Origin of the sequence: Streptomyces lucensis JCM 4490 (assembly GCF_014650035.1) — a bacterium.
Classification (GTDB): domain Bacteria; phylum Actinomycetota; class Actinomycetes; order Streptomycetales; family Streptomycetaceae; genus Streptomyces; species Streptomyces lucensis.
Genome location: NZ_BMUE01000004.1, coordinates 1 through 115,343 on the forward strand (window position 1 = coordinate 1; position 115,343 = coordinate 115,343).

The following is a 115,343-nucleotide window of genomic DNA, read 5'->3' on the forward strand; positions in this document are numbered from 1 at the left end:
ACGCGACCAACGGCGGCGCACTGCTGTGGCAACACCTCTTCTGGTTCTTCGGCCATCCGGAGGTGTACATCATCGCCCTGCCGTTCTTCGGCATCATCAGCGAAGTGATCCCGGTGTTCTCCCGAAAGCCGATGTTCGGCTACATGGGCCTGATCGCCGCGACCATCGCCATCGCCGGCCTGTCCGTGACCGTGTGGGCCCACCACATGTACGTCACCGGCGGCGTGCTGCTGCCGTTCTTCTCCTTCATGACCTTCCTGATCGCGGTCCCGACCGGTGTGAAGTTCTTCAACTGGATCGGCACCATGTGGAAGGGCTCGCTGTCCTTCGAGACCCCGATGCTCTGGGTGATGGGGTTCCTCGTCACGTTCGTCTTCGGAGGGCTGACCGGCGTCATGCTCGCCTCGCCGCCGCTGGACTTCCACATTTCCGACTCGTACTTCGTGGTGGCGCACTTCCACTACGTCGTCTTCGGCACGGTCGTCTTCGCGATGTTCTCCGGCTTCCACTTCTGGTGGCCGAAGATGACGGGCAAGATGCTCGACGAGCGCCTGGGCAAGATCACCTTCTGGACGCTGTTCACCGGCTTCCACGGCACCTTCCTCGTCCAGCACTGGCTGGGCGCCGAGGGCATGCAGCGCAGGATCCCCGACTACCTGGCGGCCGAGGGGTTCACGACGCTCAACACCGTCTCCTCCGTCTTCTCCTTCCTGCTCGGTTCGTCGCTGCTCCCCTTCTTCTACAACGTCTGGAAGACGGCCAAGTACGGCGAGTCGGTCGGCGTGGACGACCCGTGGGGCTACGGCCGCTCGCTGGAGTGGGCCACCTCCTGCCCGCCGCCCAGGCACAACTTCGCCGCCCTGCCGCCGATCCGCAGCGAGTCCCCCGCGTTCGACCTGCACCACCCGCCGGCACCGCTGCGCGAAGGGGAGTTGACCGCACGATGAGCGCCGACGAGACCCGGACGCTGGTCCAGGAGATCGAGGGTCACCTGCTGCTCGCCGCCGCACGCGAGGAGGGCCGTGCGGCGGCCGCCCGGCTGACCGCACGTCTGGGCTGGCTCACCGACACCCAACGCCACGAACTGGAGGGGCGGTTCGAGGAGGAGTACCTGGCACTGGCCCGCGCCTCGTGGCGGCGCACCGCCGAGCGCGCCGAGGAGCTGCGGCAGGACTACGCAGGGCGGTACCGGGCGCTGCGCCACCGGCTGGTGGCCTGCTGCGTGCTGGGCTGCGCCCTGCTGGCGGCGACGGGCCTGCTGGCCCTGGCCGCCGTCTGAACGCGTCTTCGGAGTGTGCGGCCCGGCCGTGTCAGCCGGTGGTCAGCACCATCCGGAAGCGGGCCCGGCCCGAGAGCATCCTCTGGTAGGCCTCGGCGGCTTCGCCGAGCGGGACGGTCTCGGTCATCGGGCGGATGCCGTGCAGGGCGCTGAACGCCATGGTGTCCTCCACGTCCTGCGCGGTGCCGGACGGGTGGCCGCGGACGATACGGCCGCTCATGAGCAGCTGGACCGGGCTGACGGCCATCGGCTCGGGGGCGGCGCCGATGACCACCAGTTCGCCGCGGGGCGCGAGACCTTCGACGGTGGCCGTGATGGCCTCGGAGTTGCCGGCGGTGGCCAGCACGACCTGGACACCGCCGAGTGACCGCAGGGCCTCGGCGACCGGGGTGCCGGACGTGCTGTCGACGTAGTGGTGGGCGCCGAGTTGCCTGGCGAAGTCGGCCTTCTCGGCGCCCCGGGCGATCGCCACGGTCTCGAAGCCCATGGCGGCCGCGTACCGCACCCCGAGGTGGCCGAGGCCGCCGATGCCCAGCACCGCGACCCGGTCGCCCGGCTCGGCGCGGCTTCGTCGCAGCCCGTTGAACGTGGTCACGCCCGCGCAGGCCAGCGGTCCCGCGTCGGTCGCCGCGAGCGCGTCGGGGATGCGGGCCAGGGCGTCGACGGGAGCGATCACCTTGTCGGCGAAGCCTCCGTCGTAGGTCCATCCGGGGACCTTGAGGTCGGCGCAGACGATGAAGTCGCCCTGGCGGCAGGGCGTGCAGTGGCCGCAGCTGCCGCCGAACCAGCCGACCGCCACCCGGTCGCCCGTCCGGTACCCCCAGTCCTCCGTGCCCTCGCCCAGTTCCTCCACGCGCCCGGCGATCTCGTGCCCGGGGACCACCGGAAAGGTGACGCCCGGCAGCGCGCCGTCCACGAAGAGGGCGTCGCTGTGGCAGATCCCGCACGCCTCCACGGCGATCCTGACGTGGCGGGGCCCGGGCCGCGGCACCTCCCGCTCGGTCAGCTCGAAGGCGCCTCGGGCGGCCGTCACCTGCGCGACTCGGTAGGCAGTCATCTGTCTCTCCGCGGAACGAGTACGACGGTCCCCCGCACCAGCAGACCAGCTCCCCGCCGATCCCGCGCGGCGAGAACGGCCTCCAGTCTTGTCGTGCACACATCTTGTCGGGCGGTCGGCCCTTTCCTTACTTTTCAGTAAGTTCACTGTGAGCGCGCACGTGTCCACATCCCCCACGAGGAAAGAGAGCAGTCATGCCTGCCCCCAGAACCAGGCACCTTTGCTCCATGGCCGCCGCCCTCGTCCTGGCCGTCGCCGGCCCGGCCACCGCGGCCTCCACCGCCTCCGCCGCGCCGGCCGCCTCCGGCGGACTGCGCGAGGTGCTGTTCGTCGGCAACAACTGGGACGGCACCGCCGACGTCATCGAGTCATCCGGCGACTTCGCCAAGGTGGGCCGGATCGACGTCGTACCCGACAGGGCCCAGCGGATGGCGGAGATCAACGCCGACCCCGTCAGGTGGATCTACTTCCAGGCCATCCGCAACGGCGTCGGTGAGGGACACGACCAGTTCGCCGACGACATGTACTCCACCCCGGACGGCCGGTCGGTCGTGGTGTCCAGGCCGAGCTTCGCGGACGTCGTCTCGCTCGACCTGGCCACCGGCAGGGTCAACTGGCGTTTCGCCGTGTCCGGTTACCGCGCCGACCACATGGCGGTCTCCCCGGACGGCACCCGGGTGGCGGTGTCCGCCTCCACAGCGAACACCGTGCACGTGCTCGACATCGCCACCGGAAGACAGCTGGGCTCGTTCGCGACCGGCGACAAGCCGCACGAGAACATCTTCACCAGGGACGGCAAGTACATCTGGAACATGTCCATCGGGGACGTCAACACCGCGCTGGACGGTCCGGGCTGGGACTGGACCAAGGGCGACCGGCACATCACGGTCGTGGACGCGACGACGTACAAGCAGGTCAAGGTCATCGACATGCGCCGGCGGCTGGACGCGTTCGGGCTCGGGGACTTCTCCGACGCGGTGCGTCCGGCGGTCTTCACCCCCGACGAGTCCAAGCTCTACTTCCAGGTGTCGTTCTTCAACGGCTTCCTGGAGTACGACGTCGCCGGCGACCGGATCACCCGGCTGAAGACCCTGCCGAAGAACCCGGCGACCAGCGAGGACCGCACCACCTGGGTCAACGACTCGCGCCACCACGGTCTGTCCATGAACCCGCAGGGCACGAAGCTGTGCGTCGCGGGCACCATGGACGACTACGCCACCGTCGTCGACCGCGCCACGCTCCAGGAGGGCCCGGCGGTCCCGGCCTCCAAGCCGTACTGGGCGACGGTCAGCGGCGACGGCAAGGACTGCGTCGTCTCCGAGAGCGGCGCCGACCAGGTGACGGCGATCGACTTCGCCACGGGCCGGAAGGTGACGTCCGTCCCGGTCGGCGACCATCCGCAGCGCGTCCGGCTGGGGCACGTGCAGGCCGGCTGGCCGGGCCCGAACGGGGGTTAGGCGACCTGCGGTCTCCGGGGCGCCCCCGTGCCCGGAGACCGTACGGGCAGCCGCGGTCAGCCGGCCGTGCGGTCCCCCGCCCGGCGCGTCAGCCCCAGCAGGTACTCCTTCCGGTTCAGCGGGTTGAGGTCGGTGCGCGGCCGCTCGGGGACCGGCCCGCGGGTGACCGGCGCGTAGTGGTCGAAGGCCGACTCCAGCTCGCCCTCGCCCCGGGTCAGACCCGGCAGCCGCTGCCCCAGCTCGTGGACCCGGGCGGCCGGCACCGTGCCCTGGAGCACACAGTGCGTGCCCTGGACGGCGGTGGACTCCGGTACGGCGCCCAGCCGGGCGAGCACCGGCAGCAGCGCGCCGAGCGTGTCCGCGGGCGCGTCCAGGCGGAAGCCGTGCACCGGTTCGTGCACCAGGCTGCCGGCCCGGCGCAGCGCCTGGGCCAGCACCAGCGGGGTCAGGCCGCGGAAGTCGTGGCCGGTGCTCGACATGCTCTTGTCGAAGCCCTGGTGGGCGTGGCTCTGCCGGGGCGAGTAGCCGGCATGGGTCATGGTGACCGTGCAGTCGGTGACCCGCCAGCCGTGCAGTCCCTGGCCCAGGGTCTCGCGGACGGTGTCCTCGACGGCCTGGAAGAAGGCGTAGGGCATCGAGCCCAGCTCCACCTCCAGCCGGAACCCCACGCCCGAGCCGGGCGGTGCCGGGTCGACGCGCAGGCCCACCGTGGCCAGGAACGGATTGGCGTCCTTCTTGTTGAACTCCACGGCGCATCCGGTGCCGGCCGGCCGTTCGACGCACAGGGTGGTCGTCTCGCGGAAGGTGACGTCCAGGCCGTACTCGTCGGCGAGGGTCGCCTGGACGACCTCCTTCTGCACCTCGCCGTAGAGGGAGACCGACGTCTCCTCGCGCACCGCGTCGTGGCGCACGCCGATGAGCGGGTCCTGTTCGGCGAGCTGGGTGAGCGCGAGGTGCAGCGCTCGCCGGTCCGCTCCGGGGCCGGGGACGACGACGGTCTCCAGGGTGGGCGGCGCGAAGTGGTGCTCGTACGCCGTCCCCGGCGTGCCGAGCGCGTCGCCGACCCGGATGCCGCCCAGGCCCCACACCTTCACGATCCGGCCCGCGCCGGCGCTGTCCCGCCGGTCGTCGGCGCCGCCGTCGAAGACGCCGAGGGCCGTGACCCGGCCCTCCTCGCGGCCGTCGGCGGCCCGGCTCCGCTCCGGCCGGCCGCCGGCCGGGTCCCCGGCCCGGCCGGGCCCGAACGGGACGCGGTCCCGGACGCGCAGGGTGCCGGACCGGATCCGGGCGTAGGCCACCTTCTCCCCCGCCGGGCCGCGCTCCACCTTGAAGACCGTGGCCGCGAGCGGGCCGTCCGGGTCGCCGTCGGCGACGGGCAGCAGGCGCTCGATGCCGGCGGTCAGCTCGGGCACCCCGGCGCCCGTGACGGCGGAGCCGAAGTACACCGGATGGACGGCCGCCCGCCGGGTCTGGGACGCGAGCGCGGTGCACAGGCGGCCGTCGGGCACACCGCCGTCCAGGAAGGCGGCGAGCAGGTCGTCGTCGTGGCCGGCGAGGGTGTCCAGCGCGGCCGGACCGAGCGCGGGGACGAAGCGGGCGTCCCGGGTGCCGAGGGCGGCGGTGCGTCCCATGGGGACGAGCGGCACGGCCAGCCTGCGCGCCATCTCGCGGAGCACGGCGTCGTCCCGGGCGCCGCGCCGGTCGATCTTGTTGACGAAGACCAGCGTGGGGATGCGCAGCCGCCGCAGGGTCCGCATCAGCACCCGGGTCTGCGCCTGGACGCCTTCCACGGCCGAGACGACGAGGACGGCGCCGTCGAGGACCCCGAGCACCCGCTCGACCTCGGCGATGAAGTCCGGGTGGCCGGGGGTGTCGATGAGGTTGACGGTGACGCCGCCGAGCGGGAAGGAGACGACGGCGGACTTGATGGTGATGCCGCGCCGCCGCTCCAGCGCGAGGGTGTCGGTGGTGGTGCTGCCGGCGTCGACGCTGCCGATCTCGTCGATCACTCCGGCCGTGTGCAGCAGCCGTTCGGTCAGGCTCGTCTTACCCGCGTCGACGTGCGCGAGGATTCCCAGGTTGAGCAAGTGCACTGAGTGTCATGTCCTTGTGAGAGCGGGTCATGGATACCGGGACGGACATGGACGGTGCGCGCATGATCGCTCCTGGCTCTCTCGGGAACTCGACGGGAGCAGTGCAGCAGAACGGCGGTCTCCGGACCAACGGATTAATCTTCAACTACGTGGGGCCCGGGAACGCGCGACAGGTGAACCGAGGAGCGGACCATGCGTGAGATGTGCGCCGAGCTGGAGCGCTGGTACGCCGCCCGGATCCCGTTCGGGCTGGCCACGGTCGTCGCCGTCAGCCGCAGCGCGCCGCGCGGGCCCGGCGCCGCGATGGCGGTCGGCCCGGACGGCGAGGTCGTCGGCAGCGTGTCCGGGGGCTGTGTGGAGAGCGCGGTGTTCGAGCTCGCCCGGGAGGCCGTCACGAGCGGCGAGGCCCGGCTGGAGACGTACGGCTGCAACGACGAGGACCCGTTCGCGGCCGGGCTCACCTGCGGCGGCGAGATCACCGTCCTGGTACGGCCCGTCACCGCTGCCCGGGACCCATTGTTCGGCGCGGTCGCCGCGTCGGTCATGGGCGGCGAGCCGGTCACCGTGGCGACGGTGACCGACGGACCCGCGCCACGCGGCTCCACCCTCGCGGTGTGGTCCGCGACGGTGGCCGGCGGGCTCGGGTCACGCGGTCTCGACGCGGCGGTGGCCGCCGACGCGCGCGGAGGACTCGCCCCCGGCGCCACCGAGCTGAGGCAATACGGGCCCGGCGGTGAGCGGCGCGAGGACGCCGTCTCGGTGTTCCTGCAGTCTTTCGCGCCACCACCGCGCATGCTGGTGTTCGGCGCCGTCGACCACGCGGCGGCCGTGGCCCGGATCGGTGACTTCCTCGGCTACCGGGTCACCGTGTGCGACGCCCGCCCGGTGTTCGCCGCGCCCCACCGGTTCCCGGACGGCGCCGAGGTCGTCGCGGACTGGCCGCACCGGTACCTGCGCGGCACCCGCACCGACGAGCGCACGGTGATCTGCGTCCTGACCCACGACCCCAGGTTCGACGTCCCGCTGCTGTGCGAGGCGCTGCGCCGGCCGGCGGCCTACATCGGGGCGATGGGCAGCCGGCGCACCCACGAGGACCGGCTGCGCCGGCTGGTCGACGCGGGCCTCGTGGGCCCGGAGCTGGCGCGGCTGCGCTCCCCGATCGGCCTTGATCTCGGGGCCCGTACACCGCAGGAGGTGGCGGTGTCGGTGGCGGCGGAGATCGTCGCGCTGCGGTGGGGCGGCAGCGGGGCGCCGCTGAGCGCGACGAGTGGGGCGGTCCATCCGCGGCCGGTGCCCTGAGGACCGCGACGGGTCCGTCCGCTACTCGGGGTCGCCGGCCACGCGCGCGTGCAGGTGCTGGTCGTGCCAGCCGTCGGCGTGCAGCAGGGCGCCGCGCTGGGTGCCCTCGAACGTGAATCCGGCCTTCTCGGCCACCCGGCAGGACGCCAGGTTGCCCGTCGAGTGGCACAGCCGCAGCCGGTGCAGGCCCAGGTCGTCCAGGGCCCACCGGGCGAGCCGCCGCGTGGCCGCGACGGCCGTGCCGCCGCCACGCGCCCCGGGCAGCAGCCAGTAGACGAGTTCGGCGGCGCCGCCCGCCAGGTCGACGTCGTTCAGTCCGATGAGCCCGGTGGCCGGGCCGTCCGGCCGCGCGACGGCCCACACGGCGCCGGTCTCGGCCCGCCACCGCTCGTGCATGCGGGCGATCCGGGTGCGGGCCTCGGCGTGGTCGGCGACGGCGAACAGGTTCCATCGCCGGATCGCGGGGTCCTGCCCGGCGGCGAGCAGCGCGCCGGCGTCGTCCGCCCGCCAGGGCCGCAGCAGCAGCTCTCCCGGCAGTTCGAGGACGGGCTGGTCACTGCCGGCCATGCGGCCCGCGGGTACGGCGTCGGGTATGCCGGGGCTGGAGATCATCCCGGCATCCTCGCACGGCCCGCGGCTACCGTGGCGGCAGCCGGTGCAGGGTCACGTCGGTGAGCGCCGCGTCGGCGACCGTCGCGGTGAGGTAGGTGCAGTGGGGCTGGCGCCGCCGGTCGGTCGGTGAGCCGGGGTTGAGCAGGCGCAGGCCGCCCGGGGCGGTGGTGTCCCAAGGGATGTGGCTGTGCCCGAAGACGAGGACGTCGAGTTCGGGGAAGCGGGCGGCGCAGCGGGCCTCGCGGCCCTGGGCGGGGCCCGTCTCGTGGACGACGCCGAAGCGCAGGCCGCCCAGCTCGGCGTGGGCCACCTCGGGGAGCCGGGCGCGCAACTCGGGCCCGTCGTTGTTGCCGTACACGGCGACCAGCCGCCGGCTGCGGCTCTCCAGCAGGTCCAGGGTCGCGGTGTCCACCCAGTCCCCCGCGTGGAACACGACGTCCGCGCGGGGGAGTTCGGCGAGCAGCTGCTCCGGGAGCCGCTTGGCGCGCTTCGGCAGGTGCGTGTCGGACATCAGCAGGAGGCGCACGCCGTCACCCTACGCGGCCCGCGAGGTCAGCCGGCGGATGCCGCTCACGGCGCCCAGCACGGCGGCGCCCGCGCCGAGGGCGGTGGCGGCGGGGTGCCGGACCAGGGTCTCCTGCCAGGAGCGGGCGTGGGCGCTGTCGTCGAAGGCGCCGTGGGCGCCCTGGTCGTCGGCGGGTCGCCGGTCGACCGGCTCGAAGAGGTTGTCCAGGCCGGTCGGCGGGCGGCCGTCGTCCTGCTGGGAGCCGAAGCCGGTGCGGGCCAGGTAGCGGTCGAGCAGGGCGGGGGCGAAGCGGTTCGCCCACAGGGTGGCCACGGTGGTGCCGCCGACGTAGTACTGCTTGCGGCGGGGATGGTCGGCCGCGTACAGCACGCCGCGCGCGGCCACCTCGGGCTGGTAGACGGGCGGCACCGGCATCGGGTGCCGGGACAGCCGGGAGCGCACCCAGGTGAACTGCGGGGTGTTGACGCCCGGCATCTGGGCGACGGTGACGTGGACGTTGCTGCCGCGGTGCAGCAGCTCCGTGCGCAGGGAGGAGGTGAAGCCGTTGATGGCGTGCTTGGCGCCGCAGTAGGCCGACTGCAGCGGGATGGACCGTTCGCCGAGTGCCGAGCCGACCTGCACGATCGTGCCGCGGTCGCGGGGCAGCATGCGTGTGAGTGCGGAGCGGGTGCCGTTGACGAAACCGAGGTAGGTCACCTGGGTGGTCCGCTCGAACTCCTCGGGGGTGATCTCGTCGAACGGCGCGAACACGCTGGAGAAGGCGCAGTTGATCCATACGTCGATGGGCCCCAGCTCCTTCTCGGCCGCCTCGGCGACGGCTTCGACCTGGGCCGGGTCGGCCACGTCGGCGGGGCGGACCAGGGGGCGCCCGCCGAGTGCGGCCACCTCGTCGGCCGCCGCCTCCAGGCCGCCCTCGCCGCGCGCGACCAGCACGACGTCCGCGCCGCGCCGGGCGTACAGGCGGGCGGTGGCGCGGCCGATTCCGGCGCTGGCGCCGGTGATGACGACGGTGAGGGGCATGTTCCTCTCCTTCTTCGGGATCCAGGGCGGTGACTCGGCATCGGGCGCGGCGGGACCCGGCACGTGACGGCTCATCCGACCCGGTAGGGCTCGGCCCGCTCGGCGGCGAGGCTGAGGCCCAGTCCGGGTGCCCCGTCGGCGCCCGGGGTGACGCTGCCGCCGCCGGGGTCGAGGACCCCGTCGAACAGCAGCCGTTCGATGCGGACGTGGTCGTGGAACCACTCGAGGTGGCGCAGGTTGGGCACGGCGGCGGCCACGTGGGCGTGCGCGTGGGGCGCGCAGTGCCCGGAGACGTCCGTCCCGCGCGCGTGGGCGAGCGCGGCGGCGCGCAGCCAGACGGTGATGCCGCCGCACCGGGTGACGTCGGCCTGGAGGCAGTCGACGGCCCCGGCGGCCAGCATGTGCTCGAAGTAGGGCAGCGTGTAGCCGTACTCTCCGGCGGTGACGTCCATCGGGACCCGGTCGCGGACGCCGGCGAGGGCGGCGAGGTGGTCGGAGGACACGGGTTCCTCGAACCAGGTCACCCCGTGGCCGGCGAGCGGGCCGGCGAGGCGTACGGCCTGCCCCGCGGTGTAGGCGCCGTTGGCGTCCACGTACAGCTCGGCGGTGTCGCCGACGCTCGCCCGCGCGCGGGCGACCCGTTCCAGGTCGCGGGTCTGGCGGGTGCCCCGGGACTCCCCGATCTTGATCTTGACGCGGGGGATGCCCTGTTCCTCGGCCCAGCCGCGCAGTTGCCGGTCCTGGCGCTCGGCGTCGTAGGTGGTGAATCCGCCGCTGCCGTAGACGGGCACGTCGTCGCGGGCGTTGCCCAGCAGCCGGACGAGGGGCAGGCCGAGCAGGCGGGCCTTGAGGTCCCACAGGGCGATGTCGACAGCGGCGATCGCCTGGGCGCAGACGCCGGGCAGTCCGGCGTTGCGCACGGCCCGGCACATGCGCTCGTTGGCGCGCGGCACGTCGCACGCCGGCAGGCCGGTGACGGTGCTGGCGAGCAGTTCGCGGACGATGTGGGCGGTGGCGGCGGGCGCGTAGGTGTAGCCGAGGCCGGTGGTGCCCGCGCCGCGGACGGTGACCAGGACGAGGGTGGTCGCGTCCCAGGCGAGGGTGCCGTCGGCCTCGGGGCTGTCGGTGGGCACGGTGTAGACGGCGGTGTCCACGGCCTCCACGGCCGGCAGATCGGTCATGGCGCCGCCTCCTCAGGTCCGTCGCCGCAGGGCGCGGACCGCGCCGGCGCCGGCGGCCGCGACGAGGGCGGCGGCGGAGGCGGTCGTCGCCCAGCGGGCGGTGCGGGAGGGCTCGGGCGGCCGGTCGGCCAGGCGTTCGGGGTGGTCGGAGGGCAGGTTGCCGTCGAGGGCGAGGGCCAGGACCTCGGCGAGGTGCAGGGCGCGGCGGCCGGTGCCGCCCTCCTCGATCTGGGTGCGGCAGCTGAAGCCGTCGGCGAGGACGAGGCTGTCCGGGGCGGCTCCCCGGACGGCGGGCAGGACGCCCTGTTCGCCGACGGCCATGGAGACCTCGTGGTGGCCGCGTTCGAAGCCGAAGTTGCCGGCCAGACCGCAGCAGCCCTCGTCGAGGACCTCGGCGTCGAGGTGGGCGCGGCGCATCAGTTCCCGGTCGGCGTCGAACTTCATGACGGCGTGCTGGTGGCAGTGGGTCTGCACGACGGCCCCGCGGGCGAGTTGCGGGGGCCGCCAGCCGTCGGGCGCGTGGTGCACGAGCTGTTCGGCGAAGGTGCGGACCTGCCCGGCCAGTCGCCGCACGTCCTGGTCGCCGGGCAGGAGTTCGGGGGCGTCGGCGCGGAAGACGGCGGTGCAGGACGGTTCGAGGCCGATGACCGGGGTGCCGGCCTCCAGGTAGGGCCGCAGCACGTCGAGGGTGCGGCGCAGCACCTTCTTGGCGGCGGGGAGTTGCCCGGTGGAGATCCAGGTCAGGCCGCAGCACACCGGCTCGGTGGGGACGGCGACCCGGAAGCCGGCGTCCTCCAGGACCCGTACGGCCGACTTCGCGATCGAGGGGTGGAAGGAGCCGGTGAAGGTGTCGGGCCACAGCAGGACGGTGCGCGGGTCGGCCGGTTCGGGTTCCCCGGACTCCCGCCGCCGCCACCACTGCTGGAAGGACTGCCCGGCGAACACGGGTGCCTGCCGGGCTCCGTCGACGCCGGCCAGCCGCTTGCCCAGGCGGCCCAGACCGGGCGCGCGGAGCGCCGCGTTGACCGGGGCGGGGGCGAGGCGGGACAGCCGGGCCCACACCGGCAGCCAGCCCATGGAGTAGTGGGCGGCGGGACGCAGGCGGCCCTCGAAGTGGTGGGAGAGGAACTCCGCCTTGAGCGTGGCCATGTCGACGCCGGTCGGGCAGTCCGACTTGCAGCCCTTGCATGCCAGGCAAAGGTCGAGCGCGTCGTGGACGGCGGTGGAGTGCCAGCCGTCCTCGACGGCGGAGTCCGCGTGGCCGTCGAGCATCTCGAACAGCAGCCGGGCCCGGCCCCGGGTGGAGTGCTCCTCCTCCATGGTGGCCCGGTACGAGGGGCACATCACGCCGCCGGAGTGGCTGCGGCAGTTTCCGATGCCCACGCAGCGCATCACGGCGCGGTTGAAGGAGTGCTCGTCCTCGGGGAAGCCGAAGTGGGTCGCGGGGGTGGCGGGCCGCCAGGAGGGGCCGAGCCGCAGCTGTCCGTCGACCGGGTTGGGGTGGACGACCTTGCCGGGGTTCATCCGGTCCCCGGGGTCGAAGAGGGCCTTCAGCTCGCCGAAGGCGGCGACGAGCCGCGCGTCGAACATCCGGGTGAGCAGCTCGCCCCGGGACTGGCCGTCGCCGTGCTCACCGGACAGGGAGCCGCCGTAGGAGGCGACGAGGTCGGCGGCGCGCTCGACGAACCGGCGGAAGGCGGCGACTCCCTCGGCGGTCCTGAGCCCGAAGGGGATGCGGGTGTGGACGCAGCCCTGCCCGAAGTGCCCGTACAGGGACGGGTGGTCGTAGCCGAACTCCTCGAAGAGCCGCTTCAGGTCCCGCAGGTAGTCGCCGAGCCGCTCGGGCGGTACGGCGGAGTCCTCCCAGCCCTCCCAGGTCTCCCGGTCGTCCGGCGGGCGCGCGGTCACGCCGAGGCCCGCCTCGCGGGCCTTGAGCATCTTCTGCTCGCGTTCGGGGTCGTCGGAGAAGGCGACGTTCGGGTCCTTCTCGTCACGGCCGATGGCGCGCAGCAGCGCGTGCGCCTGCCCGTCGACGTCCTCCTGGCTGTCGCCGCTGTACTGCACCATGAGCCAGCTGTCGCCCTCGGGCAGGACGTCGAGGGAGTCGAGGTAGGCGCCCTCCTCGCGCATCAGCTGGGCCATGCGCCCGTCCAGGGCCTCCAGCTGGCTGGGCGAGCAGTGCTCCAGCAGCCGGGACACGTCGTCGGCGGCGGCGCAGATGTCCTCGTAGCCGAGGACCAGCAGCGACTGGTATGCCGGGACGGGCACGAGGTCGAGTTCGGCGCGCAGGACGGTGACCAGGGTGCCCTCGCTGCCGACGAGCGCCCTCGCGACGTCGAAGCCGTTCTCGGGCAGCAGGGAGTCGAGGTTGTAGCCGGAGACCCGCCGCGGGATCTTCGGGTAGCCGCGGCGGATGTCGGCCAGGTACTCGGTGGCAATGCGGTCGAGGCCGGCGTAGATCTCGGCGAGCCGTCCGCCGCCGGCGACGATGCGGGCGCGCTCGTCGGGCGGGGTGGGGCCGACCCAGGCCCGCTGCCCGTCGTAGGTGAGGATCTCCAGCCGCCGGACGTTGTCCACGGTCTTGCCGTAGGCCTGGGCGGACGCGCCGCAGGAGTTGTTGCCGATCATGCCGCCGAGGGCGCAGTGGCTGTGCGTGGACGGCTTGGGCCCGAACTGGAGCCGGTGCGGGGCGAGTCGCCGGTTGAGTTCGTCGAGGACGATGCCGGGCTCGACCACGCAGGTGCGTCGTTCGGGGTCGACGGAGAGCACGTCGGTGCAGTACTTGGTCCAGTCGATCACCACGGCGGTGTTGGTCGACTGCCCGGCCAGGCTGGTGCCGCCGCCGCGGGACAGCACCGGGGCGTCGAAGCGCGCGCACACCGCCACGGCGCGGGCGCCGGCCTCCACGGTGCGGGGGACGACGACGCCCAGCGGGAGCTGCCGGTAGTTCGATCCGTCCGTCGCGTAGGCGCCTCGGCTGCCCGCGTCGAAGCGGACTTCGCCGTCCACCTCGGCGCGGAGAGCAGCCTCCAGGCCGGACATGTCCGGAGGGGTCATCTGCGCTCCTTGGCTTCCCCGGCGGGCGCTTCCCCGGCGTGCGGAGTTCACCGGCCGGTCGTGTGGTCCGGAAACGGCGAGTACCCGGGAATCCGTCAGGTAAGACTGAACAGTTTTACCTGGACAGTTCGGGCTGACGGTTCTAGAGTGACGGCATGGACCACGTCTCCGAATCGGCCGTGCGCGCCGCCCGCGACCTGCGTGTGGTGTTCAGCCGGCTGCGGCGCCGCATCCGCGAGATCACCCAGGACGCCGGCCTGACCCCGTCCCAGGAGTCGGCGCTCACCCTGGTCGGCAAGCACGGCGCGGCCACCGCCAGCGCCCTCGCCGGCGCCGAGGGGGTGCGGCCGCAGTCCATGGCCACCACGCTGGCCGCCCTGGAGCAGCACGGGCTGATCCGCCGGGCCCCCGACCCGGACGACGGCCGTCGCCAGCTGGTCACCCTGACCGACGCCGGCCGGGCCCGCGTCGAGGGCAACAGGCAGATGTACGACGAGTGGCTGGCACGCGCCTTCCAGGAGCGTTTCACGGACGAGGAACGGCGGACGGTCCTGACGGCGCTGGAGCTGATGGACCGGCTGTCGCGGCCGTGACACCCGGGGCGGATTCCCGCGCCGCCCGGCCCAGCGCTCGCCTCTCCAACCCGCGAACTCCCAGGACGATCCGAAAGGCCCGACCCACCTCATGGCACTCACCACCCTCGATCCCCGTACCGCCCTCGTCGCGATCGACCTGCAGAACGGCATCGTGGGCATGCCCACCCAGCCGCACGCCGCGTCGGACGTGGTGGCGCGCACGGCCCGGCTCGCCGACGCCTTCCGCTCCCGCGGCCTGCCCGTGGTCCTGGTCCGGGTCTCGTTCGCGCCCGACTGGGCGGACGCCGTCCCCGGCCGCACCGAGCGCCAGGCACGCGGGCTCGCCTTCCCCGAGGGGTGGGACGTCCTTGTCGACGAGCTGTCCGGGCACGGCGGCGACATCCGTGTCACCAAGCACAACTGGAGCGCCTTCCACGGCACCGACCTGGACGTCCAGCTGCGCCGTCGCGGAGTCACCCAGATCGTGCTGACCGGCATCGCCACCAGCATCGGCGTGGAGTCCACCGCCCGCGACGCCTACGCCCACGGCTACCACGTCACCCTCGCCACGGACGCGATGGCCGACAGCGACCCGGCGGCGCACACGGGCAGCGTGGCGCGCATCTTTCCGCGGCTCGGCGAGTCCGGCACGACCGAGGAGGTCCTGGAGCTGCTGGCCAGGACCCGCCCCTGACGGACGGGCCGCGCGCGGCCCGTCCCGGACGCCGCCGGCCGGTCAGTCCTCGCCGCGCACTATGTTGTCCTCGCCCCCGGGGCCCTGCCCCTGGGCGGCGGACGTGCGGTCCAGGACGGCGGGGAGGCAGGTGCGCAGTCCCCGGCCCCGCCGCCGGCGGGCCTTCGACCAGCCGGTCTCGGCGTAGGGGAGGGGGGTCTTCTCGCTGGCTTGGGCGGTCACGTCGCTCATCTTCCTTCTGCGCGATTCTCTTCGCGTTCCGTGCCCGGCCGGGTCCCCATGCCGCGGCACCCGCAAACGCGGACGCCCGGGCGGAGGTTCAGGTCCGGCCGCCGCCACCGCCGCCGAAGGACCCGCTGGAACCCGGCGACCAGCGCGGACGGCTCTGGTCGTCGGCCCGCTTGGTCCCGACGTTGCCGAGCTGATGGGGAGTGAGCCGCTCGCCGTCGGCGGCCCGGGGCACCTCGTCGGGCTCACGCACCTCGCGGACCTCGCGCACGGGCCCGGACGGCGGCACCCTGGGCTGCTCTTCGGGCCGGGGCGGCGGCGACTCGCGCCGGCGCACCTTGCTTCCCAGCCGGAAGGCCCAGATCAGCCCGGCGACGCAGGCCACGCCCGCGACCAGGATGACGACGTACCCGAAGGTCTGTACACCCGAAGCTGCTTCGTACCTGGCAGTGTCCATGAACGGCGTGTACCCGGCGTCCGGGCGGGGATGCCCTGGCCGGCGGCCGTCAGCCGATCGGCGCAGCGGACCCCGGGTCCGGCAGCGGACGCGCAGGGCGTGGCGCGGACGGCGCCACGCCCGCTCGGAGTAGCGTCACCGGCGATGACCGAATCGCCGCAATTGTCAGAGATCACGGAGATCACCTCCCGGTACACGGCGCCCGCCCCACGGCCCGGCCGGGCCGTGCTGCGCTGGGCCTCCACGACCGACCACAAGGTGATCGGCCGGCTCTACATGGTCACGTCCTTCTGCTTCTTCCTCCTCGCCGGGCTGCTGGCCCTCGGCATGCGCGCCGAACTCGCCCGGCCGGGACTCCAGGTGCTGAACAGGCAGGGCTACGACCAGTTCGTCACGATCCACGGCACGATCATGATGCTGCTGTTCGCGACGCCGATGTTCGCCGGGTTCGCCAACGCCGTGATGCCGCTGCAGATCGGCGCGCCCGACCTGGCCTTCCCCCGGCTCAACGCCCTGTCGTACTGGATGTACCTCTTCGGCGGCCTGATCGTGGTGTCCGGCTTCCTGGTGCCCGGCGGGCCGGCCGCGTTCGGCTGGTTCGCCTACGCGCCGCTGAACAGCGCCTACTTCTCCCCCGGCGCGGGCGGTGACCTGTGGGCGATGGGGCTGGTGGTGTCGGGTGTGTCGACGACGCTGACCGCGGTGAACTTCATCGCCACGATCGTCACCCTGCGCGCGCCGGGCATGACCATGTTCCGGATGCCCATGTTCACCTGGAACGTGCTGTTCACCTCGATCCTGGTGCTGCCCGCGTTCCCCGTGCTCACCGCGGCCCTGCTGGCGCTGGAGGCGGACCGGAAGTTCGGGGCGCACGTCTTCGACGCGGCCGACGGGGGCGCGCTGCTGTGGCAGCACCTGTTCTGGTTCTTCGGGCACCCCGAGGTGTACATCGTGGCGCTGCCGTTCTTCGGGATCATCTCGGAGATCATCCCGGTCTTCTCCCGCAAACCCCTCTTCGGCTACCTGCCGATGATCGGGGCGACGATCTCGATCACCATGCTGTCGGCGGTGGTGTGGGCGCACCACATGTTCGCCACCGGTGCGGTGCTGCTGCCGTTCTTCTCCGTCATGTCCTTCCTGATCGCGGTGCCCACGGGCATCAAGTTCTTCGCCTGGACCGGGACGATGATCCGCGGGTCGCTCTCGTTCGAGACGCCCATGCTGTGGTCGATCGGGTTCATGGTGTCGTTCCTGCTGGGCGGCCTGAGCGGGGTGCTGATCGCCTCGCCCCCGCTCGACTTCCACCTGACGGACTCGTACTTCATCGTGGCGCACCTGCACTACGTGCTGTTCGGCACGGTGGTGTTCGCGATGTTCGCCGGCTTCTACTTCTGGTGGCCGAAGTTCACCGGGAAGATGCTGGACGAACGGCTCGGCAAGCTGCACTTCTGGCTGCTGTTCCCGTCGTTCCAGCTGACCTTCCTGGTACAGCACTGGCTCGGTGAGCAGGGCATGCCCCGCCGGTACGCGGACTATCTGCCCTCGGACGGCTTCACGCTGCTCAACACCGTGTCGTCGGTGGGCGCGTTCCTGCTGGGCCTGTCCACGCTGCCGTTCCTGTACAACGTCTGGCGCACCGCGGCCAAGGGGGAGAAGGTCGGCCTGGACGACCCCTGGGGGTGGGGACGCGGCCTGGAGTGGGCGACGTCCTGTCCCCCGCCGCGGCACAACTTCGTCGCGCTGCCCCGGATTCGCTCGGAGTCGCCGGCCTTCGACCTGCACCATCCGGAGGTCGAGAGCCCGGCCGGGGAGGAGCTGGCGCGATGAAGGCGGAGGCGTTGCTGTTCGGCGGGGTGGCGCTGTTCTTCGCCGGGTCCGCGGCACTGTACGGGGTGTGGTCGAAGGACGAGACGGGCACCACCGCGCTGGTCGTGGCGTGCGCGATGGCCGCGCTGATCGCGTTCTTCTGCCTGGTCCAGTACCGGCGCCGGGGCAGCCGCGCGCAGGACCGCACGGACGCGGACGTGGCGGACGGGGCCGGGCCGGTGGCGTTCTTCCCGGACGGCAGCGTGTGGCCGGTCGTCACCGCCCTCGGCTTCGCGGTGACGGCCACGGGCGTCGTCTACGGGCTGTGGCTGTTCCTCATCGGTCTGGGCGTTCTGGCGCGCGGCGTGTTCGGGCTGGTGTTCCAGTACGCGCACCGGTGAGCGGCCTGCGCGGGGCGCCGGGCCGGAAGGTCTCGACGGGTTCGTGGCCGCCCTCGTAGCCGCCGGTGACGTTCTGGGAGATCTCGCCGGTGGGCACGCCCTCGGCGAGGCGCTCGGCCTCGGCCGCCGTCAGGGCCCGGCACAGCCAGCGGGTGATCAGGAACGCGAGGACCGGCGCCACCACCAGCGCGATGCGGAACACCCAGGTCAGCACGTTGACGGAGACGCGGAAGGTCTGGCCGAGGATGTCGTTCGCGCCGGCCAGCAGCAGCACGCCGTACCAGACGGTGCCCGCGACTCCCAGACCGGTGCGCACGGGGCGCTCGCGCGGGCGGTCGCACAGGTGCCGCTCACGGCGCCACTCCCCCGTCAGCCGCTGCTCGGCGAACGGGTAGGCGTACAGCACGGCGAACAGCAGGCCGGGCAGGACGACGGCCGGGAGCAGCACGTTCCACATGAACGTGTGCCCGGCGACGGTCGTCTCCCACGGCGGTGCGAGCCGCAGCGCCCCCTCCAGGAAGCCGACGTACCAGTCGGGCTGGGAGCCGGTGGAGACCTGGTCGGGGCGGTAGGGGCCGTAGGTCCAGACGGGGTTGATCTGGGCGATGCCGGCGAGCAGCACCAGTACGCCGAAGACGGTCAGGGACAGGCCGGCCGAGGTCGTGGTGAAGTGCGGGAAGAGGGGCTTGCCGCGGACGTTGCGGTTGGTGCGGCCGGGGCCGCGCCACTGGGTGTGCTTGAGGTGGAACACCAGGATCAGGTGCACCGTCACCAAGGCGATGATGGCGCCGGGGAGCAGCAGGACGTGCGCGGGGTAGAGACGGGTGATGATCTCGTGTCCCGGAGCCTCGCCGCCGAAGACGAAGAAGGCCGCGTAGGTGCCGGCCACGGGGATCGACGTCATGATGCCCTGGGCGATGCGCAGCCCGGTGCCGGAGAGCAGGTCGTCGGGGAGCGAGTAACCGGCGAACCCCTCGGCGAGCGAGAGCATGAACAGGGTCACGCCGATGGCCCAGTTCAGTTCGCGGGGCCGGCGGAAGGCGCCGGTGAAGAAGATCCGCAGCATGTGCAGGCCGATGGCGGCGATGAAGACGAGCGCGGCCCAGTGGTGGGTCTGCCGCATGAGCAGGCCGCCGCGCACGTCGAAGCTGATGCGCAGGGTGGAGTCGAACGCCGCCGACATCCGCACCCCGTCCAGCGGCACGTAGCTGCCGGCGTAGACGACCTCGCGCATCTCCGGCTGGAAGAAGAACGTCAGCCACACACCGGTCAGGACCAGCACGATCAGGCTGTAGAGGGCGATCTCGCCGAGGAAGAAGGACCAGTGCTCGGGGAAGGCCTTGCGCAGCAGCGAGCCGCCCTCCACGACGGGCAGCCGGGCGTCGGCCGCGTCGGTGAGCCGCTCGGCGGCGCGACCGGCCCGGCTCACGCGTCCTCCGCCGCGGCCCGCTCCACCTCGGCCTCCACCTCGGCCCGCGAGCGCCCCGTCTCCCTGGCGTACTCGCTCACCGCGGTCTGCACGTCCCGGGCCAGGTCGCGCCAGGCGCGCAGGGCGGTCTCGTAGGTGCCCGACTGGGCGCCCGTCATGCGCCGCTCGGCCGGCGGGCCGTAGGTGGTGCGCAGGTCCTCGACCATGGTGTGGGCCGCCTGTGCCGCACGCTGTTTCTGCACCAGTTCTTCGAAGGTGTGTGCCACATCAACCGACCCTAGGCACGAGTGCCGCGGCGCGCCTCCCCAGCCTGCCCGAACGGCTCCCGCCCGCACCCGTGTGGGGGTCAGCCGGTGGGCACGAGGTCCGCCCAGACCTGCTTGCCGCCGCTGACCGGGATGGTGCCCCAGGCGTCGGACACGGCCTCCACCAGGAGGATGCCCCGGCCGCCGGTGGCCTCCCAGCCGATGCTGGCGGGTTTCACGGGGCTGCGCGGCGAGGCGTCGGCGACGGCGAGCCGCAGCCGGTGGTTGACCAGGCTCATGTCCAGCCGGACCGGGCCGCCCGTGTGGACCAGGGCGTTGGTGACGAGTTCGGAGACGACCAGCAGGGCCGCGTCGAGGGTGTCCCGGTGCACGCCCCAGCCGCGCAGGGTCCGCCGGGTGAAGCGGCGGGCGTGCCGGACGGCCTCCGGCACCCGCCACACGGTCCAGCTCTCGCGCAACGGCCGTACGGCCATGCCGTCGTAGCGCATCAGCAGCAGGGCCACGTCGTCGCCGCGGTGGGCGCCGGTGAGCAGGGCGTCGGCGACCAGGCCGAGGTGGGCGGGGTCGGCGGCGGCCAGTGCCCGGGCGAGCCGGTCCATGCCGGCGTCGATGTCGGAGTCCGCGGACTCCACCAGGCCGTCGGTGGTCAGCGCGAGCACCGTGCCCGGCTGGAGCCGGAGCGGGGTCATCGGGAACTCGGCCTGGGCGAGCACGCCGAGCGGCGGGCCGCCCTCGGCCTGCACGATCTCGGCCGAGCCGTCGGGGTGGCGCAGCACGGGCTGCAGGTGGCCGGCGCGCACGCACCAGGCCGTGCCCTGCTCCATGTCGACCTCGACGTAGCCGCACGTCGCGAAGAGGTCGGTCTCCATGTCCAGCAGCAGCCGGTTGGCGTGCGCGACGACGACGTCCGGGGAGTGGCCCTCCGCGGCGTAGGCGCGCAGGGCGGTGCGCATCTGGCCCATCAGGGTGGCGGCGCCCGCGTTGTGCCCCTGCACGTCGCCGATGACGAAGGCGACGTGGTTGTCGGCGAGGGGGATCACGTCGTACCAGTCGCCGCCGACCTCCAGGCCCTGGGTGGTGGGCAGGTAGCGGGCGACGGCCACCGCGCCGGGCAGCCGGGGCAGGCGGCGGGGCAGCAGGGTGCGCTGGAGCATGCCGACGAGCTCGTGCTCGGCGTCGAAGGCGTGGGCGCGCAGCAGTGCCTGGCCGGTCAGGGCGGCACAGGCGGTGAGCAGGGCGCGTTCGTCGGGGGCGAAGTCGTGCGGGCGGTCCCAGCCGATCAGGCAGGCGCCGGCCATGCGGCCGCCGGCGGGCAGCGGCAGCACGGCGAGGCCGCCGGGGCCGACCTCGGCGAGGGCGGGCTCCAGCGGGCTGCCGGCGGGCCAGATGCGGGCCCGGCCCTCGCGCAGTGCGGCGGCCAGGGTGGGCATGGCGCGCACCGGCGCGTCGGGCCACTCGGAGCGCCACTCGCTGCGCCACACCTCCGGCCAGGACTCGGGTTCGGGCGGGTCGAGGACGGTGACCACGAGCCGGTCGTTCTCCAGTTCGGCCAGGGCGATCCGGTCGGCCTTCAGCGGCTTGCGCAGGGCGGCGACGACGGCCTGGCCCACGTCCTTGACGGTGCCGGCGGTCGCCAGTGAGGCGGCCAGGCGCTGCACGCGGGCCACGTCGGTGACGTCGGAGCGCAGGGTGGAGGCGTCGGCGACGGTGCCGACGAGCCGGGCCGGGCGGCCGTCCCCGGCGGGCAGCAGCCGGCCGCGCAGCCTCAGCCACTTGGGCGGGCCGGAGGGCTGCAGGATGCGGAACTCCAGTTCCCGGTCACCGATGGACATGTGGTCGGCCTCGACGACGGACATCAGCGCGGGCAGGTCCTCGGGCACGGTCTGTCCGAGCAGGGTCTCCACGCGGCCGTCGAAGCCGTCCCGGCCGATCGCGAACAGCCGCAGGATGTCGTCACCGACCTCGACCCGGCCGCTGTCCATGGCCAGGCTGAACGTGTCGGGGGGCAGCTCGCCGGTGTCCTCGGCGACGGCCTGCGGCGGGGCGGGTACGGCGATCGCGCGGGTGATCAGCTCCAGGCAGGCCCGGTCGTCGCCGTCGAAGCCGCCGGGGTGCTCGCTGATCGCCAGCAGACAGCCCGCGCCCGCCGGGCCGAGCGGCAGGACGGCCAGGGAGAAGTCGCCGGACGGGGTGCGCCGCGCCTCGGGGCAGGCGGCCAGTTCCTCGGGGCCGAGCCACACCGGCCGGCCGCGGCGGTGGGCCTCGGCGACCGGGGAGACGCCCGTGGCCGGATAGCCGTCCCGCAGCCCGTAAAGGGTGCGCGGCAGGCCGGCCGACTCGGCGAGGTTCAGGTGGGAGGGGTCGTCGCCCGGCGTGTAGACCCCGGTGAAGGCGGCCCTCGCGAACACGAGGGCCTGTTCGAGGACGCGACGCAGCCGGTCGGCGGTGGCGGGTGACGCCATGAGGGACGCGAGGGCGGCTCCAGCACGTTCCGCCCTCGTGCTGCTCACCGCGACGCCCTCACTGACCACGTCGCCATTACAGCGCGGATGAGCCGCCTGCGCAGCCCCTGCGACCGTACGCGGGCACCGGCCGGGGGCCGCGGGCCGCGACGGGCGGCCGGGGGCGTGGGGGCCCGGGGTGGGCCGGCAGTGGTGGGTCCGCCCCGGGCGCGGCTCACACCGGATCCGCGGCGCGCACGGCGCCGGCCGGCGGCCCGTCCGCGCCCGGTTCGCCGGCGCCGGTGGAGATGACCAGCATCCTCGTCACCGAGCCGTCGTCCCCGACGACGTCCTTGACGTGCCGGAAGCCCAGGCGGCGGGAGAGGGCGAGGCTGGCGGTGTTCTCCGCGCCCACCATGCCGTACGCCTCCGTGAGCCCGAGGTCGTCGGCGGCGTGCCGGAGCAGGCCGCGCACGGCCTCGCCGCCCAGTCCGCGCCCCCAGTGGGCGGGCAGGAGCGCCGCGACCAGCTCGTGGCCGTCGACGTTGCCGGTCGGCTTGATCTCGGCGTGGCCGACGTAGGTGCCGTCCAGCCACAGCCCCCACACGTCGAACCGGCGCTGCGGGTACACGTCGGTGAGGATGGCGCGGAACAGCTCGCGGACCTGGGGTTCGGGCACGAGGTCCTGCCCCATCCAGCGGCACACCTCCGCGTCGCGCAGCAGGCCGACGAAGACGTCCTCGTGCTCGGGCCGGTAGGGGAGGAAGTGCAGGCGTTCGGTTCGCAGTTCAGGGGTCGTGGCGTTCATGGCGGGCTCCTCGGATGTGGTGCGGTGTGGCGGGGGCCGAGGGCGGTGGGGCGCCAAGGGCGGTGGGGGTGACGGGCCGGCGGAGGCCGTGGGACGGCCTCCGCCGGGCGTGCCGGTGGTGCCGGCCGGTCAGGCGCCGGCGTTCTCCATGCGCTCGCGCAGGCTCTTCGGGCGCATGTCGGTCCAGACCTCGTCGACGTAGGCGGAGCACTCGGCCTCGGTGCCCTCCTTGCCGACGGGCTGCCAGCCGGCGGGGACCTCGACGTCGGCGGGCCAGAGGGAGTACTGCTCCTCGTCGTTGCGCAGCACCTGGTAGCGGGTGTTCTCGTTCATGTCTCGTTCCTTGTCGCTCGGCCGATGGTTCCGGGTGGTCGCGGTCTCGTCTGGTGCGGTCGTCTGGTCGAGTGCCGCCGCCGCCGGGTGCGGCGGCGGTCGGGGGCGCGGCGGGGAGCGGGGCCCGGGCCGGGGGGCCGGCCCGGGCGGTGCCGCCCGGGGGACGGGGTGTGTCACCGGCCTCCCCGGGCGTGGCGCGCGAGGTGGCGCAGGGCTTCGGCGAACTCCTCGGCGACACGGCGCACGGTCGCCGTGCCGTGGACCGCGGGCCGGTGGTGCCAGGTGAAGGCGAGCCGGCCGTGCTGGACGGCGCCCACCACCTCCAGCGGGTGCGACCCGGGGTCGCGGGGGTCGTGGTCCTGCCCGAAGGAGCCGTGTTCGGCGCGGACCAGGCCGCCGCCCTCCCCGGTCCCGGACCGGGCGTCCCACTGGCCGAGGTAGTTGAACACCACCTGGCTGTGCGCGTGGGCGCCGAGGCGTTCCCGCACCTCGGGCGGGCCGAAGGTGCGCAGCGCGCCGAAGCCGATCCCGTTGCCGGGCACGGCGCGCAGCTGGCGGCGCACCGACTTCACCAGGGACCGCCAGTCCCGGTCCGGGCCGAGGTCGTGGCGGTCGGCCACCTGGAGGGCGACCGGGTGGACGGTGGTGAACCAGCCGACGGTGCGGGAGAGGTCGACGCCGTCGAGCAGGTCCTCGCGGCCGTGGCCCTCCAGGTCCAGGCGGATCCGGTCCCGGCCGGTCCAGCGGGCTAGTGCCAGCGCGAGGGCGGCGAGCAGCACGTCGTTGACGCGCGTGCGGTAGGCGGTGGGCGCGGAGCGCAGCAGCGCGGCGGTGTCCTCCTCGTCGAGTTCCACGCTCACCGTGGCGGCCGGGCCCGCGCCGGACGGCGCGGCCGGGCCCGCCGGTTCGGGTGCGGCGCGCACCGCCTCCTCCCAGTGGGGCAGTTCGTGGTCGAGACCGCCGTCGGCGACGTGCGCGGCCAGGCGCGTGGCCCACTCGCGGAAGCTGGTGCCGCGCTCCCCCGGGGTGACCGGGTCGCCCGCGACGGCCTGCCGGTAGGCGCTCTCCAGGTCGTCGCGCAGGATGCGCCAGGAGACGGCGTCCACCACCAGGTGGTGGGCGACGAGCAGGAGGTACGCCGGCCGGTCCGGTTCGCCGGTGAACAGGGCCGCGCGCAGCTGCGGGCCCCGGGCCAGGTCGAAGCCCGCGTGCAGTTCGTCCGCGGCCTTGGCCATGGCCGCGTCGGCGTCCTCGGCGGACAGGCCCGTCAGGTCGTGGTGCGCGAGGACGTCGCGGCCGCCGCCGGGCGGCGGGTTGAACTGCCGCCAGCCGGAGCCGTCGCCGGACCGGGTGAAGGTCATGCGCAGGGCGTCGTGGTGGTCCAGCAGCGCGTCGAGCGCGGCGCGCAGCGCGTCCGGGTCGGGCGTGCCGTCGAGTTCGAGCAGCGCCGACTGGTTGAAGTGGTGGTGGGCCGCGCGGGGGGTGGTCAGGAACCACTCCTGGATCGGCGTCAGCGGTACCTCGCCGGTCTCCGGGCCCCGCTCGGTGCGCTGGGGCGCGGCCCGTACGACGCCGGCGAGTTCGGCGACGGTCTGGTGCGTGAACAGGTCGCGGGTGGCGACGTGCAGGCCGTCGCGGCGCAGCCGGGAGACGACCTGCATGCTCAGGATGGAGTCTCCGCCGAGTGCGAAGAAGTTGTCGTCGGCGCCGACCTCGTCGACGCCCAGCACGTCGGCCCAGATCCGGGCCACGCGGCGTTCGGTCTCGGTGCGCGGCGCGGTGCGCGGTCCGTCGGCGGCCTGGGCGGGTCCGGGTGCGGGCAGGGCCCGCCGGTCGGTCTTGCCGTTCGGGGTGAGCGGCAGCCGGTCGAGCGTGACGAACACGGACGGCACCATGTGCGGGGGCAGCTGTCCGGCCAGGTGCAGCCGCAGTTCGCCGGTGGGCGGCCCGGCGGACGGCTCCGCGGGGACGACGTAGGCGACGAGCCGGGCGGGCGCGCCGGGTGTGTCTCCGCTGCGGACGACCACGGCCGCGTCCCGCACCAGGGGGCTGCGGCGCAGCGCGCTCTCGATCTCCCCGGGCTCGATGCGGTAGCCGCGCAGTTTGACCTGTTCGTCGGCGCGTCCGGCGAAGAGGAGCCGGCCGTCCGCGGTCCAGCGGACCAGGTCCCCGGTGCGGTACATCCGCTCCCCCGGCGCGCCGAACGGGTCGGCGGTGAAGCGCCGGGCGGTCAGCCCGGGCCGGCCGAGGTAGCCGCGGGCGAGGCCGGGGCCGGCTATGTACAGCTCGCCGGTGACGCCGGCCGGTACGGGCCGCAGGGCGGCGTCCAGGACGTACACGCGGGTGTGGCCGGAGGGGCCGCCGATGGGCGGGGCGCCGGTACCGGGGGTCAGCGGGCCGGTCCAGGTGGCGACGACGGTGGCCTCGGTCGGGCCGTAGGAGTTGACCATGCGGCGACCGGGGGCCCAGGTGTCCACCAGGTCGGCCGGGCAGGCCTCGGCGCCCACGATCAGGGTGCGCAGTGCGGGCAGGGCGGCGGCCGTCTCCGGCGGGACGGTGGCCAGCGCGGCCGGCGGGATCAGGGCGTGGCTGATCCGCCGCTCGGTGAGCACCTCCGCCAGCCGTTCCCCGACCAGCGGCCCCTCCTCGCCGGTGACCAGCGCGGCCCCGCTGAGCAGGGAGACGCACAGCTCCAGCACGGAGGCGTCGAAGCTGGGCGAGGCGAACTGCAGCACCCGGTCGCCGGGGCCCGCCGCGTACTGTTCGGCGGCGGCCGCCGCGAAGGAGGCGAGGCCCTGATGGGTGACGACCACGGCCTTGGGGGTGCCGGTGGAGCCGGAGGTGTAGATGACGTAGGAGGGGTGGGCGGGGGTGAGGGGGCCGGTGCGGTCGGCGTCGGCCGGTGCCGTCCCGGGGCCGTCTGCGGCCCAGACCTCGGCCGGGTCGTCGAGGACCAGGTGGGCGCCCGCGTCCCGGATCATGAACTCCCGGCGCTGGGGCGGGTAGCCGGGGTCGACGGGCAGGAACGCGCCGCCGGCCTTGGCGACGGCGAGCTGGGCCACCACGGTCGCCGCCGAGCGGGGCAGGGCCAGGGCGACCACGCGCTCCGGTCCGACGCCGTCCCGGACGAGCCGGTGGGCCAGCCGGTTGGCCGCCCGGTCCACGTCGGCGTAGGTCAGCTCCCGGTCGCCGTCCACGAGGGCCACCGCGTCCGGGGTCCTGGCCGCCTGCCGCTCGAACAGGGCGGGCAGGGTGGACTCGGGCACCGGGCGGAAGGCGCCGCGGCCCTGGTCCAGGAGGGTCCTCAGCTCGTCGCCGGTGGTGAGCGGCAGGGCGCCGAGCGGGCGGTCGGGGTCCTCGGCGACGGCGTCCAGCAGGGTGGTGAGCTGGCGGGCCATCCGGGCGGCGGTGGCCGGGTCGAACAGGCCGGTGTTGTAGGTGAGCAGGCCGTGCAGCGCGCCGGAGCCGGTCTCGGCGAACTCCAGGGTGAGGTCGAAGGGCGCCTGCTCCGACTCGGGTTCGACGTCGGTGACGTCCAGCCCGGGCAGGTCGAGCCCGTCGCGCGGGGTGTTCTGCAGGACGACCATCACCTGGAAGAGCGGTGTGCGGCTGGTGTCGCGGACCGGCTGCACCTCGTCCACGACCCGTTCGAACGGCACGTCCTGGTGGGCGAAGGCGTCCAGGACCGTCTGCCGTACGGCGGTCAGGAAGCCGGTGAAGGGCAGGCCGGCCTCGGCCCGGGAGCGCAGCACCAGGGTGTTGACGAAGAAGCCGACGAGGGCCTGGGTCTCCGGCCGGTCCCGGCCGGAGGCGACGGTGCCGACCGCGACGTCCTCGGCGCCGCAGATCCGGGCGAGGTAGGCCTGGGCGGCGGCGACGAGCGTGGTGAACAGGGTGGTTCCCTGTTCGCGGGCGAGCCGGGAGAGCCGCCGGGCGGTGTCGGCGGGGACGGTCAGCCGGGTGCTCGCGCCGGCGCTGGTGCGCACCGGCGGCCGGGGCCGGTCGGTGGGCAGCTCCAGCGGGGCGGTGCCGGTCAGCTGCCGCTTCCAGTAGGCGAGGTGTTCGTCCGCGCCCGTGTCCCCGGCGGTGCGCTGCCAGTGCGCGTAGTCGGCGTACTGCACCGGCAGCGGCGGCAGCTCCTCCTGCACGGCGCCCAGTTCGGCGCGGTAGTGGTGGGCGAGATCACCGAGCAGGACCGCGGTGGACCAGCCGTCGGTGACGATGTGGTGCAGGGTGAGGGTGAGCACGTGGTCGTGCTCGGCGAGGCGGACCAGGCCGGCCCGCAGCAGGGGCCCTCGCCGCAGGTCGAAGGGGCGGGCGCGCTCCTCGGCGAGCAGCCGGCGCAGCGCCGGCTCCTGCTGCTCGGCACCGGTCCGGGACAGGTCGTGCAGGGGCAGCGGCACGTCCTGCGGCGGGTGGACGATCTGCACGCCGTGCCCGTCGACGCTGTCGAAGGTGGTGCGCAGCGACTCGTGCCGGGCCACGACGGCGCCGAGGGCCGCGCGCAGCGCGCCGGTGTCCAGGGTGCCCCGCAGCCGCAGGGCGAGAGCGGTGACGTACTCGGCGCCGCCGGGCTCGAACTCGTCGAGGAACCAGAGGCGTTGCTGGGCGTGGGACAGGGGTGCGACCGCGTCCCGGGCGACCGGGGCGATCTCCGGGCGGCCCGAGCCCTGCCGCTGCCCGAGCAGCCGGGCCAGCGCGGCCGGCGTGGGGTGTGTGAACACCGTGCGCGGGGTGACGTCGGTGTCGAAGGTCTCGGCGAGGCGGGAGGCGAGGCGGATGCTGAGGATGGAGTCGCCGCCGAGCTGGAAGAAGTCGTCCTCCACGCCCGGCGGTTCGCTGCCCAGCACCTCCGCGAAGACGCCGACCGTGCGGTGCTCGGCCTCGGTGCGGGGCGCGACCCGCGCGGGCCGGTGCGTGGTCCCGGGTGCGGGCAGGGCGGCGCGGTCGACCTTGCCGTTGCGGCTGAGCGGGAGGGTGTCGAGCGGTACGAACGCGCTGGGGACGAGGTAGTCGGGCAGGATGCGGGCGGCGAACGCCGACAGCTCCGCCACGTCCCGCCCGCCCGGTCCGACGACGTAGGCCACGAGCCGTCTGGCGCCCGGCCGGTCCTCGCGGGCCAGGACGGCCACGTCCGTGAGCGCGGGGTGGGCGGCGAGCGCGGCCTCCACCTCGCCGGGCTCCACCCGGAAGCCGCGGATCTTCACCTGGTCGTCGGCGCGGCCCAGGAACTCGACGGTGCCGTCCGGGCGCCGCCGGGCCAGGTCGCCCGTGCGGTACATGCGGGCGCCGGGCGGGCCGGACGGGTCGGCCAGGAAGCGGGCCGCGGTGTCGCCGGGACGGCCCAGGTAGCCGCGGGCGACGCCTTCTCCGGCGAGGTACAGCTCACCGGGGCAGCCGGGCGGCACGGGGCGCAGCCGGGCGTCCAGGACGTGGACCCGCATGTCGTCCAGCGGCCGGCCGATGGGCACGGTGCCGGGCACGGCGGCCGGGTCGGTGAGGGCGAAGGAGGTCGCGAAGGTGGTGGTCTCGGTGGGCCCGTAGCCGTCCACCACGGTGAGGCCGGGGCAGGCGGCCAGCACCCGCCGCACGGCCTGCGCGGGGACGACGTCGCCGCCGGTCCACACCTGCCTGAGGCCCCGGAAGCAGTCGGGCGCGTCCTGGGCGAGCAGCCGGAACAGGCCGGCGGTGAGCCACAGCGCGGTGAGTCCGCCGCCGCCGGCGAGCCGGCGCAGCAGGGGCGCGTCCACGCTCTCGCCGGGTGCCACCAGCACGCGGCCGCCGTTGAGGAGCGGCGCCCACACCTCGAAGGTGGCGGCGTCGAAGGCGACCGGCGAGTGCAGCAGCACGCGGTCGCACACGCCGTCGGCGAACCGGCTGTCGGTGGCCAGCGCCGCCACGTCCCGGTGCCGCACGGCGACCGGCTTGGGCATGCCGGTCGAGCCGGAGGTGAACATCACGTACGCCAGCCGGTCGGGGTCGGCGGACGGGATGCGCGCCGGCCGGTCGCCGGTGCGGGCGGCGGCCACGTCGGCGGCGGTGATCCGGACGGAGGCGCCCGCCCGCCCGAGCAGCATGCGGCGGCGCTCCTCGGGAGCGCGGGCGTCGACGGGGACGTAGGCGCCGCCGGCCATGAGCACCGCGAGCTGGGCGACGACGAGTTCGGCCGAGCGGTCCATCAGCAGGGCCACCCGGTCCTCCGCGGCCAGCCCGCCGGCCAGCAGACCGGCGGCCAGCGACGCCGCCCACTCGTGCAGTTGGCGGTAGGTCAGCTCCCGGTCGCCGTCGGTCACGGCGACCGCGCCGGGAGTGCGGCGGGCCTGCTCGGCGAACAGGTCCACGGGGCTGTGCGGGACCGTCCGGCGGGCGGGGGCGTGCCAGGCGGCCAGCAGGGCGCGGTCGGCCGGGGTCAGCAGGTCCAGGCCGGCCAGGTCGGTGTCGAGGCCGTCGGCGAGCGTGGTGAGCAGGGCCGCCAGCCGGTCCGCGGCGCGTTCGGCGGTGCCGGGGTCGAACAGGGCGGGGTCGTAGGCCAGGTCGAAGCCGAGGCGTCCGGCGAGGTGGGCGCGCAGGCACCACGGGAAGGTGGTGGCGTCGTCGGCGCGGACCTCCTCGACCCGGACGCCGGTGCGCGCGGTGGCCGCCTCGTCCACCGGGTAGTTCTCGAACACCACCATGCTGTCGAAGAGCGGCTCGCCGGACGGGATGTCGCTGACGGCCTGGATCCGGGGCAGGGCGAGGAAGTCGAAGCGGCGGGCGTCGCTCTGCCGCTCCTGCAGTTCTAGCAGCCACTCCAGCACCGGTCCGGCGGGGACGCGGACGCGGGTCGGCACGGTGTTGATGAACATGCCGATCATGCCCTCCACGCCGGGCAGTTCGGCCGGGCGGCCGGAGACGGTGGTGCCGAACACCACGTCGTCCCGGCCGCTGGAGCGGGCCAGCAGCAGCGCCCAGGCGCCCTCCACGACGGTGTTGACGGTGAGCCCGGCCCGGGCGGCGCACCGCGCCAGCCGCCGCGAGACCGCCTCGTCCAGCTCGTGGTGGACGGCCGCCGCGGACCGGGCGCGGTGGGCCTGGGCGGGCGAGCGGTCGTACGGCAGCGGGGTGCGGGCGGTGAACCCGGCCAGGGCCTCGGCCCAGTGCCGCTCGGCCGCCGTCTCGTCCTGTGCGCCCAGCCAGCCGAGGAAGTCCGCGAACGGCCGCCGCACCGGGGGCGCCGGGTCGGGGCCGCCGGTGAGCGCGGCGTAGCGTTCGCAGACCTCGGTGAGCAGCTGCCCGGTGCTCCAGCCGTCGAGGACGATGTGGTGGGTCGACCACAGCAGCAGCACCTCGTCGCCGGGCAGGGCGGCCAGGGTGAGGCGGGTCAGCGGCGCGGTGGTGAGGTCCATGCCCGCCGCCCGGTCCTCGGCGAGCAGCCGTTCGACGGCCTCCGCCCGCAGCCCGGGCGTCAGGGTCCGCCAGTCGAGGTGGGTGACGGGCAGCCCGGCGTGGCGGTGGACCACCTGGACCGGGTGGGGCAGGCCCCGCCAGTGCACGCTGGTGCGCAGCGCCGGGGTGCGGTCGGCGACCTGCTGCCAGGCCGCGGCGAAGGCGCGCGGGTCGGCCACGCCGGACAGTCGCACGGCCGTCCGGTCGAAGTAGGCGTGCTCGGTGTCCACCAGGCCGTGGAAGAGCATGCCGGCCTGGAGCGGGGTGAGCGGCAGGACGTCCTCGACGTGCCGTCCGCTGCCGACGAGCCGGTCCAGCTGCTCCTGGGCGAGGCCGGCCAGCGGGAAGTCGGAGGGGGTGCGGCCCCCCGCCGCGGGATCGGCGCAGTGGGCCACGACGTCCCGCAGGGCCTCGGCCGTCTCCTCGGCGAGGCGGCGGACGGTGTCCTCGTCGTAGACGGCGGGCGGGTAGGTCCAGCCGAGTTCCAGCCGGCCCTGCTGGACCGCCCCGGTGATGTCCAGGAGGTAGGGGCGGGGCTCGTCCGGGTCGGTGTCCCGGCCGGCCGGGGGCAGCGCGCCGCGGACGAGGCCGTCGGCGCCGGTGCCGGCGTCCCACTGCCCGTGGTAGTTGAAGCCGACCTGCGGGGCCGGGCCGCCGCCGAGGGGGCTGCCGGGACGCAGGTGGCGCAGGGCTCCGTGGCTGAGGCCGTGCAGCGGCACGGCGCGCAGCTGTTCCTTGACCGAGCGGAGGGTGTCGTGCCAGGCGGCGTCCGGGTCGACGCGCAGGGCGAGGGGGAACTCGGCGGTGAACCAGCCGACGGTCCGGGACAGGTCCACGTCCTCGAACAGGTCCTCGCGGCCGTGGCCCTCGACGCCGAGCAGCACGGTGTCGCGTGCGCACCAGCGGGCCAGGGTGCGGCCCAGCGCGCTGAGCAGGACGTCGTTGACCTGGGTGCGGTACACCTCGGGGACCCTGCGCAGCAGGGCCTCGGTCGTGCCGGCGTCCAGGGTGACGGTGAGCGTGGCGGCGGTGCCGTGGGTGTTGCGGCCGGGCCGGCCGGCGGGCAGAGCGGCCGGGGCCTCGGCGGTGCGCGTCCAGTACGGCAGGTCCGCGTCGAGGGCGCCGGAGCGGGTGTGCCGGTCGAGGCGGGCGGCCCAGTGGCCGTAGGAGGTGCCCGGGGCGGGCAGCTCGACGGGCCGGCCGGCCGCGGCGGCCCGGTGTGCGGTCTCCAGGTCCGCCAGCAGGATGCGCCACGACACCCCGTCGATCACCAGATGGTGGGCGGTGATGACGAGTTGGCCCGCGCGATCGGGTCCGCGGTCGAAGTGCAGGACGCGTACCACCCGGCCCTCGGCCGGGTCGAGGGCGGCCTGGGCCGCGTCGGTGAGCCGCTGGACCTCCGTCTCCACTGCCGTGTCGTCCAGGGCGGCCACGTCGTGGCGGGTGACGGCGCCGGCCGGCGCCTCGGGCAGGACTTCCTGGCGCCAGCCGTCGCCGGTGCGGTGGAAGCGGGTGCGCAGGGCCGGGTGGTGGCGCAGGAGGGCGTCGGCGGCCGTCCGCAGTGCCGGGGCGTCGGTGTCCGGGGCGAGTCGGAGGCGCTGGGTCATGGTGAAGCGCAGCCTGTCCCCGGGTTCGCGGCCGTCCAGGTACCAGTGCTGGATCGGGGTGAGCGGGGCCTCGCCCGTCTGCTCGGCGGTGTCCTGCCGCGGTGCCGACTCGCGGACGACGAGGGCGAGTTCGGCGACGGTCTGGTGGCGGAAGACGTCCTTGGTGGTGAGTGCGAGTCCGGCCTGCCGGGCGCGGGAGACGATCTGGATGCTGAGGATGGAGTCGCCGCCGAGCGCGAAGAAGTTGTCGCGCGCGCCGACCCGTTCGACGCCGAGCACCTGCGCCCAGATCGCGGCCAGGCGTTCCTCCGTGCCGGGCCGGGGGGCGACGTACGGGGTGCCGCTGTCGGGCTGTGCGGGCGGGGCGGGCAGGGCGCGGCGGTCGGTCTTGCCTCCGGCGGTGCGCGGGATGCGGTCCAGCGTGACGAACGCGGCGGGGACCATGTGGTCGGGCAGGGTGCGGCGCAGCGCCACGCGCAGGGCGTCGGCGGCCGGGACGCGCCCGGCGGCGGGCATCACGTAGGCGACCAGCATGAGCCGGCCGGCGTGCTCCCGCGCGGCCACCGCGGCGTCGGCGACGTCCGGGTGGTCACGGAGGGCGGCCTCGATCTCGCCGGGCTCGATGCGGAACCCGCGGATCTTGACCTGTTCGTCCACGCGGCCGAGGAACTCCAGCAGCCCGTCCCGGTCGAAGCGGGCCCGGTCCCCGGTGCGGTACATCCGCTCCCCCGGCGCGCCGAACGGGTCGGCGAGGAAGCGGGCGGCGGTGAGGCCGGGCCGGCCCAGGTAACCGCGGGCCACCTGGGCGCCGGCCAGGTAGAGCTCCCCGGGCATCCCGGGCGGCACCGGGCGCAGTGCGCCGTCGAGGACGTAGGCGCGCAGGTTGCCGCCGGGGCGGCCGATGGCCGGGCGGCCGGGCCGGTCGGCGCAGCGGCCGTAGACGGCGTCGACGGTGCACTCGGTCGGCCCGTACATGTTGTAGACGGCGATGCCCAGTTCGCTCTCCGCGGCGACGAGTTCGCGCCAGGCGGCCGCGGTGAGGGCCTCTCCGCCGACGAGCAGCAGGCGCGGGTGGTGCCGTCCGGGGGCGAGCAGTCCGGCGGAGGTCAGTTCGCGCAGGAAGGACGGGGTGACGTTGACCAGGTCGAGGCGGTGCTCGGCGACCTGGGCGCAGAACGCCTGGGGGTCCAGGCGTACGTCCTCGTCGAGGAGGTGGACCTCGTGGCCGAGGGCGAGCAGCAGCGGCCCCTCCCAGGAGGTGTCGAAGGAGAAGGAGGCGCTGAGCGCGGCCCGCAGCCGCCGCCCGCCGCCGGTGTGCGGGGCGAGCAGGCGCGCGCGGTGGTCGTGGCAGAGGTTGGCCAGGTTCCGGTGCTCGACGGCCACGCCCTTGGGGCGGCCGGTGGAGCCGGAGGTGTGGATGAGGTAGGCGGTGTGCTGCGGCAGCAGCGGCCGCACCCGGTCCGCGTCGGTCGGGTCGTGGTCCGGCAGCTGGTCCCATGGAACGTCGCCGAGGCCGGTGAGCACCGTGTGCGGACGGGTGTCGGCGAGCAGGAAGTCGACCCGTTCCTCGGGCAGTTGCGGATCGAGGCAGAGCAGGGTGGCGCCTGCCTTGAGGACGGCGAGCACCGCCACCACCAGGCCGGAGGTGCGCGGGAGCCGTACGGCGACCACGTCCTCGGGGCCGGCGCCGCGGGCGATGAGGTGGTGGGCGAGCCGGTTGGCGCGGGCGTTGAGGGTGCCGAGGTCGAGGGTTGCGTCGCGGGCCACCAGGGCGGTTTCGTCGGGCGTGCGGGCGGCCTGCGCCTCGAACAGGGCGGGGTAGGTGGTGGCCGGCCCGGGCAGCACGGCGCCCTGTCCGTGGGCGAGCACCTGGCGCCGCTCGGCACCGGTCATCAGCGGCAGGGCGCCCACGGCCCGCTCCGGGGCCTCGGCGACGGCCTCCAGCAGGATCCGCAGCCGGGCGGCGAGCCACTCGGCGGTGCCGGCGTCGAAGAGGCCGGTGCTGTACTCGAGGTGACCGGTCAGGCCGCCGTCGGTCTCGACGAAGTCGAAGGCGAGGTCGAAGGTGGCCGTGCGGACCGGCGGGGTCACCGGCTCGACGGCCAGTCCGGGCATCCGGGGCGCCTCGTTGCCGAGGTTGTGCAGGGCGACCATGACCTGGAACAGCGGGGTGCGGCTGGTGTCCCGCTCGGGCTGGACGGCGTCCACCACCCGCTCGAACGGCACCTCCTGGTGGGCGAACGCGTCCAGCACGGTGGTCCGCACCTCGGTGAGCAAGTCCCGGAAGGGCAGTTCGGGGCGTATCCGGGCGCGCAGCACCAGCGTGGTGACGAACATGCCGACCACGTCGTGGAGTTCGGGCCGGTCGCGGCCCGCGGTGACGGTGCCGACGGTCAGGTCCTCCTGGCCCGCCCAGCGGGCGAGCAGGACCTGGCAGGCGGTCACCAGGGTCATGTAGAGGGTCGCGTCGGCCTCCCTGCCCCGCTCGCGCAGCCGCTCGGTCAGTGCGGCGGGCAGGGTGAAGGTGACCAGGGCGCCGTCACGGGTGCGGACGGCCGGGCGGGGCCGGTCGGTGGGCAGCTCCAGCGGTGTGACGCCGTCGAGGGCCCGCCGCCAGTGGGCCAGTTCGGTCTCGGCCCGCTCGGCGCGGGCGCGCTGCCAGGTGGCGTGGTCGGCGTAGCGGACGGGCAGGGCGGGCAGTTCGGGGCGGCGCCGTTCGCGGGCCGCCGCGTACAGCTCGCCCAGGTCGCGGGCGAGCACGCCGACGGACCAGCCGTCGGTGACGATGTGGTGCACGGTCAGGACGAGGACGTGCTCGTCGTCGGCGAACCGGGCCAGGCGGGCGCGCAGCAGGGGGCCGGCGGCCAGGTCGAACGGGGTGGACGCTTCGCGGTCCAGGAGGGCGTCCAGGGCGGCGGTGTCCGCGAGGTCCTCGACCGGGAGGTCCACCGGGCACGGCGGGTGCACGATCTGCCGGGCCTGTCCGTCGTGTTCGGCGAAGGTGGTGCGCAGTGCCTCGTGCCGGGCGGTCAGGCCGTCCAGGGCCGTGCGCAGGGCGGCGGTGTCGAGCGGGCCGCGCAGCCGCAGCACGGACAGCGTCGTGTACTCGGTGCTGCCGGGCTCGAACCGGTCGAGGAACCACAGGCGTTGCTGGGCGTACGACAGCGGCGCCGGGATCCGCGGATCGGTGGCCGGGATGACGTCGGCGGCGGCCCCCGGCCGGGGTTCGCCGAGGGCGGCGGCGAGGCCGGACAGCGTGGAGTGGGTGAACAGCAGCCGGGGTGAGACGTCCGTGCCGAAGGCGGCGCGCAGGCGGGAGGTGACGCGGACGGCGAGGATGGAGTCGCCGCCGAGGGCGAAGAAGTCGTCGTCGGCGCCGACCTCGTCCGTGTCGAGGACGTCCGTCCACGCGGCGGCGACCAGTCGTTGCGCGGGGGTGCTCAGCGGGGTGCGGGTGCCGTCGGCGGCGAAGCCGTCCGGTCCGGGCGCGGGCAGGGCGCGCCGGTCGAGTTTGCCGTTGACGGTGAGCGGCAGCCCGGCCATCGGCACGTAGGCGGCCGGGACCATGTGCGCGGGCAGCAGCCGTCCCAGGTGTGCGCGGAGTTCGGCGGCGGGCGGGGGCGGCGCGGCACGGTCGCCGCTGCCGGTGCCGACGACGTGGGCGACCAGCCGGCGCGTTCCGGCGCTGTCCTCGTAGACGCCGACGGTGGCGGCGCCGACGCCCGGGTGGCCGTGCAGGGCGGCCTCGATCTCGCCGGGTTCGATGCGGTAGCCGCGGATCTTCACCTGCTGGTCGGAGCGGCCCAGGTACTCCAGGGTGCCGTCGGCCCGCAGGCGGGCCCGGTCCCCGGTGCGGTACATCCGGGTGCCCGGCCGGCCGAACGGGTCGGCGGGGAACCGGGCCGCGGTGAGGCCGGGCCGGCCGAGATAGCCGCGCGCCAGGCCCTCGCCGGCGACGAACAGCTCGCCGACGGCGCCGGGCGGAACCGGCCGCAGGCCGGCGTCGAGGACGTACGTCCGCAGGTCGGGGATGCCGGCGCCGATCGGGCTCGCGGTGCCCGCGCGGACCGCCGGTGCGTCGAGGGGGGCGTAGGTGACGTGCACGGTGGTCTCGGTGATGCCGTACATGTTGACCAGCCGCGGCGCGGTGTCCGGGTGGCGGTCGTACCAGTCGGCGAGCCGGGCCACGTCCAGCGCCTCGCCGCCGAAGACGACGGTGCGCAGCGCCAGCCGGGAGCTCACGTCCGGCAGTTCGGCGTCCGCGCGCATCAACGGGTAGAACGCGGACGGGGTCTGGTTGAGCACGGTGACCTGTTCGTCGGCGAGCAGGCGCAGGAAGTCCTCCGGGGAGCGGGCGGTGTCCTCGGGGACGATCACCAGCCGTCCGCCGTGCAGCAGCGGCCCCCACAGCTCCCACACGGAGAAGTCGAAGGCGTAGGAGTGGAACAGGGTCCACACGTCGTCGGGCCCGAAGCCGAACCAGTGCCGGGTGCGGGTGAAGAGGCGCACCACGTTGGCGTGCGGGACGACGACGCCCTTGGGCCGGCCGGTGGAGCCGGAGGTGTAGATGGCGTAGGCCGGGCTCTCGGGCAGCGGCCGGCGGGCGGGGTCGTCCGGTCCGGCGACCGGGCGCCGCTCCAGGTCGGCCCGCACTCCGGGGTCGTCCAGCGGCAGGACGGGGACGGCCGGGTCCGTCCCCGTCCCGTTGCGCGTGGTGGTGACGAGGGCCACCGGGCGGGCGTCGGCGAGCAGGTGCCGCACGCGTTCGGCTGGCAGTGCGGGGTCGATGGGCAGGTAGGCGGCGCCGGTCTTGAGGACGGCGAGGACGGCCACCACCAGATCGGTGGAGCGGGGCAGGGCGAGGGCCACGAACCGTTCCGGCCCGGCGCCGAGTTCGGCGAGCCGGTGGGCGAGCCGGCCGGACCGCGCGTCCAGGGTGGCGTAGTCGAGGCGGTCGTCCCCGCAGGTGACGGCCTCGGCGCCGGGGGTGCGGGCGGCCTGGGCGGCGAAGAGGTCCACGAGGGTGGCGGTGGGCCGGCCCTCCTCGGTGCCGTTCCGGTCGGTGAGCATCCGCCGTTCCGCGGCCGTCGTCCAGGCGAGGGCGTCCAGCGGCCGGTCCGGGTCGTCGGCCAGTTCGGTGAGGAGCAGGCACAGCCGGCCGGCGAGGGACCGCACGGTCGTGGCGTCGAACAGTGCCGGGTCGTAGGCGAGGTCGAAACCGAACCGCTCGCCCTGGTAGGCGCGCAGGACGAGCGCGTAGTTGGTGGCGTCGCGGGAGGCGACGTCGGCGAGGCGGATACCGGAGCCGGCCGCACGCGCCTGGTCGAAGGGGTAGTTCTCGAAGGCCACCATGCTGTCGAACAGAGGGCTGCCGGACGGCACGTCGCTGAGCGCGGTCAGCTCGGCCAGGGACACCGCGGCGAACCGCCGTGCCTCCGCCTGCGCCGCCTGCAGCTCCGCGAGCCACTCGGCGGCGCGGCGGCGGCCGTCCACCCGTACCCGGGTGGGCAGGGTGTTGATGAACATGCCCACCATGGACTCGGCGCCGGGCAGGTCGTCGGGGCGGCCGGAGACGGTGGTGCCGAACAGCACGTCCGGTTCGGCGCCGTACCGGGACAGCAGCAGCGCCCAGGCGCCCTGCACCACGGTGCCCAGGGTCAGTCCGGCCGCCCGGGCGGTACGGGCCAGCCGTGCGGAGACCTCCTCGGACAGTCCGGCCGTGTGCACGCCCGCGGAGCGGGTCTCGTGTCCCGGGCGCCGGACGCGGTCGGCGGGCAGCGGGGTGGGCGTGGCGAACCCGGCGAGGACGTCCCGCCAGTGGGCGCGCGCGGCCCCGGTGTCCCGGCCGGCCAGCCAGCGCACGTAGTCGCCGAAGGGCCGGCGGGCCGGGGGCCGCGGCTCGGCGCCCGTGGTGAGCGCCGCGTACTCCTCGAACACCTCGGTGAGCACCTGGGCCAGGCTCCAGCCGTCCAGGATCAGATGATGCGAGGTCCACAGCAGGTGCAGCCGGGCGTCGGGCAACCGGACGAGGGTGAGCCGCATCAGGGGCGCGGTGCCGAGGCCGATGCCGCGCGCCAGGTCGTCGGCGCGCAGCCGCTCCAGCCGGACGGCCCGCTCCTCCGGATCCGTCTCCCGCCAGTCCAGCTGCTCGACGGGAACGGTGACACGGCGGTGCACGACCTGGAGCGGCACCGGCACGTCCTCCCACACCACCGAGGTGCGCAGGGCCGGGGTGCGGTCGGTGACACGCTGCCAGGCCAGGGCGAGGGCGCCGGGGTCGGTCACGCCCTCCAGCAGCAGCGCGGCCTGGTCGACGTAGACGTCGTCCGGTCCGCCGACCAGCCGGTGGAAGAGCATGCCCTCCTGGAGGGGGGTGAGCGGCAGCAGGTCCTCCACGTCCCGGCCGTCACCGGCGAGCCGGTCCACCCCGGCCTGGTCGAGGCGGGCGAGCGGGAAGTCGGAGGGGGTGCGGCCGCCCGCGCCGGGACGGGCGCAGTGCTCGGTGACGGCGGTGAGCGCCCGCACCATCGCGTCGGCGAGACCCCGGATCGTGCCGGCCCGGTGGACCTGGTCGCTGTAGTGCCAGGTGATCTCCAGCTCGCCGTCGGCGACCAGGGCGGAGACGTCGAGGAGGTGGTCCAGGGGCGCGTCCGGGTCCATGTCCCGGCCGGGCACCTCGGCGACGGGCGCGAAGTCCCGCCCCTCGGACGCCTCCCACTGGCCGTGGTAGGTGAAGCAGACCTGGGGCAGCCGGAGTTCGGCGAGCCGCCGCGCGGCGGGCTGCGGCGAGCCGAGGTGGGCCAGCGCCTGGTAGCCGAGGCCGCGGCGGGGCACGGCCCGCAGCCGTTCCTTCACGGACTTCAGCGTCGCCCCCCAGTCGTCCGGTCCGGCCGGGGTCAGGGTGACCGGGTACTGGGTGGTGAACCAGCCGACGGTGCGGGACAGGTCGGCGCCCTCGGCCAGGTCCTCCTCGCGGCCGTGGCCCTCCAGGGCGACGGTCACCCGGTCGCTGCCGGTCCAGTCGGCGAGGACCCGGCCCAGCGCGCTCAGCAGCACGTCGTTGACCTGGGTGCGGTACACGCCCGGGACGCGGCGCAGCAGCGCCTCGGTGGTGGCGCGGTCCACGCGGGTGCGGACGGTGCGCACGGAACCGGCGAGCGGGGTGCCGGGGAGGTCGACGGGCAGCGGGGTGACCGGCTGCCCGGCCTCGGCCGTCCAGTACGGCAGGTCGTCGTCCAGGTCGCCGGCCCGCACCAGTTCGGCGAGCCGGTGCGCCCAGTCGGCGAACCCGGTGTGCTCGGGCTCCGGCCGGGGTTCCTCACCCGCCGCCGCCTGCCGGTAGGCCTGGGCGAGGTCGGCGAGCAGCACCCGCCAGGAGACGCTGTCGACCGCCAGGTGGTGGGCGGTGAGGAAGAGCCGCGGGCGGTCGCCGCCGTCGAGCAGGGCCGCGCGCAGCAGTGTTCCGGTGGCCGGGTCGAGGGCCGCGCGGGCGGTGCCGGCGGCCTCGGCGGGCGTGGTCCCGGGGCCGTACCGGGTGAGCAGGCCGGTGGCGGGACCGGTGGCCGGGTACTGCCGCCAGACGCCGTCGGCGCGGGTGAAGCGGGTGCGCAGCGCGGGGTGCCGGGCGACCACGGCGTCCAGCGCCCGCTCGAGGGCGGCCTCGTCGAGGTCGTGGGGCAGGTCGAGCAGCATCGACATGGTGAAGTGACGCAGCGGGCCGTGCGTGGCGAAGAACCACTCCTGGACCGGGGTCAGCGGGGCGGGCCCGTCCTGGGGCGGACGCCGCGGGGCGGGGACGGCGGCGGTGCGCCGGGACGCGGCGGCGGCCAGGTCGAGGACCGTCTGGTGGCGGAACACGTCCTGGGAGCCGATCGTCAGGCCCGCGGCGCGGGCCAGGGAGACGGCCTGGATGCTCAGGATCGAGTCGCCGCCCAGCTCGAAGAAGTTGTCCGTGACGCCCACCCGGCGCACGCCGAGCACCTCGGCCCAGACGCGGGCCAGGGTCTCCTCCTCGGGGGTGCGCGGGGCGACGTACTCCCGCTCCGGGTCGGCGCCGTCGAGGTCGGGGGCGGGCAGGGCGCGGCGGTCCAGCTTGCCGCTGGTGGTGAGGGGCAGCGCGTCGAGCGGGGTGAAGGAGGAGGGCACCCAGGCCTCCGGCAGGACCTGCCGCAGGGCCGCGCGCAGGTCGGCGGAGCCGGGCAGGGGCGCGCCGGGGGCGGGGACGACGTAGGCGGCGAGGCGGGTGTTGCCGTGCGCGTCGGGCACGGCGGCGACCGCGGCCGCGGCGACGCCGGGCAGCGCCAGCAGGGCGGCCTCGACCTCGCCGGGCTCGATGCGGTGGCCGCGCACCTTCACCTGGTCGTCGGCGCGCCCCAGGTAGTCGAGGCGGCCGTCGGCGGTCCAGCGGGCCAGGTCGCCGGTGCGGTACATGCGGGTGCCGGGCGGCCCGTACGGGTCGGCGGTGAACCGGGCCGCGGTGAGGCCGGGCCGGCCGAGGTAGCCCCGGGCCAGCTGGGCGCCCGCCAGGTACAGCTCGCCGCCGACGCCGGGCGGCACCGGGCGCAGCCGGTCGTCCAGCACATAGGCCCGTACGCCGGGCAGGGGGCGGCCGACCAGCGGGCGGTCCGTGCCGTCGATCCGGCAGGACAGCGCGTCGACCGTGCACTCGGTGGGGCCGTAGAAGTTGTGGGCGGCCAGGTCCGGGTGTGCGGCCAGCTCGTGCCACAGGGCGGGCCCGACGGCCTCGCCGCCGAGCATGAGGACCCGGGGGTGGTGCCGGGGGTCGGTGAGCAGTCCGGCGGGCAGCAGCTGGCGCAGGTAGGAGGGGGTGACGTCGAGGAAGTCGACGCGGTGTTCGACCACGTACGCGACGAGGGCGGCCGGGTCCATCCGGGTCACCTCGTCCACCAGGTGCAGCGGGTGGCCGTCGGCCATCAGCAGCACGCCTTCGAGGGAGGTGTCGAAGGAGAACGACGCGGTGAGGGCCACCCGCAGCGGGCCTCCCCCGGCCTCGGCGACGAAGCCCTCGCGGTGCGCGGCCAGCAGGAGCGCCGCCGACCGGTGGGCGACGGCGACGCCCTTGGGGCGGCCGGTGGAGCCTGAGGTGTGGATGACGTAGGCGGTGTTCGCGGGGTGCAGGGGGGCGCGCCGGTCGGCGTCGGTGGGGTCGGTGTCCGGGGCGGTGGCGGGTACGGCGCGCAGGGCGGCCTCGTCCAGGACGAGGGCGGGGCGGGCGTCGTCCAGCAGGAAGCGGACCCGTTCCCCGGGCAGCGCCGGGTCCAGCGGCACGTAGCCGGCGCCGGACTTCCAGACGGCGAGGATCGCCACGATCATGTCGGCGGTGCGCGGCAGCCGCAGCGCGACGAGCTGTTCCGGGCCGGCGCCGAGGGAGATGAGGTGGTGGGCGAGCCGGTTGGCGCGGGCGTTGAGCGTGGCGTAGTCCAGCCGTTCGCCGCCCGCGACGAGGGCGAGGGCGTCCGGGGTGCGGGCCGCGCGGCGCTCGAAGATCTCGGGGCAGGTGGTGTCGGCCGCCGGGAGCGGGGCGGGGTTCCAGTCGTGGACGACCTGTCGCGTCTCCTCGGGCGACAGCAGGGGCAGGCTGCCGAGCGGGCTGTCCGGGGCGTCGGCCGCGCCCTGGAGCAGGCGCAGCAGCTGTCCGGCCATCCGCTGTGCCGTGGCCGCCTCGAACAGGTCGGTGCGGTACTCCAGCAGACCGGTCAGGCCGTCCCCGTCCGGGACGAACTCGATGCTCAGGTCGAAGGTGGCGGCCTGCCGGGGCACGGTGACCGGGGCGGCGGCGAGTCCGTGCGGGGCGGTCGCGGCGGGCGGGTCGGGGTGCAGCAGCACCATCACGTCGAACAGCGGGTTGCGGCCGGCCTCGCGGGGTGCGCCGACCGCCTCCACGATCCGCTCGAACGGCGCGTCGCCGTGGGCGAAGGCGTCGTTGACGGTCTCGGCCGCGCGCGCCAGCAGGTCGCGGTAGGACCGGGACGCCTCGACGGTGGTGCGCAGCACGACGGTGTTCACGAAGAACCCGACGGCCCGTTCCAGGTCGGTGCGGGAGCGGCCGGGCGTGAGGGAGCCGATCGTGATGTCGTCCTGGCCGGACCAGCGGGCCAGCAGGGCCTGGACGGCGGCGACCAGCGCGGTGTGCAGGGTGCCGTGCTGTTCTCTCGCGAGGTCGCGCAGCCGCGCGGTGAGGGCGGGGGGCACGGTGAAGGTGTGGACGGCGCCCGCGCCGGCCTCCTCGCCGCGTCGCGGCCCGTCCAGCGGCAGCTCGGGTGCGGCCGCACCGGCCAGCTTCCCCTTCCAGTGGCCGAGCAGGCCCTCCAGGCGCTGCCCGGACAGCTGCTCGCGCTGCCACACCGCGAAGTCCGGGTACTGGGTGGCCACTCGGGGCAGCTCGGGGCGGGCGCCGCGGGCGAGGGCGTCGTAGGCGGTGCACAGCTCGTCCAGGACGACGCCCATCGACCAGCCGTCCGTCACGATGTGATGGGCCGTCAGCACGAGGACGTGCGAGGTGCCGGACTCGCGCAGCAGCAGGGCGCGCAGCAGGGGCCCGGCGGTCAGGTCGAAGGGGCGCGCGTACTCCGCCGCCAGGTCCGCGTCCAGGTCGCCGGCGTCCCGGACGGGCAGCGGCACCGGGCCCGCCGGGCGCACCGTCTGCGCCGGCCGGCCGCCGCTCTCCTCGAACGTGGTGCGCAGGGCCTCGTGACGGGCCACGACGGCCGCCAGTGCCTCCCGCAGCGCCCCGGTGTCGAGGGCGCCGGTGAAGCGGACGGCCACCGCGCTGTTGTAGCGGGGGTCGCCGGGCCGCAGCCGGTCCAGGAACCACAGGCGCTGCTGGGCGAAGGACAGCGGCAGCGGGCGGTCCCGGTCGGCGCGCGGGATGCCCTGCCGGGCGGCCGGGGCGCCGCCGGGCCGGCCCGCCAGCCGCCGCCGCAGCTTCTCGCGCAGTTCCTCGGGCAGGGCCTGGGCGCGGTCGCTGCGGGAGGGTCGCGCCGCGCCGGAGGAGGACGCGGAGCCTGAGGAAGAAGGGGTCGAAGACGTCATGGTCGTCGGGTCCTCACCGTTCGTGGTCGTGGCCGCCGTACGCGGCGTCTTCGGGCTCGTGGGCGGCGTGGGCGCCGTCGTCGTGCTCGGGGGTGTCGTGCTCGGGGCCGTCGTCGTACGCGGCCTCCTCCAGCTCGCTCAGCACCTGTTCCTCCACCAGCTCCGCCAGTGCGGCGACGGTGCCGGTCACCAGGACGTCGCGGGGGGTGAGCGTGACGCCGAACGCGTCGTTGGCGCGGGAGGCGATGAGCAGGGCGCGCATGGAGTCGCCGCCGAGCAGGAAGTAGTCGTCCTCGGCGCCGACGGCCGTGTGGAGGGTCTCCTCCCAGATGGCGGCCAGTGCCTCCTCGGTGGGCGTGCGCGGGGCCACGTGGCCGGGCCGCTCCCGCTCCTCGGCGGGCGGCGGGGCGGGCAGGGCGGCCCGGTCGGTCTTGCCGTTCTCGGTGAGCGGGAAGCGGTCGAGCGGCACGAACGCCGACGGGACCATGTGGGCCGGCAGGCGGCGGGCGGCCAGCTCCCGCAGCTCGGCCGCGGCCGGCGGTTCGGCGCCGGGCGCCGTGAGCAGGTGCGCGACCAGGCGGGGCAGGCCCGGTTCGTCCTCGCGTACGGTCACCACGGCGTCCAGCACGTGCGGATGCCGGACCAGGGCCGCCTCGACCTCGCCCGCCTCGATGCGGTGACCGCGCAGCTTCAGCTGGTGGTCGGTGCGGCCCAGGTAGTGCAGTTCGCCCGCGCCGTCGCGGCGCACCAGGTCGCCGGTGCGGTACATCCGGGTGCCGGGCGGCCCGTACGGGTCGGCGGTGAACCGGGCCGCGGTGAGGCCGGGCCGGCCGTGGTAGCCGCGCGCCAGCGCCGGTCCGGTGAGCCACAGTTCACCGGGGACGCCGGCGGGCACGGGGCGCAGCCGGGCGTCGAGGACGTAGGCGCCGGTGGCGGGCAGCGGGCGGCCGATGGGCGGCGCGGCGCCGTCCGCCTCCAGGGGTGCGGACCAGGTGGCGACGACGGTGGCCTCGGTGGGGCCGTAGGAGTTGACCATGCGGTGGTGCGGGGCCCAGCGGGCGACGAGTTCGGGGCCGCACGCGTCGGCGCCGACGATCAGCGTCTTCAGGTCGGGCAGCGTGCCGGGGGTCTGCGCGGGCACCGTGGCGAGCGCGGCCGGCGGCAGCAGGGTGTGCGTGATGCGCGCCGAGCGCAGGACGCCGGCGAGTTCGGCGCCGAGCAGCGGGCCGGGACGGGGTACGACGAGCCGGGCGCCGTGCGGCAGGGACATGCACAGTTCGAGCACGGAGGCGTCGAAGCTGGGCGTGGCGAAGGACAGCACCCGGTCGCCGGGGGCGACCCGGTAGTGGGCGGCCTCGGCCGCGGAGAACGCGGCGAGCCCGCGGTGGGTGACGACGACGCCCTTGGGGGTGCCGGTGGAGCCGGAGGTGTAGATGACGTAGGCCGGGTCGTCCAGGTCGAGCGGGCGGGTCCGGTCGGCGTCGGTGGGCCGGTGGCCGGGGGCCTCGTCCGGCGGGGCGGCGAGCAGGCCGGCGATCTCCTTGGCGTCCAGGGTGAGGGCGGGCGCGGCGTCGCGCAGCATCAGCGCGATCCGCTCCTCGGGGTAGGCGGGGTCCACCGGCAGGAACGCGGCGCCCGCCTTGGCCACCGCCAGCTGCGCCCGGACCATGTCCGCCGAGCGGGGCAGCAGCAGGGCGACGAGGTCGCCGGGGCCCGCGCCCCGGTCGATGAGCCGGTGCGCGAGGCGGTTGGCCTGGTCCTCCAGCTCGGCGAAGCTCAGCAGGGTGCCGGGTGCCTCGAGCGCGGGGGCGGCCGGCCACCGGTCGACGGCGGCCTCGACCAGGGCGGGCAGGGCCGCCTCGGGCACCGGGCCGGACGCCGGCCGGGAGGGGCCGTGCAGCAGCCGGGCCCGGTGTTCCGGCGACAGGACGTCGATGGCGTCCAGCGGCGTGGTGCCGTCCGAGGCGGCGAGGGCGTGCAGGGTGTGCAGCAGCTGCCCGGCCAGGGACTCGGCGGCGGCCGCGTCGAAGTACCGCGGGTCGTAGCCGAGTTCGACGGCGAGCCGGTCGCCGGGCGAGACGACCACGGCGAGCGGGTAGTTGGTGGCCTCCCGGGCGTCCAGGTCGCGCAGGGCGAGTCCGTGGGTGCCCGCTGTCGCGTCGCCGACCGGGTAGTTCTCGAAGACCACGAGGCTGTCGAACAGCGCGGTCCCGGACGGCAGCCGGGTGAGCCGGTGCAGGTCGCCCAGGGGCAGGTGGTCGTGGCGGCGGTCCTCGGCCCGGTCCTCCTGGACCGTGCGCAGCCAGTCGGCGCAGGGGGCGGAGCCGTCGACGCCGATCCGTGCGGGCAGTGTGGTGATGAAGAGCCCGGTGATCGTGTCGGCGCCGGGCAGATCGGCGGGCCGTCCGGAGACGGTGGTGCCGAAGCACACGTCACGCTCCCCGCTCCACCGCGCCAGCAGCAGCGCCCAGGCGCCCTGCACCAGGGTGTTGAGGGTGAGCCGGTGCCGGCGGGCGAACTCCTGGAGCCGGTGCGTCTCCTCGGCGCCCAGCCGCTGCGACAGCCAGGTGCCGGAGCGGGCGGTGGTGCCCGGGGCGGGCCTGCGGTCGTACGGCAGCGGGGTGGGCCCGCTCAGGCCGTTCAGGACGGCACGCCAGTGCTCCTCGGCGGAGCCGGTCTCGCGGGCGGCCAGCCAGGCGGCGTAGTCCGCGAAGGGCCGGCGCTCGGGCAGCCGGGGCCGCTCGCCGCGGGAGAGCGCGGCGTGCGCGGCCATGACGTCGGACAGGACGTGGAAGACGCTCCAGCCGTCGAGCAGGACGTGGTGGAAGGTCCACACCACCCGCACCGCGTCCGGGCCGAGCCGGACCAGGGCGAGCCGCAGCAGCGGGGCGCGGTCCAGGGCGAGGCCCCGGGCCCGTTCGTCGGCGAGCAGCCGCTCCAGCTCCGCGTCCCGCCGCTCGGGCGGCAGCCCGCTCCAGTCGTGTTCGGTGACCGGCAGGGCGGCGGTCCGGTGGACGATCTGGAGCGGCACGGGTACGCCGTGCAGGGCGACGGAGGTGCGCAGCACGGGCGTGTGGTCGACGACGTGCTGCCAGGCGGCGGCGAGCGTCCGCGGGTCGCGGGCGCCGTCGGCGACGAAGGTGATCTGCTCGACGTAGAGGCCGTGTCCGGCCTCGTCCAGGCCGTGCATCACCATGCCGGTCTGGGTGGGGGTGAGCGGGTACACGTCCCTGACGTCCGCGCCGGTGCCGACGAGGCGGTCCACGGCCGCCTGGTCCAGCGGTGCGAGCGGGAAGTCGGAGGGGGTGCGGCCGCCCGCGCCGGGTTCGGCGCAGTGCCGGACGATCGCGCGCAGTTCGTCGGTGAGTTCGGCGGCCAGCCGGGCGACCGTGTCCCGCCGGTGCACCCGGCGCGAGTAGGACCAGGTGAACTCCAGCCGGTCGCCGGTGACCTGTCCGAGGACGTCGAGGAGGTGCGGCCGTTCGGCCGTGCGGTCCATGCCGCCGGTGAGGCCGCCGTGGGGCGTGTGCAGCAGTCCGCCGGGGGCGGAGGTCCCGTCCTGCCGGCCCAGGTAGTTGAAGCACACCTGCGGCAGGGCGGGCAGCCCGGGTCCGGCGGTGGGGTGCAGGAAGCGCAGCGCGCCGTAGCCGAGTCCGCCGTGCGGCACGGCCCGCAGGTTCTCCTTGACGGCCTTGAGCACGGCGGCCGTGCCGGCGTCCCGGGGCACGTCCAGGGCCACCGGGTACACGGCGGTGAACCAGCCGGCGGTCCGGGCGAGGTCGACGTCCGCGAACAGCTCCTCGCGGCCGTGTCCCTCCAGGGTGACCGCGACCCGGTCCCGGCCGGTCCAGCGGGCCAGGACCCGGCCCAGCGCGCACAGCAGCACGTCGTTGACGCGGGTGCGGTACGCCTCGGGGACGTCCTGGAGCAGCCGGCGGGTCTCCTCGGCGTCGAGTCCGGCGCTCACGCTGTCCTCGTCGGCGACGGTGTTGGAGCCGCCGGGACCGTCGGCGGGCAGGTCGGCGCCGGCGTCGAGGCCGGACCAGTGGGCGAGTTCGGCGTCGAAGCCGCCCGCCCCGGTGTGCTCGGCGAGCCGCCGGGCCCAGGTGTGGAAGGAGGTGGACTTGGGGCCGAGGCAGGGTCGTTCGCCGGCCCGCAGGGCGCGGTGGGCGGTGTCCAGGTCGGCGAGCAGCACCTGCCAGGACACGGCGTCGACGACCAGGTGGTGGGCGGCCAGCAGCAGCACCGGCCGGCCGCCGTTGCCGGGCCGGCACAGGGCGGCCCGCAGCAGCGGTCCGCGGGCCAGGTCGAAGCCGGCGCCGAGGGCGTCGGCCACCTCCTGCGGCTCCGCGCGGTCGTGGACCTCCAGGTGCCAGGCGTCGTCGCCGGGCGGGGTGCCGTACTGGCGCCACCGCCCGTCGGCGGACCGTTCGAAGCGCATGCGGAGGGCGTCGTGGTGCTCCGTCACGGCGGTCAGGGCGGCGCGCAGCAGGTCCTCGCCGGGATCCGTGGCCAGCTCGAAGGCGACCGTCTGGCTGAAGTGGGCGGGGTCGCCGGTGAGGGTGTCCAGCAGCCAGTGCTGGACGGGGGTGAGCGGGGCGTCGCCGGTCACCGGGCCCTGCTCGGCGGTGACCGTGGCCGCCGCGGGCTCCTCGGCCGCCGCCGCGAGTTCGGCGAGGGTCTGGTGGGTGAACAGGTGCCGGGGGGTCAGGGTGAGTCCGGCCCGGCGGGCGGCCGAGACGATCCGGATGCCGAGGATGGAGTCGCCGCCGAGCATGAAGTAGTTGTCGTCGGCGCCGACTTCGGGCACGTCCAGAACCTCGCACCAGATGGCCGCGAGGGTCCGTTCCGCCTCGGTGCGCGGTGGCCGTCCGGTCTCGCCCCCGGCCGGGGCGGCCCACTCGGGCTCCGGCAGCGCCCGCCGGTCGAGTTTGCCGGTGGCGCCGAGCGGCAGCCGCTCGAGCGGCACGATCAGGGCGGGTACCAGGTGGTCGGGCAGGCCCCGGGCGAGGAAGGCGCGCAGTTCCGCGAGGTCGGGCAGGCCGGCCGGGCGGGGCACGGCGTAGCCGACGAGGCGGCGGTGGCCGCCGTGCTCGACCACCCGGGCGGCGGCGGCCGCCACGGCGGGGTGGCGGGCGAGTGCGGCCTCCACCTCGCCGAGTTCGATCCGGAAGCCGCGCACCTTCACCTGGTCGTCGCCGCGGCCGAGGTAGACGAGGTCGCCGTCGGCCGTCCAGCGGACCAGGTCGCCGGTGCGGTACATACGGCTGCCGGGCGGGCCGAACGGGTCGGGCAGGAAGCGGGCCGCGCTCAGCCCGGGCCGGCGCAGATAGCCGCGGGCGACGCCGGTCCCGGCGAGGAACAGCTCCCCGGGGGCGCCGACGGGCACCGGGCGCATCCGCTCGTCCAGGACGTAGGCGCGGGCGCCGCCGAGCGGCCGGCCGATCGGCGGGTCGCGGTCGGGGTCGGCCGGGTCGCAGGTGAAGGCGGTGGCGTAGACGGTGGCCTCGGTGGGGCCGTAGATGTTGCGGACCTGGCAGCCGGGGACGGCCGCGCGTACCTGGCGCACGGTCCGGGCGGGCAGCCCCTCGCCGGCGAGGACGACGGTGTCGGCGGTGACGCGTACGGCGTCCTCGGCGAGGAGCCGGTCGAGGGCGGAGGGCACGGCGCTGAGCAGCCCGGCCCGCCAGGGCCCGGGGCGCTCGGCGAGGGCGAGCAGGTCGCGGACGATCTCGACGCAGCCGCCGGACAGCAGCGGCGAGAAGATCTCGAACACGGACACGTCGAAGTTGAGCGAGGTGGACGCCACCACGTGCTCCAGCCCCCGGCCGGTGAACTCGGCCGCCGCCCAGTCGGTCAGGGCCAGCACGGACGCGTGGGCGACGACGACGCCCTTGGGGCGGCCGGTGGAGCCGGAGGTGTGGATGACGTAGGCGGGGTGGCCGGGCAGCAGCGCGGTGGGCCGCTCGGCGTCGCCGACGGCGGTGTCCGGGAGGGCGGCGGCCGGGTCCTCGTCGAGCAGGATCCTGGTGAACGGGCCCTCGGGCAGCCGGCCGGCGGTCTCCGCGGACGTGATCACGGCGTCGGGCCGCACGTCCTCGAAGAGGAACGCCACGCGCTCGGCCGGGTACTGGGGATCGACGGGGAGGTAGCCGGCACCGCTCTTGAGCACCGCGAGGAGCGCCACGACCAGGTCGGCGGTGCGGGGCAGGCAGAGCGCGACGAACCGCTCGGGTCCGGCGCCCGCGGCCAGCAGCAGCCGCGCCAGGCGGTTGGAGCGGGCGTCGAGTTCACGGTAGGTGAGGACGGTGCCGGCGTGCCGGACGGCCGGGGCGTCCGGGGTGCGCCCCGCCTGCCGGTGGAACGCCTCGGGCAGCGTGCCGTACGGCGCCTCGGCCGGCCGGCCGCCGAACCGTTCGACCAGCGCGCGCTGCTCGGCCGGGGCCGTCAGCGGCAGGTCGGCGAGGCGGCTGTCGAAGCCGGCGGCCATGCCGGTCAGCAGGGTGCGCAGGCTCTCGCCGAGCGCCTGAACCGTCGTGGCGTCGAAGGCGGCCGGGTCGTAGTCCAGGTTCACGGTCAGGGTGTCGCCGGGTGCCACGACCACGCTGAGCGGGTAGTTGGTCGGCTCCAGGTCCCGCTCCTGCTCCAGGGCCAGACCGTGCCGGGACAGCGCGCCGGCGTCGAACGGGTAGTTCTCGAAGACCACGATCGAGTCGAACAGGCCGGTGCCGCCGGGGACCTCGCTCCACGACTGCACCTGGGCGAGGGAGACGAAGTCGTGGCGCCGGGCCTCCGACTGGCCGGCCTGCAGCTCGCCCAGCCAGGCCGGCAGCGGGCGTCCCCCGTCGACGCGGACGCGGGTGGGCAGGGTGTTGATGAACAGGCCGACCATCGAGGTCACGCCCGGCAGGTCGGCGGGCCGCCCGGAGACGGTCGTGCCGAACACCACGTCGTCCCCGCCGCCGTAGCGGGACAGCAGCAGCGCCCAGGCGCCCTGGAGGACGGTGTTGAGGGTCAGTCCGGCCCGCTGCGCGTTCTCCCGCAGGCGCGCCGACACGTCGGGGCCGAGGGTGATGCGCACCGACCCGGACGAGGAGGCGCGGTGGGCCCCGGTGGCGCGCCGGTCGCGGGGCAGCCGCGTCGGCGCCTGGAAACCGGCGAGGGTCTCCCGCCAGTACCGCTCCGCCCGGCCGGTGTCCTGTCCCGCCAGCCAGCGCAGGTAGTCGGCGAAGGGCCGGCGTTCGGGCACCTCGGGGCGGCGGCCGCGGGTCAGGGCGGCGTACCGCTCGCAGACCTCGTCGAAGACCTGGGCGGCGCTCCAGCCGTCCAGCAGCACGTGGTGGAACGTCCACACCAGGCGTACCGCGTCCGGGCCGAGCCGGATCAGCGTCAGCCGCATCAGGGGCGCGGCGCCGAGGTCGATGCCCGCCTCGCGGTCCTCGGCCAGCAGCCGGTCCAGTTCGCGCCCGCCGTGGCCGGCGGGCCGGCCGGACCAGTCGTGGTGGGTCACGGGGACCACGGCCCGGTGGCGGACGACCTGGAGCGGTTCGGGGGTCTCCTGCCACACGAGCGCGGTGCGCAGCACCGGGTTGGCGTCCGCGGTGTGCTGCCACGCCTCGGCGAGGGCGTGCGGGTCGGTGACGCCGGACAGGGTCAGCTGCACCTGGTTGACGTAGGTGCGGCTGTCGGCGTCCAGCAGGCTGTGGAAGAGCATGCCCGCCTGCATCGGTGTCAGCGGGTGGACGTCGGCGACCTCACGGCCGTCCCCGGCGATCCGGTCCACGGCGGCCTGGTCCAGGCGGGCCAGCGGGAAGTCCGACGGGGTGCGGCCGCCCGCGTCGGGCCGGGAGCAGTGCGCGACGATGTCCTGGAGCGCGTGCAGCATGCCCTCGGCGAGCGCGGTCACCGTCTCCGCGCGGTGCCGGCCCCTGCCGTAGTACCAGGTGATCTCCAGCCGGTCGTCCTCGACGCGGGCCACGACGTCCAGCAGGTGCGGGCGTTCGGCACCGGGCGCCTCCGCGCCGTCCAGGCCGCCGGGCACCGCCCCGATCAGGGCGCCGCCGCCGGCGGTCCAGTCGAAGCGGCCCAGGTAGTTGAAGGTGATGCCGGGTGCGGGCGTGCCCGTGAGGCGGGGGTCGCGGGCCAGGTGACGCAGGACGCCGTAGCCGATTCCCCGGTCGGGTACGGCCCGCAGCTGCTCCTTCACCGACTTCAGGGCGGTGCCCCAGTCGCCGGCCGGGATCGTGAGGGCGACCGGGAAGAGGGAGGTGAACCAGCCGACCGTGCGGGACAGGTCCACGTCCTCGAACAGCCGGTCCTCGCGGCCGTGTCCTTCCAGGCCGACGGCGACGGTGGCGCGTCCGGTCCAGTCGGCGAGGACCCGGCCCAGCGCGGTGAGCAGGACGTCGTCGACCCGGGTGCGGTAGGCGCCGGGGACACGGCGCAGCAGGTCGTCGGTGCGTTCGCGGTCCAGGGAGACGGTCACCTCGCGGACGTCGGCCACGGTGGTGCCGCCGGGGCCGTCCACGGGCAGCGGGTCGGCGCAGTGCCGGGCGGCCCGCTCCCAGTGGTCCAGCTGTGCGGCGAAGTCGCCGGCGCGGTCGCGCAGCCGGCGGGCCCACTCCTGTACGGAGGTGGTGCGGGCGGGCAGCCGTACGGGCTCTCCGGCGGCGGCCTGCCGGTAGGCGGTCTCCAGGTCCTCCAGCAGGATGCGCCAGGAGACGCCGTCGACCACCAGGTGGTGGGCGACCAGCAGCAGCCGGGCGGGACGGGGCTCGTCGCCGGTGAACAGCCGGGCGGTGAACAGGGGCCCGGTCTCCAGGCGGAGGCCGGCGTGGGCCGCGGCGGTGACGCGTTCCTCGGCGTCGTGCGGGTGGACCGACAGCAGCCCGGGGGCCGGTTCGCCGGCAGCGACGTCCTGGTGCCAGGTCAGGTCGCCGTCGGGGGCGAACCGGGCGCGCAGGGCGTCGTGGTGCGTCCACAGGGCGGTGAGGGCGCGGCGCAGGGCCTCCTCGTCGACGGCGCCGGCGGTCTCGACGACGACGCACTGGTCGAAGAAGTCCGGGTGTGCGGGCCGCGGGTCGAGGAACCAGTGCTGGATCGGCGTGAGGTCCACCGCCCCGCTGACGGGTCCGGTGCCGGCCACGGCGGGTGCGGACCCGCCGGTGGCGGCGGCCAGTTCGGCCACCGTGGGGTGCCGGAACAGGTCGCGGGGGGTGAGGGCGAGGCCCGCGGCGCGGGCGCGGGAGACCACCTGGATGCTGAGGATGGAGTCGCCGCCCAGCATGAAGAAGTTCTCGTCCACGCCGACCCGTTCGACGCCGAGCAGCTCGGCCCAGATCCCGGCGAGGAGCCGTTCGGCGTCGGTGCGCGGGGCCCGGTGGGGGCGCTCGGCGCCCGCCTGCCAGTCGGGGGCGGGCAGCCGCCGCCGGTCGACCTTGCCGTTGGCCGTCAGCGGCAGTTCCGGCACGGTGACGAAGGCGGCGGGCAGCATGTAGTCGGGCAGTCCGGCCGCCAGGTGGGCGCGCAGCTCCTCGGCGGACGGCACGGGTGCGTCCTGGGCCGCCACCAGGTGGGCGGCCAGCCGCTTGCGGCCGGCGTCCTCGTAGAGGGAGACGACGGCCTCGGCGACGGCGGGGTGGGCGGTCAGCCGGGCCTCGATCTCGGCGGGTTCGACGCGGAAGCCGCGGATCTTGATCTGGTCGTCGGCGCGGCCGACGAAGTGCAGTTCGCCGTCGGGGCTCCAGCGCACGATGTCGCCGGTGCGGTACATCCGCGCGCCGGGCGGCCCGAAGGGGTCGGCGACGTAGCGGGCGGCGGTCGCCCCGGGCCGGCGCACGTAGCCGCGGGCCAGACCCGCGCCGGCGATGTACAGCTCCCCCGGTATGCCCGGGGGCTGGGGCCGCAGCGCGGTGTCGAGGACGTAAGCGCGGGTGTTGTCCAGCGGGCGGCCGATGGGCAGGACGGCGGGCAGCGGGTCGCCGGAGCGGAAGACCCGGCGGGTGGCGAAGGTGGTGGTCTCGGTGGGGCCGTAGCCGTCCACGACGGTCAGCCCGGGGCAGGCGTCCAGGACCCGGCGCACGACGGCGCCCGGCACGGCCTCGCCGCCCGTCCACACCTCGCGGGCGCCGCGCAGGCAGCCGGGGTCCTCCTGGGCGAGCAGCCGGAACAGCCCCGCGGTCAGCCACAGGCAGCTCACCCGCCGCTCCGTGACGGCCCGCCGGACCTCGGCGGTGTCCAGGTCGGCCGGCGGGGCGAGCACGGCCGTGCCGCCGCGCAGCAGCGGCACCCACACCTCGTAGGTGGCGGCGTCGAAGGCGTGCGGCGAGTGCACGAGGACCCGGTCGTGCCCGGCGAAGGCCCGGTCCAGGGCGAGCGCGGCGACGTCCCGCTGGCGCACCGCGACCCCCTTGGGGGTGCCGGTGGAGCCCGAAGTGAACATGACGTACTGGACGTGGTCGGGATGGAGGTCGGCGCGGGGCGGAAGGCCGCCGGGGCCCGGGGCGCCGTCGGCGCGCAGGACGCCGTCGCCGGGCAGTACGTCGCGGGCCGTCTCCTCCCACGCCGCGTCGGTGAGCAGCAGGTCCGCGCCGGCCTCTGTCATCATGCGGCGCAGCCGCCCGGCCGGCGCCCGGCCGTCCAGCGGCACGTACACCCCGCCCGTGCGCACGAGCGCGAGCTGGGCGACGACCAGTTCCACGGAGCGGTCCATCAGCACGCCGACGGCGCGTTCCGGCCGCACGCCGAGCGCTGCCAGCCGGGCCGCCAGCCCGGCCGCGCGGTCGTCGAGTTCGCGGTACGTGAGGCAGGCGCCGTCCGCCTCCAGGGCCACGGCGCCGGGGGTGCGGCGCACCTGCGCGGCGAAGAGACCGGCGACGGTGTCGCCGGGCAGCTCGGTGGCGGTGTCGTTCCAGGTGCGCAGGACCTGCTCGCGGCGGTCGGGGGTGAGCAGCGGCAGCCGGGCGGGCGGCCGCCGGGCCCCGGTGACCATGCCGGTGAGCAGGACGGTGAGGTACTCGGCCAGCCGCTCGACGGTGCCCGCGTCGAACAGCTCCGGGTCGTAGCCGAGGCGCAGGGCCAGTTCCGGGCCGGGATAGGCGGTCAGGCTCAGCGGGTAGTTGGTGGTCTCGACGCCCTCCAGGCCGGTCAGGCGCAGTCCGTGGCCGGCGGCGAGGTCGTCGTCCACCGGGTAGTTCTCGAAGACGACGATGCTGTCGAACAGACCGGTGCGCTCGGGGAGGCCGGTGAAGGACCGCATCCGGGTGAGCGGCAGCTGGTCGAAGCGCCGGTCCTCGCTCTGCTCGTCCTGCAGCGCGCGCAGCCAGTCGACCAGGGTGCCGTCGTCCGGGACGGTCACGCGGGTGGGCAGGGTGGTGATGAACAGGCCGGTCATGGCGTCGGCGCCGGGCAGCTCGGGCGGCCGTCCGGACACGGTCGTGCCGAACACCACTTCGTCCGTGCCCGCCTGCCGGGCCAGCAGCAGCGCCCAGGCGCCCTGGACGAGGGTGTTCACGGTCAGGCCGGACGTGCGCGCCAGCTCCTCCAGCGCCCGGGTGGCGGCCGCGGGGAGCGTGGCCCGCACCGCGTGCGTGGACTCGGCGCGGTGACTCTCGCGCGGCTCGCTGTCGTACGGCAGCGGTGTGGCCTCGGTCAGGCCGGACAGGCGGTGCCGCCAGTGCCGTTCGGCCGGTGCCGTGTCGCGGCGGCCGAGCCAGGCGACGTGGTCGCGGAAGGGCGGGCGGTGCGGGAGGGCGTCCGGGCCGGCGCCGGCGTGCTGGGCGAAGACGTCCGAGAGCACCTGGAACAGGCTCCAGCCGTCCAGCAGCAGGTGGTGGAAGGACCACACCACGCGCACCGCGGTGTCCGAGACGCGGGCGAGGAGCAGCCGCTGCAGCGGGGCCCGCGTGAGGTCGATGCCGTCCGCGCGGTCGCGGGCCAGGACGTCGTCGAGCCGGGCGCGGCGCTCGTCGTCGGTGAGGTCGCGCCAGTCCAGGTGGGCGACCGGCACGGCCGCGTGCCGCTGCACGACCAGCAGCGGCTCGGGCACGTCCTGCCAGACGACCCGGCCGCGCAGCACCTCGGTGCGGTCGGTGACCCGCTGCCACGCGGCCGCCAGGGCGGCCGGGTCGGGCACGCCGTCCAGGACGAACGTCAGCTGCTGGAAGTAGACCCCGCGGTCGTCCTGGGACAGGCCGTGGAAGAGCATGCCCGCCTGGGTGGGCGTGAGCGGGTACGCGTCCGCGACCGCCGCCGGGTCCGGGCCGGTGATCCGGTCCACGGCGGCCTGGTCGAGCCGGGCCAGCGGGAAGTCGGACGGGGTGCGCCCGGCGGCGCCCGGCCGGCCTGCGTACCGGGCGAGGTCCGCGAGCGCGTCGGCGTACCGCCGGGCCAGGTCCTCGACCGTGTCCTCGCGGTACAGCCGGTCCGCGTAGAACCAGGTGAACTCCAGTCGGTCGTCGGCGAGGTGGCCGACGACCTCCAGGGCGTGCGGGCGCTCGGCCGCCGGGTCGGCGTCCAGCTCCAGCGGCCGCACGACGCCCCGGTAGAGCCCCTCGGGATCCTCCGGCAGCCCCATCCGGCCCAGGTAGTTGAAGCTGACCTGGGCGTCGCCGGTCAGCGGTGCCGCCCCCGGACCGGCGAGGTAGCGCAGCGCGTCGTGCCCCAGTCCGTGCCGGGGCACGGCACGCAGCTGCTCCTTGACCCGTTTCAGCACGGCGTCCCAGCCGGCGTCCGCGGGGACGGCGAGGGCGAGGGGGTACCGGGTGGTGAACCAGCCGGCCGTGCGGCTGATGTCCAGTTCGGGGAAGAGGTCCTCGCGACCGTGCCCCTCCACGTCGACCAGCACGCGCTCCCGTCCGCTCCAGCCGCACAGCGCCCGGCCGAGGGCGCTGAGCAGGACGTCGTTGGCCTGGGTGCGGTAGGTGTCGGGCAGGGTGCGCAGCAGCGCGGAGGTGTCCTCGCGGCTCAGCCGTACGGTGACCGAGCGCTGCGCGGCGTAGGTGTCGGGGGCGCCCGGCTGGTCGGCGGGGAGGGCCGGTTCGGTGCGGGGCGCGGCCCCGGCCCAGTGGTCGCGCTCGTCGTCGAAGCCGCCGTCCGCCGCGTGGGCTGCGAGCCGGCGTGCCCACTGGCGCAGCGGTGAGGACTTGGCGGGCAGGGCGGCCGCGCCGTCGGCGCCGGAGCGGCGGGCCCGGTAGGCGCGGTCCAGGTCCTCCAGCAGGACCCGCCAGGTGACCCCGTCGACCACGAGGTGGTGCACGGCGAGGTGCAGGACGCGGGTGCTGCCGGGGCCGCGGTCGTGCAGCACCGCCCGCAGCAGCGGTCCGGTGGCCAGGTCGAAGGGGCCGAAGTGCGGGGTGTCCTGGTCCGGGCCGGTGTGCCGGGCGAGGGCGATGCGGGGTGTGCGGTCCCCGATGATCCAGCGGACCTCGCCGGACGCGTCGTCGGCGACGAAGCGGGAGCGCAGGGCGTCGTGGTGGGCGGCCAGGTCGTTCAGCGCGTCCTCCAGCGCCGCCGGGTCCAGGTCGTCGGGCACCTGGACGGACAGCGCCTGCGCGAAGTGGCCGGCGCGCTCGCCGGCGGTGTCGAACAGCCAGTGCTGGATGGGTGTCAGGGGCGCCGTGCCGGTGGCGGGCTCCGGTGCGGGGGCCGCCTCGCGCGGGCCTCGCGCGGCGTCCGCGCGGCGGGCGAGGGCGGCGACCGTCTGGAGCTGGTAGACGTCCCGGGAGGTGAGCGGCAGGCCCTCCTGGCGGGCTCGGGCCACCACCTGGATGCTGAGGATCGAGTCGCCGCCCAGCTCGAAGAAGTTGTCGTCGACGCCGATGCGGTCGGCGCGCAGCACCTCGGCCAGGATCGCGGCGAGCGTCCGCTCGGTGGGCGTGCGGGGTGCGACGTGCCGGACCGCGCGCACGGCGGGGCCCGGGTCGGGCAGCCGGCCGCGGTCCAGTTTGCCGTTGGGGCTGAGCGGCAGCGCGTCCAGCAGGACGACGGCCGTCGGCACCATGTAGTCGGGCAGGCTGCGCCCGAGTTCCCGGCGGACGGCCTCCGGTTCCACGTGCGCGCCGGCGGCCGGGACGACGTAGCCGACCAGCCGCCGATGGCCGTCGCCGCCGTCCCCGGCGGCGGCGGTGGCCGCCGCCTCGGCCACGCCCGGGCAGCCGCGCAGCGCCTCCTCGACCTCGCCCAGTTCGATGCGGAAGCCGCGCACCTTGACCTGCTGGTCGATCCGGCCGACGTACTCCAGCTGCCCGTCGGCGCGGCGGCGCACCAGGTCGCCGGTGCGGTACATGCGCTCCCCCGGCGCGCCGAACGGGTCGGCGACGAACCGGGTGGCGGTGAGTCCGGGGCGGTTCAGGTAGCCGCGGGCGAGGCCGCCGCCGCCGAGGTACAGCTCGCCGGTGACGCCGACCGGCTGAGGACGCAGGGAGCCGTCCAGGACGTAGGCGCGGGTGGCGGCCACCGGGGCGCCGATGGGCGGGGCCTGCTCGGGCGCCTCGTCACCGGCGAACCAGGCGGTGGCGTACACGGTGGCCTCGGTGGGGCCGTAGATGTTGGCGACCCGGCACCCGGGCAGCGCGGCGCGCAGGTCGTGCAGCGTCTGGGCGGGCAGCGCCTCGCCGGCCAGGACGACGGTGTCGGCCGCCATCGGCGCCGTACCGCCCGCGAGCAGGCGGGAGACGACGGACGGCACCCCGCTGAGCAGTCCGGCGCGCCGGGGCCCGGCGCCGTCGGCGAGGGCCGGCAGGTCCGGGACCACCTCGACGGTGCCGCCGGCGAGCAGCGGGCAGAGCAGTTCGAAGACCGAGACGTCGAAGTTGAGGGAGGTGGAGGCGATCACATGGGCGAGCCCGGCGGCGCCGAACCGCTCCCGCGCCCACCCGGCCAGCGCGGCCACGCTGCGGTGGGTGACCACGACGCCCTTGGGGCGGCCGGTGGAACCCGACGTGTAGATGACGTAGGCGGGATGGTCGGGCAGCAGCGGACGACGCCGGCCGGCGTCATCCGGGGCGGTGGCAGCCGGGGAGGTGGCAGCCGCGCCGGTACCAGCCAGGGCGGGGCCGGCCGCGCCGGAGCCGGTCGGGGCGGTGGTGGCCAGGGCGGGGCTGGCCAGGGCGGGGCCAGCCGGGCCGGTGTCCGCCGCACCGGCCGGGCCGGAGCCAGCCGCTCCGGTGCCGGACGGGCCCGAGCCGGACGGGCCCGAGCCGGACGGGCCGGAGCCGGCCAGGGCTGGGCCGGCCGGGGCGGGGCCGGCCGGGGCGGGGCCGGCCGGGGCGGTGTCCGCGTGGTCCTCCAGGAGTAGCGGGGTGAGGTTCACGGGCAGCGCGGAGGCGGTCTCCCGGGTGGCGACGACGAGGGCGGGCCGGGCGTCGTCGAGCATGAGGCGGACGCGCTCGGCCGGGTAGGCGGGGTCGACGGGCAGGTAGGCGGCGCCCGACTCGAGCACCGCCCAGAGCACGGGCACGAGGTCGGCGGTGCGCGGCAGGCACAGCGCGACCAGGGTCTCCGGGCCCGCGCCGCGGGCGACGAGCAGCCGGGCCAGCCGGCGGGCGCGCCGCTCGGTCTCGGCGTAGTCCAGCCGGACCGGGCCGCAGACGACGGCGGTACGGTCCGGGGTGCGGGCCGCCTGAGCGCTCAGCAGCTCGGGCAGCGTGGCCTGTCCGGTGTCGCGGTACCGGCGGGCGGGCGGGTTCCAGGTGTCCACCAGCGTGCGCTGTTCGGCGGCCGAGAGCATGGGCAGTTCGGCGAGGGTACGGCCCGGACCGTCGGCCATGCCCTCCAGCAGCCGGTGCAGGTGGGCGGTCATGCGGGCCACGGTCGCCGCGTCGAACAGGTCGGTGTTGAACTCGGCGGTCAGCACGCAGCCGCCGTCCTGCGCGGGGGTGAACTCCAGGACCAGGTCGAAGCGGGCGGCCGGGCGGGGCAGCGGATGCTCCTCCAGCCGCAGGCCGCCGGCGCGCGGCGGCACGGGCAGGGCGCTCTGCTGCACGACGAGCGCCTGCACCAGCGGGGTGCGGCTCGGGTCGCGGGGCGGGGCCAGTTCCTCCACCACGCGGTCGAACGGCACCGCGTCGTGGGCGAAGGCGTCCAGCAGCGTCGTCCGCATGCTCTCCACGAACTTGTCCACGGTGGCCCGCTCGTCCACCTCCCCCCGCAGCACGACCGTGTTGGCGAAGAACCCCGGCACGTCCTCCAGGTCGCGTCGGCCGCGCCCGTTGGTGACGGTGCCGAACGCGACGTCCCGCTGGCCGGCGTAGCGCGAGAAGAGCAGCGCGGAGGCGCCCGCGAACAGGGTGAACACGGTCGTGCCGCGCCCTGCGGCCAGGTGCCGCAGCCGGGCCACCAGCTCCGCCGGGAGGGTGTGCCGGTGGGCCGCTCCGGCGGTGGTGCGCACGGCCGGACGGGGCCGGTCGGTGGGCAGCTCCAGTGCCTGGAGCCCCGTCAGATGCCGTCTCCAGTAGGCGAGGTCGGCGGTGTGCGCGCCTTCCGCGGTGCGCTGCCGCCCTTCCCAGAGCGCGAAGTCCGGGTACTGCACCGCCGGCCGGTCCAGGCCGTCGGGTCCGCCGGTGGTCTCGGCGTGGTAGAGGGCGGCGAGTTCGCGGGTGAGGATGCCCACCGACCAGCCGTCGGTGACGATGTGGTGCTGGGCCAGGAGGAGCAGGTGGTCCTCGGCGCCGAGCCGGATCAGCAGGGCCCGGGTGAGGGGGCCGTCCGCCAGGTCGAAGGGGCCGGTCAGTTCCCGGGTGAGCAGTTCCTCGGCCGCCTGGGCGCGGCGCGCCCCGGGTACGCCGGTGAGATCGGCCGTCCGCAGCGGCAGGTCCGGCCCCGGGGCGACGCGCTGGACGCCCTGTCCGCCGTCCGTGGCGAACGTGGTGCGCAGGGAGTCGTGGCGGGCCGCGAGGCGCTGCAGGGAGCGGCTCAGGGCGCCGGGGTCCAGGTCGCCGCGCAGCCGCAGGCAGACTCCGGTGTTGTACTCGGTGCCGCCCTCGGTGAGGTCGTCGAGGTACCAGAGCCGCCGCTGGGCGCTGGACAGCGGCAGGGAGCCGTCGCGCGGGGCCGGCGGTATCGGGTCCGGGGCCGCGGCGGCCGAGGGGTCGCCGAGCAGGGGGGCCAGGGCGGCGACGGTCCGGGCGGTGAAGACGTCCCGCACGGTCAGCCGGACGCCCAGCTCGTCCCGGATCCGGGACAGGACGCGCGCGGCGAGGACCGACTCGCCGCCGAGGTCGAAGAAGTCGTCCGTGACACCGACCGCGTCGACGCCCAGGACGTCGGCCCAGATGGCGGCGAGCGCCCGCTCCTGCGCCGAGCGCGGCGCCACGTGGTCCGCCGTGGCCTGGCGTTCCGGGGCGGGCAGGGCCCGCCGGTCGATCTTGTGCTGCGGGGTCAGCGGCATCCGGTCCAGCACCACGACGGCGGACGGCACCATGTGGGCGGGCAGCACGGCGGCGAGCGCCGCACGCAGGGCCGCGGGCTCGGGGGCCGCGGAGCGGGCTGACGGGCCCGCGGGGGCGGTGGCCTGGGGTGCGGAGGCGGAGGCGGTGGCCGGGGGTGCGGGGGCGGTTGCCGGGGGTGCGGCCGGGGTGACGTAGGCGACCAGGCGCCGGTGGCCCGGTTCGTCCTCGCGCACCACGACCACGGCCTCCGCGACCGTGCCCGCGCCGGCCCGGCGCAGGGCCGCCTCGATCTCGCCCGGTTCCACGCGGAACCCGCGGATCTTCACCTGCCGGTCCAGCCGGCCCAGGTACTCCAGTTCCCCGGCGTCGGTCCGGCGGACCCGGTCCCCGGTGCGGTAGAGGCGTGCCCCGGGCGGGCCGAGGGGGTCGGCCACGAATCGCGCGGCGGTCAGGCCCGGACGGTTCAGGTACCCGCGGGCGAGCGCGTCGCCGCCGACGCACAGCTCCCCCTCGCCGCCGGGCGGTACGGGCCGCAGCGCGGCGTCCAGGACGTGGACCCGGGTGTGCGGCAGGGCGTCGCCGATAGTCGGGGTGCCCCGGCCGGCGGTGAGCGGGCCGGTCCAGGTGGCGACGATGGTGGCCTCGGTCGGACCGTAGGAGTTGATCATGCGGCGGCCGGGCGCCCACCGGTCCACGAGCGCGGCCGGGCACGCCTCGGCGCCCACGATCAGCGTGCGCAGGTGCCGGGCGGTGCCGTCCGCCGGGTCGGGCAGGGTCGCCAGCGCGGCCGGCGGGATGAGGGCGTGGGTGATGCGGTGCTCCTCCAGGACGGCGGCGAGTTCGTCGCCGAGCCAGGGGCCGTGCGGCGGCACGACGAGCGTGGCTCCGGCGAGGACGGAGGCGCACAGTTCCAGCACGGAGGCGTCGAAGCTCGGCGAGGAGAACTGGAGCACACGGTCGCCGGGGCCGACGGCGTAGCGTTCGGCGGCGGCCGCCGTGAAGCCGCCCAGGCCGCGGTGGGTGACGGTCACGCCCTTCGGCGTGCCGGTGGAGCCCGAGGTGTAGATGACGTAGGCGGCGTGGTCGGCGCCGGCACCGGGCGTGCGCGCCGGGGTGTCACCGCTCTCCAGCAGCTCGCCGACCCGGTGCGGGTCGTCGAGGGTCACCGCGGGCGCGGCGTCGGCCAGCATCAGGGCGCGGCGTTCGGCGGGGTAGGCGGGGTCCACGGGCAGGAAGGCGGCGCCGGCCCGGGCGACGGCCAGCTCCGCCGCGATCAGCTCCAGGGAGCGCGGCAGGACCAGGGCCACCACCCGGTCGGGTCCCGCGCCCCGCCGTATCAGGTGTGCCGCCAGCCGGTCGGCACGAGTGGCCAGTTCGCGGTAGGTCCAGGTCCGGCGGCCGTCGGTGAGGGCCGGTGCGTCCGGGGTGCGGGCCACCCAGGCGGTGAACAGCTCGCCGAGCGTCGGATGCTCCGGGGCCGCGCCGCGCTCCGGCGCGCCGGTGGCGGGGCCGCCCTGCGGCAGGGAGGACGCCGGTACGGGCTTGTCGTGCAGGTCCGTCATGGGTGAAGTCCTTTGGAGAGCGGGACGATGCGGCGCGGGCCGCACGTGCGGGCACGGGTGGCCGCGGCCCACCGCGCGGGCTGGAGCGAGAGACGTACCGGGTGAGCGCGACGCGACGGCGCGTGCCGGGTGCTCGGACGGGCGGGCGGGCGGATCCGGGGGCGGGCCGGCGAGGCGTACGGGGGCCGGCGGCCGGCCGGGGGCCGGTCGCGGACCGGCGCCGTGGCCGGAACTCGCCCGGCGGACCGGAGTGGACAGGCGGGAACCGGCCGCGGACCCGCCCGCGAGCCACCGCCGGCGCGCCGGCCGCGACGCGCCGGAGCCGGAACGGTTCCGGCACGCCGGCCGGACGGCCGGCGACCGGTACCGCCCCGGCCGGCCTCTGCCGGACCGGACCGGGCGGCGCGGTGCCGGTTCAGCCGTCGGCGGTACGGCGTGCCGTGCGCCCGGAGATCTGCACCCGTTCGACGACGCCGGTGACGGGGTCGCGGTGGAAGCGTCCGCCGGGTTCGCGGCGTCCGGTGGCCGGATCGAGCAGGTCGCAGGACAGGTCGGCGTAGCAGACCAGCGGGATGGGCGGGTCGCCGTCCACGGACAGGGCCGGCGAGCCGTCCGGCCCCGGCGCGACGCGGTACGTCGTGCCGCCGTTGCGGTAGGTGCCGGCGCACTCGGGGAGTTCGACGGGGCGCCCGCGGTCGGCGGCGCGGGCGCCCGCGGGTATCCGTTTCCCGGTCAGCGCGGAGAGCTCCGCGGCGAGGTCGTGCCAGAGGGCGGTCGCGCCCCCGGCGTTGCCGGTGAAGGCGACCACGACGCCGCTCTCCGGGTCGGCCCGCAGGTGGCAGGACGTGCCCTGGGCGTTTCCGTCATGGCCGCACCACACACGTCCGTCCCGCTGGTACAGGGCGAGTCCGGGGCCCCAGCCGTCGGCCAGCGTGCCGGGGCCGGCGGCGGGCTCGGCGCGGCGCATCTCCTTGGCGACGGCAGGCGGCAGCAGGTCCGAGGAGCCGATCAGCGCCTGCCCGAAGGCGGCCAGGTCGAGGGCGCTGCCGAGGAGTGCGCCGGCCGGCGCCTCCAGGGGCGCGAGGTTCTGCCGGGCCGCACGGGCCCGTCCGGTCGCGGTGTTGACCGCGTGCCCGGCGGCGACGGGACGCGCCGAGGTGGCGTGGCCGATGAACGCGGGTGCCGTGCCGAGGGGTTCGAGGAGCAGCGCGCGGACCGCGTCGTGCCAGGCCATGCCGGTGACCGTCTCCACCAGGCGTCCGGCGGCGACGTACCCGGCGTTGGAGTAGGAGAAGCCGGTCCCCGGCGCGAACAGCGCGTCCCGGGCGGTGCAGACGGCCGCGAGGTAACGGGTGGCGGTGGTCGCGGCGGCGGTGTCCGAGTCGGGCCCGGTGGGCAGTCCGCCGGTGTGGCTGAGGAGGTGACGGATCGTCACCTCGGGTATGGAGCGCAGCTCGGGGAGGTGGCGGGCCGCGGGCTCGTCCAGGTCCAGGTCCCCGTCGTCGGCGAGGAGCAGGACGAGCGCGGCGGTGTAGGGCTTGGTGAGCGACCCCAGGGGGACCGCCGTGTTCTCGGTCATGGGGCTGCCGGTGGTGACGTCGGCCGTGCCGGTGTGCAGGGTGATGACGTCGGTGCCGGTGTCCAGGGCCAGTTGGGCGCCGGGTACCCGGTGGGTCCGGGCGAGCGCGTCGAGTCGGCCCTGCAGTTCCCGGCGTAACGGGGACGGTGTCCTGGGTGCGGCTGGAGCGGCGGGGATGGTGTACGGCATGGGAAGGGGACTCCCGGTGGTATGGGTCTCGTGTGCGGGATGCCGGTACGGCCCGTGGACGAGCGGCGTGCGGGCCGGCCGGAGGCGCGAGTGCGCGCGCGGGTTACGGTCTGCCGGCCTCGACGGGCAGGTGCCGTACGCCGACGATGACGGCCGGGTTCTGGTAGGTGACGTCCTCGTAGGACGGGATCGCCAGCATGCGGAATCGTTCATGCAGCATGCGCAGGGCGATCCGTGCCTCCAGCCGTGCCAGGGGCGCGCCGAAACAGAAGTGGATGCCGTGCCCGAAGGTCAGGTGCGGGTTCGGGTTCCGTGCCGTGTCGAAGACGTCGGGCTCGTCGAAGCGGGCGGGGTCCCGGTTGGCGGCGCCCAGATGGGCCATGAGCAGGGTGCCGGCGGGGATCTCGTGGCCGCCCAGGACCACGGGCCGGGTGACGCGGCGGCCCAGTTCGGGGAAGGGCGGCAGCCAGCGCAGCACCTCCTCGACGGCGGCCGGGATGCGGGCCGGGTCGGCGCGCAGCGCCTCGTCCGTGCCCGGGTGCCGGTCGAAGGTGACGACGGCGTTGCCCAGCAGCGCGGTCGTGGTGATGTGGCCCGCGACGAGCAGCAGGGCCACGAATCCGACCATCTCCTGGTCGGCGAGCCGGGCGCCGTCCACTTCGGCGGCGATGAGCCTGCTGGTGAGGTCGTCCCCCGGGCGGGCGCGGCGGGCGCGGATGTGCTCCAGCATGTAGCCGTTCATCTCGCGCACCGTGGGGGCGATGGCCTCCAGCGCCCGTTCCAGGTCGGCCATGTCGGGCGCCTCGCCGAGCTGGTCGCCGCCGAACAGGACGCTCGCCCACTCCTGGAAGAGGCGGTGCTCCTCGGCCGGGATGCCGAGCAGTTCGGCGATCACGATGATCGGCAGCGGGTACGCCAGTGCGTCGACCAGGTCGAACCGGTCGCGGCCGGCGACGTCGTCCAGCAGCCGGGCGCAGACGGCCTCGATGCGGGGTTCGAGTCCCTGCACGACCCGCGGGGTGAACGCCTGGCTGACCAGGGTACGGAGCTTGCGGTGCTCCGGCGGGTCCATGCCGACGAAGTTGCCCTGGGTGAAGGTCTCGAAGTCGGGCTGGGTGGGGGCGAGGGCGGAGAGGTCGGAGGAGTACGTCGCCGGGTCGGCGAGCACGGTGGCGACGGTCGCGTGGTCCAGCACCTGCCAGACGCCCTGCGTGTCGTCGTACCGCACGGGGCCGGCCCCGCGCAATTCACGCCAGCGGTCGGGTAATTCCTCCAGGAGGAGGGGCTCACCTGTCCGTTGCTTGCTGATCACCATGTCTCCTTGCTAGCGCGTGCGGGCACGGAGGAGTGACGCACACAGGGGGATGACGGGTGCCGTGGACGGCTCCGGGCACGGCCGCGCGGCCGCTGCCGGGGGCCGGGGCGAGAGGACGGACCCGCGTGGCACTGCGCGGGCGGCCGGAAGGCCGGACGGGGTCGGTCCGGCGCGGGAGCGCCCGGGACGGACGGTGCCGGGACGACCGGAGAATCTGCCGCCGGGATTGGCCGGAAGGCCGTCAGCACGTGCGGTGCAGGACCCGGCGGCCGCGCGTCCGGCCTTGATCCCGCGGCGGACACCGGCGCTCGCGGCGGTCCGTCATAATCCACCCCCTTGGCGATACCTCCCGCGCGGCTGACGCGCGGGACCCTCCCGGCTCGTGTACGGACAACGGGGCCCGCGGCCCCGACCGCTCGCAACGCGGTGCGAGAATACGCAGTCGCAGGGCATGCCACCCCACGATTGGCATGATGCGCACTCCGCGACACCTTCGTTTCGATGGAACGCGGCCACAGTCTTCACGGCGAGTCACACGCAAGCAACCCCCAGAAGTTGAACGCAGCGTGTTCTGATGATGATTTTGCGTCACCGTTCAGCCATGCCGGCCGGGTCCTGAGCGCACGCGGGACCTCGGCCGGATCGCCGCGCTCGCGGGTGCCCCCGGGCCCCGGAGGCAAACCCGCCGAGCCGGAAAAAGATGGCCGCTGGGCACCGCTCATGGCGTCGTCGGGCCCTCGCGCCGCACCCGGACACGCCGGAGCCGTGCCCGGCGGGAAATGGCCGAACCCGCTCCTGATCTGGGGTGACGATTCGGCCAGCGGACACCGCGGGGACCCCCGAGCGGCGGGACGGACGCCCGCGGCACGCGTCTGCCGGCCCCGCCGCCCCCGCGTCCCGGCCGACACGCCGCCGGCCCGTGCGGCGCGTGTCCGCTCGGGGGCCCAGGGGGCGCCGTTTTCCCCGCGACCGCATGGATTCGGCCATCACGGCGCGGCGGGGGCGCACGGGAAGCGCCCGTGTCACGCTCCGCGCATCGGATGGCTGGGCATGGGTGCGGGCTTACGGGGTATCCGCACGGGTTCGCCGGTCGGACCGCCGGGCCGGGCCACGGGTGCGCTCGCCGTGCGCGGGGCGCTGTCGCGAGGGAGTCTGGACCCCGGGATGCGACGCGCGGCCGTAGGAGGAGGTGGTCGGCGTGTCCGACGGGCCGGCGCCGGGACGGACGCCGCCGGCCGGCGCCGCGTCGGCCGGCCGGCCGGTGCTGTCGCTCGCCCTGGCCGCGGTGCTGGAGCGGGTGCACGCGCACTCTGGCGCCGTCTACCTGCTCAGACCCGATGAGCCCGTCCTGGAGATGGCGGTCATGGCGGGCATGCCCCGGGCCTTCGCGGCGCCGTGGGAGCGGGTAGGGCTGAGCGCACCGATCCCGGTCGCGGACGCTGTGCGCCTGCGGCGGCTGGTGTGGGTCGGCGGGGAGGAGGAGATGGCCCGCCTCTACCCGCGGATCTCGGTGGTGCTGCCGTATCCGTTCGCACTGGCCGCGCTGCCCGTGGCGACGGAGCGCGCGGTGTACGGCGCGGTGTTCGTGACCTGGCCCGGTGCGCACGCGCCGGAGCTGTCCGCCGCCGAGCGCGAGCAGCTGACGGCGGCCTGCGACCGGCTGGCGATGCGGCTGGAGCGGGCCGCCGAGCAGAACGTGCGGATCGGCCCCGAGGCCGACGTGCTCGCGGCCCCCGTGCCGGACGTGGCGGGCACGCTGGGCACGGTCGAGGCGGCGCGGATGGTCTCCCGGCTGCCGTACGGGCTGGTGTCGCTCGACCTGCACGGGCGGATCGCCTTCGCCAACCCGGCGGCGGCCGAGCTGCTCGGCAGACCGGCCGGTGAACTGCTCGGCACCCTGCCCTGGGTGTCGGTGCCCTGGCTGAACGACCCGATGTACGAGGACCGTTACCGGGCGGCGTTGATCAGCCAGCAGGTGATGTCGTTCGTGGCGCTGCGCCCGCCGGGCGAGTGGCTGTCGTTCCGGCTGTACCCGAGCACGACCGGACTGAGCGTGCGCGTCAGCCGGGCCCGGGCGGTGACGGACATGGCGCGCGAGACGCCGCGGGCGGATGCGCAGCCGTCCCGGCTGGTGACGATCTCACAGGTGCTGAGCCTGGCCGGCGCCCTGACCGAGGCCGTCGGGGTGCAGGACGTGGTGCAGCTGGTCTGGGACGAGGTGGCCCCGGCGGTCGGCAGCCAGGCGATGGCGATCCTCGGCTCGCAGGGCGGGCGGCTGCACGTGCTGGGGCAGCGCGGGTACGCGGACGTCCACTTCCTGGAGCGGTTCGACGGGATGCCGCTGTCCGACCGCACCCCGGGCACTCAGGCCCTGAACAGCGGGGTGCCGGCGTTCTTCGACTCGCGGGAGCAGCTGGAGCGGCTGTATCCGCGCCGGCGCGGGAGCCCGGACGGCTTCGCGGCGTGGGCGTACCTGCCGCTGATCGCGTCCGGGCGGCCGGTGGGCACGTGCGTGCTGGCCTACGCCGAACCGCACCTCTTCCCCGCCGACGAGCGGGCGGTCCTCACCTCCCTCGGCGGACTGATCGCGCAGGCCCTGGAGCGGGCCCTGCTCTACGACGCCAAGCACCGGCTGGCGCACGGCCTGCAGCAGGCGCTGCTGCCGCACACACTGGCCCCGCCGCCCGGCATCGAGGCCGCCGCGCGCTATCTGCCGGCCACCCACGGCATGGAGATCGGCGGCGATTTCTACGACCTGGTGCCCTCCCGGCCGCTGGCGGCGGCCGTGATCGGGGACGTCCAGGGACACAACGTGACGGCGGCCGGCCTGATGGGGCAGATCCGCACCGGGGTCCGCGCGTACACCACCGTCGGGCAGGAGCCGCACGAGGTGATGAGCAGCACCAACCGGCTGCTGATCGACCTCGGTGCGGACCTGTTCGCCAGCTGTCTGTACCTGCGGCTGGATCCGGCGCGAGGGCGGGCCGTCATGGCGCGCGCCGGCCACCCGCCGCCGCTGCTGAGACGGCCGGACGGACGGGTGCGCGTGCTGGACCTGGCCGGGGGGCCGCTGCTCGGGATCGACGCGGCGGCGGTTTACCCGACGACCGAGGTGTCCCTCGCGCCCGGTTCGGTGCTCGTCCTGTACACCGACGGTCTGGTGGAGTCGCCCGGCGTCGACATCGAGGACGCCCTGGTCGAACTCGGCGGACTGCTGTCGGAGCGGGGCGACCAGCCGCTGGAGAGTCTCGCGGACGAGGTCCTGCGGCAGAGCGCGGCGGCCCGGGAGCGGCTGGACGACGTGGCGCTGCTGCTGCTGCGGGCCGGGCCGGGGGGCTGACACCCGGCGAGCCCGCCCCGACGGGTGCGGGGCGGGCGTCGTGCCGTGGCCCGCGACGGCCCCAACCGCCGCGGTCCGGTTCCCTGCCCCGCGGTCCCCGGCCCGGGGGCCGCGGTCGGCGTGGTCCGCCCCTCCCGCCGGAGGGCCTGGGTGGACCCTGCCGGCCCGGGAACCGCGGTGGGACCGGCAGGGCGTTCGTTCGTGCAGGCGTGTCCGGCTCAGTTCGAGCCGGTGAGGGACGAGCCGTCGTCCGCCGAGCCGCTGCCGGACTGGTGACCGGCGCCGGACTGGTCGCCCGCACCCGACTGGTCACCCGCGCCGGACTGGTCGCCCGCACCTGCCTGGTCACCCTCACCCGCACCGGACTGGTCACCCGCACCTGCCTGGTCGCCTGCACCCGACTGGTCACCGGCGCCGGACTGGTCGCCCGCACCGGCACCCGACTGGTCACCGGCACCGGACTGGTCACCAGCACCCGACTGGTCACCAGCACCCGACTGGTCACCAGCACCTGCCTGGTCGCCCGCACCCGACTGGTCACCCGCACCTGCCTGGTCGCCCCCGCCTGCCTGGTCACCGGCGCCGAGGGTCGCGCCGGTGGCCTGGAGGGCGGCCGTCACGGGCTGGAAGAAGGTCTCGCCACCGTTGGTGCAGTCGCCGCTGCCGCCGGAGGTCAGGCCGACGGCGCCGCCTTCCTGGGTGAACAGGGAACCGCCGCTGTCGCCCGGCTCGGCGCAGACGTTGGTCTGGATGAGGCCGTTGACGGTGTCGACGCCGTTCGGGTCCGTCTCGCTCTGGAAGTTGACGGTGGCGTCGAGGCCGGTGACCTGGCCGTTGTGCAGACCGGTGGTGGACCCCATCCGGAACACCGTCTCGCCGACCGTGGCGTCGGCGGCCTGCTTGATCTGCACGGTCTGGCCGTTGCCCGTGTTGACCTCGCTGGGCGCCTGCGTGGCGGTGTCGTCGTACTTGACGAGCGAGAAGTCGCTGCCGGGGAAGGTGGCCTGGTCGACGGTGGCGATGGGCTGCCCGTTCTGGGAGTCGGACCACTCCTTGGCCGCGACCCCGCAGTGACCGGCCGTCAGGAAGGCGGGACTGCCGTCGGACGCGGTCACGTTGAAGCCGAGGGAGCAGCGGACGTTGCCGCCCTGCACCTGGGAGAAGATGGCGTCGCCGCCCGAGACGAAGGGCTTGAAGGTGCCGGCGGACTTCTTCAGCGTCGCCATGCCGGAGCCGAGGCCCCGTACGGTCGACTGCAGTCTGTTCCACTTGGCGCCGGTGACGGTGGAGTCGGCGGTGACCAGGACCTTGTTGGTGCGCGGGTCGACGGCCCAGGAGGTGCCCGGGATCGTCGCCCTGGTCTTCAGCGTCTTCGCGGCCGCCCGGAGTTCGGCGGTGCTGTTGTTCACGTCGCGGACGACCGCGCCCGCCTTCTTCGCCTGGACGATCACGTTCTTGTCGCCGTTGACCACGTTGACGACGAGCTGCTGCTTGCCGCTGTCGTAGTACGAACCGGCGAAGGCGTCGCCGAGGATCTTCTGCACCTGGGCGGCGAGGTCCGAGGCGTCGCCGGCCTTCAGGGTCTTGACGGAACCGCCGGCGCCCGACGCCTCGTCCTTGTCCTGGGAGGCGTTGGCGTTGGGCAGCAGGAGGGCCGCCGCTCCCAGCGCCGCGACGCCGCCCACCGCTATCGCGGCCTTGCGCTTGGGCATTCGCTTGTGACTCAACTTCTGACCTCCTGGGGGGACGGGGGTCTGCCCCTGCCGGGCAGTTCGTATCGCGGCGCCTGGATGGCCGTACGTACGCACCGGCCGCGTGGTGTGTTCAATCGCCTCGGCCAACGGCCCTGCTTCGGGGGTGAATCGGCCACGCTCCGCGTGCGGCGGCGGGCCGCCGGGAACACTCCCCCACATGACGATGACCACCGCCGAGGCCGACAAGATCCTCTCCGCCAACTTCGCGCCCTGGGTGCTCGATCTGGGGCTCACCGTCGAGGCCGTGGGCGAGGACCGTGCCGTGCTGCGGCTGCCCTGGTCGGACCGGCTGGCCCGGGAGGGCGGGGGGCTGTCGGGACAGGCGCTGATGGCGGCCGCCGACACGGCCACCGTGATCGCCGTGTCGGCCGCGCGGGGCGGATTCGTGCCCATGACGACGATTCAGCAGTCGACGTCGTTCCAGCGGGCGGTGACGGGCGCGGATGTCCTGATCGAAGCGGTCCTCACCAAGCTCGGCCGCCGGACGGCGTTCGCGGACGTCTCGTTGCGCGACGCGGGCTCGGGCGCGCTCGCGGCCCGGGCCAGCACCGTCTACGCGATCCTCGGCTGACACTCACGGCGACGGTCCGGTCACCCGGCGTTCCCGGAACGGACCGGAATCCCTGCTTCAGGGAATCTACACATTGAATGCTCAACCAAGTCACCACCGTCGGCGTATCTGCACATCCGCGCGCCCCCCGGCACACCTTTGGCGCGGAGTGCCGGATTCGACGCCGCGAGGGCAAGGGAGGCGGCGCGACGAAGCCGTGCGGCATGTGAAGGAGTCGCCCGCAAGGCGTGCGCACGTCTGCACGCTTGACCCCCTCCGGAAACCAAGTTCCCAGGTGAGAGCCCTGATTGATTGGAAGCACGCGCCACGTGCGTGCTTTGATCCATCGCACCGCAGGAGTTGCCCGGGTCCCCGGAGACGGGTGCCCGGCGCCCGGCGGTCGCGGCCGTCCGTCTGTCCCCAGAGGGGGCCGCTCTCCCCCTTGTGAAATATCCATATGAAGGGAAGTTCCACCATGAACTCCACCCCCCAGGTCGAGACCGTCGAGATCTCGGACGCCGAGCTGGACAACGTCTCCGGCGGCCTTTCCGTGAACGCCCTGAACACCGTGACCGGCGCCGTCAACGGCGTTGCCCCGGTCTCCGGCGTGGTGGACACGGCCATCGGCACCGTCGAGGGCGTCACCGGCCTGAACACCCAGCCGCTGACCAACCTGGTCGCCGGTCTCTGATCGCACGCCGGTGCCATCCCGGTCCCGGAGCCGTCCCCGGCTCCGGGGCTCTCGGGTGCCCGAAGGCGCACCGCGGTCCCGGCGGCGCGCCCGGACCCTGTCGTGAAGATGTCTCTCCTCGGGTGAGGGAAGTTCCGTGCAGTTCCGCCAACAGGCCCTCGCCAAGCTCCAGTCGCCGGAGGAGCTGGACCTCCCGGTGCGGCTCGCCCGCCCGCGGGGCCGGCTCGCGCTGGGCGTCACCGTCGTCGTCATGGCGGCGGCCTCCGTCTGGGCCGTGACCGGCTCGGTCTCCTCCACGGTGAGCGCGCAGGCCGTTCTCACGCACGGGCAGGGCAGTTATCTGCTCCAGAGCCCCGTGTCCGGCCAGGTGACGGCCGTCCTCGCCCGGCAGGGCGACCGGCTGCCCGCCAACGCGCCCGTGCTCCAGGTCCGTACGGCCGGCGGCACTTCGGTGATCCGCACCGTGGCCGCGGGCCGGGTCACCACGCTCGCCGCCACGATCGGGCAGATCATCCGGACCGGCACCGACGTCGCCGCCGTGGAGAAGATCGCCCACGCCTCCGACCCGTTGTACGCGACCGTGTACGTCCCCGCCGGCAGCGCCGCCGCCATCCCGGCGCACGCGTCCGTGGACCTCACCGTGTCGTCGGTGCCCAGCCGGCAGTACGGCGTGCTGCGCGGCCGGGTGAAGTCGGTGGACCGCACCGCCCAGTCCGCCCAGTCCGTCGCCGCGTTCCTCGGTGACGGCCAGCTCGGTGAGCAGTTCACCCGCGAGGGCCGCCCGGTGGCCGTCCTGGTCGAACTGGACAGGTCCGCGGACACCCGCAGCGGCTACCGCTGGTCCACCGCCGAAGGACCGCCGTACCGGCTCGACTCGATGACCCTCGCCTCCGCCTCGGTCGAACTGGCCGACCAGCGTCCCGTCGATTGGCTGCTGCCGTGACCACCACCCAGGAGACCCGTGGCCGCAGACGGGCCGCCCCGGCCGGGCGGCCGGTCCCCAAGTCCCGTACGCGGGCGGTCCGTACGCCGACCGTGCTGCAGATGGAGGCCGTGGAGTGCGGCGCCGCCTCCCTCGCGATGGTCCTCGGCCACCACGGCCGGCACGTCCCGCTGGAGGAGCTGCGCATCGCCTGCGGTGTCTCCCGGGACGGCTCGCGCGCCAGCAACCTGCTGAAGGCGGCCCGCGGTTACGGCCTGACGGCCAAGGGCATGCAGATGGACCTGGCCGCCCTCGCGGAGGTGCGCGCGCCGGCCATCCTGTTCTGGGAGTTCAACCACTACGTCGTCTACGACGGCATGGGCCGCCGCTTCGGCCGGCGCGGCGTGTTCGTCAACGACCCCGCCAAGGGCCGCCGGTTCGTGCCCCTGGAGGAGTTCGACGGCAGCTACACCGGCGTCGTCCTGGTGATGGAGCCCGGCGAGGGCTTCACCCCGGGCGGGCGCCGGCCGGGCGTGCTGGGCGCGATGCCGGCCCGGCTGCGCGGCACCGCCGGCGCCCTGCCCGCCGCCGTGCTGGCCAGCCTGCTGCTCGTCGCGGTGGGCGCGGCCGTCCCCGCGCTCAGCCGCACCTACATCGACATGTTCCTCATCGGCGGCCGGACCTCGCTGCTGGGCGTGCTGTTCGCCTCGATGGCCACCTGCGTGCTGCTCACCCTGGTGCTGACCTGGCTCCAGCAGGCCAACCTGCTGCACGGCCGGATCATCTCCTCCACCCTCTCCAGCGCCCGCTTCCTGCGCCACCTGCTGCGGCTGCCGGTGACGTTCTTCGCCCAGCGCTCCCCCGCCGACCTGGTGCAGCGGCTGCAGTCCAACGACCAGGTCGCCGAGACCCTGGCCCGCGACCTCGCGGCGGCGGGCGTGGACGCGATCGTGGTCGTGCTGTACGCCGTGCTGCTCTACGCCTACGACCCGCAGCTGACGTTCGTCGGCATCGGCGTGGCCATGCTGAACGTGGTGGCCATGCGGCTGGTCGTACGACTGCGGGCGACCCGTACGGCGAAGCTGCGCGCGGACACGGCGAGGCTGACCAACACCTCCTACACCGGCCTGCAGCTGATCGAGACGATGAAGGCGACCGGCGGTGAGGACGGCTACTTCCGCAAGTGGGCCGGCCAGCACGCCGCCACGCTGGAGGAACAGCAGCGCCTCGGGGTGCCGAGCGCCTGGCTCGGGGTGGTCGCGCCGACGCTCGCGGCCCTCAACAGCGCGCTGATCCTGTGGATCGGCGGCATGCGGGCGGTCGAGGGCCACCTGTCGGTCGGCCTGCTCGTCGCCTTCCAGGCGCTGGTCACCCGGTTCACCGCGCCGCTGACCCGGCTCAACGGCGTGGCGGGCCGGATCCAGGACTTCGCGGCCGACGTGGCCCGGCTGAAGGACGTGGAGAACTTCCAGGCCGACCCGCTCTACGCCCGCCACGGCGGGGGCGACTCGACGCGCCGGCTGCACGGGCACGTCGAGCTGGAGAACGTCACGTTCGGCTACAGCCCGCTGGACCAGCCGCTGCTGAGCGGCTTCGACCTGACCGTGGGCCCCGGGCAGCAGGTGGCACTGGTGGGCGGCTCGGGCAGCGGCAAATCCACGGTGTCCCGGCTCATCTCGGGGCTGTACGCGCCGTGGGACGGCGTGATCCGCATCGACGGCCGGCGGCTGGAGGACATCCCGCGCGGCGCGCTCGCCTCCTCCGTCTCCTTCGTCGACCAGGACGTGTTCCTGTTCGAGGGCTCGGTCCGTGACAACGTCGCCCTGTGGGATCCGTCGATCCCGGACGAGGCCGTGGTGGAGGCGCTGAAGGACGCCGCCCTGTACGACGTGGTGACGCGCCGGCCCGGCGGCATCCACAGCCCTGTCGAGCAGGACGGCCGCAACTTCTCCGGCGGCCAGCGCCAGCGCCTGGAGATCGCCCGGGCGCTGGTGCGGCGGCCCAGCATCCTGGTGCTGGACGAGGTGACCAGCGCCCTGGACGCGGAGACCGAACTGGTGGTGATGGACAACCTGCGCCGGCGCGGCTGCGCCTGCGTGGTGATCGCCCACCGGCTGAGCACGGTCCGCGACAGCGACGAGATCGTCGTGCTCCAGCACGGCACGGTCGTCGAACGCGGGCGGCACGAGGAGCTGGTGGCGCGCGGCGGCGCGTACGCCGCGCTGGTCAGGGAGCGGTGAGATGACGTCCGTGCACGAAGGGGACGTGGTCCTCGGGGCGTTCGGTTCGCTGGGCACGCGGTTCGACTGCGCGGGTCTGGGCCGCGTGGACCTGGAGGGCCCCCAGGTGCTGTGGCTGGTCGCGGCCGGCGCCCTGGACCTGTTCGCGGTGGACGCCGCCCAGCAGGGCCACTGGCACCACCTCGGCCGGCTGGAGCCGGGCGCGCTGCTGCTCGGCCCGGTCACCGGCCCTGAGCACACCCTGGTGGCCCGCCCGGTCCGCGACTGCGTGCTGCACCGCGTCGGCCTCCGCGAGCTGTACCAGCCGGCGGACACCCAGACCTGGTCGTACGACGAGTACGGCAACCCGCAGTACGTGCCCCCCACGTCGAGCCCGCTGGAGTACGCCCTCGCACTCGGTGTGGGCCGCGGTCTGTCCGTGCTCTTCCAGGCGCCGCTGGCCGAGGACCGGGCCGCCGCGCCCGCCGACGACGACGTGTTCTGGATGCAGGTGCCGCCGGGCAGCGCGCAGTACGGCTCGCTGTACGGCGCGGAGGCCGCCGCGGACCTGCTGATGGACCCGGCGCTGTGGCAGAGCCTGGTCGACCAGCAGTACCGGCTGCTGACCGCGCTGGACCGGTGGATCGAGCAGCTGGAGCGCAGCCACGAGACGCGTACGGCCGCCGGGATCAAGGCCGGTGAGGCGGTCCGCGCCCAGGCCGACCGGACACTGCTGGCCTCCATCGGCAGGCCCTCCGCCCGCCGTACCACGGCCGCCGACGCGGACGCCACGTACGCCGCCTGCAGGCTGGTCGCCGAGGCGGCCGGGATCACCCTGGCCGGGCCGGCGCAGGGCGGCACCGGCAGCGACCGGCTGGACCCGGTCGAGCGGGTGGCCCTCGCCTCCCGGGTGCGCACCCGTGCCGTACGCCTGGACGGGCGCTGGTGGCGGGAGAACGTGGGCCCGCTGGTCGGGCACCGGGCGCTGTCCGGGGCGCCGGTCGCCCTGCTGTGGCGGCGCGGCGGCTACGTGGCCGTACAGCCCGCGACCGGGCGCGAGACGCCGGTCGAGAAGGCGAACGCCGAGGAGTTCGAGCCGCGCGCGGTGATGTTCTACCGGCCACTGCCGGACCGGCGGCTCGGACCGCTGGGACTGCTGCGCTTCAGCCTGCGCGGCACCCGCGGCGACCTGCTCAACCTGCTGCTCGCGGGGCTGGTGACGGTGGCGATCGGTGCACTGGTGCCGATCGCCACGGGCAAGGTGCTCGGCGAGTACGTGCCACAGGCCCGGACGGGCCTGATCGCCCAGGTGTGCCTGGCCGTGATGGTGAGCGCGGTGGTGGCGGCGGCGTTCACGCTGCTGGAGAACCTGTCCATCCTGCGGCTGGAGGGCCGTATCGAGGCGGCGCTGCAGCCGGCCGTGTGGGACAGGCTGCTCCGGCTCCCGACCCGGTTCTTCACCCAGCGCTCGACCGGTGAACTGGCCAGCGCGGCCATGGGCATCAGCGCGATCCGCCGGCTGCTGGCGGGGGTCGGGCCGGTGGTCGCGCAGTCGGTGACGGTGGGCGCGATGAACCTCGCCCTGCTGTTCTGGTACAGCCCGGCGATGGCGGCGGCGGCGGTCGGCATGCTCGTGGTCGTCGCGGCCGTGTTCCTGGGGCTCGGGCTGTGGCAGGTGCGCTGGCAGCGACGGCTCGTGGTGCTCGGCAACAAGCTGAACAACCAGGCGTTCCAGACCCTGCGCGGGCTGCCCAAACTGCGGGTGGCGGCGGCGGAGAACTACGCGTACGCGGCCTGGGCACGCGAGTTCGCGCGCAGCCGGGAACTCCAGCAGCGGGTCGGCCGGATCAAGAACCTCAGCACCGTGCTGGGCGCGGTCTACCTGCCGGTGTGCACCCTGCTGATGTTCATGCTGCTGGCGGGACCGGCCAAGGGCTCGATGTCGGCGGCGGACTTCCTGGCCTTCAACACCTCGGTGACCATGGTGCTGACCGCGGTGACGCAGCTGACCGGCGCCTTCGTGTCGGCGGTGGGGGCACTGCCGCTCTTCGAGGAGATCAGGCCGGTGCTGGACGCCGCGCCCGAGGTGCGCACGGCGAGCACCCGCCCCGGGCCGCTCTCCGGCGCGGTGGAGGCCCGCCGGCTGTCGTTCCGGTACGCCGACGACGGCCCGCTCGTCCTGGACGACGTGTCCTTCGCCGTGCGCCCCGGGGAGTTCGTCGCGGTCGTCGGCCCGAGCGGCTGCGGCAAGTCCACGCTGCTGCGGCTGCTCATCGGCTTCGACAAGCCGGTCTCCGGCAGCGTCCTGTACGACGGCCAGGACCTGGCGGCCCTCGACCGGTCGGCGGTGCGCCGCCAGTGCGGAGTGGTCCTCCAGCACGCGCAGCCCTTCACCGGCTCCATCCTGGACGTCATCTGCGGCACCGAGCCGTACACGCCGGAGGAGGCGATGGCGGCGGCGGAGCTGGCCGGGCTCGCGGAGGACATCCAGCGGATGCCGATGGGACTGCACACGATCGTCGCGGGCAACGGCGCGATCTCCGGCGGCCAGCGGCAGCGCCTGATGATCGCCCAGGCCCTCATCCGGCGCCCGCGCATCCTCTTCCTGGACGAGGCGACCAGCGCCCTGGACAACGACACCCAGCGCATCGTCATCGACAGCACCCGCAAGCTGAACGCCACCCGTGTCGTCATCGCCCACCGGCTGTCGACGGTGCTGGACGCCGACCGGGTGATCGTGATGGAGGAGGGCAAGGTCGTCCAGCAGGGCGCGCCGGCCGAACTGCTCGCGGACACGGGCGGCCGCCTGCACGAGCTGGTCCGCAGGCAGCTGGCGTAAGACCCTCGGGTCTACGGCAGACCCTGGTCCCGTCGGTCCCTCGGTCCCCTGCGGTCGTCCCGGTGGTCGTGGTGCGGCATCCAGTGGTGCTCGCAGAACCAGCGGCCGAACAGCGCGCCGCCGTAGATGACGAAGCCGACGCCGATGAGCCAGGACTCGACGACGAGTACGGTGCCGACGGCACCGTAGCTGAGCGCGTTGGTGACGATGAGCGGGGTGAAGACGAGGAAGGAGAAGCCCCGCAGTCCGGCCAGGCCCACGACGGTGGCGACCGCGCCGGGCAGCAGGGCGCGCCAGCGGACCTGCCCGCCGAGCAGGAAGCGCTGCCCCCACCAGAAGAACAGCACGCCGCTGAGCGCGGACAGCCCGATCCGCTGGTAGCCGTGCAGCGCCGCCTTCGTCGTCACCTCCTGGTAGAGGTAGGCCGTGAGCACCACCAGCCAGGTGGCCTGCCGCCACACCCGGTGCCAGGGGCCGGCGGCGAGGCCCCAGATCCGTTCGTAGGCGTTCTGCACGCTGCCGCCGAAGGACACGCCGAAGACGGCGAGCAGGACGCCGCTCCAGACGCTGGTGGTGCCGATGACCTTGCGCGGGGGACTGATGACGTCGGTGAGCACATGGGCGGAGCGTCCCGACAGCCCCATGCCGTCGGTGAGCCACGAGGCGAAACCGCCCCGCACCAGAGGATCCGCGGCGGCGACCACGATGAGCAGCGGCGCCAGCGTCACGAGGGCGAGCGTGGCGAATCCCATGGCCCGGTGCATCAGCTCGAGCTCACGGCCGTGTGCGAACAGGGCTCCGATGCTCAGCCATTCCCTAGCGCGGTGCAGGCCGCGTCGCAACCGGTTCACGACTCCTCCCGGGCTCGCCGCCCACACGCTCTCTGTGCCGATTCATCCATCCCCGCGCGCCCCGGGCAAGTCGCGGCAGGGCCGCGGGCACCGGCACGGCGCAATACCGGGCGGCCGGGTACGCCCGAACCGGCGACACGAGCGGCGGATGCGCCCTTCGCGCGCCGCGGCACCGGAGAATCGGCACCCGTGCGTACTCCTGCCCAGGTGCCCCACGCGGTGCCGCCCCCGCCGGGCGGCGGACGGCGGACCCTCATCGTCAGCGCGAGCATGGGGGCCGGCCATGACACCGTGGCCGCCGAACTCGCGCGCCGCGCGACGTCGTACGGGCACGAGCCGCACGTGGTCGACGTGCTGCGGCTGCTGCCGTGCGGCCTGGGCACCGGGCTGCGCCAGGGCTACCGGGCCTCGGTGCGGCACGCGCCCTGGGTGTACGCCGGCGTCTACGGCGCGTTCCTGCGCGGCGGCGGCCCGCGTCCCAGCGGGGTGCCGCTGGCCCGGCTCGCCGGCGACCGGCTGACCGGCCTCGTGGACCGGCTGGGGATCGACGTGGTGGTGTCCGTCTTCCACCTCGCCGCGCAGCTGACCGGCCACCTGAGGTCCCGGGGTGTCCTGCGCGTGCCCAGCACCGTGTTCCTGCTCGACTTCGCCGTGCACCGGCAGTGGCTGCATCCCGGCAACGACCGGTACCTGTGCCTGACGGACGCGGCGGCGGCCGAGGTGCGCGCGGCGGTCGGAGCGCGCACCGTGACGACCGGCCCGGTGGTCGCGCCCGCCTTCCGCGCGCCGGCGCCGGGAGCGGCCCGCTGGCGGGAACGCTTCGCCGGACGGGCGCCCGGCCGGCCGCCGGTACTGCTGTCCGCGGGCGCCTGGGGTGCGGCCTCCGGCCTGGCCGCCACGGCCCGGACGCTGGCGGGGGCCGGGTACCTGCCGGTCGTGCTGTGCGGCCGCCATCAGCGGCTGCGCGAGCGGGTGTCCCGGGTTCCGTGGGCCGTCGCCCTGGACTGGACCGACGACATGCCCGGGCTGCTGTGCGCGGCGTACGCCCTGGTCGACAACGCCGCCGGCCAGACCGCCGTGCAGGCCCTCGCGGCGGGCCTGCCCGTGGTGGGACACCGCCCCCTGCCCGGCCACGGGGCGGACGGGGTCCGGCGGATGGCCGGCCTCGGCCTGTCGGAGTACGCCCCCGACGGCCCCGCCCTCCTGGAGGCCCTCGGCAGGCTCGCGGAGAACGGCCGGGAACGCACGTCCCTGGCGGCCCGCGGCCGGGCCCTGTTCCGGTGCGACGCGATGGAGCACGTGGCCGGACTGTGAGACACCGGGCGCGCGCCGCCTGTCCACGCCCCGGCGGCACGGCCCGGGACCGGGCCCCGTACCGGCACGACCGGATGTACGTGGCCGGACCACGACACCAGCCGCGCGCCACCCGCCCACCGCCCAGCGACACGCCCCAGGGCCGAGCCCCGCACCCGCACCACCCGGGACCGGGCCCCCTGCCGGCACGACCCCATAGAGCACGCGACCGGACCATGACACCACGCCCGCGCCGCCCGCCCACAGCCCGGCGGCAGGCACACCGCACCCGCTCACGACCGCCGTGCACGCGGCCGGACCGTGGGACGCCTGGGCGGGGCGGCGGCCTGCGGGGGCGCCCCGCGCAGCACACCTAGATCCGCCTGCCTCCACCGGCCGGCGCCACGGGTGCGCCGTGTTCGTGCAGGGGGCCGATCGTCAGGCCCGCCCGCCGGCAGCTCTCGACGAGGGCCGGCAGGGCGCCCAGGGCCGAGTGCCAGCAGCCGGGGGCCGCGTGGCGGTCGGAGTCGTGCAGCAGGATCGTGCCGCCGCCGCGCAGGTCCGCCGCGACGTGGGCGCGTACGGAGGAGGGGGTGGCATCCGCCGTCCAGTCCTTGCCCCAGGCCGACCACAGGACCGTCCGCAGCCCGGCGCGCCGGGCGGCCGACCAGCGACCGGCGGTGAGGATGCCGTACGGCGGGCGGTACCACCGCGGCCGGTGGCCGGTGGCGTCCCGCACCGCGCGGACGGTGCGGGCGAGCTCCTCGGCGTCCCGCAGGGGCGCGGGGCGCCAGGGGCGGTCGTGGGTCCAGCCGTGGACCGCCGGCTCGTGCCCGCGCCGTGCGGTCTCCCGGGCCAGCTCGGGGTGGCGCACGACGTGCTCGCCGAGCAGGAAGAAGGTCGCCCGCACCCCCAGGTCGTCCAGCGCGTCGAGGAAGCGCGGCGTCGACTCCGGATCCGGGCCGTCGTCGAAGGTCAGGGCCACGTGCCGGCGGCGGCCGGTGCCGGAGAGGGCCGGGAAGAGCCGCAGCCGTACGCCCGGGAGCCAGGTGGCCGCCGGGCCGATGTGCGCGGCGGCGATCGCGGCGGGCAGCAGGAGCGCCGCCGTCCGCCACGGGCGGTCGGTCACGGGTGACATCGGTGAGCCCCCTCCTGGGTGTGCGACGGGAGTGGTCCTCGGATTCAGTGTCCCCGCGGCGCCGGTGTCCGCCTCCCCTTCCGTTGCGGCGGCCCGTGCGGCGCGGACGTGTCCCAGTGCTCTCCGGCGGACTGGTCCTGGGCCAGCCCGATGCTGCCCGCGCCGATCAGGGCGACGCCGATCACCTCGGGTACCACGTTCAGCCCGAGCCGGATCGTCTCGGCGAACAGCACCCAGCCGAGGACGACGCTGGTGAGCGCGTCCCCGAGCGTGAGCGCGGGCTGGGAGGCCGTCAGGGAGCCGGCGCCGAGCGCGCCCTGCAGCAGCAGGAAGGCGACGAGTCCGGCGGCGGCCGTGGCGTACGGCGACCAGTGCGCGAACATCGCCCCGGGGCCGTGCCCGAGCCGGCCGACGGCCTCTTTGAGCAGCGCCGCGGTGGTGGCGAAGCAGACGGCGGAGGCCAGGCCGAGCAGTGCCGCCCGGGGCGCGCCCCTCGTCGGCCGGGAGACGCCCACGAGCAGGACGACGGCCCCGAGCACCCCGAGGCCGCCGAGCAGCCAGTTCAGGGGCGGTGCGCTGGGCCGGCCGGGTGACGGCGCCGCCGCCAGGAGGAACACGGCCAGCCCCACGGCGAGGGCGACGAACGCCAGCCAGGTACGGCGTTCGGGGCGCCGCCGGAAGACCACGCTGCCCACCACGAGGGTGAACAGCAGCTCCGCGGCGAGCAGGGGCTGGACGAGGGACAGGCTGCCGGCGGCCAGCGCCCCCGCCTGCAGCACGAAGGACAGGGCCAGCAGCCCGGCGCCCGCGATCCAGTGCGGGCGCCGCAGTATGTTGCGGAACCGGCGCACGACGGACCCCGCCCCGGTGCCCTCCTGCGGCTCCTCCACGGCGGCCCGGCGCTGCAGCACCGAGGCCGCCGCGTTGGACAGGGCCGCGAGCAGGGCGAGGACCACCGTGACGGCGATCATGCCGGTTCACCCGTAGCGGCCGGCCAGCCGCCGGTAGAGCCCCGGTGCGGCGCCGCGCACCCGGGCGGGCAGCCGCAGCCACCCGGGGACGTAGACCTCGTCCTTGCCGTGCCGGACGGCCGCCCACACCGCGTCCGCGACCCGCTCGGGCGGCACGGGCCGCGGCCACGACCGGGTGTAGGGGGCGCCGCGCCGCTCGAAAAAGGGGGTGTTGACCACGCCCGGGATCACATGGCTGACGCCGACGCCGGTGCCGCGCAGCTCGTAGCGCAGGGCGTCGGCGAAGGCGGCCAGGGCGGCCTTCGCCGCGGAGTAGACGGCCTCGCCGCGCACGCCCACGCTGCCGGCGAACGACCCGATGAGCACGACGCGCCCCGACCCGGCCGAGACCATGTGGGGCAGCAGCGCGCGCACCAGGTGCACGGTGCCCAGCAGGTCGACGCCGACGACCTCGTCGATGCGGGCGGGGGGCATGGCGGCGAAGTCTCCGGCCCAGCCCACGCCGGCGCCGGCCACCAGCAGGTCCAGCCGCCCGAGGTCATCCAGGGCGAGGCGGGTGAGCTCCCGGCCGGCACCGGGCCGGGCCAGGTCCGCGGGCAGGGCCACGGCACCGGCGAGGGCGGCCAGCTGCTCCAGGCGGGTGGCGTCCCGGCCGCTCACCGCCAGCCGCCAGCCGCCCTCGGCGGCCAGCCGTCGGGCCACCGCCGCGCCGATGCCGGAGGACGCGCCCGTGACCAGGGCCGTGCCGCCGCCGGCCGGCCGCCGCCGGCCGGGCCGGTGGGCGGCGGCCGTCGCCGGGACGGTGGTGGCCACCGTCCCGGTGCGGCTCGGCGGTCCTGCGGGGGGCGGGGCGAAGGACATGGCGGCGACCTCACAGCGACGGGGATCACGGGCTCGTGGCCTGCCGGTCCGAACCCTCGCGGTGTTTCCAGGGGGCCACAGACTGAAACACCGCGCACGGCGGGGCGGCGCGCGGGAGCTGGACGCTTGGGACGCCGGCGACGGGTAACCCTTGGTGGATCAAGACCGCACAGCGACGGAAGGAGGGGCCATGCCCGGCGGGAACGACCACGAGGACCGGCCCGAGACGGCCCTGGAGGAGGTTCTCCAGGAGGCCGAGGAGGCCGAGAAGCACGGCGCGGACGACGATCACTCCGGTGAGGCCGGGGATGCCATCACCCCGAACGCCGGAGCGCAGGAGCAGGCCGACGGCGACTGACGGCGACCAGCCCGGCGGCGCGCCCACGGGGCGCTCCGCCAGGGCGCGCAACCGGGCGCTCCTCGTCGTCGGTCTCGGCAAGCATCGCGTCCATCCGCTCCAGCACCCGCTGGGTCACGGAGGACGGACGTCCCAGCCAGGTCGGCGAGGCGATCACCAGGGGGGCCGGTGACCTCTTCAGGGTGCAGTTGATCACTAGTGCTTTCATGAGGTCCGGGTACCCGAGGCCCATGAACCACCACCTGCGAGGCCCCCAGCTGCCCCCGTCCCGGGGGCCGCTCTCCGCCGCGGTCACCGCGTACCTGAGCGGCACCGGTCCCCTCCCCCGCCCGGCGGACGCCGCCGGCGCCGACCCGTACGGCGACGACGCCCAGCTCGCCCTGTACCTGTGCTACGAGCTGCACTACCGCGGCTTCGCCGGGGTCGGCCCCCGGTTCGAGTGGGACCCGGAGCTGCTGCGCGTCCGCGGCGCGCTGGAGGACGGCTTCCTGGCCGCGCTGCGCGCCGACACGCCGGGCCACGACAGTCTCGACGACGCGCTCGGCGCCCTCCTGGTCGAACCGGTCGAGGGCACGGGCGTCACCCACTTCCTGCGGGACGAGGGCGAGCTGTGGCACCTGCGCGAGTACGCCGCCCAGCGCTCCCTGTACCACCTGAAGGAGGCCGACCCGCACGCCTGGGTGCTGCCGCGGCTGTGGGGGCGGGCCAAGGCGGCGATGGCGGCGGTGGAGTTCGACGAGTTCGGCGGCGGCCGGGCCGACCGGGTCCACGCCCGCCTGTTCGCCGACCTCATGGCGGACCTGGGCCTGGACACCGCGTACGGGCGCTATCTGGACGCGGCGCCCGCACCGATGCTGGCCGTGGTCAACCTGATGTCCCTGTTCGGGCTGCACCGGGACCTGCGCGGCGCCCTGGTGGGCCACTTCGCCGAGGTCGAGATCACCTCCTCGCCCGGTTCCCGCCGGCTGGCCGAGGCGATGCGCCGCACGGGGGCCGGCCCGGCGGCGGAGTTCTTCTACGACGAGCACGTCGAGGCGGACGCGGTCCACGAGCAGGTCGTCCGGCACGACGTCATCGGCGGCCTGCTCGCGGAGGAGCCCGAACTCGCGGGGGACGTCGCCTTCGGGATCGACGCGACCGAATACCTGGAGGACCGGCTGGCCCGGTGGCTGCTCACCCGCTGGCGTGCGGGACGGTCGTCGCTGCGCACGCCCCTGGAGGCGCAAATGGCCCATACATCCTGAATGACCGGGTACTCGCGCACCGTGATCGCATTGGTGCTTCCGGGTGTGTACGCCCCGCAGGACGACACGGAACTACTGGCCGAGGTCCTCCGGGAGGAGGACCCGCCGCCCGGCAGCCGGGTGCTGGACGTGGGCACGGGGAGCGGCGCGCTGGCGCTGGAGGCGGCCCGCCGGGGCGCCGAGGTGACCGCGGTGGACGTCTCCCGGCGCGCGGTGTGGACGGCGCGGCTGAACGCCTGGCTGACCCGGCTGCCGGTCCGCATCCGGCGCGGCAACCTCTTCGGCCCGGTCGGGGACCGCTCCTACGACGTCATCCTGGCGAATCCGCCCTACGTGCCGGCGCCGGACACCCGGCGCGGTCCGCACGGCCGGTCCCGGGCCTGGGACGCGGGCCACGACGGAAGGCTGCTGCTGGACCGGATCTGCAGGGACGCGCCGGCGCTGCTGCGCCCGGGAGGCCTGCTGCTGATCGTGCACTCGGCGCTGAGCGGCCCCGACCGCACGCTCGAACTCCTGCGGGCGGCGGGCCTGAAGGCCGCGGTGGTCCGGCGCCGCTGGATCGCCTTCGGTCCGGTGCTGCGCTCGCGGGAGGAGTGGCTGCGCCGCCGCGGGCTGCTCGCGGCGTCCGACGAGAGGGAAGAGCTGGTGGTCATCCGTGCCGAACGAGTCCGCTGACGACCGCGCCCGCCGGATCACCATGCGGCGGGGTGGGCCGCTGCTGGTGGAGGGGCCGGTGGAGATCGAACTGGAGGACGGCACCACGGTCTCCTCGGACCGCTTCCGTGTCGCTCTGTGCACATGCCGGCGCAGTCGCCGCTACCCCTGGTGCGACACGAGTCATCGTCGCAAGGGCTGAACAACGGTTGAAACCGGTTGTTTTTCGCCGCTCCCCGGGAGGCCCCCCACGGGCCTGCCCGGGGAGCGGCTGTGTGCCCCGGGATCCGGCGGGCGGCCCCACACCGCCCGTCGTCGTTCCCGGTGCGAGATCGCAGGTTCCCCGTCTCGGAGGCCGCACTCCCCAGTTACGGACCTGACCCGACATGTACGGAGACCGTGCGATCCCGGTCCTCAGAAGGAGAAGACGCCGCCGGTGACGGCTTCCTTCAGGCAGGAGTTGGCGAAGGTGCGCTCGTAGGAGACGCGCTTGCCCTGCCACACGCCCTGGACCGTGACGACCACTGGGTCGTAGATCTTGGTGCACATCACGTCGCTCTGCGCCTTCAGGGCGTCGAAGTCGCCGCCGACGCCGCGCAGCTCGGCGCAGGCCTGGGCGGCGGCCGGATGGGTGCCGGAGGCCGTCGGGGCGCAGCTGAGGGTGACGGCACGCTCCGCTGTCGCCGTCGCCGCCTCGTTGCCGTGGCCGGTGGTCAGCACCAGCGCCGAGGGCGCGTAGAGCGACGACGGGGCGGCGTCCGGCGCGGCGACGGCAGCCCCTGTCAGGGGTCCGCATACGGCAGCGGCCGTGAGGCCGAGGGCCGCTGCCCAGCGCGCGGTGTTCCGCATTGTGTGCATCCTTCCGCTTGGAACTGTCGATTGCCGGCCCGGGCCCGGTGGGGCACCGGAGCGGCGAGCGCCACTCTGCCGAGTCCGCGACCGAAACTCACATCGAACCCATAGGTTTCAGTAACCTTTCGTGTTGAATCAGTGGCGTGAAGTTACGGAATTCGCGCACCTCGAGCCCGCAACTGAGCGGCACCCGGGCGTCCGACGTGACCGGATGGCCGAAAATCATCTCTTCGTTAATCGGCCTGAAACATTCCGACTCCGCCCATGGCGAGCCCCCTCCGTGACGCCTCGTGTTCATGCCCTCGCCTCCGGGCTACCGATCGCGCGCGGATTCGTCCACGGGGCGGAGCGGGCGAACGGTTCGCCCTCGGACCGGAGCCCCGGCCCGCACCGCGCGCAGCACTGCGGCTCGCGGCCGGAATACCCAACTCCGCGTTCAGCGAGTGGAGTTGACGAGTAGACGGAAAGACCGGTCCGGTACGTTGCGCCCATGACCGATTACATGCTGGTGGCGGGCGCCTGGCTGGGTGCCTGGGCCTGGGACGAGGTGGCGACCGGGCTGCGCGCCCGCGGCCACGAGGCGCACGCCGTGACCCTGTCGGGACTCGCCGAGAAGCGCGGCCTGCCCACCGGGCAGCGCACCCACGTCCAGGACATCGTGGACGAGATCGAACGGCTGGACCTGACGGACGTGGTCCTGGTCGGGCACAGCTATTCGGGCGTGCCGGTCGGGCAGGCGGCCGAGCGGATCGGCGACCGGCTGCGCCGCGTGGTGTACGTCGACTCCAACCTGCCCGCGGACGGGGTGTCGTTCCTCGACGGCTTCCCCAGCGACCACATCCGTGCCGCCCTCGCGGAGAACGACGGCGTGTGGCCGACGCTACCGCCGGCCGGGTATGCGAACCAGGGCCTGACCGACGAGCAGATCCACCGGATCGTCACCGAGGGCACCCCGCAGCCCGGCAGCACGCTCACCGAGCCCGCCGTGCTCGAGCGGCCGCCCGCCGACCTGCCGGCCACCTACGTCAAGTGCACCCTGGACGGACGCCCTCCGCTGCCCGCCGTGGACGAGGCCCTGAAGGGCGGTCGCTGGGAGCTGGTCGAGTTGTACACCGGCCACTGGCCGATGTTCTCCACACCGCGCGAGCTGGCCGGCATCCTGGAGGAGGCGGGCACCCGGGCCTGAGCCCGCCACTACCCGCCAGTATCGTCGGCGCCGCAACGCGTGCTCAGCGACGAGAGGCGGCGGTGACGGATGGCCAGGCACTGGGCGGACTTCCAGTACGAGATCTATCACAACGGGATGTCGGGGGCGGTACCCAGGCTCCCGACGGACCTGACCCGGCTGGAGGAGCTGGCCGAACACCGGCTCGGCCCGGGGCCGGTGGGCTACGTGGCGGGCGGCGCGGGCGACGGCAGCACCGCCCGCGCCAACCGAGCGGCACTCGCCCGGCGCCGCATCGTCCCGCGCATGCTGCGGGACGTGAGCGAACGGGACCTGACGACCGGGGTCCTGGGGCGGACACTGCCGGCGCCGCTGGCCCTGGCGCCCGTCGGCGTGCTGTCGATCATGCATCCGGACGCCGAGTCCGCCACCGCCCGCGCCGCCGCGGCGCAGGGCGTGCCGTTCGTCCTGTCCTCGGCGTCCAGCACGCCCATGGAACAGGTGGCGGAGGCGATGGGGGACGCCGAACGGTGGTTCCAGCTCTACTGGGGCAAGGACCGCGAGGTGACCCGCAGTTTCCTCGCCCGGGCGAAGGCCGCCGGCTTCTCGGTGCTGGTCGTCACGCTCGACACCCCGCTGCTGTCCTGGCGGCCGCGCGATCTGGACCAGGCGTATCTGCCGTTCCTGCGCGGAGTGGGCACCGCCAACTACTTCACCGACCCGGCCTTCCGGGCGGGTCTCGCCAAGCCCGTGGACGAGGACCCGAACGCGGCGGTGCTGCACTTCCTCGGCCTCTTCGGGGACCCGGGGCACACCTGGCCGGACCTGGCCTTCCTGCGCGAGCACTGGGACGGGCCGATCGTGCTGAAGGGCATCCTGCACCCGGACGACGCCCGGCTCGCCGCGGACGCCGGCGTGGACGGTGTGGTGGTCTCCAACCACGGCGGCCGGCAGGTGGCCGGCTCGGTCGCGGCGGCCGACGCGCTCCCCCGGGTCGCGGCCGCGGTCGGCGACCGGCTGACGGTGCTCTTCGACAGCGGAGTGCGCACCGGCGACGACGTGTTCAAGGCCCTGGCCCTCGGCGCACGGGCGGTGCTGCTGGGGCGGCCGTACGTCTACGGGCTCGGCCTGGACGGGCAGGCGGGCGTGGAGCACGTCGTCCGGTGCGTGCTCGCGGAGCTGGACCTGACCCTCGCGCTCTGCGGGCACACCGGCCCGGGGACGGTCACGGCCGCCGACCTCGTCGAGGACCCCGCCTAGGCGTGTCCGCGAAGTCGCGTCGTTCGCCCGCAGGGCGGACGCCGGGAGTTTGACGACAGGGCCTGAGGCCGCCGTGTCCGGGACCGGGCCCACCGGCCCCGGACACGGCGGTGCCGCGGACGGCCTCCCGTGTCGTCAGGCGTCCTCGGGCGGTCCGGCCGGCCACTCGGACGCCCCGGCCGTGCCGGCGACCGACAGCGAACCCGGCGTGGCCGTGGGCGAGTCGCTCCGCCAGCGCTGTGCGGCCGAGCGGTCCCTGACCTTGACCACGAGGTCGCCTCCGGGTTCCTCCCCGGCGCCGGCGAGGGCGAGGGTCCCGTCCCAGCGGGGCAGCAACTCGCCCCGCGACGTGAGGTCGTAGCGCACGTCGTCGCCCCGCGGCGACCCGGCGTCGGCGCAGGCTCCGAGGATCACCACTCCCGCGTCGGCGTGCGAGTCCAGGCACAGACCCGGGCCGGCGGCGCTGCGCAGCGACCCGTCGGTGTCGTAGGTCCACTGCTGGGTGGCCGCCGCGGAACAGGCGGCCAGGACGGCGCTCGCGCCGGCCACGGGCTTGCCGTCGACGTCCAGGCACAGGCCGGTGGCGGCGTTGCGCAGCCGGCTGGGCCGGCCGGCTGCGGGCAGCCCCGCGGTGCCGGGCGCGTCGGCGGAAGCGGGCGGGGACTGCGTGCCGCCGCCCGGGACGGTACCGGCGGAGGCGACCGGGCCGGCGCCGGCTCCGCCGTCCGGCCAGAGGCTGAGGGCGAGGACGACGGCCAGCAGGACGGCCGAGGCCGCACCGACCCCGGTGAGCAGCGTCCGGGAGGACCACGCCGTGCCGGGCTCACGGCGCGCGATGCGGAGGGTCCGGGTGAGCGGGCCGGCCCCGCCGCCGTGCCGGCCGCCGGCCGCCGCCGTGCGCGGCTGCGGCCCGGGGTCACCGGTGCCGCGCCGCCGGCCGCTCGGCAGGGTGGCGCGGGTGGCGCGGGCGAACAGGCCGGCCGCTGTGCCACCGCGCCGGCGTCCGCCGCCGCCGCGGTCGCCGCTCCGCCCACGGGCGGGGCCCGGCCGGCGGCGGCCGGGGCGCGAGTCCAGGTAGCGGCGGGCGCCCCAGCCGAGGACGGCCTCGGCGAGCAGGACGCCCAGGGCGGCGTCGGCCTGGCCGAGTTGCTCGGCGGCGTGCCGGCAGTGGACGCAGCCGGTCAGGTGCTCCTGGACGTCGGGCAACAGCGCGCCGCCCCGGCGGATCGGCACGTCGAGCAGGCGGTTGTAGTAACGGCATTCCTTTCCGGGCGCGAGTTCCCGGTGGGCGCGCACCAGCCCTTCCCGGAATTTCTCGCGAGCCTGTTCGAGCGCGGCCGTCGCCCGGGTATCGTCGATGCCGAGCAGTCCGGCGGGTACGGCCATCGGCTCGGCCTCGACCTCGACGTGCCACAGCAGTGTCTGTTCCAGCCGGGCGAGGCCGTGGAAGGAGCGCTCGGTCAAAGCGCGGTTCTCCGGTGTCAGGGTTTTCGCGGCGCGCATACCGCGGCCTCCGGCGGGTTTCCTGAGACCCGGCAGCAGGGCGGATATCCGGTCCGCGGCGGCCCAGTCGGCGACCGTGTCCCGGACGGCCACGAGCAGGCGGGGCCGCAGCGCCTCGGCGGGTTCGCCGAGCGCGACCCGGCCGAGCACCTGGTGGAAGGCGGCAGCCGTGACCATGTGGGCGAGCGGCCCGGGCGCGGCCAGGCAGACGACCGCGTAGTCGTGCGCCGGCCGCCAGTGGCGGGACATCAGCACGGCGGCGGACCGCGAGGCCTCCGTGTCGGAGCCGGCGCGCACCGGTCCGGCGACGGACTCGTCGGACTCCCCCGGGCCTTCGCCTGGCGGCGGGTACGGGGGACGAGGGGGGTGGGGGGTGGACACTGAGCGAATTCCTTAGATGCGTGATGCGTAGCTGCGTATCCGTGGCGCGTGCGGGGAGCCGGAATTCACCGGCGTCCGGCCGGCCCGGTTCCGCAACTTGCCGGAAGAACTCCGGACTTGATCCCCCGTACGGGCGCTGCAACCCTTGCACAGCTTCCACACCGGCAACAAGGCGAATGAAGGAGTTCGGCCGGTTCGTCGGAAAGCCGGAAAGCGGCGTGTGCGGCCGGCCGTCCCGCGTTCAATTCGCTTTGTCCGCGCGCCCCGTGTGAAGTGTGCGCACGTGCCGGCGGGTCGCACGCGCTCCCGGGGTGGGCGAGCGGGTGGTGGACTGGGTGCCGGCCCTTCGAGAAGGCCCCGCGCGGGACGGCGGCACTTCCGCGCGCGACCGGCCGCCGGCCCCGTTCCTCCCGCCCTCGGCCGGCGGCCCCGGCGGCTTCCCCCGCCGGCCGGGGGCCGGTTCCGCCGGGAGACACCCGCCGTCCGCGGTCACCCGCCGTCGGGGCGGTTCAGATCTGCCAGGAGCGCAGCCGGTCGGCCGCTCCGTACACGTCGGTCTTGCCGGACATCAGGTCCCGGGCGAGGTCGACGAGGGCGCCGTAGGGCGGGTCGATGCCGGCGCCGCTGACGAACATGTAGGCCACGGCGGTCGCGCAGGCGAAACGGGCGTTGGCCGCGGGCAGCGGCTTGAGCACGGCGAGCGTGTGCAGCAGGGCGGCGGCGCGCCAGGCGGGGTCGGAGTCCACGCCCAGCCGGGGCGGGTCCACGCGGTGCCGGGCGACGGCGGCGACCAGCGCGGAGAAGTCGTCCACGGCCGGCTGGTCGGGCAGGACCTCCTCGTGCCGCTGGAGCAGCCACGGAACGTCGATGTGAAGGTGGGAGGGCATCGCTCAGGAGGCCTCGCCGCAGGCGGGGGGCTCGTCCTCGGGAAACGCCTCCGCGAACTCCTCGGCGTGCGCGGCGAAGAAGTGCCGGAAGGCCTCGGCGCCCTCCCGCAGGGCCCGGTGCCGGGCGATGTCCGCGGCGGCCGCCTCCCGCACCAGGGCCTTCATCGACGTACCGCGCTCCTTGGCGATCTGCCGCAGGTCCTCGAGTTCCCGTTCGCTGAACTCCACGTTGAGAGCTGGCATGCCACTCACGGTATCGCTCGGGTACTCACGCGTAAATACGGGCAGGTCGCAGCGGATCCCTTCCGGTACCCCCGGGGGAATCGCCCACCGGTTCCGCGACGCTCCCGTCCAGGCCTGTCCCGGGCACGGCACTCCGCCGCGCCCCCTTCCGGTTCCCGCGGGCACCCCGGCGGGTACGGCGACCGCCGTTCACGGCTGTGCCGGAAGCACTAGGCTGGAACGCAAGTGGTGCCACCTGTTCACTGTGAGTGTGCGCTTGGGAGCGGCGACGATGAGCCGGGTCTATCCGTTCGACGACGCGGCGACGGCCCGGGCTGTCATCGACGACGACGGGACGCTCGCCGAGTGGAACGAGGGCGCAAGGCGCCTCCTCGGCCACCCGGCGGACGCCGTCGTGGGCCGCCCCGCGGCCGAGCTGCTGGCCGGCGCCGACGCACCGGACCCGCCCGCCGGCGCCCGCTGGGAGGGCACCGTCGCCCTGCGCCACCGCGACGGCCGTACCGTCTCGGTGTGGCTGCTCGCCCACCGCCGCCCGGCGCGCGACGGCCGGCGGAGCGGCTGGCTGGTGGTCACCCCGCTCGGCGGGGCACGGCCGCCCGCCCCGGACGACCCGCTCACCGCGGCGACGCTGGTCCAGTCGCCGTGCGCGGTCGCCGTGTACGACGCGGAGCTGCGGCTGCGCCGGATGAACGACGCGATGACCGCCGTCGTCGGTCTGCCCGAGGAGCGGGTCCGGGGCCTGCGGCTCGCCGAGATCGGCGGCGCGCGGGAGAGCGAGGAGCTGGAGCAGGGCATGCTCGGGGTGCTGACCTCGGGCAGTCCCCTGGACATGCAGACGCTCTGGCCCACCGGCCGGGAGGACCGTACGCACGCCTGGCTGGCCCGGATGGCACCGGTCACCGACGAGCGGGGCCGGGTGCACGGCGTGTGCCTGGCCGCGCACGACATCACCGACAACTACCGGGCCCGCCGGCGGCTGCAGCTGGTCAACGAGGCGAGCGTGCGCATCGGCACCACGCTCGACGTGACCCGTACGGCACAGGAGCTGGCGGAGCTGTGCGTGCCCGCGCTCGCCGACTTCGTCACCGTCGACCTGCTGGACCCCGAGGACTACGGCGGTGAGCCCCCGGCCCGCATCACGGCGCCGGTGCGCCTGCGCCACGTCGCCCACCGGTCGGTCCTCACCGGCGTGCCGGAGGCGGTGGTCGAGCCCGGGCACACGGAGGAGTACCCGGACTTCTCCCCGCAGGCCGGCTCCCTGACGGCGGGCCGCACGATCACGTCCTCGGTCGCCGCCGGCGACATGGAACAGTGGCTGGCCCGGCACCCCGGACGCGCCGAACGGGTGCGCGAGCTGGGCATCCACTGCTCGATGTCGGTGCCGATCCAGGCGCGCGGGCTGACCCTCGGAGTGGCGGTCCTCGTCCGGCACCGCAGCCCCCACGCGTTCACGGCGGACGACGCGCTGCTGGCCGAGGAGATCACCGCGCGCGCGGCCGTCTGCATCGACAACGCCCGCCGCTACTCGCGCGAGCGCGAGACCGCTCTCGCGCTCCAGCGCAGCCTGCTGCCCCGCAGCCTGCCGCGCACGGCCGCGCTGGAGGCTTCCTCCCGCTACCTGCCGGCCGCACGGGCCGGGGTGGGCGGGGACTGGTTCGACGTGATCCCGCTGTCCGGGATGCGGGTCGCGATGGTCGTGGGGGACGTCGTCGGCCACGGCGTCCAGGCGTCGGCCACCATGGGCCGGCTGCGCACCGCGGTCCGCACCCTCGCGGACATCGACCTGGCCCCGGACGAACTGCTGACCCATCTGGACGACCTGGTGCTGCGCCTGTCGGACGAGTCGGGCGGCGACGGCAGCCCGGGCGAGGTCGGCGCGACCTGCCTGTACACCGTCTACGACCCGGTGGCGCGGCGCTGCACCCTGGCCCGCGCCGGGCATCCGCCGCCCGTGCTGCTGCCTCCCGGCGGCCGGCCGCACCTGCTGGACCTGCCCGCCGGCCCCCCGCTGGGTCTCGGCGGACTGCCCTTCGAGTCCGCCGAGCTGGAGCTGGCCGAGGGCACCGTCCTCGCGCTGTACACCAACGGTCTGGTGTTCTCGCGGGACCGGGACGCGGACGGGGACGGGGACACCAGTCGTGAGCTGCTGTTCGAGGCCCTCGCGGGGCGCGTGGACTCGCTGGACGAGGCCTGCGACCGCGTCCTGCACGCCCTGCTGCCGCCCGGCGGCGCCGCAGACGACGTGGCGCTGCTGCTCGCCCGCACCCAGGGCCTGCCCGCCTCCCAGGTGGCGACGTGGGAGATCCCCGCCGACCCGGCGCTGGTCGCGCCGATCCGCAAGCAGGTCGTGGAGCAGCTGGACGTCTGGGGGCTGAGCGCGGCCACGTTCACCGCGGAGCTGGTGGTCAGCGAGCTGGTCACCAACGCCATCCGGTACGGCTCCCGCCCGATCCGGCTGCGGCTCATCCACGACGCGGCCACGCTGATCTGCGAGGTCTCCGACACCAGTCACACCGCCCCGCACCTGCGCCGGGCCAAGACCTTCGACGAGGGCGGCCGGGGCCTGCTGCTGGTCGCACAGCTCACCCAGCGGTGGGGCACCCGGCACACCGCGGAGGGCAAGACGATCTGGGCGGAGCTGCCCCTGCACGAGGAGGACTGGTAGCCGTCAGGAGGCCGTAGGAGGTGTCAGGAAACCGTCAGGAGGCTGTCAGCCAGGGGCGTACCCGCCTGCGCGCCTCGTGCAGGCGGGACTTGAGGGTGCCGAGCGGGATGCCGGCGCGCTCGGCGGCCTCGGCGTAGTCCAGCTGGCAGATGTCCCGGTAGACGAGGGGCGCGACCAGGTGAGGGTGCTCCCGCTCCAGCCGGTCCAGCGCCTCCAGCAGGTCCACCCGGGAGCCGGCGATGACGCTGGTGGTGCGCGGGTCGACGGCGTGCGAGGGCTCGATGGCCGCGGGCTGTTCGGCGGCCCGCCGCTTCAGCTCGCGGTACTTCTGCCGGCAGCAGTTGGCGACCACCGTGTACAGCCAGGTGCCGAAGCGGCTGCGGCCCTCGAAGGCGGTGATGTGCCGGGCCACCTGGAGCAGCACGTCCTGGGCGGCCTCCTCGGCGTCCTCCCGGCAGGGCAGGAAGCGCGCGCAACGGCGCACCACCTCGGGCCGGATACCGGTCAGCAGCCCGTCCAGGGCCGCTCCGTCGCCGCCGGCGGCCCGCCGGGCGAGGTCTTCCGTCGCGGCCTGGTCCTGCACGGGTCGGGCCCCCTCCGAGTCGATCTGAGGGCAGGCATGATAGTCGTATGCACCCCCTGGAGCGGATCGGCCGCCACCGCCTCGAACGGCCGCTGGGCACCGGCGCCTTCGCCACCGTGTGGCTCGCGCACGACCCCGAGCTCCAGGCCCCGGTCGCGGTCAAGGTCCTCGCCGAGAACTGGGCGCACCGGCTCGACATCAGGGAGCGGTTTCTGTCCGAGGCGCGGTTGCTGCGCCGGGCCGGTTCCAGCCGTGTGGTGCAGGTCTACGACATCGGCGAACTCCCGTACGGGCGGCCGTACTTCGTCATGGAGTACGCGGACGGCGGCACGCTCGCCGACCTGCTGGCGGCGGGGCCGCTGCCGGTGCGGGAGGCGCTGGCGCTGACGGCGGAGGCCGCGCGCGGCGCCGCCGCGCTGCACGAGGCGGGCATCGTGCACCGCGACATCAAACCGACCAACGTGCTCCTGCACACCGCGCCGGACGGCACCCGGCGGGTGCTGCTGGCCGACCTGGGGCTGGCCAAGAGCCTCGCACAGGCGTCCGTGCTCACGCTGGCGGCCGGTTCGGCGGGGTACCGGCCGCCGGAGCAGGCCGAGCCCGGTGCGGGCATCGACGAGCGGGCCGACGTCTACAGCCTGGGGGCCGTCGGCTACGAACTGGTCACCGGGACGGTGCCCGGCCCGCCGGGCGCGGTCGTGCCGCCCCGGAGGCTGCGGCCGGACCTCGGCGAGGACGTGGAGCGGGCGCTGTCGCGGGCGCTGGAGCCGGACCGGACACGGCGCTGGCCCGGCGCGCAGGAGTTCGCCCGCGAGCTGGACCGGCTGGCGGCGGACGACGTGCCGGCCCGGTCCGGGCGGCGGCTGGACGGCGTACGCGGCCGGCTCGCCACCGTGACGCTGGCGCTCGCAGCGGCCCTCGCGGCCACGGCCGCCGCGGTCACGGTGACCGTGGTGACCCACCGCGGCGGCGGCACGCCGGACGAGGTGCGGGTCACGGACTCCACGGGCCGGGTGGTGCTCCGGGTGCCCGCCGGCTGGGTCCGTGAGCTGCGGAACTCCGGCTGGGACCCGCACGCGCTCGGGCTGCCGGCGGGGCACGAGCCCGGGCTGGTGGTGGCCGACGACCTGGCCCGTTGGCCCGATCCGGGGGCCGCCGTGAACGGGGTGTTCGTCGGGGTGAGCGAGCACGGCGACGTCACCGCGCGGGTGAGGGCCCTCACCCACTCCGGCTGCCGCCGGCTGCGCGACCGCACCTTCGCGGACGCCCACTGGCACGGGCTGGTCCGGGCCTGGGGCGGCTGCCCGGGCGGCGGCTCGGTCACGGAGGCCGCGCTGGCCCCGGCGGGCGGCTCCGCGCGGGCACGGGTGTACGTCCAGGTGCGCCGGCGTGATGCCGGTGACGCCGGCGACGGCATACTCCGTTCGCTGCGGGTGAATTGAGAGGCGCTGTCCGAGGGTCAAGCCGGGGAAAAGATCCTGGTGTGAACAGAACTTTTCCGGCGTACGGCGCATCGGAGTGTCATGACGGCGCACCCGGCGCCGTAGGCACGCGGTACGTCGCGTGCCCCGAAGATCCAGGAGAGTTGAGCGACATGGTGTACACACCCCGGTCCGCGCGGCACGGGGCCCTGCTCGTGGGCACGGTCACCGTGCTGGGCCTCCTGACCGCCTGCGGCAACGGCAACGGCGCCGACAGCAGCCCACCGGTCACGGTGTCCGGTACGGCCGCGCCCGCGACGGACACCTCCAAGAGCCCGGTGTCCGCCACCTCCGCCGACAACGACGCCGCCACCGCCTCCACCGGCGCCGCCCCGTCCTCCGCCGCGGGGACGACGGCGCCCTCGAAACGGGCGCCGGCCACGGCCGCGGCCGGTTCCCGCTGCCACACCTCGGAGCTGCGCGCCTCCGTGGGCCGCAACGATCCGGGCGCCGGCCAGGAGAACTTCCCCGTCGTGCTGACCAACAAGTCGGCCCGGACGTGCACCCTGCGCGGCTATCCGGGCGCCGCCTTCGTGAACGGCTCCGGCACCCAGCTGGGCCCCGACCCCCGGCGTGAGGCGGGCTCGCCGGTGACGGTCACCCTGAAGCCCGGGCAGAGTGCCTGGGCCGGGCTGACCTTCTCCAACCCGGGGATCAGTGGCGCCAAGACGGCCACGCCGGCCGCTCTGCTGGTCACGCCGCCGGACGAGCGCGACCACCTGAAGGTGCCGTGGTCGGGCGGGCAGGTGCCCGTGTCCGGCAACGCCTCGTCCGTCCGCCTGACCGTGCTCAGCCCGGGCACGGGTCCCTGACCCACCGGCTGCCCCCGACGTCCCGACCCCGCCGTCCGGCTCCCCGGCGGCGGGGTTCGTCATGAGCGCGCGCCCCGACTGTCACAGGACGGCAACAGGCCCCGGCTGCCGCGATCTTTACCGGGACGCCCGTCATCGAACCCCTCGACCACACAGCCGACGGGCCCTCCACGGGGGCCGTGACGAGGGAATCGGGGACGAGATGAGCGGGATGTCACGCAGGCGGGTGCTGACCGGGGGCGCGGCGGCGGGCGCCCTGGGAGCGCTGGGGGCGTGCTCCTCCGGCACCGGCCTGGAGGTCGGCGGACCCGCGCACGGCGGCACGCGCACCGCGCAGGCCCGGCCGGCCAGGCCGATCGGCGACGGCTCCACCGCCGACACCGGCGCCCAGCCGCACCAGCCGCGGCCGGTCCGGCTGAAGCCGGGCCAGGAGCCGCCGCAGTTCGTGGTGTTCTCCTGGGACGGGGCCGGCGAGCTCAGCAACCGGCTGTTCTCCCGGTTCCGCAAGGTCGCCGCCGACCACGGAGCCGGGATGACCTTCTTCCTCAGCGGCATCTACACGCTGCCCGAGTCCAGGAAGCACCTCTACCGCCCGCCGCGGCACGCCGTCGGCGCCTCCGAGATCGGCTACCTCGCCGACCGGCACATCCACGCCACCCTGCGGCAGGTGCGGGCGGCCTGGCTCGAGGGCCATGAGATCGGCACCCACTTCAACGGGCACTTCTGCGGCCCGTCCGGCGTGCGCGCCTGGTCGCCGGCCGAGTGGCGCAGCGAGATCGAGCAGGCGGTCGGCTTCGTCACCCGCTGGCGGACCAACACGGGCTTCACCGACCTCGAACCGCTCCCCTTCGACTACCGCAAGGAGCTGGTCGGGGGCCGCACCCCCTGTCTGGAGGGGCAGGCGGGCCTGCTGCCCACCGCCGCCGCGCTCGGCTGGAAGTACGACGCCAGCTCGCCCGGGGGTCTGCAGATCTGGCCGGGCAAGGTGCGGGGCGGCAGCATCTGGGACTTCCCGCTGCAGTCGATACCGTTCGCCGGCCACTCCTTCCAAGTGCTCTCGATGGACTACAACCTGATGTTCAACCAGTCGGGCGGCAACCCCGTGGGCGACCGCTCCCGGTACGACGCCTGGCGCGTGCAGGCCCGGGACACCTACCTGGCCGGATTCCGGCGCGCCTACGAGAGCAACCGCGCGCCCTTCTTCATCGGCAACCACTTCGAGCGCTGGAACGGCGGCATCTACATGGACGCCATCGAGGAGGCGATCGGCCGGATGGCCGCGTACGAGGACGTGCGGTTCGTGTCCTTCAAGCAGCTCGTGGCCTGGCTGGAGGCGCAGGACCCGGCGGTGCTGCGCAAGCTGCGCACACTCGTGCCCGGGCAGTCCCCGGCGGGCGGCTGGGCGGAATTCCTGGGCGCAGCGGGCAGCCCGTCCCCCTAGCGGGGCCCGCGTCGTCTGTTTTCATGGGCGGGCACCACCCGGCCGACCTCGAGAAGGACCCGCCCTGAACACCCCGCTCGCCGAAACCCTGTCGGCCGTGCTGCTCGCCGCCGTGCTCGCCTGGGCCGTCGTACGCCCCTTCGGATGGCCGGAGGCGGTCATGGCCGTCCCCGCCGCCGGGATCGCCGTCGCCACCGGCGCGATCCCGCTCGACCACGCCCGTGCGGAGGCGGAGCGGCTCGGACCGGTCGTCGGGTTCCTCGCGGCGGTGCTGGTGCTCGCCCACTTCTGTGCCGCGGAGGGCCTGTTCCAGGCGTGCGGGGCCTGGATGGCCCGCTGGGCGGCGGGCCGTCCGGTGCGGCTGCTGACGGCGGTCTTCGCGCTGGCCTCCGCCATCACCGCCGTGCTCAGCCTGGACGCCACGATCGTGCTGCTGACGCCGGTGGTGTTCGCCACGGCCGCGCGGACGGGCGTGCGGCCGAAGCCGCACGTGTACGCGTGCACCCATCTGTCCAACACGGCGTCGCTGCTGCTGCCGGTGTCCAATCTGACCAACCTGCTCGCGTTCGCGGCCAGCGGGCTGAGCTTCACCGGGTTCGCCGCGCTGATGGCGTTGCCGTGGCTGGCGGCGATCGCCGTGGAGTACGTGGTGTTCCGGCGGTTCTTCGCCCGGGACCTGACGGCGGCGGCTCCCGCGGCACCGGACACCGCGGCGCCCCCGCGTATGCCGCTGTTCGCGGTGGTGACCGTCGCCTGCACGCTGACCGGGTTCGTGGTGGCGTCGGCGTTCGGCGTGGACCCCGCCTGGGTAGCCGCCGCGGGCGCGCTGGTGCTGGCCGGGCGGGCCCTGGCGCGCCGCACGGCGACCCCGCTGACCGTCGTACGGGCGGCCGCCCCGGCCTTCCTCGCGTTCGTGCTGGCCCTCGGCATCGTGGTGCGGGCCGTCGTCGACAACGGGCTGGCCGGTGTGCTCGGGCACGTGCTGCCGGGCGGGACCGGGCTGCCCGCGCTGCTGGGCGTCGCCGCCCTGGCCGCCGCCCTCGCGAACCTCATCAACAACCTGCCCGCGGTGCTCGTGCTGCTGCCGCTGGCGGCGCCCGCCGGGCCGGGCGCGGTGCTCGCGGTGCTGCTCGGCGTGAACATCGGCCCGAACCTCACCTATGCCGGGTCTCTTGCGACGTTGCTGTGGCGGCGGATCGTGCACCAGCACGAGCACGGCGTGGACCTCGGGGAGTTCACCCGGCTGGGGCTGATCGCCGTGCCCTCCTCCCTCGCCGCCGCGGTGGTGGCACTGTGGGGGTCACTGCAGGTTCTCTGAGGGCTCCTGGGCGGCCCTCAGCCGACGCTCACCCGACCGAGGGAGGCCGTACCGGATGCGTGTGATCGCCTGGCTCACCGAGGGCACCTGGCCCGCGTGTGTCGACGCCGTGCGCGCCCACGCGCCGCGGGCCGCCGAGGTGGTGCTGCTGCACGTCAGCGGCCCCGACGTGCCCGGACTCGCGCACGGTGCGTTCGCGGGGCTGCTCGGGCGCGGTCACCCGGAGCGCGACCCCGGCGACCTGCTGGAGGCCCTCGGCGGGACTTCGGCGGCACGGCTCCTCGACGCGGCGGCCGAGCGGCTCGGCCGGCCCTGCGTGCGCGAGGAGCGGTCGGGCCGGGTCGAGCGGGAGGTCGTGGCGGCCGCCGAGGGCGCCGGTCTGCTGGTGCTGGCCCGGGACGGGGACCGGTCCCGGCTCGGGCCGCGCAGCCTCGGCCCCGCCGTCCGGTTCGCCGTCGACCACGCGCCCTGCCCGGTGCTGCTGGTGTGGCCGGAACCCGCCCCGGGACTGGCGACGATCCCTCCCGCGCCGCCGCACCGTCCCTGAGTCAGCGGTGGTGGCGCCGGCCGCCGTAGCCCCCGCCGTCGCCGCAGCGGTACGGGTGCTCGGCGCACGGATCGGCGGTGGCGGACGCCGGGGGCGCCGGGACGGACCGTGTCGCGGTGGGCGTGGGGACCGGTGGCGCAGTCGCGTCCGGGGTCCCGGTGGCGGGGGCGGACCGCGCGGTGGACGTCGGCGACGGAATGCTGTCCCCGTCCCAGTTGACGTTCTGCATCTGGAGGTCGGGTTCGGCCGCGTCGATGGACCAGCGCTGCGGCAGACCGGTGGCCCGGGTCTTGAGGACGAGGGCGCCGGAGCCGTCGGTGGCGGCCGGGGTGAGGGCCAGGTTCCGGTCCGAGCGGGGAAGCAGGGCGCCCCGGGAGGTGAAGTCGTAGCGGATGTCGCGGGCGGCCCTGCCGGAGGCCGAGCAGGGGGCCAGGCGGACCGAGTAGCCGAGTTGGGAGTCCAGGCACAGGCCGGGGGCCGCGTTGTTGCGCAGCAGCCCGTCGGTCTCGTACGTCCACTGCTGGCTCGGTGCGGGCGAGCAGGCGGTGAGTTCGGTCTCGGCGCCCTCGACGGCCTTCTTGCCGACGACTCCCACGCACAGACCGGATGCCGCGTTGTGCAGCCGGCCGTGCAGGGCGCCGCCGTGCCCGGCGTCCTTCGCACCGGCCCACGAGGTGCCCGGGGAGGCCTGGCCCCTGCCCGGCGCCTTCGACGACGTGCCGCCGGAGCCGGGGGCCGGGCTCCCGCCTGAGCCGAGCACCGACCACAGCACGAGGGGCAGGACGACCAGGCCGCTGACGGCGACCACGGCCAGCGTCAGATCGCGGCGGCGCCGGGCCGCCCGGCGGGCGGCGCGGTGCGCGGACCGGCTCGCACCGGCGGTCGCGGCGGCACGGGGCGGGGCGGCCGGCCCTGCGGTCGCGCGCGGACCCTCGGGTCCGGCCGTGATGAAGGCCTCGCCCGCCGGCGGCGCGAAGGCGGCGGGGGCCGGGGCCGGCTCGGCCGGCGCCTCGGCGCGGTGCGCACGGGCCTCCGCGTAGGCGTGGGCGCCCCAGCCGAGCACCGCCTCGGCGAGCGCGAGGCCCAGGCCCGCGTTGAACGGGGCGAGCTGGCCGGCGGTACGGCTGCAGTGCGCGCAGCGGGACAGGTGCCCGCGCAGGTCGGGGTCGATGTCGGCGCCGCCGCGCCGGAAGGTCACGTCGAGCATGCGCAGATAGCGTCGGCACTCCGCCTCGGGGGCGAGTTCGCGGTGCGCCTGGAGGCATTCCTCGCGCAGCCGTTCACGCGCCCGGCGCAGTTCCACCCGGGCGTCCTCCTCGTCCAGGCCGAGCAGCGCCGCGGGCACCGACAGGGGTTCGGCTTCGACCTCGGTGTGCCACAGGACGGCGCGGGAGATCTGGGGCACCCGCTGGAAGGCACGGGACAGCAGCCGTCGTTCGGGCGGCGGCAGCAGCAGGGCGGCGGCGCGCGGGCCGGTGCCGTCGCCCGGCCTCAGCTCGGGGTGGAGGAGTTCCTGGCGGCCGTCGGTGTCCCACTCGGCCGCGATCCTTCGTACGGCGACCAGCACGTGGGGCCGCCAGGCGGCGGTCGGGCCGGTCTGCCTCAGCGATTCGCCGAAGAGACGGGTGAAGGCGGCCGTGGTGAGCATGCCGGCGGCGCGCGGGCCGTCGGTGCACAACCGGGCGTAGGCGAAGGCCGCTTCCCAGTGCCGGTCGAGGAGTTCACCGACCGGATGGAGCGCGGGTGCCGTTCCCGTCCACTTCTTCAGTTCGGCACTCAGCTGCTCGTCCGACAGGCCTGCCTCATGCACGGCTGCATTCCTCCAGACGGGATACGGAATTTGTCTGCACCAACCGGTGCGGCAAGGTCGCGGGCAGCTCGAACGTGCACCTGAGGCGGCTCTTTTGAAGCGTGGGGGGTGTACGGCGGAGCGGCCTGGCGCCTGCCGCGGAGAATTCACTGCAGCGGTGCGCCGACAGCGCACACTTTCGCACAGCACCGCACGCAGGAACAAGAGATCTCTCGATTATCGGCATTTTCCCGGGGCAGTTTTCTTATTGACGCGGTGTCGAAGGAATCCCTTTCTGTCAATTGTCACCGCATCCCGCCCCTGATCCGAGCGGCACGCACCCCGTACCGCACGGATCCGGTCGGCGGGGCTCAGTGGCCGCTGATCGCGCGCGGGCTGTAGTGCCGCTCCAGTTCCTCGATCTCCTTGTCGCTGAGCTCCAGTTCGACCGCGGCCACCGCGTCCTCGATGTGCCGCGGCCTGGCCGCGCCGACGATCGGGGCGGCCACCGTGTCCTGGTGCAGCAGCCAGGCGAGCGCCACCTGGGCGCGGGGCACGCCACGTTCGTCCGCGATCCGGGTGACGGCCTCGACGATCGAGCGGTCGCTGTCCAGGTACAGCCGGCTGCCGAAGTCGTCGCCGGTGCTGCGCTCGGTGACCGTGTCCCAGTCGCGGGTCAGCCGGCCGCGGGCGAGCGGGCTCCACGGCAGCACGCCGACGCCCTGGTCCGCGCAGAGCGGCAGCATCTCCCGCTCCTCCTCGCGGTAGAGCAGGTTGTAGTGGTTCTGCATGGACACGAACTTCGTCCAGCCGTGCCTCTCGGCGGTGTACTGCGCCTTGGAGAACTCCCACGCGTACATCGAACTGGCGCCGATGTAGCGGACCTTGCCCGCCTTGACCAGGTCGTGCAGCGCCTCCATCGTCTCCTCGACGGGAGTGGCGTGGTCGTAGCGGTGGATCTGGTAGAGGTCGACGTAGTCGGTGCCGAGGCGGCGCAGGCTGTGGTCGATCTCGGACATGATGGCCTTGCGGGACAGCCCAGCCCCGTTGGGGCCCGGCCGCATCCGGCCGTTCACCTTGGTGGCCAGGACGATCTCGTCGCGGTGCGCGAAGTCGCGCAGGGCCTTGCCGACGATCTGCTCGCTGGTGCCGTCGGAGTAGACGTTGGCGGTGTCGAAGAAATTGACGCCCGCCTCCAGCGCCTGCCGGATCAGCGGGCGGGAGGTCTCCTCGTCGAGGGTCCATTCGTGCGTGCCGCGGTCCGGCAGCCCGTAGGTCATGCAGCCCAGACAGATCCGCGAGACGTCCAGGCCGGTCGAACCGAGCTTCACGTACTGCATCGTTGCTGCTCCTGCCTTCGGGACGATGGTCACCGCCGAGCCTACGGCCCGTCCCCCGGCGCCGACTTGACGATGCGACCCGTGGGCGATTTGATCCAGACGCGTGCCGCGCCGACCGGCGCGGGAAGGATGGAGCCGACGTGCCGCCCATGGGTGTCCTGCGCCGTGCCAGCGGCTCCCGCGGAGCCCTGGGCGCCCTGCCCGCGGCCCTGGTGATCGCCGTGTCGGCCCTGGCCGGCTGCGGCTCGGGGAGTGCCGGCGGGGACGGCCCGGCGGCGCCCGCCGCGGTGCGGCTGCCGCCTCGCCACTCCGGGTTCGACTACCAGATCGGCGGCGCCTATCCCCCGCCGAAGGGCGTGCGCGTCGTCAGCCGCGACCGGTCCGACTCCCCCGCGCCCGGCCTCTACAACATCTGCTACGTCAACGCCTTCCAGGCCCAGCCCGCCGAGCGCGCCGGCTGGCCGGCCGGCCTGCTGCTGCGCGACGCGCACGGCAGGGTCGTCATCGACGAGGACTGGAACGAGCCGCTGCTCGACCTGCGCACCCCGGCCAAGCGCGAGCGGGTGGCGAAACGGGTGAACCGGTGGATCGACGAGTGCGCGCGCAAGGGCTACGACGCCGTCGAGCCGGACAACTACGACAGCTACACCCGCTCCCACCGCCTGCTCACCGCCGGCGACGCGACCGCGTACATGACCCTGCTCTCCCGCCACGCGCACGCCCGGCGCCTCGCCATCGCGCAGAAGAACACCGCCGGGCTCGCGGCGATACGCGAACGGGTGGGGCTGGACTTCGCGGTGACGGAGGAGTGCGGGCAGTACGACGAGTGCGGGGTGTACGCGAAGGCGTTCGACGACCGGGTCGTGGACGTCGAGTACACCGACAGCGGTCTGCGTTCGGCCCTCGCCGGCTGGGGCGGCCGGATCGGCGTCGTCCGCCGCGACCGCGACGTCTCCACCCCGGGCACCGCGGGGTACGTCCGCAGGGCGCGCTAGCCGCCCGGCCCTCGCCGCGACCGGCCCTGGGGCCGGCCCAAGGCCCTGCCCTACGGCCGCTGCAGCAGGTCCAGGCCCCGTTCCCAGCCGAACCGGGGGCGGTGGCCGTCCGGGCCGGGTTCGCCGGTGTACGGGTCCGCGATGCGCACACCCATCCCCCGCAGCCGGGTCAGGCTGTCCCGGTAGGCGGGATGGGCGGCCAGCGCGTCGGCCACGCAGGGCAGCACGGCTATCGGGACGCCCAGGCCGGCGGCCTCGCACAGGGTGCCGACGGCGAGGGTGTCGGCCAGTCCGGCCGCCCACTTGTTGAGGGTGTTGAACGTCGCGGGGGCCACCACGACGGCGTCCGGCGGCGGGAACGGGCGGGGGTCTCCCGGGGAGCGCCAGGCCGACCGGACGGGCCGGCCCGTCCGCGCCTCGACGGCCCCGGTGTCGAAGAACCCGCCCATCGCGACCGGTGTGGCGATGACCCCGGCCTCCCAGCCCCGCCGCTGGGCCGCGGTGATCAGCTCGGTCACACCGGCGGCGATCCCGGCGGCGCAGACGACGACGTACAGGAAGGGCTTCTCGGCGCGTTCGGTCATCCGGGAACCCTACTGAGGGGGCCGGCGCCACCGTCCGGCGGGCCGTCAGCCGCCGGGCTCCGTGACGGTGATGGCGCCGACCGGGCAGGCGCGGGCCGCCTCGCGGACCATCGGGTCGCCCGCGCCGTCCTCCCGTCCGGGCAGCAGGGTGCTGTACCCGTCGTCGTCCTGGGTGAACACGCCGGGCGCGGCCAGCGCGCACTGTCCCGCGCCGATGCAGGTGTCCGTGTCGATGTCGATGTGCATGGGGAGAGCCTCTTACCAGGTCACGGGGAGTTCCAGCATCCCCTGGATCGTGTCGCCGGGTTTGCAGGGGATCTCCTCGGCCGGGGCGGCCAGCCGCAGCCCGGGCAGCCGCGTCAGCAGACCGCCGAGGGCGATCTCCAGTTCCACGCGGGCCAGGTTCTGTCCCAGGCACTGGTGGATGCCGAAGCCGAACGCCACGTGGTGGCGGGCCGGGCGGCGGAAGTCCAGGGTGTCGGGGTCCTCGTACCGGGTCGTGTCGCGGTTGACCAGCGAGGTCGCGAAGAGCACGCCGTCGCCGGCCCGGATCGTGGTGCCCTCGACCTCGATGTCCCGCAGGGCGACGCGCTGCAGGCCGTCGGCGATGGACAGCATCCGCATCAGTTCCTCGACGGCGGCGGGCAGCAGCGCCGGATCGGCGCGCAGCTCGGCCAGCCGGTCCGGGTGCCCCAGCAGCGTGAAGGTGCCGAGGGAGATCATGTTGGCGGTCGTCTCATGGCCCGCGACCAGCAGGATGAGGGCCAGCGAGACGAGTTCGGCGCGGTCCACCGTGCCGTCGCGCAGCTGGTGGTGGACGAGTTCGTCGAGGATGCCGTCTCCGGGTCCGGCCTGCCCGGCCTTCTCGTCGATCAGCCCGCCGAGGTACCGCTCCAGCCGGTCGCGGGCGTTCGTCGTGTCGTCGGCGGTCGGGCCGCGCAGCAACCTGCGGGACTGCTCCTCGAAGAACTCGTGGTCGGTGTACGGCACGCCGAGCAGGTCGCAGATCACCATCGACGGCACGGGCAGTGCGAATGCGGAGACCAGCTCGGCGGGCGGGCCCTGGGCGGTCATCGCGTCCAGCAGTCCGTCCACGACGCGCTGGATCGCGGGCCGCAGCGCGGCCGCGCGCTTGACGGTGAAGGACGGGATCATCATGCGCCGCTGCCGGTTGTGTTCGGGATCGTCCACCCCGAGCAGGGCCACCCGGCGGTCGCGGACGGCGGCGAAGCGGGGCGTGGGCGAGGGGAAGCCGGGGCGGCGGCGGTCGGTGGACAGGCGGGGGTCGGCGAGCAGGGCCCGGGCGGTGGCGTGGGCGGTGACCAGCCACACCTCCCGGCCGTCGTAGAGGGTGACGCGGGACAGTGGCCGCCCGTCGCGCAGCGGTGCGTATCCGGCGGGCGGGTGGTAGGGGCAGGTGCGGTCCTGCGGGAAGGCGACGGGGCCGGCCTGGGCCGCCGGGCCGCCGATGTCCGTCAGTTCCGTCATGGGAAGACCTCGCAGACGAAGAGGTGCGTCGTGCCGATCTTTATTAGATGCCCCAGGCATCTATGAGGCGACGGCAAGTTCGGCCACTTCGGCGATCCGCCCGATGTGGCCGAAGTGCGCGGGGTGCGGCGGGCGGGAACCGGCCGCGGCCGGCGGCCCGGTCAGGGCTGCCGCGAGGGCCCGGCGCCGGGCGCGAAGGCGCGGGCGACGGCGAGGCTGTCCTCGTAGACATGATGCCGCACGACCAGGCCGTCGCGGACGGTGAGGTGGAGGGCGAAGCGGGCCGTGTAGGCGCGGCCGGTCGGTGCGGCCGTCTGCCGTATGACGCCGAGCACGACCGCGTCCTCGCCGTCGACCAGGACGTGTTCGACGCTCGTGTCCGCCTTTTCCGGCACGTGGTGGGCCGCCAGCTCGCGGTAGTGGGCGGCGGCGTCGGCGCGGGTGGAGCGGTGCCGGATCCACGGGGTGGCGGCGCGCCCGTGCTCCTCCTGCGGCCAGTCGAGCCGCCAGTCGCATCCGTCCGCGTACAGCTCGGCGATCCGGTCCGGGTCGCCCCGGCCGATCCGGCCGAGGAGTTCCTGAACGGTGGCGCGCGTCGAGGGGGTGTGGTCGGCCTGCATGTGCGACTCCCGGGAGTGGTGTTCGGGCAGGTGCCGATCACTGTGCCGCGGACCCGGCGGGGGCGCGATTACCCGTGAGGTAGGCGACGCATCGGCCGCGGCGATCGGAGGTACGGATGATTCGTGCGGACACCGGTGTTCCAGGCCGGTGACGGACAGCCGTTGGACGGACGAAGGAGACGGATCCATGCCTCTTGAGGGCGAGTACGAACCCAGCCCGGAACAGTGGGTGCGCGAGCAGGTCGAGCTGTACGAGAGCTCCGGCGGGACGAAGGGGACCACGCTGCGCGACACGGGCCTGCCGGTGATCGTGCTGACCACCCGCGGCGCACGGAGCGGGAAGATCCGCAAGACGCCGCTGATGCGGGTGGAGCACGACGGCGCGTACGCGGTGGTCGCCTCGCAGGGCGGGGCGCCCAGGCACCCGGTCTGGTACTTCAACGTCAGGAGCGAGCCGCACGTCGAACTCCAGGACGGTCCGGTGAGGCGGGACATGCGGGCCCGCGAGGTGACCGGCCCGGAGAAGGACGCGTGGTGGGAGCGTGCCGTCGCCGCGTTCCCGCCGTACGCCGAGTACCAGGAGAAGACGTCGCGGGAGATCCCCGTGTTCGTGCTGGAGCCCCTCGACGGGAGCTGAGTTCCGGCCCGGAACCGGCGGCTTCTGGAAAAATCCGATCCCGTCAGGTGTGAACGGGGTTCCGGGCGGGCACTCGTGCGTCAGGCCCCGCCGCGCTCCCCCGTCGCGGCGGGGCTTTCGTCTGCCTCGCCGGCCCGGCGGTCCGTGACGTCCAGGAAGATCTGGTCGGCGGCCGGGAAGGTCCGGGCCAGGGACCGCTTGACGCGTACGGCGACCTCTTCCACCCGCTCGCTGTCCAGGCCCGGGGCCAGGTCGATCCGGGCGGCCACCAGCGTGGAGTCGAGGCCCATCTTCATCGTGAACAGCGCCTCCACGCTGTCGATCTCCGGCTGTGCCCGGAGCAGCGACCGGATCCTCGCGCTCTGCTCCGGGTCGGCGGCCTCGCCGATGAGCTGGTCGCGGGCGTCGCGGCCGAGCCGGTAGGCGACGTACACCAGCAGGACGCCGATCGCCAGTGAGGCGGACGCCTCCCAGACCACCTGTCCGGTGACCATGTGCAGGGCCATCCCGATGAGGGCGAGGGTCACACCGAGCACCGCCGTGCCGTCCTCGGCGACCACCGTGCGCAGTGCCGGGTCGCGCAGTCCGGCGAGGCCGCCCTGCCGGCGCACCTGGTGCAGGGCGCGCAGCAGCGAGACGCCCTCGGCGACGAGGGCCACGCCCAGCACGATCAGGCCGGCCACATAGCCGCTCAGCTCCTCCTCCGCGCCCTGGCGCAGCGCCTCGAAGCCCTGGAAGAAGGAGAAGCAGCCGCCCATGACGAAGATGCCGACGGCGGCGAGGAGCGACCAGAAGAAGCGTTCCTTGCCGTAGCCGAAGGGGTGCCGCCGGTCGGCCGGGCGGCGGCTGCGGCGCAGCGCGGCGAGCAGGAAGACCTCGTTGAGGCTGTCGGCGACGGAGTGCGCGGCCTCCGACAGCAGCGCGGGCGAGCCCGCGAGAACCCCTCCCACGCCCTTGGCGACGGCGATCACCAGGTTGGCCGCCAGTGCCACCAGGACGGTGACCTTGGTGTGCCGGTCGGGGGAGCCCCCGCCGTGCCCGTCACTCGTCCGGCCAGGGGCGCGGGGTGCCGCCCCTTGCCCTCCGTCGTCGCTCGCCGCCGGCGCGCGGGTGTGTGCCACGCCGCTTTCCCCGGCCGTCCGTTCGGCCGTCTCCCGTTCCGAGGATGTCCCGCTCATGGCCGCCGACTGCCCCCGACGGTGCGGATCACACCGTGCCGTCGGCGGAAAACGGGGAACGCGTTGCGCTTGAGGACCCCGGACGGCGAGGAGGAGCCATGGGCGGCGACGGCAACCGTTCCTACGGTCACAAGAAGTTCAGCCGCTCCAGAAGTCACTTCGCGGACCGGATCACCGCGGACGGACGGGACGGCTGGCCGGTGACGGCGGGCCGCTACCGGCTGGTGGTCTCCCGCGCCTGTCCCTGGGCGAGCCGTGCGGTGATCTCGCGCCGGCTGCTCGGTCTGGAGGACGCCCTGCCGATGGCGGTGGCCGACCCGGTCCAGGACGACCGCAGCTGGCGGTTCACCCTGGACCCTGACGGCCGGGACCCCGTGCTCGGCATCCGGTACCTGAGCGAGGCCTACGACCGCCGGGAGTCGGGCTACCCGGGCGGCGTGAGCGTCCCCGCGGTCGTGGACGTCCCCAGTGGGCGGCTGGTCACCAACGACTACCAGCGGCTCACCCTGGACCTGGCGACCGAGTGGACGGCCCTGCACCGCCCCGGTGCGCCCGATCTGTACCCGGCGGACCGGCGCGAGGAGATCGACGAGGTGATGGCCGGGGTGTACCGGGACGTGAACAACGGCGTGTACCGGGCCGGGTTCGCCACGGGCCAGGAGGAGTACGAGGAGGCGTGCACCGCGGTGTTCCGGCGGCTGGAGCTGCTCGCGGAGCGGCTGACGGCGCAGCGGTACCTGGTCGGTGACACCCTCACCGAGGCGGACGTCCGGCTGTTCACCACGCTGGTCCGGTTCGACGCCGTCTACCACGGCCACTTCAAGTGCAACCGCTGGAAGCTGGCCGAGAACCCGGTGCTGTGGGCGTACGCCAGGGACCTGTTCCAGACGCCCGGCTTCGGCGACACCGTCGACTTCGACCACATCAAGCGGCACTACTACCAGGTGCACACCGGCATCAATCCCACCGGCATCGTCCCGCTGGGCCCCGATCTGGACGGGTGGCTGAGTCCGCATCGGCGCGAGGAACTGGGCGGCCGGCCGTTCGGCGGCGGCACCCCGCCGGGGCCGGTGCCTCCGGGCGAACGGGTGGCCGCGCGCGGACGCCCCGCATGAGGTCCGCGTGACGAGGAAGGAGTCAGACATGGCCAAGAACAAGAAGAAGAAGCTCCCGCTCGTCTACCAGCCGGTCGGTTTCGTGCTCAGCTGGGCGGGCGGCGCACTGGCCGGCATGGCCTTCCGCAAGGCGTGGATGGCGATCCGGCACGAGGAGGACGCGCCCGACGCCCTGGACCCGGACCGCGGCTGGGGAGAGATCCTCCTGGCCGCGGCGGTCCAGGGCGCGATCTTCGCGGTGGTGCGCAGTGCCGTGGACCGCACGGGCGCCAAGGCCATCGCGCGGTCCACGGGTGTCTGGCCGGCGAGCGAGAAGGGCGGCCGGGACTGATGCTCCGCGTCCTGCGGGGCCCGTCCCGCACGGGCCTCAGCCCTGCTTGGGCGCCCTCGTCGGGACCAGGCGCAGGGTGAAGGAGTGCCCGGCGGGGTCGGCGTACCCGCGTTCCTCGTACGGCCCCGCCGGGTCCCTCGTCTCCAGGGGCCGCCCGCCGAGCCCCACGATCCGGCGCTCGGCCTCGTCCAGGTCGTCGACCAGGAACTCCAGGTGGGCCTGGAGCGAGTTCTCCGGGCGCGGCCAGCTGGGCGGGGTCGCGTTGACGTCCCGGCGGAAGGCCAGCCGGACCCCGTCGGCGCCGCGGATCTCCACGAGGTTGGCGGACGCGTCCGTCTGTTCGCCCTCCAGCAACTCCTTGTAGAAGGCGGCGAGTTTCTCCGGCTCGGCGCAGTCCAGTACGACCACGCCCGCTTTGACCAGTGTCATGCTTCCTCCCGGGGTTCTCCTTTCAGCTGCGGATATCCCGGGCCGCCGGATTCAGTCGGCGAGCAGCCACCGCCCGTCGCGCATCAACTCCCGCCCCCGCAGCTCGTTCTCCTCGCGCCAGGCCTGGACGCGCCGCGGAGTGACGTTGAAGTACAGATAGCGGGTGGCGAGCCGGCGGGGGTCGAAGCCGGTCTTCCCCGCGAACACCTCGGCGTCCTCCTCGGGCAGGTCCTCCGGGGTCACCGCCCGGACGGTGCCCTCGATCATGACGACGTCCCGGGTCGGGCCGATGCCGACGCGGGCGGTGCCGGTGGCCACGAGGTTGCGGCCGGTGGGGCTCTGAGCGGGAGTGGCGATCAGCAGCGTGGCGCCGTCCCACACGAAGGACAGCGGCACGAGGTGCGGGGCGCCGCCGTCGGGACCGGCGGTGGCGACCCAGGCGTCGACGTCGTGCTCCAGCCGGTGCAGGGTGTCCTTCTTGCGCTGTTCTGCGGTGCGGGCGGGCGCTGCGGTCATGGCGTACGGCCTCCTGGTCGCTGGTCGTCGATGCCCCGGGTGTGTCGCGCGGACGCCTCCAGTGTGACCGGGATTGATCGCCGCCGGGCCGGAACGCGACGAGGCGTGTCCGCCGGAGATGACGGGCCGGCGCGGTTCCTCCTGGACAGGTGTCCCGTTATGCTGGACACCTGTCCAAGAGAGTGAGGTCCGCCGGTCATGGTGATCGTGGCGAACGTCCTGGTCGGCCTGGTGGCCGCCCTGCACGTGTACATCCTGGTGCTGGAGATGTTCCTGTGGCAGAGCAGGCCGGGGCGCGCGCTGCACGGGTTCGCCCCCGAGCTGGCCCGCGCGACGGCTCCGCTGGCCGCCAACCAGGGGCTCTACAACGGGTTCCTCGCGGCCGGCCTGGTAGGGGGGCTGGCCGCGGCGGACCCCACCGGGTTCGCCGCGCGGGTGTTCTTCCTGTCCTGCGTGGTGGTGGCGGGCGTCTTCGGGGCGGTCACCGCCAGTCGCCGCATCCTGTTCGCCCAGGCGCTGCCCGGCGCGCTGGCCCTGGCCGCGGTGCTGATCGCGCGATGACCGGGACCCCGCCCGAGGCGCCGCGCGCCACGCCCGACGGCCCCCGCACCCCGCCCGAGGACGCGCGGGCCGCGCGCACCCGGGCCCGGCTGCGGCATGCGCTCCTCGCGGAGTGCGCCGAACGCCCCCTGGAACAGGTGGGCGTGGCCGCGCTGGTGCGCCGGGCAGGCGTCGGCCGGGCGACCTTCTACGTCCACTACGACGGCCTGGAGGCGCTCGCGGTCGACGCGTGCGCGGACGTCGTACGGCAGGCGGTGGACGCGCTGCACGCCTGGCGCGGGCGCCCCGATCCGGTCGACGCCCCACCCGCGCTCCGGGAGTTCTTCGCGAGCCTCGCCCCGCACGCGGGCCTGTACCGCTCCCTGCTGTCCCCGGGTGGCGGGGGGCCGCTCGGCCGGGTCCTGCACCGGGACCTGCGGGCCCGCAGCCTGGCCGAGCGGGAGCTGGCGGGCGCCGCGGACGCCCCCCTGGTCGCGTCGGCCGTGGCGGCGACCTTCGCGGGGGTGCTCGCCGACTGGCTGCACGGGCTGCTGGACGCCGGACCGGCCGAAGTGGCCGACCAGGTGTGGCAGTTGCTGGTCGCCCTGCACCGCAGCCGGTGACCGGCTCAGTCGCAGCCGACGGCCTCCTTCAGCGCCGGCCACGCCTCCACGCCGCCTGCCGTGCGGACGTAGGCGGTCGCCCTGTCGTCCGTCAGCCACAGCCGCCGGCCGTCACGGTGGTACCCGGTGTCGCGGGCGCCGGCGGGGATGCGGACCCTGCCGCGGTACGGCGCCGTGAGCAGGCCGTCCCCGGCGAGCACGCCCGCGGGGTCGCGGGCGTAGGTGCGGTCGTCCAGGGTGAGGAACGAGGCGGACGCCCAGCCGCAGTGCTCGGATCCCGCGCTGCCGCTCAGCCTGCTCACGGGGACCCGGCGGCCCGCGCCGTCGGTCCAGATCTGCCAGCCGGTGGTGGCCGTGAAGCTCTCGGGCAGCTCGGCCGGGTCGCAGGAGGCGTCCGTCTCGGGGCCCCAACCGGGCCGGTCCTTCTGGTCCTTGGCCACCACGACGGCCACCTTGGTGCGGCCGCCCACGTCGTAGGAGTACAGGACCCGGTCCGCCTCCCTGCGCTCCACGCGGTAGCCGTGACCGGGCAGCTCCGGCTGGGACATGTCGAAGTAGAGGGCCAGCCCCTCCTCCGGTGTGTCACCGCCGTCGGAGGCGTTCCACCGGTCGGGTCCGGCGCCGTCGAAGATCTCCCCGTCGCACTCCAGCGCCCGGCCGGCGGCCCCGGCGGCCAGGCGCAGTGCCCGGGGCCCGCCGCCGTCGACGTTCCTGGTGGGCAGGTGCAGCGGACCGCTGTAGGGCGTCGCCGGCGGGGTTCCCTTCAGCACCAGGTCCGGCCGGTCGCCGTCGTCGCACCCCGCCACCGCCACAGCCGTCAGCACGGCCACCGTCACCAGCACTCTGCGCATCTCCGCCCCTGTTCTCCCGTGTCCTGTGCGGTCCTTCGACGCCGGGCCGGGGCGGAACGTTCAGCGGGCCCGCTGGAAGGTGCGCCGGTACGTCTGCGGTGACACCCCGATCGTCGCGTGCAGGTGCTGGCGCAGCGAGGCGCCGGTGGCGAAGCCGACCTCGGCGGCGATCCGGTCGACGGGCAGGTCGCTGGACTCCAGCAGGTGCCGGGCGCGGGCCACGCGCTGCTGGATCAGCCAGCGGCCGGGGCTGAGTCCCACCTCGTCGTTGAAGCGGCGGGCGAAGGTGCGCAGGCTCATCCGGGCGTGTCCGGCGAGGTCCGCCAGGGTGAGCGGGTCGGACAGTCGCTCCATGGCCCAGGCGCGGGTGCCGGCCGTGCTCGCGGCGCCGCTGACCGGGACCGGCTGCTCGATGTACTGGGCCTGTCCGCCGTCGCGGAACGGCGGGACGACACAGCGGCGGGCGACGGCGTTGGCCAGTTCGCTGCCGTGGTCGGTGCGCACGATGTGCAGGCAGATGTCCACGCCGGAGGCGGCGCCGGCCGAGGTGAGGATGCGGCCGTCGTCGACGAAGAGGACGTCCGGGTCGAGGTCCACCCGCGGGTAGCGGCGGCGGAACAGGTCGGCGACCTGCCAGTGCGTGGTCGCCCTGCGGCCGTCGAGCAGACCGGCCGCGGCCAGCACGAAGGCGGCCGTGCAGATGGACACGATCCGGGCCTCTGCGGGGATGCGGGCGAGCGCGGCGGCGACCTCGTCCGGCAGCTCGGCGGGGAGCCGGGCGGGCGGCACGGAGGTGACGACCACCGTGTCGGCGGTCTCCAGGATCTCGGGGCCGTGTGCGACTCCGATGGTGAAGTCGGCGTTGGTCCGCACCGGTCGGCCGTCGACCGTGCAGGTCAGCACCTCATAGTGACCGTCGGCCGCGCCGAATATGCGGCTGGGGATACCCAGCTCGAAGGGGTAGACGCCGTCGAGGGCCAGGACGACCACCCGCTCCGGCCGACGGGTGAGCAGCTGCATGTCGGGCATGGCACGATCCTATCGAAGGTTGGCAATCCTGCCATTTCCCTGCCGCGCGGCCCCCGGCAGGCTGGGTGACCATGAGCGATGTGAACACCATGCGAGTCATCAGCCAGAACGTCCTCGGCGGTCCCGAGGTGCTGCGGGAGGTGGAGGTGGAGCGGCCGCGGCCGCGTCCGAACGAGGTGCTGGTCCGGGTGCGGGCCGCCGGGGTGAACCCCACCGACTGGAAGCACCGGGCCAACGGCGGCTTCCTGGGCGAGCCGCCGTTCGTCCTCGGCTGGGACGTGTCCGGCGAGGTCGCGGAGACGGGGATCGGCGTCGCCGCCTTCCGGCCCGGGGACGAGGTCTTCGGCATGCTTCCCTACCCCTTCGGCCACGGCTCGCACGCCGAGTACGTGATCGCCCCGGTGCGCGCCCTGACGCACAAGCCGGCCTCGATCGACCACATCCAGGCGGGCGCGCTGCCGCTGGTGTCCCTGACCGCCTGGCAGGCGCTGACCGAGCACGCCGACGTGCGGCCCGGGCAGCGGGTGCTGATCCACGCGGCGGCCGGCGGGGTCGGGCACGTGGCGGTGCAGATCGCCAAGGCGCGCGGCGCGTACGTGATCGGCACGGCGAGCGCGGGCAAGCACGGCTTCCTGCGCGAGATCGGCGTGGACGAGGCGATCGACTACCACGCCACCGACGTGACGGAGGCCGTGCGGGACGTGGACGTCGTCCTGGACACGCTCGGCGGGGAGACGTCCGTGCGGTCCCTGCGCGTGCTGCGGCCCGGCGGCGTCGTGGTCTCGATCCTGCCGGTGGGCTCCGAGGAGTTCCACACCGAGGCCGAACGGCTCGGCGTGCGGGCGGTGCGGATGCTGGTCGACGCCGACCGCGCCGGGATGCGGGCGATCGCGGAGCTGGCCGAGTCCGGCAGGCTCAGGGCGACGATCGCCGGGACGTTCGCGCTGGCCGACGCCGCCAAGGCGCACGAGCTGGGCGACACCGGCCGGACGACGGGCAAGCTGGTGCTGCTGGCCGACTGACCGGTGCCGGCGGGTGACACGGGCCGCGGCGCCGGTCCGTGTCACCCGCCCGGTGTTGTCCGGCCCTTGTCACGACACGCGTCAAACCTGAAGACATATGTCAATCGAACATGCTCAAATTCCTTCCATCGAGGGTAACTTGACGGTCGGGGAACCGATGTCCGGGCGCGGGTGGGAGGTGATGCCGTCGTGCGTGACGAGCCCGCAGCGCTCACCCGGCATCTACGGGTGCACGAGCACCGCGGCTACACGGTGCTGGAGTTCCGGGGTGAGATCGACATCGCCGCGGCGGCGGAGA

General features: G+C 75.0%; 74 protein-coding genes and 1 pseudogene (1 of these 75 running past the window's edge). 35 read left to right on the plus strand and 40 right to left on the minus strand.

The features are described from left to right. Positions 1-947 (plus strand): cytochrome c oxidase subunit I (locus tag IE177_RS11340; protein ID WP_190015135.1); only part of this gene is annotated, 947 nt, incomplete at its 5' end. Then, positions 944-1,279, plus strand: a complete 336-nt coding sequence (locus tag IE177_RS11345; protein WP_190015136.1) for a hypothetical protein — start codon at positions 944-946, stop codon at positions 1,277-1,279. The genes IE177_RS11340 and IE177_RS11345, both read left to right, overlap by 4 nt. 31 nt (positions 1,280-1,310) lie before the next feature. On the opposite strand, the gene IE177_RS11350 is transcribed toward IE177_RS11345, so the two are convergent. Continuing rightward, on the minus strand, positions 1,311-2,336 hold the full coding sequence (locus IE177_RS11350; RefSeq protein WP_190015137.1) for an alcohol dehydrogenase: 1,026 nt from the start codon (positions 2,334-2,336) through the stop codon (positions 1,311-1,313). Between the two features lie 194 nt (positions 2,337-2,530). Between IE177_RS11350 and IE177_RS11355 the strand changes: the two genes are divergently transcribed. Beyond that, a complete protein-coding gene (locus IE177_RS11355) occupies positions 2,531-3,793 on the plus strand; it encodes a YncE family protein (protein ID WP_190015138.1) in 1,263 nt (420 codons plus the stop codon). A 56-nt stretch (positions 3,794-3,849) separates the two neighbouring features. Here the strand turns inward: IE177_RS11355 and IE177_RS11360 are convergent, their stop codons facing one another. Further along, positions 3,850-5,886: an elongation factor G gene (locus tag IE177_RS11360; RefSeq protein ID WP_190015139.1), complete on the minus strand. Its 2,037-nt coding sequence runs from the start codon at positions 5,884-5,886 to the stop codon at positions 3,850-3,852. A 192-nt stretch (positions 5,887-6,078) separates the two neighbouring features. On the opposite strand from IE177_RS11360, the gene IE177_RS11365 reads away from it, so the two are divergent. Next, the gene (locus tag IE177_RS11365) at positions 6,079-7,185 is read left to right on the plus strand and encodes an XdhC family protein (protein WP_190015140.1); all 1,107 of its coding nucleotides are present in this window, start codon (positions 6,079-6,081) and stop codon (positions 7,183-7,185) included. A 21-nt stretch (positions 7,186-7,206) separates the two neighbouring features. Here IE177_RS11365 and IE177_RS11370 read toward each other — a convergent pair whose 3' ends face one another. The 5 genes from IE177_RS11370 to IE177_RS11390 form a co-directional block, all read right to left on the minus strand. Next, positions 7,207-7,797, minus strand: a complete 591-nt coding sequence (locus IE177_RS11370; RefSeq protein WP_190015141.1) for a GNAT family N-acetyltransferase — start codon at positions 7,795-7,797, stop codon at positions 7,207-7,209. Positions 7,798-7,822: 25 nt separating this feature from the next. Then, complete coding sequence (locus IE177_RS11375; protein WP_190015142.1) at positions 7,823-8,323, minus strand: metallophosphoesterase family protein; 501 nt, start codon at positions 8,321-8,323, stop codon at positions 7,823-7,825. 9 nt (positions 8,324-8,332) lie between these two features. Continuing rightward, positions 8,333-9,343, minus strand: coding sequence for an SDR family oxidoreductase (locus tag IE177_RS11380; protein WP_190015143.1), 1,011 nt, complete (start codon positions 9,341-9,343; stop codon positions 8,333-8,335). Positions 9,344-9,414: 71 nt separating this feature from the next. Beyond that, positions 9,415-10,524, minus strand: a complete 1,110-nt coding sequence (locus tag IE177_RS11385) for an enolase C-terminal domain-like protein (protein ID WP_190015144.1) — start codon at positions 10,522-10,524, stop codon at positions 9,415-9,417. 12 nt (positions 10,525-10,536) lie between these two features. Continuing rightward, positions 10,537-13,581, minus strand: a complete 3,045-nt coding sequence (locus IE177_RS11390) for an FAD-binding and (Fe-S)-binding domain-containing protein (protein ID WP_190015145.1) — start codon at positions 13,579-13,581, stop codon at positions 10,537-10,539. 155 nt (positions 13,582-13,736) lie between these two features. Here IE177_RS11390 and IE177_RS11395 point away from each other — a divergent pair, with 155 nt between their 5' ends. Further along, positions 13,737-14,174, plus strand: a complete 438-nt coding sequence (locus IE177_RS11395; protein ID WP_190015146.1) for a MarR family winged helix-turn-helix transcriptional regulator — start codon at positions 13,737-13,739, stop codon at positions 14,172-14,174. 91 nt (positions 14,175-14,265) lie between these two features. Then, positions 14,266-14,850: a hydrolase gene (locus IE177_RS11400; protein WP_190015147.1), complete on the plus strand. Its 585-nt coding sequence runs from the start codon at positions 14,266-14,268 to the stop codon at positions 14,848-14,850. A gap of 42 nt (positions 14,851-14,892) precedes the next feature. On the opposite strand, the gene IE177_RS11405 is transcribed toward IE177_RS11400, so the two are convergent. Together IE177_RS11405 and IE177_RS11410 are read right to left on the minus strand one after the other, a co-directional pair. Next, on the minus strand, positions 14,893-15,081 hold the full coding sequence (locus tag IE177_RS11405) for a hypothetical protein (RefSeq protein ID WP_190015148.1): 189 nt from the start codon (positions 15,079-15,081) through the stop codon (positions 14,893-14,895). An 88-nt stretch (positions 15,082-15,169) separates the two neighbouring features. Continuing rightward, positions 15,170-15,535: a DUF6479 family protein gene (locus tag IE177_RS11410; protein ID WP_190015149.1), complete on the minus strand. Its 366-nt coding sequence runs from the start codon at positions 15,533-15,535 to the stop codon at positions 15,170-15,172. A gap of 144 nt (positions 15,536-15,679) precedes the next feature. Between IE177_RS11410 and ctaD the strand changes: the two genes are divergently transcribed. Further along, positions 15,680-17,362 (plus strand): aa3-type cytochrome oxidase subunit I, encoded by a 1,683-nt coding sequence (gene ctaD, locus IE177_RS11415; RefSeq protein WP_190015150.1) that lies wholly within the window; start codon positions 15,680-15,682, stop codon positions 17,360-17,362. After that, positions 17,359-17,742, plus strand: coding sequence for an aa3-type cytochrome oxidase subunit IV (ctaF, locus tag IE177_RS11420; protein ID WP_190015151.1), 384 nt, complete (start codon positions 17,359-17,361; stop codon positions 17,740-17,742). Before ctaD ends, ctaF begins: the two co-directional genes overlap by 4 nt. Here ctaF and qcrB read toward each other — a convergent pair. The 9 genes from qcrB to IE177_RS11465 form a co-directional block, all read right to left on the minus strand. Continuing rightward, positions 17,678-19,171: a cytochrome bc1 complex cytochrome b subunit gene (gene qcrB / locus IE177_RS11425; protein WP_190015152.1), complete on the minus strand. Its 1,494-nt coding sequence runs from the start codon at positions 19,169-19,171 to the stop codon at positions 17,678-17,680. The two genes, ctaF and qcrB, sit on opposite strands and share 65 nt — an antisense overlap. After that, complete coding sequence (locus IE177_RS11430) at positions 19,168-19,437, minus strand: hypothetical protein (RefSeq protein WP_190015153.1); 270 nt, start codon at positions 19,435-19,437, stop codon at positions 19,168-19,170. Before IE177_RS11430 ends, qcrB begins: the two co-directional genes overlap by 4 nt. An 80-nt stretch (positions 19,438-19,517) precedes the next feature. After that, on the minus strand, positions 19,518-21,968 hold the full coding sequence (locus IE177_RS11435; protein WP_373305068.1) for a SpoIIE family protein phosphatase: 2,451 nt from the start codon (positions 21,966-21,968) through the stop codon (positions 19,518-19,520). A 145-nt stretch (positions 21,969-22,113) separates the two neighbouring features. Next, positions 22,114-22,686 (minus strand): GNAT family N-acetyltransferase, encoded by a 573-nt coding sequence (locus IE177_RS11440; protein ID WP_190015154.1) that lies wholly within the window; start codon positions 22,684-22,686, stop codon positions 22,114-22,116. Positions 22,687-22,815: 129 nt separating this feature from the next. Then, positions 22,816-23,019 carry an MbtH family protein gene (locus tag IE177_RS11445; RefSeq protein WP_190015155.1) on the minus strand — a complete coding sequence of 68 codons (204 nt, stop codon included), beginning with the start codon at positions 23,017-23,019 and terminating at the stop codon, positions 22,816-22,818. 173 nt (positions 23,020-23,192) lie between these two features. Then, a complete protein-coding gene (locus tag IE177_RS11450; protein ID WP_190015156.1) occupies positions 23,193-43,103 on the minus strand; it encodes a non-ribosomal peptide synthase/polyketide synthase in 19,911 nt (6,636 codons plus the stop codon). Between the two features lie 13 nt (positions 43,104-43,116). Next, complete coding sequence (locus tag IE177_RS11455) at positions 43,117-62,052, minus strand: non-ribosomal peptide synthetase (protein ID WP_190015157.1); 18,936 nt, start codon at positions 62,050-62,052, stop codon at positions 43,117-43,119. A gap of 415 nt (positions 62,053-62,467) precedes the next feature. After that, the gene (locus IE177_RS11460) at positions 62,468-63,820 is read right to left on the minus strand and encodes a serine hydrolase domain-containing protein (RefSeq protein WP_190015158.1); all 1,353 of its coding nucleotides are present in this window, start codon (positions 63,818-63,820) and stop codon (positions 62,468-62,470) included. A 103-nt stretch (positions 63,821-63,923) separates the two neighbouring features. After that, a complete protein-coding gene (locus IE177_RS11465; protein WP_190015454.1) occupies positions 63,924-65,132 on the minus strand; it encodes a cytochrome P450 in 1,209 nt (402 codons plus the stop codon). Positions 65,133-66,324: 1,192 nt separating this feature from the next. Here IE177_RS11465 and IE177_RS11470 point away from each other — a divergent pair. Next, entirely contained in the window at positions 66,325-68,475 is a 2,151-nt protein-coding gene (locus tag IE177_RS11470; RefSeq protein ID WP_373305069.1) for a SpoIIE family protein phosphatase, read from the plus strand. Between the two features lie 218 nt (positions 68,476-68,693). On the opposite strand, the gene IE177_RS11475 is transcribed toward IE177_RS11470, so the two are convergent. Then, positions 68,694-70,187, minus strand: coding sequence for a S1 family peptidase (locus IE177_RS11475; protein WP_190015455.1), 1,494 nt, complete (start codon positions 70,185-70,187; stop codon positions 68,694-68,696). 199 nt (positions 70,188-70,386) lie between these two features. Here IE177_RS11475 and IE177_RS11480 point away from each other — a divergent pair, with 199 nt between their 5' ends. The 5 genes from IE177_RS11480 to IE177_RS11500 all read left to right on the plus strand — a co-directional run bounded on the left by IE177_RS11480 (position 70,387) and on the right by IE177_RS11500 (position 77,450). Beyond that, on the plus strand, positions 70,387-70,800 hold the full coding sequence (locus tag IE177_RS11480) for a PaaI family thioesterase (RefSeq protein WP_190015160.1): 414 nt from the start codon (positions 70,387-70,389) through the stop codon (positions 70,798-70,800). A 454-nt stretch (positions 70,801-71,254) separates the two neighbouring features. After that, complete coding sequence (locus IE177_RS11485) at positions 71,255-71,470, plus strand: type A2 lantipeptide (protein ID WP_190015161.1); 216 nt, start codon at positions 71,255-71,257, stop codon at positions 71,468-71,470. Positions 71,471-71,606: 136 nt separating this feature from the next. Next, complete coding sequence (locus IE177_RS11490) at positions 71,607-72,413, plus strand: HlyD family efflux transporter periplasmic adaptor subunit (protein ID WP_190015162.1); 807 nt, start codon at positions 71,607-71,609, stop codon at positions 72,411-72,413. Then, the gene (locus IE177_RS11495) at positions 72,410-74,632 is read left to right on the plus strand and encodes an NHLP family bacteriocin export ABC transporter peptidase/permease/ATPase subunit (RefSeq protein WP_190015163.1); all 2,223 of its coding nucleotides are present in this window, start codon (positions 72,410-72,412) and stop codon (positions 74,630-74,632) included. The genes IE177_RS11490 and IE177_RS11495 overlap by 4 nt, the downstream gene beginning before the upstream one ends. Before the next feature lies 1 nt (position 74,633). Beyond that, positions 74,634-77,450 (plus strand): NHLP bacteriocin export ABC transporter permease/ATPase subunit, encoded by a 2,817-nt coding sequence (locus IE177_RS11500; protein ID WP_190015164.1) that lies wholly within the window; start codon positions 74,634-74,636, stop codon positions 77,448-77,450. Positions 77,451-77,461: 11 nt separating this feature from the next. Here IE177_RS11500 and IE177_RS11505 read toward each other — a convergent pair whose 3' ends face one another. Further along, positions 77,462-78,301 (minus strand): YhjD/YihY/BrkB family envelope integrity protein, encoded by an 840-nt coding sequence (locus tag IE177_RS11505; protein WP_229816010.1) that lies wholly within the window; start codon positions 78,299-78,301, stop codon positions 77,462-77,464. A gap of 270 nt (positions 78,302-78,571) precedes the next feature. Between IE177_RS11505 and IE177_RS11510 the strand changes: the two genes are divergently transcribed. Then, on the plus strand, positions 78,572-79,615 hold the full coding sequence (locus IE177_RS11510; RefSeq protein ID WP_190015456.1) for an MGDG synthase family glycosyltransferase: 1,044 nt from the start codon (positions 78,572-78,574) through the stop codon (positions 79,613-79,615). Positions 79,616-79,967: 352 nt separating this feature from the next. Here the strand turns inward: IE177_RS11510 and IE177_RS11515 are convergent, their stop codons facing one another. Genes IE177_RS11515 through IE177_RS11525 form a run of 3 tightly spaced genes read right to left on the minus strand, consistent with a single transcriptional unit; the run spans position 79,968 to position 82,564 of the window. Next, positions 79,968-80,732, minus strand: coding sequence for a polysaccharide deacetylase family protein (locus IE177_RS11515; protein ID WP_190015165.1), 765 nt, complete (start codon positions 80,730-80,732; stop codon positions 79,968-79,970). Between the two features lie 44 nt (positions 80,733-80,776). Continuing rightward, complete coding sequence (locus IE177_RS11520; protein WP_190015166.1) at positions 80,777-81,703, minus strand: DMT family transporter; 927 nt, start codon at positions 81,701-81,703, stop codon at positions 80,777-80,779. Between the two features lie 6 nt (positions 81,704-81,709). Next, positions 81,710-82,564, minus strand: coding sequence for an SDR family NAD(P)-dependent oxidoreductase (locus IE177_RS11525; protein ID WP_190015167.1), 855 nt, complete (start codon positions 82,562-82,564; stop codon positions 81,710-81,712). Positions 82,565-82,754: 190 nt separating this feature from the next. Between IE177_RS11525 and IE177_RS11530 the strand changes: the two genes are divergently transcribed. Beyond that, complete coding sequence (locus IE177_RS11530) at positions 82,755-82,922, plus strand: hypothetical protein (RefSeq protein WP_190015168.1); 168 nt, start codon at positions 82,755-82,757, stop codon at positions 82,920-82,922. 4 nt (positions 82,923-82,926) lie between these two features. Here the strand turns inward: IE177_RS11530 and IE177_RS35720 are convergent. Beyond that, positions 82,927-83,130, minus strand: a pseudogene (locus IE177_RS35720) (hypothetical protein); the annotation flags it as partial. Positions 83,131-83,152: 22 nt separating this feature from the next. Between IE177_RS35720 and IE177_RS11535 the strand changes: the two are divergent. From IE177_RS11535 to IE177_RS11545, 3 genes are read left to right on the plus strand one after another with little or no spacing between them, the layout of a single operon-like run. Further along, positions 83,153-84,166 carry an iron-containing redox enzyme family protein gene (locus IE177_RS11535; protein WP_190015169.1) on the plus strand — a complete coding sequence of 338 codons (1,014 nt, stop codon included), beginning with the start codon at positions 83,153-83,155 and terminating at the stop codon, positions 84,164-84,166. After that, positions 84,167-84,841 carry a HemK2/MTQ2 family protein methyltransferase gene (locus tag IE177_RS11540; RefSeq protein WP_190015170.1) on the plus strand — a complete coding sequence of 225 codons (675 nt, stop codon included), beginning with the start codon at positions 84,167-84,169 and terminating at the stop codon, positions 84,839-84,841. Further along, a complete protein-coding gene (locus IE177_RS11545) occupies positions 84,822-85,022 on the plus strand; it encodes a CDGSH iron-sulfur domain-containing protein (protein WP_190015171.1) in 201 nt (66 codons plus the stop codon). The genes IE177_RS11540 and IE177_RS11545 overlap by 20 nt, the downstream gene beginning before the upstream one ends. Positions 85,023-85,234: 212 nt before the next feature. Here the strand turns inward: IE177_RS11545 and IE177_RS11550 are convergent, their stop codons facing one another. Next, positions 85,235-85,669: a protease inhibitor gene (locus tag IE177_RS11550; RefSeq protein WP_190015172.1), complete on the minus strand. Its 435-nt coding sequence runs from the start codon at positions 85,667-85,669 to the stop codon at positions 85,235-85,237. A gap of 493 nt (positions 85,670-86,162) precedes the next feature. On the opposite strand from IE177_RS11550, the gene IE177_RS11555 reads away from it, so the two are divergent. After that, positions 86,163-86,858: an alpha/beta fold hydrolase gene (locus tag IE177_RS11555; protein ID WP_190015173.1), complete on the plus strand. Its 696-nt coding sequence runs from the start codon at positions 86,163-86,165 to the stop codon at positions 86,856-86,858. A gap of 69 nt (positions 86,859-86,927) precedes the next feature. Then, positions 86,928-88,097 carry a lactate 2-monooxygenase gene (locus IE177_RS11560; protein WP_190015174.1) on the plus strand — a complete coding sequence of 390 codons (1,170 nt, stop codon included), beginning with the start codon at positions 86,928-86,930 and terminating at the stop codon, positions 88,095-88,097. Positions 88,098-88,232: 135 nt separating this feature from the next. Here the strand turns inward: IE177_RS11560 and IE177_RS11565 are convergent, their stop codons facing one another. From IE177_RS11565 to IE177_RS11575, 3 genes are all read right to left on the minus strand, one after another. Next, positions 88,233-89,981: an RICIN domain-containing protein gene (locus IE177_RS11565; protein WP_190015175.1), complete on the minus strand. Its 1,749-nt coding sequence runs from the start codon at positions 89,979-89,981 to the stop codon at positions 88,233-88,235. Positions 89,982-90,490: 509 nt separating this feature from the next. Continuing rightward, positions 90,491-90,868, minus strand: coding sequence for a toxin Doc (locus IE177_RS11570; RefSeq protein ID WP_190015176.1), 378 nt, complete (start codon positions 90,866-90,868; stop codon positions 90,491-90,493). Between the two features lie 3 nt (positions 90,869-90,871). Then, positions 90,872-91,111, minus strand: a complete 240-nt coding sequence (locus tag IE177_RS11575) for a hypothetical protein (RefSeq protein ID WP_190015177.1) — start codon at positions 91,109-91,111, stop codon at positions 90,872-90,874. 271 nt (positions 91,112-91,382) lie between these two features. On the opposite strand from IE177_RS11575, the gene IE177_RS11580 reads away from it, so the two are divergent. Beyond that, complete coding sequence (locus IE177_RS11580; protein WP_190015178.1) at positions 91,383-93,776, plus strand: SpoIIE family protein phosphatase; 2,394 nt, start codon at positions 91,383-91,385, stop codon at positions 93,774-93,776. 34 nt (positions 93,777-93,810) lie between these two features. On the opposite strand, the gene IE177_RS11585 is transcribed toward IE177_RS11580, so the two are convergent. Next, entirely contained in the window at positions 93,811-94,359 is a 549-nt protein-coding gene (locus IE177_RS11585; RefSeq protein ID WP_190015179.1) for an RNA polymerase sigma factor, read from the minus strand. A 47-nt stretch (positions 94,360-94,406) separates the two neighbouring features. Between IE177_RS11585 and IE177_RS11590 the strand changes: the two genes are divergently transcribed. From IE177_RS11590 to IE177_RS11610, 5 genes are all read left to right on the plus strand, one after another. Then, positions 94,407-95,801, plus strand: a complete 1,395-nt coding sequence (locus IE177_RS11590) for a serine/threonine-protein kinase (protein WP_190015180.1) — start codon at positions 94,407-94,409, stop codon at positions 95,799-95,801. Between the two features lie 152 nt (positions 95,802-95,953). Then, a complete protein-coding gene (locus IE177_RS11595) occupies positions 95,954-96,652 on the plus strand; it encodes a DUF4232 domain-containing protein (protein ID WP_190015181.1) in 699 nt (232 codons plus the stop codon). A 202-nt stretch (positions 96,653-96,854) separates the two neighbouring features. Next, positions 96,855-98,093: a polysaccharide deacetylase family protein gene (locus IE177_RS11600; protein ID WP_190015182.1), complete on the plus strand. Its 1,239-nt coding sequence runs from the start codon at positions 96,855-96,857 to the stop codon at positions 98,091-98,093. Between the two features lie 64 nt (positions 98,094-98,157). Beyond that, positions 98,158-99,411: an SLC13 family permease gene (locus tag IE177_RS11605; protein ID WP_190015457.1), complete on the plus strand. Its 1,254-nt coding sequence runs from the start codon at positions 98,158-98,160 to the stop codon at positions 99,409-99,411. A gap of 55 nt (positions 99,412-99,466) precedes the next feature. Next, complete coding sequence (locus IE177_RS11610; RefSeq protein ID WP_190015183.1) at positions 99,467-99,958, plus strand: universal stress protein; 492 nt, start codon at positions 99,467-99,469, stop codon at positions 99,956-99,958. A 1-nt stretch (position 99,959) separates the two neighbouring features. Here IE177_RS11610 and IE177_RS11615 read toward each other — a convergent pair whose 3' ends face one another. Next, positions 99,960-101,768, minus strand: coding sequence for an RICIN domain-containing protein (locus tag IE177_RS11615; protein ID WP_229816011.1), 1,809 nt, complete (start codon positions 101,766-101,768; stop codon positions 99,960-99,962). Between the two features lie 350 nt (positions 101,769-102,118). Beyond that, positions 102,119-103,087, minus strand: a complete 969-nt coding sequence (locus IE177_RS11620) for an aldo/keto reductase (protein WP_190015184.1) — start codon at positions 103,085-103,087, stop codon at positions 102,119-102,121. 149 nt (positions 103,088-103,236) lie between these two features. Between IE177_RS11620 and IE177_RS11625 the strand changes: the two genes are divergently transcribed. Further along, the gene (locus IE177_RS11625; RefSeq protein WP_190015459.1) at positions 103,237-104,082 is read left to right on the plus strand and encodes an endo alpha-1,4 polygalactosaminidase; all 846 of its coding nucleotides are present in this window, start codon (positions 103,237-103,239) and stop codon (positions 104,080-104,082) included. 50 nt (positions 104,083-104,132) lie between these two features. On the opposite strand, the gene IE177_RS11630 is transcribed toward IE177_RS11625, so the two are convergent. The 4 genes from IE177_RS11630 to IE177_RS11645 form a co-directional block, all read right to left on the minus strand. Then, positions 104,133-104,666, minus strand: a complete 534-nt coding sequence (locus IE177_RS11630; RefSeq protein WP_190015185.1) for a flavoprotein — start codon at positions 104,664-104,666, stop codon at positions 104,133-104,135. A 45-nt stretch (positions 104,667-104,711) separates the two neighbouring features. Then, positions 104,712-104,912 carry a ferredoxin gene (locus IE177_RS11635; protein ID WP_190015186.1) on the minus strand — a complete coding sequence of 67 codons (201 nt, stop codon included), beginning with the start codon at positions 104,910-104,912 and terminating at the stop codon, positions 104,712-104,714. 12 nt (positions 104,913-104,924) lie between these two features. Continuing rightward, positions 104,925-106,154 carry a cytochrome P450 gene (locus IE177_RS11640; protein WP_190015187.1) on the minus strand — a complete coding sequence of 410 codons (1,230 nt, stop codon included), beginning with the start codon at positions 106,152-106,154 and terminating at the stop codon, positions 104,925-104,927. Positions 106,155-106,315: 161 nt separating this feature from the next. Continuing rightward, positions 106,316-106,774 (minus strand): nuclear transport factor 2 family protein, encoded by a 459-nt coding sequence (locus tag IE177_RS11645; protein WP_190015188.1) that lies wholly within the window; start codon positions 106,772-106,774, stop codon positions 106,316-106,318. 187 nt (positions 106,775-106,961) lie between these two features. Here IE177_RS11645 and IE177_RS11650 point away from each other — a divergent pair, with 187 nt between their 5' ends. Further along, positions 106,962-107,411, plus strand: coding sequence for a nitroreductase family deazaflavin-dependent oxidoreductase (locus IE177_RS11650; protein ID WP_190015189.1), 450 nt, complete (start codon positions 106,962-106,964; stop codon positions 107,409-107,411). 80 nt (positions 107,412-107,491) lie between these two features. On the opposite strand, the gene IE177_RS11655 is transcribed toward IE177_RS11650, so the two are convergent. After that, positions 107,492-108,589 carry a cation diffusion facilitator family transporter gene (locus IE177_RS11655; RefSeq protein WP_373305070.1) on the minus strand — a complete coding sequence of 366 codons (1,098 nt, stop codon included), beginning with the start codon at positions 108,587-108,589 and terminating at the stop codon, positions 107,492-107,494. A 98-nt stretch (positions 108,590-108,687) separates the two neighbouring features. Here IE177_RS11655 and IE177_RS11660 point away from each other — a divergent pair, with 98 nt between their 5' ends. Both IE177_RS11660 and IE177_RS11665 read left to right on the plus strand, forming a co-directional pair. Then, on the plus strand, positions 108,688-109,704 hold the full coding sequence (locus IE177_RS11660; RefSeq protein WP_190015190.1) for a glutathione S-transferase family protein: 1,017 nt from the start codon (positions 108,688-108,690) through the stop codon (positions 109,702-109,704). A 28-nt stretch (positions 109,705-109,732) separates the two neighbouring features. Beyond that, positions 109,733-110,035, plus strand: coding sequence for a DUF4235 domain-containing protein (locus tag IE177_RS11665; protein WP_190015191.1), 303 nt, complete (start codon positions 109,733-109,735; stop codon positions 110,033-110,035). Positions 110,036-110,071: 36 nt separating this feature from the next. Here the strand turns inward: IE177_RS11665 and IE177_RS11670 are convergent, their stop codons facing one another. Next, positions 110,072-110,464, minus strand: coding sequence for a VOC family protein (locus IE177_RS11670; protein ID WP_190015192.1), 393 nt, complete (start codon positions 110,462-110,464; stop codon positions 110,072-110,074). 51 nt (positions 110,465-110,515) lie between these two features. Next, positions 110,516-110,980, minus strand: coding sequence for a pyridoxamine 5'-phosphate oxidase family protein (locus IE177_RS11675; RefSeq protein ID WP_190015193.1), 465 nt, complete (start codon positions 110,978-110,980; stop codon positions 110,516-110,518). A gap of 198 nt (positions 110,981-111,178) precedes the next feature. Here IE177_RS11675 and IE177_RS11680 point away from each other — a divergent pair, with 198 nt between their 5' ends. Then, on the plus strand, positions 111,179-111,541 hold the full coding sequence (locus IE177_RS11680) for a DUF1304 domain-containing protein (protein WP_190015194.1): 363 nt from the start codon (positions 111,179-111,181) through the stop codon (positions 111,539-111,541). Next, positions 111,538-112,143 carry a TetR/AcrR family transcriptional regulator gene (locus IE177_RS11685; protein WP_190015195.1) on the plus strand — a complete coding sequence of 202 codons (606 nt, stop codon included), beginning with the start codon at positions 111,538-111,540 and terminating at the stop codon, positions 112,141-112,143. The genes IE177_RS11680 and IE177_RS11685 overlap by 4 nt, the downstream gene beginning before the upstream one ends. Positions 112,144-112,148: 5 nt before the next feature. Here IE177_RS11685 and IE177_RS11690 read toward each other — a convergent pair whose 3' ends face one another. Both IE177_RS11690 and IE177_RS11695 read right to left on the minus strand, forming a co-directional pair. Further along, positions 112,149-112,994 (minus strand): hypothetical protein, encoded by an 846-nt coding sequence (locus tag IE177_RS11690; RefSeq protein WP_190015196.1) that lies wholly within the window; start codon positions 112,992-112,994, stop codon positions 112,149-112,151. A 60-nt stretch (positions 112,995-113,054) separates the two neighbouring features. Further along, the gene (locus IE177_RS11695; protein WP_229816013.1) at positions 113,055-114,023 is read right to left on the minus strand and encodes a GlxA family transcriptional regulator; all 969 of its coding nucleotides are present in this window, start codon (positions 114,021-114,023) and stop codon (positions 113,055-113,057) included. Between the two features lie 71 nt (positions 114,024-114,094). On the opposite strand from IE177_RS11695, the gene IE177_RS11700 reads away from it, so the two are divergent. Next, positions 114,095-115,045: an NADP-dependent oxidoreductase gene (locus IE177_RS11700; RefSeq protein WP_190015197.1), complete on the plus strand. Its 951-nt coding sequence runs from the start codon at positions 114,095-114,097 to the stop codon at positions 115,043-115,045. A 189-nt stretch (positions 115,046-115,234) separates the two neighbouring features. Further along, positions 115,235-115,343, plus strand: the start of a protein-coding gene (locus tag IE177_RS11705) for an anti-sigma factor antagonist (protein WP_190015198.1). It continues 272 nt past the right edge of the window; 109 of the gene's 381 nt are visible here — the first part of the coding sequence; its start codon is at positions 115,235-115,237; its stop codon lies beyond the right edge, outside the window.

Bases quoted from the DNA above. Each gene is read 5' to 3' on its own strand.
- IE177_RS11345 (WP_190015136.1), top strand. From the start codon at position 944: ATGAGCGCCGACGAGACCCGGACGCTGGTCCAGGAGATCGAGGGTCAC.
- IE177_RS11350 (WP_190015137.1), bottom strand. From the start codon at position 2,336: ATGACTGCCTACCGAGTCGCGCAGGTGACGGCCGCCCGAGGCGCCTTC.
- IE177_RS11355 (WP_190015138.1), top strand. From the start codon at position 2,531: ATGCCTGCCCCCAGAACCAGGCACCTTTGCTCCATGGCCGCCGCCCTC.
- IE177_RS11365 (WP_190015140.1), top strand. From the start codon at position 6,079: ATGCGTGAGATGTGCGCCGAGCTGGAGCGCTGGTACGCCGCCCGGATC.
- IE177_RS11370 (WP_190015141.1), bottom strand. From the start codon at position 7,797: ATGATCTCCAGCCCCGGCATACCCGACGCCGTACCCGCGGGCCGCATG.
- IE177_RS11380 (WP_190015143.1), bottom strand. From the start codon at position 9,343: ATGCCCCTCACCGTCGTCATCACCGGCGCCAGCGCCGGAATCGGCCGC.
- IE177_RS11385 (WP_190015144.1), bottom strand. From the start codon at position 10,524: ATGACCGATCTGCCGGCCGTGGAGGCCGTGGACACCGCCGTCTACACC.
- IE177_RS11390 (WP_190015145.1), bottom strand. From the start codon at position 13,581: ATGACCCCTCCGGACATGTCCGGCCTGGAGGCTGCTCTCCGCGCCGAG.
- IE177_RS11395 (WP_190015146.1), top strand. From the start codon at position 13,737: ATGGACCACGTCTCCGAATCGGCCGTGCGCGCCGCCCGCGACCTGCGT.
- IE177_RS11400 (WP_190015147.1), top strand. From the start codon at position 14,266: ATGGCACTCACCACCCTCGATCCCCGTACCGCCCTCGTCGCGATCGAC.
- IE177_RS11405 (WP_190015148.1), bottom strand. From the start codon at position 15,081: ATGAGCGACGTGACCGCCCAAGCCAGCGAGAAGACCCCCCTCCCCTAC.
- IE177_RS11410 (WP_190015149.1), bottom strand. From the start codon at position 15,535: ATGGACACTGCCAGGTACGAAGCAGCTTCGGGTGTACAGACCTTCGGG.
- ctaD (WP_190015150.1), top strand. From the start codon at position 15,680: ATGACCGAATCGCCGCAATTGTCAGAGATCACGGAGATCACCTCCCGG.
- ctaF (WP_190015151.1), top strand. From the start codon at position 17,359: ATGAAGGCGGAGGCGTTGCTGTTCGGCGGGGTGGCGCTGTTCTTCGCC.
- IE177_RS11440 (WP_190015154.1), bottom strand. From the start codon at position 22,686: ATGAACGCCACGACCCCTGAACTGCGAACCGAACGCCTGCACTTCCTC.
- IE177_RS11445 (WP_190015155.1), bottom strand. From the start codon at position 23,019: ATGAACGAGAACACCCGCTACCAGGTGCTGCGCAACGACGAGGAGCAG.
- IE177_RS11450 (WP_190015156.1), bottom strand. From the start codon at position 43,103: ATGACGTCTTCGACCCCTTCTTCCTCAGGCTCCGCGTCCTCCTCCGGC.
- IE177_RS11455 (WP_190015157.1), bottom strand. From the start codon at position 62,052: ATGACGGACCTGCACGACAAGCCCGTACCGGCGTCCTCCCTGCCGCAG.
- IE177_RS11460 (WP_190015158.1), bottom strand. From the start codon at position 63,820: ATGCCGTACACCATCCCCGCCGCTCCAGCCGCACCCAGGACACCGTCC.
- IE177_RS11475 (WP_190015455.1), bottom strand. From the start codon at position 70,187: ATGCCCAAGCGCAAGGCCGCGATAGCGGTGGGCGGCGTCGCGGCGCTG.
- IE177_RS11480 (WP_190015160.1), top strand. From the start codon at position 70,387: ATGACGATGACCACCGCCGAGGCCGACAAGATCCTCTCCGCCAACTTC.
- IE177_RS11485 (WP_190015161.1), top strand. From the start codon at position 71,255: ATGAACTCCACCCCCCAGGTCGAGACCGTCGAGATCTCGGACGCCGAG.
- IE177_RS11500 (WP_190015164.1), top strand. From the start codon at position 74,634: ATGACGTCCGTGCACGAAGGGGACGTGGTCCTCGGGGCGTTCGGTTCG.
- IE177_RS11510 (WP_190015456.1), top strand. From the start codon at position 78,572: ATGGGGGCCGGCCATGACACCGTGGCCGCCGAACTCGCGCGCCGCGCG.
- IE177_RS11515 (WP_190015165.1), bottom strand. From the start codon at position 80,732: ATGTCACCCGTGACCGACCGCCCGTGGCGGACGGCGGCGCTCCTGCTG.
- IE177_RS11520 (WP_190015166.1), bottom strand. From the start codon at position 81,703: ATGATCGCCGTCACGGTGGTCCTCGCCCTGCTCGCGGCCCTGTCCAAC.
- IE177_RS11525 (WP_190015167.1), bottom strand. From the start codon at position 82,564: ATGTCCTTCGCCCCGCCCCCCGCAGGACCGCCGAGCCGCACCGGGACG.
- IE177_RS11530 (WP_190015168.1), top strand. From the start codon at position 82,755: ATGCCCGGCGGGAACGACCACGAGGACCGGCCCGAGACGGCCCTGGAG.
- IE177_RS11535 (WP_190015169.1), top strand. From the start codon at position 83,153: ATGAACCACCACCTGCGAGGCCCCCAGCTGCCCCCGTCCCGGGGGCCG.
- IE177_RS11540 (WP_190015170.1), top strand. From the start codon at position 84,167: ATGACCGGGTACTCGCGCACCGTGATCGCATTGGTGCTTCCGGGTGTG.
- IE177_RS11550 (WP_190015172.1), bottom strand. From the start codon at position 85,669: ATGCGGAACACCGCGCGCTGGGCAGCGGCCCTCGGCCTCACGGCCGCT.
- IE177_RS11555 (WP_190015173.1), top strand. From the start codon at position 86,163: ATGACCGATTACATGCTGGTGGCGGGCGCCTGGCTGGGTGCCTGGGCC.
- IE177_RS11560 (WP_190015174.1), top strand. From the start codon at position 86,928: ATGGCCAGGCACTGGGCGGACTTCCAGTACGAGATCTATCACAACGGG.
- IE177_RS11570 (WP_190015176.1), bottom strand. From the start codon at position 90,868: ATGCCCTCCCACCTTCACATCGACGTTCCGTGGCTGCTCCAGCGGCAC.
- IE177_RS11575 (WP_190015177.1), bottom strand. From the start codon at position 91,111: ATGCCAGCTCTCAACGTGGAGTTCAGCGAACGGGAACTCGAGGACCTG.
- IE177_RS11580 (WP_190015178.1), top strand. From the start codon at position 91,383: ATGAGCCGGGTCTATCCGTTCGACGACGCGGCGACGGCCCGGGCTGTC.
- IE177_RS11590 (WP_190015180.1), top strand. From the start codon at position 94,407: ATGCACCCCCTGGAGCGGATCGGCCGCCACCGCCTCGAACGGCCGCTG.
- IE177_RS11595 (WP_190015181.1), top strand. From the start codon at position 95,954: ATGGTGTACACACCCCGGTCCGCGCGGCACGGGGCCCTGCTCGTGGGC.
- IE177_RS11600 (WP_190015182.1), top strand. From the start codon at position 96,855: ATGAGCGGGATGTCACGCAGGCGGGTGCTGACCGGGGGCGCGGCGGCG.
- IE177_RS11610 (WP_190015183.1), top strand. From the start codon at position 99,467: ATGCGTGTGATCGCCTGGCTCACCGAGGGCACCTGGCCCGCGTGTGTC.
- IE177_RS11620 (WP_190015184.1), bottom strand. From the start codon at position 103,087: ATGCAGTACGTGAAGCTCGGTTCGACCGGCCTGGACGTCTCGCGGATC.
- IE177_RS11625 (WP_190015459.1), top strand. From the start codon at position 103,237: ATGGGTGTCCTGCGCCGTGCCAGCGGCTCCCGCGGAGCCCTGGGCGCC.
- IE177_RS11630 (WP_190015185.1), bottom strand. From the start codon at position 104,666: ATGACCGAACGCGCCGAGAAGCCCTTCCTGTACGTCGTCGTCTGCGCC.
- IE177_RS11635 (WP_190015186.1), bottom strand. From the start codon at position 104,912: ATGCACATCGACATCGACACGGACACCTGCATCGGCGCGGGACAGTGC.
- IE177_RS11640 (WP_190015187.1), bottom strand. From the start codon at position 106,154: ATGACGGAACTGACGGACATCGGCGGCCCGGCGGCCCAGGCCGGCCCC.
- IE177_RS11645 (WP_190015188.1), bottom strand. From the start codon at position 106,774: ATGCAGGCCGACCACACCCCCTCGACGCGCGCCACCGTTCAGGAACTC.
- IE177_RS11650 (WP_190015189.1), top strand. From the start codon at position 106,962: ATGCCTCTTGAGGGCGAGTACGAACCCAGCCCGGAACAGTGGGTGCGC.
- IE177_RS11655 (WP_373305070.1), bottom strand. From the start codon at position 108,589: ATGAGCGGGACATCCTCGGAACGGGAGACGGCCGAACGGACGGCCGGG.
- IE177_RS11660 (WP_190015190.1), top strand. From the start codon at position 108,688: ATGGGCGGCGACGGCAACCGTTCCTACGGTCACAAGAAGTTCAGCCGC.
- IE177_RS11665 (WP_190015191.1), top strand. From the start codon at position 109,733: ATGGCCAAGAACAAGAAGAAGAAGCTCCCGCTCGTCTACCAGCCGGTC.
- IE177_RS11670 (WP_190015192.1), bottom strand. From the start codon at position 110,464: ATGACACTGGTCAAAGCGGGCGTGGTCGTACTGGACTGCGCCGAGCCG.
- IE177_RS11675 (WP_190015193.1), bottom strand. From the start codon at position 110,980: ATGACCGCAGCGCCCGCCCGCACCGCAGAACAGCGCAAGAAGGACACC.
- IE177_RS11680 (WP_190015194.1), top strand. From the start codon at position 111,179: ATGGTGATCGTGGCGAACGTCCTGGTCGGCCTGGTGGCCGCCCTGCAC.
- IE177_RS11685 (WP_190015195.1), top strand. From the start codon at position 111,538: ATGACCGGGACCCCGCCCGAGGCGCCGCGCGCCACGCCCGACGGCCCC.
- IE177_RS11690 (WP_190015196.1), bottom strand. From the start codon at position 112,994: ATGCGCAGAGTGCTGGTGACGGTGGCCGTGCTGACGGCTGTGGCGGTG.
- IE177_RS11695 (WP_229816013.1), bottom strand. From the start codon at position 114,023: ATGCCCGACATGCAGCTGCTCACCCGTCGGCCGGAGCGGGTGGTCGTC.
- IE177_RS11700 (WP_190015197.1), top strand. From the start codon at position 114,095: ATGAGCGATGTGAACACCATGCGAGTCATCAGCCAGAACGTCCTCGGC.